The following is a 114,135-nucleotide window of genomic DNA, read 5'->3' on the forward strand; positions in this document are numbered from 1 at the left end:
CGCCATTAAGCAGCATTCCGACGGGCGTATAGCGCACAAAGAGCGCATAGGCGCCGAGCCCGATCAATATGGGCGCCACGGATGATATTATGAATTTCAACCAAACATTGAGATCGACATTGGCGAGCAGCGCCTGCATCCACACCACCAGCGGCAAATGAATGATATAGAGCCAATAAGAGGCGTCGGCGACATAACGAATGGAGGCGCTTTCAACATCCCCATACATCCTGCCGAGCGACAACACCGCAATCGTCGCCAGCGCCGAAATATAAGACTGCAGTACCGCCAGCGTCACGCGCCGCCAGAACTCGACAGGCTCGGGCGGATAGCTGAGTTCCGGCAATAAAAGATGGTAGACAAGAAAACACCATAGCGCGATCGCCAGCAGCAAGGGCCATGCCTTTCCCACGCGCGTCAGAAAATCCTCGGCGCCGTAAAGCCGCCAGCCAAAGGCGAAAAACAAGCCGAAATAGCCGAACGGCCATAGCTTCACCATCAGCCTGTCCGGCGACGGCGTCGGCGCGCCGGCGAAAAACAGCGCCGGCGCCAGAAGAAGCGGCAGAAAGGCAAGCAGCCAGACGGACGATGTCAGTCTCGATAAAACCGCCTCGAGCTTTGGCTTGCGTATCTGCGTCAGCCCGGCGGCGATCAAGGAAAAGAACAGGAGATAATATAAAAACCACAAATGCAGGGTGCCGACATCTCCGATCCCGCCGGAAGGGTTTTCCATGCGCTCGCGAATAAAGAGCATCATACGCGAAGGTTCATCGACATAAGAAAACGAAAAACTGATGACGCCGAAAGCCGCTGCGGCGACCAGCGGCAGGAAAATCAGAAACGGCGCGCCGACGCGCAACAGGCGATTGCGCAGATAGGCTTTCAGTCCGCGTTTTTCCGTCAAGAGATGACCGAAATATCCGGCGATCAGAAAGAACAACGGCATCCGGAAAGCGTGAGAGGCCCAGGCGAATACGGTCAGCAACGGTGAATCATTGGCGTCGGTGATGAACCAGAACTCATTCAGCGGCGCTGCGTAGGCGAGCGCAGCATGAAAGAAGATGCCCGCCAGCATCGCCGCGGCGCGCAGATTGTCCATGTAATAAAGCCGCGCCGTCATGGTCCCCCTCCACGGCGGGCACCCTAAGGGCGGACACGGCCCCGCCTCAAGCCCCACCCATGATGAAAAGCCCACGCGCTCCTGAAAGAAGGACGCGGATCAGGCGGCGCCGGAGACATTGAGAATGGCGCCGGAGGTGAAAGATGACTTTTCAGAAACGAGAAATATCGCGGCGTCCGCCACTTCCTCGGGCGTTCCCGCACGCCCAAAGGGAAACCGCTTGATCGCTTCCTCCAGCCGCCCGGGCCGGTGCATCTCGGTGTCGATGGGCCCGGGGGAAACGGCGTTGACACGCACACCCTCGCCCGCAAGCTCGCGCGCAAGGCCGACCGTCAGGCTGTCGACGCCGCCTTTGGAAGCGGCATACCAGACATATTCGCCGGGCGACCCGTAGTGAGACGCGCGCGATGAAATAAAGACAATGGCGCCTCCTTTACCGCCGCGTTTTGTCGACAGCCTTTTGGCGCCTTCGCGCGCCACCAGCATGGCGCCAAGAAGATTAACCTCCAGCACCTCGCGCAAGGTCTTTGTATCAGCGTCGACAAGCGCCGAATTTTTACCGGTGATCGCGCTGTTATAGATAATCGCTTCCAGGCCGCCGATCTCGTCAAGCTTTGCAAACAACGCGTCGATGTCGCTCTCGCGCGCCGTATCCACTTTGAAGATATGAGCCTGACGTCCAAGGCCGCTAATGTCGCCGGCGACTTTTTCCGCCGAGGCCTTGTTGCTGGCGTAAGTGAGCGCAACGTCGAACCCCGCGCGCGCCGCCGCCAGCGCTGTCGCCGCGCCGATGCCGCGACTGCCGCCGGTTACTAACAATAAGGGCGCAGGCTCAGCCATAAATCATCACTCGTCCTTCATTTTCACTCAACAACATGCCCCGAATTCGCAAAGGGCGCAAAGACTTCCCCTTTATGGAAAAGGAGGAGCCGGGGTTGAACCCGGCTCCTCCCGTTTCGCTAGGGAGAGGTCGAAGGACCGAAGGGAAGGTCTTTCTTCCTTGCACGCCGGTGATGTTAAAAACCGGCGGACCCTTTTCGCCCGGCGCTCTAGAAACGAACCCTGACGCCCGTACGGAAGCGCATGCCGAAGGTGTCGAAATAGACCGGGTTGGTCGGATAGTTCGACCCGCCAAGACCGCCGCCGCCCGGCGCAACCGGAGGCTTTTTGTCAAAGAGGTTGTTCACCGCCGCGAAGACTTCGAAGTTTTCCTCATTGGACCCCACCCCGAATGCGTAGGACACGGCGAGATCGACATAGGTCGCAGCGTCGACGCGGTTGGTGCTGATGCTGTTGGCCAGCATCGGATCGTAGCCCGGATCTTCAGGCCCCGTATATTCGACGCCGTAAATGCCGGAACCGACACGGCGCACGGTCACCGTCGAGTTGAAACCGCCAAGGTCATAGGAAACGAAACCGTTCCAGATCCAGTTCGGCGCCGGGTTGAAATCACCGCCATCGCGAACAGGGCCGGATTGTCCCGCATAGTCGATGGGATCGACCGTCGGATCCGGCGTCACCACGAAGTCATATTGGTGGTTCGCCATCAAACGGAAATTAAGATCGCCGGCAAATCCGTCATGGAGATTGTCCAGCGGCAGATTATAGGCGACTTCGAAATCGAAACCGCGCACGGTCAGCTGGCCAAGATTCACCTGGCGCGCATCGACGAAAGTGATGTCCATGGCGTCAGCGTAGCTGATGCGGTCGCAGAAGAGATCATATTCGTCGCAGAAATCGACGATGCCCTGCCCCGTCAACGTGGTCACCACATCCTTGATCTTGATCTGGTACCAGTCGGCGGAGAAAGTGAGCCCCGGCGCAAAACCCGGCGACACCACAAGACCGAGCGTCGTCGTGTCCGCTTTTTCCGGCGTCAAAGAGAACGCGCCGCCCGACAGGATCGGGGTCGGATCGTCGCCGCCGCCGCCGGGCGAGCCCGGAATGGCCGGGTTGTCGACGATCCCTTGCGAGGAGCCTTCCTCCGTCGGCACATTTTTCAGATACAATTCACGGAAACCGGCGGCGCGGATATCGCGCGAGCGCGAGCCGCGGAAACGAAGCCCCTCGGTGATGTCGTAAATCGTCGACACTTTCCAGCTGGTGGCGTTCGAGGTTTTCTCTTCCGACGTCAGCGTGTCCGTGGCGTGGTTGCGGGTTTGCCGCACCGCGCCGTTGATTTCGAGATAATCGGCCAGCGGCGCATCGCGCAACAGCGGCACATTCAGTTCGAAGAACCCTTCCATGACGCTGATCTCACCAGCGAAGTCGAGACCGAACGTAAAGGCGTAGTCATTATAGTTCGGAATATCGCCGTGTGTGACATCGCCGCTTTCGTCGCGATATTCACCACCCGCCGCAATACCGATGGGACCAGCGCCCCAGCCTTCGTAGATCTCGCCCTGAATGCTGCCGGCGATGACATGCTGGGTGTATTCAAAGTCTTCAACGACCGGACGATACGCATAGGCGACCGCCGCAGGATCGAGATTGTCGAGCCCGAAGAGATTGAAGGGAACGCAGCCCTGCGCAATCGGATCGGGATCGGCTTCCAACAATTCGGCGCAGACGATTTCATTCGTCATTGGATCGACGACGGCGTCCAGCGCGTAGATGAACGGCGTATTGACCCGCGAATTGTCCCGGTCCTGATGACGGTCATTGCGGCCATATTGATAATAGACGTCCCAGGTCCAGCTATCGCCGAAGGACCCGTTAAGCCCCACAAGACCGCGGAAGACTTCCGATTTGGCTTCGTTGTAAGCGGGCACCTGCGCGTCGATATCCTTGCCGAGGCTGAAGGACGTGCCGTTCAACAGCGTTACAAGCTCGGCCGGCAGATAGGCGTTGGTCGGCTTTACAAAAAACGTGGAGCGCGGGCCGGCCGTGACGCCGGAATTGCTCGCCGTGCGATTGGCGTAGGTAAACTCGCCAATGACGTTCAAACTGTCCGTCAGCTCATACTCGCTGTAGAGATAACCGACATAGCGTTCGATCGGCGTTTGAATGTCGGGATCGGCGTAAGTCGATGCGCCGTCGCCGCCCTGACGCGGCCCGAAAGTCGACGTCGACACATACTTGCCGGTGTCGAAGTCGAGAATGCCTGTGCCGTCGTCATTAAACCGCTTGTTGCGCGCCGCCGGATCTGCCGGGTCGCGGTTTCTGACGACCCCATGGGGATCGTTGAACGCCTGTTTGGAATTCGGCCCGATAATGAAATTCGGCAGGCCATAACCCGGCGAGCCGGGAATGTCGTAACCGGAGAGGTTACCATTATCGAGACGGTTGCTGGCATTGGTGAAACGGTCCCAGCTTTCGGCGCACCACAGACGCACATCGGCGCAATCGCCAATGCCTTTTTGATCCTGGAACTCGCCGCCGAACACGACATGGCCGCGTCCATCCGCAAAGCCCGTGCCGAGCGCAAGCGAGGCGTGATAGGTTTCGCCGTCGCCCCGCGATGTCTGGCCGTAATCGACCTGACCGCGGAAGCCTTCAAAATCCGTATCGAGAATGATGTTCACAACACCGGCCACAGCGTCGGAGCCATAGGCCGCCGAGGCGCCGCCCGTGACGGTTTCAACACGCTCAATCATCGAGGATGGAATGATGTTGAGATCCACGGCGCCGCCATCGGAGCTCGGCACGAAACGGCGCGTGTTCACAAGCGTCAGCGTGCGCGTGCCGTTGAACGGGTTAAGGCCGCGAAGGTTGGCGAAGCTGGCGCCGACATTGGCGCCGGCCGTAATCCCCGCCGTTGAATCGGACTGGAAAGAAGAGTTCTGCGGGATCAGCTTCAGCGTTTCCGCCGCATTGATCTGCCCCAGATCCTCAATGAGATCGCCGGACATCACGGTCGCGGGCGTCGGTGAATCAAAGCCGGTCCGCTTGATGCGCGAGCCCGTTACGATGACATAGTCGCTTGTGCCGGCTGCATCAGCGCTGTCGGTGTCCTGCGCCATCACTGGCGCAGCGCCGAGCGCAAGCATGGCTGCGGATGCGCCAGACAAGAGCGCGGATTTCGGCATGCGGTGCAGGAATGAATTTCGCAATGTACTGCCCTCCCAGGCGTTATTTATGCGCGGGTGTTTTCCGACTTTTGAAAAGCCGGCCCCCGCGCCTTTGCCATGAAGAAGCTCTCACAGATGTGAAAAATGAGCTTGCACCGGAAGGCATATCGGTTTGCGCTTGACGGCATTGCGGAAAGACAGATTAAGACGTCTACAGAGGAGCCGCCTGCATATTGCAATGCAGCGCATTTGAAAGGCTGTTAATCGGCGGACCGACTAATGCGGCAGGAGATGCATGCGCCGGTATTCCGACGGCGCCATGCCGTATTTGGCGCGGAAAGCGCGGGTGAAATGCGCGGCGCTGTTGAAGCCCCAGGAGAACGCGATTTCCGAGACCGTCAGGCTGCGCCATGCCGAGTTCGTCATCTGCGATGCGCATTCTTCGAGGCGGCGGCGCAGAATATAGGCGGACGTGGTTTCGTTTTCCTCGGCGAACAGGACGCGCAGATAGCGCGGCGAAATGCGCATGGCGTCGGCGACACAACCCGGCGAAAGCTCCGGATCGGAAAGATTTGCTTCGATATACTGCTTCGCCTGCGCCTTGCGGAGCCCCACCACGGTTGAGTTGGTCATCTTGTGGCCAAGGCTGATGGAATAGGCGGTGCCTAGAACATCAAGAAGATGCCCGGCGATGCGGTCGCCGAATTCTTCGGGGATGCCTTCCTCCGCCTTCCCCCACAAACTATGGGCCATGGCCGACGCGGTGCCCGTAAGACCGAGTTCCGCCGGCAGGCGAAGCCCGCAAAGCTGTTCCGGGCACGGCAAATGCGTCTTCAGCATTTTCGGAGAGGCGCGCAGGATCATGAACCGCGCGCCCTTTTCCAGTTGAATGCGATGGGGCGCCGCATTGTCACACAAGGTGAAATCGCCGGGCTCAAGCCGGGTTTCATTTCCGTAGTGTGAAAATTGCGCGCCGCCCTGCGCCATCAGGAGGAACGAAAAGAAATGGGATTTCGTTTCGTTGATATGCGCCGTCGTCCGCTCGATGCTGGCGCCGTTGGTGCGCACATCGGCGAAGCCGAGAAAACCAAGCGACGTCACGCGCAGCTCCGCATCGAAAACATCGTCGGAAGACGGCTGAAACGTGACCTGCGCGAAGCGGCTGGAATAGGTGTTATTCCAAGACGCCATGCGGCGCGAAGCCGGAAAATCGGCGGTCCGGTAATACTCCATACATCCCCTCCCAAGGACTGACACGTCGGACTTTTCCCCGCTTAAGCGGATGTTTTTCTTTTAATTTATACGCCCAGCCCGCCCCCGGCAATGTGATTGCACAGACTTGCGGGCGGTTAACTGAAATAAAGTTTCAGCGCCGTTTGGGAAATACGCCAGCGATCACGCGCATCGGGAACCCAGCGGCGGAAACGGTCAAGCGCGTAGTCGAAAGTGATACGCCCTTCATAACCGACAAACGGACAGTCGCTGCCCCACAAGAGCCGCTCCGGCCCGACATGGGAAACGAGATCTTTGGCGAGATCATCGGCGATCTTGTCCGCGTCCCCATTCGGATTGGTTTGCCAGGCCGCTGTTCCGAGAAGACGGAACCCGCCGGAAAGCTTCACCCAGGTGTTGCCGCGTTCCGCCGCCGCCAGCACCGCACGATAACCCGGGCAATTCACGCCAAGTTTCGGATCGGGATGGCCGAAATGATCGATAACGACTTTCACGCCGCTTTCTTCAAGCGCCGCCAGCACCGGCGGCAGCGCCGGTCCCTCGATCGCCACATGCACATGCCAGTCAAGGTCGCGCACCCGCCGGAAAAGGAGATTATATTCTTCGCTGCGAAAATCGGGAAGCTCGGCCATGCGCGCAAGCTGCAGCCTGATGCCGACAATGCCGTCGCCCTGCATACGTTCAAGCGAATAGCGGTCGGTCGCCGCCGGTGAGACAATCGCGGTCCCGCGCAGGCGCCGGTGCTTGCGCAATTCCGAAATCATATAGTCGTTGTAAAAGCCGGTGATGCTCAGCCCGGAAATCACGCCGAAATGAATGCCGTATTGATCGAGCAGCGCGAGATAGTCGTCAGCCGTGAAAGAATAATCGGTCCGCGTCCAGGCGTTGCTGCTAAGCGGCATGTCTTCCTGAAAAATATGCGCATGACAGTCGACCACCGGCGGAAAGTCAGCCTGTTCACCACCGCTGGCTGTTGTCTGGTCTTTCGCATCTGTTGAAACATGCAAGGTCATTCAGATGCTTCCGGTTTGCCTGTGTTCGCGCTGTCATCAGAAGGGCGCGACGAAATCGACCAATCGAGCTTAAGCGCGGGTGCGCGGCCGCTCACCGGATTGTCGTAATGAAAACCCATGGGCGCAATTTCAGGATAAGGCGCAAAGGTGACGCCGCGTAAGGGACCGTCCGGCGGATATTTGGCGATGCTTTCCGGTGTCGGCGCAAAGCGTTCCGCCGAGCCTTCCTCGACCGCCGCCCAGCCACCGGTGTAACTGGCGAGAAAAATATAATCGAGATCCATCCCGGCGATCTTCCAGACGCCGTCTTCCAGCTTCACCTGGTTTTCGTAAATGCCGGAGATGTAGGAGCCGTCGCCATCAAGCTGGCTGTTGAACTGAAACAGACGCAAACGGATCTGCGCGCTCTTTCCGTCCGGCGCCACCGTGACATAGGGCTGCGTCTTTTGATGAATCGCCATGAAGGTCGAGCGCCGCCCGCCGTCGCCATAGCGCGAAAAGAGCGATCCCCTCACCCGCTCGCGGCCATAATAGGCGCCGATATAGGAAAGCTCTTTCCATCCGTCCTCGGAGAAAAGATCGGCCGTGTCGTCCCAGCGGAATTCATCAATGTAATAGCCATAGGCCGTGGAGACATTTTCCGCGCCGTCATAGGCTTTGACGATTGCGGCCTTGCGGGCGAGATCGTCGAGGCTTGCCGGCGCTGAAGGAGCGCCCCCGCGTGTAATGTAAGCGTCAAACGAAACCGGCGGACTTGTCTGCTCAGGATATTCCGCGCTGGCAAGCGACGACGTCTCGGCGCTCTCACCTGCGTCCTCATGCGCCGGCAACAAGTCGCGCGCCCAGCCAATGTCATAATCAGCGGCGAAGCGCGGATAGAGTTTCACCGACTGGATTTTCCAGACGCCGTCTTTTTTGACGTAAGTGTTTTCAAATATGCCGAAGGCCCAGGCGGAAGCGCCGCCATGCCGGCCCGTCATCTGCAATTCAAATCCGCGCGCCGCCGCCGCGCCGTCGCCGGTCAGCGTGATCACCGGATCGAGCTGCAAATGATCGTTAAGCTCGCCTTCCTTCAGGCCCGCTTCGCCGAGCGAGAAGAACCGGTCCCGGATCGCGTCCCGCCCACGATAAACGCCCTCGCCGGCGACATCGAAGCTCGCATCTTCCGCAAACAAATCGGCGACATCGTTCCACATCTTGCGGTCCACATAATAGCCATAGGCCGCCTGAAGATTTTGAACGTCGCTTTCATCAAGCAACGCGCCGGCAATGGCGTTGGCTTTTGCAAGACGCGCATCGGCGTCGTCGCTGGTGAGCGCAGAGGCATCGTCAACTTCCGGCGTCGGCGCACCGGCGCTTGCCGGCGTGTAATGGTAAGGCGTCAGCGGCACAACATCAGCGACATTGCGCCAGCCTTCATCATAGGGCCCCGCATATTGCGGATAGTAATGGAGCGTTTCGATTTTCCATACGCCGTCTTCGAACACGTAATCGTTTTCGTAGATCCCGCCCTTCCAAAGAGCTTCTTCGCCATAACGACCGGTCATCGCGACTTCATGCCAGCGTCCTTTCGCCGACTTTCCATCTTCGCCAAGGGTGACAACCGGCGACAGGATCAAACGAATATTCAACCGGTCCGGCGCAAGGCCATCGACGCCCGCGCCCATCTCATCGCGAAAATGCGCATAGAGCGTATCGGCGCCCCAAATTTCGACGCCTGGCTCTACATAGCGTCCGTCTTCCGCGAAAAGCCCCGCCATGGCTTTCCACTCACCGGCCTCGGCATAGTGGGCGAAGGCGTGTTGGAGGCGTTTCACATCGCGCAGGGATTGAACATGCTCGACATCGGCGACAAGACGCGCCGCGCGCACGAGATCTTCCTCGCTCCATCTGCGTTCTTCTGACGCCGCCGCCCCACCGGCCTCCACCGCCGACGGCGCTTCGCGCGAACAGGCGCCGAGCGATCCGGCCGCCACGCCAACAAATCCCGCGAGCAATGCCTGAACAATGAAGCGTTTCATCTTGCGCATCTGCACCGGATCACCGCTCCTCAAGGACTTCGCGAATGATGCTGTCATCGATCAGCGTGGAAAGCTCCTCGCGCGAGCGCGCTTCGCGGTCATCAATCTCCGCCAGCCATTTCTCTTCCGCTTCGAGCACGTCGAGAAGGTCGGGGACCAGGTCGCCGGGATAGCCATGATGCTTCCATGACCGCTTGATGAGATCGAGATCGAAGCCGGTCGCTTCCTGCACCAGCGGCCAGGCGATGCTCGGATCTTCGTGGATCATATCCGTCGCCTCGACGACCGCTTTGACAAACTCCTTGATGCGCGCGCGCTTTTCCGGATCGGCGAGATTCGCCGCCGTGGTGTTGAGATTGAAAACTTCGCGATAGACATCGCGGCCGTCGAACTCCACGGCGTCATCGCCGATCGCGTGGGCGGCGTTTTCGATTTCCGGCTCCCAGATTGTCACCGCATCCACCTCCCCCTTGGCGAGGAGGATCGGCATGTCGCTCAATGGAATGACGCGGACAATCTCGACATCGGCTTCGCTCAGGCCGACGGATTTTAGCATGTTGTGCAGGAAATAGGCGGAAGACGTGTTGGGGATGGTGGCGATGCGCTTGCCCTTCAGATCTTCCAGCGTTTCGATGCCCGCCGATTTGCGCCCGACAATGCGGTAATAGCCTTCGGCCACCGTCATGATGATGCGAAGATCGGGATGCCTGGCGGAATAGCGAAGCCCCTGGGTTTCCGCATGAGTCGCCACATCGGCGACGCCCGGTTCGCCATAGCCGGGAATGCCCGGTTCGCCGACCAGATTGGGAATGCCGCCCATCTTCACGGTCGAGGGGCCGTCAAAGACCTGATCGGAGGCGACGAGCACCGGCGCAATCTCGAATGTCACCTTGTTGCCGTGAACGCGGAATGGCTCTTCCGGCTGGGGCGCCGTCGCGCAAGCCCCAAAAGCGACGCAAGCCGCGAGCGCAATCGCCCGCTTTCCCCAGCCAAAAATGAGCCGTAATTGCATCCAGCCGTCTCCCTTTGGTCCGGACGCTTTTTCAAACCCTTATGCGCCCTTGTCGTCAGCGCACCGTCCGGGTTTTCAGCACGGCGGGCAATATAAATGAGAGCGAGTGCCGGGCATGTAAAATTTGGGCGCCGGAGCGGTCAAACGCTGCAATGCAGCATGACGGTCAGGCAGGCTAAACGCTGGTCCCGCTTGCAAAATCAGCGGCCATTACCGGCGATGATGATTCAGTGACAAGGCGGGTTCCGGGGCGAGGCTCAATCCCCGAGCGACAGCGCCACGCGAAATCCGTTGGACCGGTCACGGACGGTTTGGGTGATTCGGCTGCGATTGGCGGAACGAAGCGCGCGCGGCTCATCGCGCCAGCTTCCTCCCCGCACAACGCGGCGCCCGCAATCGCCGCTTTTCACCGCGGACCCGTCAGCGGGCGCGTCGCCGTAATTATTGACGTAACAATCCTCAACCCACTCCGCCGCATTGCCGAGCATGCCGCGCAGGCCAAACGGATTGGCCGCAAGCTCATCAACGGGCCGGGTCGATCCGAGCGCAACCCTGGCCCGGTCGAAAGTATCGCCCCACCAATAGGCGGACTGGGCGCCGCCGCGCGCCGCATATTCCCACTCGGCTTCCGTCGGCAATCGATAAGTTTTGCCGGTCTTAGCCGATAGCCATTTCACATAGGCTTGCGCATCCCGCCATGAGATAAAGATCGCCGGGCGCGTATCGCGGCCGAACCCGGCGTCACCCGGCGTGTAGGCGCCGCAACCGCCATCCTCGACACAGGCCAGCCATTGATCATGGGTAATTTCAGTCTCGCTCATCGCAAAGGATGAAATCGTCACTTCATGTTGCGGCCCCTCATAACCGACATGGCCGGGAGAGTCCGAAGCCGAGCCCATCATGAACGCGCCGCCCGGCAGCACTGTCATCATCGGACAGAAGTCGCAATCGCTGAAAGAAGACAGCGCCGCGTCATCGCCGGACGCACTATCGTCAACGGCTGCTTCGTCAGTTTCCGTCAATACGTCGTCCGCACTCTCTTCAAGCGCCGCCAGGTCGCTTTCAGCCTCTGCGGCAACGTCGCCGGGCATCTCGCCATCTTCAGCCGCAATTTCGAGCGCGGCGTCTTCGGCGCCGTCAACATCCAGCATGTCTGTGGTGTCGACTGACATGTCCGTGACCACGTCTTCCTCGACCGCCGCCTCTTGCGACGCGGATGTTTCTTCAACAGGCGCGGCTGCGGCGACTTTCGTTTCCGCGCTGGCGTCATCCTTCATCAGCTGCATGGCGGCGAAGACCCCGCCGCCGATCAGGACAACAACGGCGCCGATAATCGCAATCATGGCGCCGGGACCGGATTTCTGTTTTTGCGTGGGCGCGGGCGCCGCCGCTTTGGTCCGTGCGGGCCGGCTCGCCGGTTGAGCGGCTGCGGCAGGGCGTTGAGCGGGGCGCGGCGCCGGAGCCTGGGCTGGGGCCTGGGTTGGGGCCTGCAGCCTTGCTTGCGGCGGCGGCGTTGAAGCTTGAGGCGCCGCTGGCTGCGGCTGCGTCGCACGATGCAAGGCGGCCAGACGGTTGCGTGCAAGATCGGCGAAATGCCCATCAGGATAGCGTTTCAGATAGGCTTCGAAATCCGCCGGCTCCGACCCGTCCTTAACGGAAGTCCAGAACGTGTTCTCAATCGTAATGTCGCCTGCGGAGTCTGATGCGGCGCCGGACGGCGCAGCCTGAACCGGCGGCGCCACATCATGATGGCCGACCGCGTTCTTCACCCCTTGCATGAACAGCCGCCAGTTCGGATCGCTTCTGTCGCCTTGCCAGTTGACAAGATCAGCAGTCTGAACAAGTTCAAACCGCAGCGGGCGCTCGCAATGGTCGATCATCGCCGGAACAAGCTTTGAGAAACGCTCGCCCACTGTCGCTTCCGCCCGCACCCATTTCGAATTCACCGATTTCTGCGACCACAGCACGACAACGGCGCCGGCTTCGCGCAGATGTTTTTCGGTCACCTCATCATAGGATTCACCGGCGCGCAGATTTGTGTCCCACCAGACATCAAGCCCTTCGGCCTGCAGCGCATCCGCGATCATCCTCGCCCGAAACTGGTCTTCCCGGTTGTAGGAGATAAATATATGCGTCACGACTTGCGCCTCCCTCGCGGCTACTTTTAAATCATCCGCTTAACAATTGAAAGTGTTGATTTTTGGAGAAAATTCGCCCCCTATCGGTTGGCGAACGGACCGCGAAAACAAGGATGGAAGGCCGGCTTAATGGCGTATGTTTTCAACACGGATCTTCTTTTGAACGACCCCGATCAGGAGGGGGCCCGTAAAGAGTTTCCGAATATCTTCTTTGCGCTGAATAACCCGGAACTGAGAGCCGCCTTCCGGCCCTTTGACGAACGCGCCAACGCCGCCAAAACCCGCAGCCGCAAATGGGGCGTTCTCGCCGTCCTGCTCGCGACCGGCGCCTTGCTGCTCGCCGGCGGCGAAATGCTGTTCCATGGCCTGCCCAAGGGGCAAGTCCGCACCCTCGCCGCGATCGGCGGCGTCGCCGGCATCGCCAGCGTCCTGATCGGCGTCTTCGGGATCATGTTCCGGGAACGGAAAATGCGCTGGCTTGCCGACCGTCTCGCGACGGAGCGCATTCGACAATTCCATTTTCAGTCTTTTGTCTTTGGCGTCAAAGAGATACTCGACGGCGCGCGCGACAAACAGGCGGCTGATGCTTTTGTAGAAAAACGCACCGCCGACTTTGCAAAATTCGAAAATGAATGCCTGTCGACGGTCGATGACAAGCTGAAAGAGATCGTGCATCACGATCATGACGAAGAAGGCTTGATTTTTGAGGACATCTCGCCTTCAGCGCCGGAATCCGACCCGCATCTTGACGAATATTTCCGGGCCTATGTTCTGTTTCGCTTTAACCGCCAGATCAGCTATTGCGATCTCATCCTGCGCGAAGGCGAAGGCTTCTGGAAACACGCCCCCAGCCAGCAGGCGAAAATTTTAGGCGGCGTTGCGCTTGCCTGCGTCTTCGGCATTTTGTTGTTGCATGGCCTCGTTTTCTTCGGCGCTATCGCCAATATCGCATGGATGAAAGGCCCGCTTGTCCATGTCTTCGCGATCTGGGCCGCGATCATCGCCCTGTCCGCCAGAACTTTCGAGGAAGGGTTTCAGCCGGAGCGTGAAATCGAGCGGATGCGGCAATACCGGCTGGCGTTAAAACGCATCTACGCCCGCTTTCAAAGAGCGCCGAATGTGGATGCAAAACTCGCCGCCATGGTTGACCTTGAAAAGCTCAGCTATGAGGAAATGGTTCTCTTCCTGAAAGGGAACTACGAAGCCGAGTTCATCATGTAAGGCGAGCTTGGCGACGAAAGGCAAAGCCATGACATTCCGTCAGCACCTTCATCGCCAACTCGACCCGGAAGCCTGGCCCGGCAGAGGCTTGTCGCCGCTCAACTGGGCGGTGTTCTGTCTGATCTGGCTGTCGATCGTCTTCGGCGTCGCGGCGACGGAGCCGAGCGTCGCCGGCTGGCTCGGCGGCAGGCTGCTTCTGATCGACCATTTATTGCTTGCGGTTTTCGCCGTTGAATATGCAGGCCGCCTTTGGGTGTGCGGGCTCAATCCGAAATTCCGGGGCGCGCGCGGGTTTTTCCGATATCTTGTGACGCCGGCTTCCATTGCGGATCTGGTCGTCATTCTGCCGTTATTGCTGCCGACCCCGTCCACATGGATGCTGATTTTCAGACTGCTGCGCATCCTGCGTCTCTTACGCCTCGCCGCGATGCCGCATATCCACGCCGCCATGCGCGAATTTTACGAAGCCCTTGCGGCCAAGCGGTTTGAATTGATTTTCACCCTCTTCCTCGGCGTGATTTTGATCCTGCTTTCCTCGACAACACTTTATCTCGTTGAAAGACAGATACAGCCGGAAATTTTCGGCTCGATCCCGAAAGCCATGTGGTGGAGCGTCGTGACCTTCACGACCGTTGGCTATGGCGACGCCGTGCCCGTCTCCACGCTCGGGAAATTCTGCGCCGGTCTCTACGCCGTCCTGGGGCTTGGCCTTGTGGCGATGCTCACCGGTGTCTTCGCCTCCGCGCTCAGTCACGCGGCGGAACTGCACGACAAAAACAAGAGCGTTGATTAGCGCGGCTAATATCCACTCCCCCCTCATCGGACGGGCGCAAGATAATGTGCGTGTGTTCCGGCGAAATGCCGGCAGCGGACGCGAATGTTCATGTGAGCGATGAACAGGAAGTTGCTTAACAGCCTATTCGAATTCTATCGTCACTTCTACGCGCCGGTTAAGCGGTTCTCGAACATTATCCTCTGTGGCCAAGGCGGGTCTAAGATCCCCAAAAGCGGACACCTCGATCAGTTCGGCGGGAATTCCGAAACTGATCAGGACATCTCTCACCGCCGCCGCCCGCTGTCGAGACAATCCCGTATATATGTTGTCATCTTCGGACGTATCCGAATGACCTTCAATACGAATGCTCAAAATCTCACTTTCCAATGATCGGACGGCGATTTCCTCGAGTAGCGAAAACCCTTCATAACCAATCACCGCCTTTTGCCAATCGAAATACACCACAGCTTCAAGAGGCTCGGGCGTTATGTCAGCATCTTCGACTAACCGAGGCGGGCATTCTGCATGTTGCGGAACTTCTGAGCCATCCCAGCACCTTTTATAATTTTCGCTATTGGCGGCGCGCCAAGCCGCCATAAAGGAATTGGGTTCATTGACCCAACTGATGGGGGCCCGGATCGCGCATCCTTGTGCATTCCTGCTCTTGTCAACCTTATAGAACGGAAAGTCATCGCCCCGATATTTTCGCCGCTCCGGGGCCAATGGCCGATCTTCAACCGGAACGCCTTTCAAGTCGCAAGCAACGTCACTGAGAATGTTGTCGCTATTAGCGAAATATCCATGGCCAAACAAATCTGTGGCGAAGCCAGTCGCATCAATTGATGTAACCCCATTGCGAACATAAATCCCGTCGCGGGTTGTAATCTGACCAAGCCGCCCGCGCGTTCCGTCAATACGGTTTAATATCGGATTTATTAAAAACGATGTGCCAAGAGGAAAGTCTCGCCGAGAGGCGTAAACAGTTGTGTCGGGTACAAAATTTTTCTTTTCAACCTTGTCCATGACGTCATCAAAGATGTCCTGGTCAACATCCGCGGCGGCGTGAATAATCCGAAATGTGGTATCGCCCTTCCCTTGCTGCACATAATCTTCAGCAAACGCCTCCACGGCGTTGGCGAAAACGCGATTACCCATGGAGTGAATGATAATATTGAAGGTTTTAACATCAGTTTCTTTCGTCAAGGTCGAAAGGAATTCCGCCAAAAACGGCGCAGACGCCTCCGCCTTCTTCTGATCCCATGGATAGGTATAAAATGCGGCGCCGTTTGGCCATGAAAACAACACGGGTTGTCCAAACGCATAATTCGTGTCGTCTGGCGGCGCGGACGGATCGAAAGTCAGATCGACTGCAAGTTGTGCAGAACGGACGACAGCGCTGTCGAAATCAACATTATACCCATGTATAAACAAGAGAACGGAATCACTGCGCAGCGATACAGCGTCTTTCAGCTCACTGATAACCGTATCTTTGTTTGCGCTGTTTATCGATGTGATTGAAACCGTCGTCTGCGTCGTAAGCGCATCTTCCGGCGGCCCGTCTTTTGAGTATTTAAGTTCGCCGCGCGCGCGCCCTTCCGGGTAGTCTTCGGAGGCGAGGTAAGGCAGCACAACTTCCGCACGGCCATAATGCAGCTGATCGTCCATGCGGTTGTTGAAACCCTGGACCAGACGATAGCCGTTATGGCGTCCTTCACTGTAGTTGGCCTGCCTGGTGGTGCCAAAAAATATCGTAACGCAATTCGCATTAGCGCCTGTGCGCTGGAGAACCTCCGCGCAAGGCGCATTATAAAGACCGTGCCGTTTATGTTCACGTGTAAGGTGCGGCCATGCGAGCACGGCCGCGATGATGAACAAGAAAGAGACTAATATAAAAGTGCGCATACGACGCGTTCAGATTATGGGCGCGCCCGGCAACCGGACGGGCGCGCCAGAATGATTAACTACGCGCCCGACATTTCCGCTTTGAGCGCATCGAGCGCATCTTGATCGAGATCAGGCATGCACGCCGCCGCCCAAGGATCGGCAGGCATAGGCCGGTTGAGCAGCGTCGTGTAATACTCGCGCCAGCTTGACGGCACGACCATTGAGGCTACGCCATTTTCATCATCCATTTCGACGACAATCGGGACGTACAAACGGCCGCCGGAACCGTCTTCATTCTTATTTTGTTCGTAATAACCGCCATCGAGTGTATCGCGTATTTTATGCATGATGCCGAACTTCTTGGCGGATTCCTTACCGGTGTTGCGGTCAACGCTCGTATGATGGCAGGCTGGCCCGCCTTCAAACTTAATCGGTTCCAGCGCCGCCGCCGCTGCTTGACCGACGCTGCCGCGTGGACGCAACTCAACCCCATTAGCGCCTTCAACAAGGGCGCCAAGGCGAAGATCGAGCCGACCGGATTCGCCAAACAGCGCCTCCTTACCTGTCAATCCGCTGCCCAGCCGAAAACTGAGATCGTTAGACTTTTCGATGACGCGGCTGAGAGTGGACCCCTCGAATACAGGAAACCTGAAACGTTCATCGCCATTGCTAGCCAGATCCTGCAACAATTCACGTTGCGCCGCGCTGAAACATTTGTCCGTATTAACGGAATAATTGTCCTCATAGTCCGTTGTCGACGCAATCAGCGAGTAAAGGAAAATCAGGCGGTCCACTTTGTTGAGCGCCTTGTTCGGAGCAAATTGCGTATCGCTGTCAATGTCGCCGCAAATCTTTTCAAACTGAAGTTTTGCAGCGTTGTCGCTTAAAGGCGGATTTGCGTTTTTGATCGCTAACAGCTGCTGGCGGTACGCCGGCGTATTGTTATTGTTCTGATTTGCAAGATCACCAAGGGTCACGCTCCGGTCTGCTTCGTGATACTTTTCTCCCAGGACCTCGGCATTACTTTCATAAGCAAAGCAGGAATCGATACCCGGGGTCGTGCATTGCGCAAACAAGGTTGGAAAGTAGTCAACACGGAACCAGATAGATTGGCCCTCGCCAAATGAAATAGACGATGCTGACTGTGTATTTGTCGGCCGATTGGCGGAAATGACAAACGTGTCGTGTTTTAAGGCAGGCTCGATCCCAAGCGGGAGTTCCGCTTCAAATTTTGACTGATTATCCTTACTCCACTCGCTCATGATTTGATTAATTCGCGCATTTATCGAGCTGGCGGCGAGTTCCGTTGCGCCGGCAACGACGCCGTCTGTTGGCGTTTGCGTAAAGAAACCGGCGATTTCTGCGATATCGCTGAATATCTGATTGACATCAACGCCATTCGATTTCTTGTAATGCAACTGAAACTCAAATTTCAGCCTCTCATTGGAGCGAGGCGCAATCCGGGGCGTTAATGGCAGAGCGCGGAAATGATACCTGCACCGCTTGTCATTCAAACGACTGAATTGCAGAACCGGATATTTATTGACGTAGTATTTATCGCCAGTCGATCCTGACGGCGACACCGAAACGGAAAGCACGTAACTGGTGTTTTTCTCCAGCCTTACCAAACCCGCCAACAACTTCCCAAAGCCCGACAGATTTCTCCCTTTACAGGTCACCGTGGAGAAAGATTGTCTATTGTCGCCATCAGGGGATATCGTTTCTATGTTTTCTTTATCTTCAATTCTGATCTGCGTATAAAACCGGCCCCAGCCTTCAATTTGCGCCTTTACCGTATCATCGGTCATGACGCTGCGATTATCTGACTGCAAACTCGTCAAATAGCTTCCATTGCGCAGGGGGGAGATTTTGGGAGCGGCGGCGCCTGGCTCAAATGGCGTTTCCGGCGGCGGCGCCTCTCCGACCGGACCAGTATCATCCTGAACGGTCGCACAGCCAATCATCAGTATACTGATGAAAAAAGCACAGAAAGCCTTGCACATATATGACAATTTCATGACCCCCTCCCCAAAAAAAAAGCGCGGCCAAATTATCACCAGATGTTGGGTGAAGCAACTGCATGAAATTTTAGGGCAAGTAATCTGGAAAACATTCCTCAAAAATGACGCCATCAGGATTGGCGCTCTGCTAGGCCATTGCTGCGAAGGAGAAATTTCAATTAGGACGTAGCGGGAGCGGCGGCGATTTTCAACTTCCGCTCCATTGAAAAAAGCCTTTATTTTAGGTATGAGTCATCGATGGGGAGTTCGGAGGGGAAATCATGTCGGGTGGTGGGATCAGGCTGTTTTTAGGCCTTTTTTTCATCTTTATTTTGGTTGTCAGCCTTGGCGCGTCACTCGCGTCAGCCTTTATGCCTGACGGCACAATCTGCTTCGGAAACCAAGGGGCGTGCGTTTATTCCGCCAGCCTCAATACATTTCTAGCTGTCGCGGGACTTTCCGGACTTCTTGCAATTGTTTTCTTTCGCGGGACTGACGGCGGCGCCGTCAGCGGCGCGGGCGTTGTTTTTGCGGGGATTATAGCCGCGCTGGCGTTGACGCCGGAAGTGCATGTAAACGGCTATGTGGCGCCCGCCGCGCATGACGCCGAAACAGGGGGCGGTGAATTAGCGTCGCGCATGTTGAGAACCATACAACGCGCAAGAACCATCGAATTTCAAGAAAACTTCACCTACGCCAATGATTCCGTACAGCTAATTAATGGCGGCCTGGCTGCTTTTCGATTTGTAATAAAACCTGAAGACGGCCCACAGCGTCTTTTGATCGATGTCATGGTGCAACAGGGCGATGAAGACGGCGATCCGATGATCGAGCTTTTCGCTGAACATGACGACGACACCCGTGATCGATTATCTCGCGATGACAATGGCGGCTCAGAACAAAACGCCCGGATTGAACGTGAACTTGAACCCGGAACCTATATTCTTACGATCAGAGACAGCAGCTACAATCCTATTCTATCAGCGGAACAAAAGGTGTTTCGTTTGTCGATTAAGCCATATTCGCTTGATAATATCGTTTCTTCGGATCGCACATTTACGCTTGTTCTGGGTGAAGAGGGCGGTTGTGTGGAGCGGTCAAGCTGCGACCTTCGCGTCAACGAGGTTAAAGCGCGCGCCGCTGTAGAAGACGACGACTTCTTTCGCGTAGACCTTCAAACCTTTGACAATGACGCCTGCCTGGTTGTCGACGTTGACCCGGAAGGCGACAGCGATACGCTTTTGGGAATTTTTGATGCGAACCGGGAGTTCATTGTCTCAAATGATGACTGGCGCGAAGAAGATCAAAGCTCTCGAGCCGTGCTGCCGGTTGAAAGCGGGACCCAAACGCTTCTTATTCATGTCACCAGCTTCAGCAGCGACACAAAGTATTCTTTGTATACAGAAATACGTCCGCGTGAAGCCGATGGTTCCTGCATTAGCGTTGAAAACTTTGAGCGTCCTGAGTTAGAGGCGCAGAACGCGAATTAACGGAATTGCAGCTATGCAAAAAGCCGGGAAACAGAAAATCGCATATCCTTTCCGGAAGCGCATCACTGAAAGCGTCGCGACAGCGTTTGCCGCCTTATTGTTGTCAGGATTAGTTGTATTAGGCGCTTCGACGCCAGGAGCGGCGCAAAGCATCCAGGGGGCGACGGACGACGAAAAGCGTGTCGCCACCCTGCGCGTTCACGAAAAACTCGCCGCCTTGGGGTACCCTATAGACGCGGATGACAGTGAATGGTCTTCTCAGTCGCGGCGAATGATGTTTCGCTTGCAGCGGCGAATGGGTATGGACTTGAAGGCTTTGGGGCCGCTGGAAGCCGATCAACTCCTTGCCGGCATTGATCCAGAAAAAGAGCTGGGTTGTTTCGGCTCGCCAGGCTCACTTTCCGATAATTCGGAAATGATCGATATAGAAATCACCTTTCTCGGCGACCGCCCCGAAGAATATCTGGCGGATATGTATCTGCGCCTCGCCCAATGCCATCCGGAGGTTCTCAGCCCGCGCCGTGTGGACGGTTCCGCGCTTCAATCCTTATCAATCGACGGCGACGGAGTGCGCGCCTTTCCGACCGTCAGAACAGACCGTGCAGCCGAAACCTATGTGGCGGCGACCCGTTTGTTAGGCAAAACCGTGGAAGACGGCGCGTCCGGCTCGGACTACGCCGAACCCGATGTTGTCGTAGAGCGATATGACTACAAGGTCATCAAAGTTCTGACAGAAGCTAAATTCGAAAATGAGGCAAATGGTGATGATGATGATCGGACAAGCGCCGCCGTCTTAACAGCCGTCGCGCCAACGCCAGATATACGCGATATGGAAAGAGTATGCAGTGATCTTGGCTATCATAGAGATTGCATTGATCCATCGAAACTATTCACGCACTCGACTAATGACGGGCGCCAGGCCCTGGCGGTCAATGCGGCGATCGATCATTTTTCTTTGACATTGAAGTTGTCAGTTCCAGAACAGAGCGCGCGCGCGATAGCAATTGACGCGATTGACTTCGTCCGCTCCCGGAATGAGGTCATGCGCGGCGTAAACGGCCGCGACTTGCCCCAAGTTTATTACGGTCGCTCAAGCGCCGGCCCCACCGATGTTTCTCTTTACGGATTATACTCAACCATCGACAAAATTGATGAACGGTTCGATCAGATTCGCAACGCCGTCGAATGGCTGGACAATGATGAGGTAGCTTTCCTTTCATTGAAAAGCTGGGAGCCGCTCGAACAATCTGAAGTCAGCATCGTTGAATATGCTTTCGACGAAAAGCAGCTGATGGATGTTGATGTCCTTGATCCGGCGGTAAAAACTCTTGGCGGCAATATTGAAAAACTGACTGCAATTTCACGTCTTAAAAATGAGACTGATGCTCGCAAGCCAATTTCCGCCCCTCCGCGTGAGAATGACGACGATGTCAGCCATGGCGTGCATGTGGCGTTCCTCGTTGGCGGCAAGGAAAATGTCGGAAACCAGTCAGGATCGAAACGGCACGGCTTTCTTGGCCAGGACAATCGATATGAAGTCAATTTTCGGCCGCCAAAAAAATGGGACGACGCTATCTTAGACCCATCGAAAAGAAAGAAATCCCCTGGCGTCGTCAATCGCAGCTATCGGATGAACGAAGAACATTGTGCTACAGGCGAAGGCGGCATTCAGTTGAGCGCCGTATTATCCCCGGCGGAGAAATTTGAACATTCCGGCATGACGACCGGCGACCACCCGAAGCCGTTTTTTGATGTCGTTGCAGCACCGTATATCCATAGCGATTGTCTGGGAGATGAGAACACGCCCCCGACCCTTCTCACCTGCAACGGATTTGATACGGCGCCGCTTGCCTGCCTTGGCTGGTATGCCGGCGGCATTGGCGTCGCGCCAATGGATGTTGACAACGGGCGTCTGCAGGCGACAGTCGTTGAGAAATTTGAAGCGAGATACAAAAAGAGTGATGGGACGACGGGGAAGGCAACGACGTTTGTAGATTATTTGAAAGAGGTTCCGTGGATTGGCGCGCCAGGGATCAATATTGTCAGCGCAGACGTGCATAAGGAAAACGACACTAACGTCGAAGGCGAGGCCGGATATCGCCCTCGCTCAGGATCGTCCATGGCGGCTCCGATTGTCTCCGCTTTGGTGTCCCGGCTTCGTGCGAAAAACCCTGATTTGAAGATGAACGAAGTAAAGCAGTTATTGTTCGCTTCTGCTACTCCGCTCGACCGGCATGCGTCCAAAATCAATGAGAAATTCAGCACGAACCCTGAAAATCACGCGCAGGTTTTCGGCATGGTCAGTTATGCGAAAGCGCTGCTCGCAGTGCCGGACCGCATCAATATTTGGGTCACCGACTGCCGGAAATGGGACAACAAAAAGGATCTGCAACCTATCCGTATTATCGATACGCGCGCTGTACTGAGCGGTCAGGGAAGCGATTTCGGATGCCTTATCGTCGCTACTCAGATCGCTCTGCACAGCAGCATCAAGGATAGCCACCCTTTTATAAAAACGAATTCGAGCCAGCCCTTTGCATTGATTAAATACAAGAACGAGCAAGACCAATATGTTTGGCAACGCTTGAGAGAAGAAACTCACACAAATTGCGCTAATGACGGTGTTGTTTCTCCGTGCTTCTGGATCAAGCGCGATGATAACATTCCGTTCTCCGGAGAAGACTGCTGGTTCACAAATGAACAGAATGTCGCAGAAGAGCAATATGCATCATTGGCTTGTCTGTCTGTGAACGCGGTCAGGCGAGACAAGGACGGCCTGCATAAAGTGAAGATAGGTCTCGACTTGAATGACGTGTCGCATATCTACTGGCTTAAACACAGTGACAGCCTTTTTTTCGCCAGCGATAGTTGATCAGGAAAACCCATGGATATTTCTGAAAAGATTGCAGGGAAACGACATCCTTTGCAAACGTGGACGGTTATCCTGGCGGCGGTTGTCGCCGGAGCCATGGCGCTGCTCGGTCCAGTCCGCGCAGAGATATCTAACTCGACAAAAAATGATGCAAATATTTTTCTAGTGACAGCCAGCCGATTTTCAAGCGACAAAGCGCCATGCATCGCGCCGCCTAAAAAGAGCACCAACCGAATAGAACAATATCGCTTTTTGCTGGAGGTCGATGATCCTGGCGCCGGCCCCTGGACGTTCACAATCCAAACTGGCCGTCTCGAAAAAAATAAAAACATTCCGGAAGAAAAACGCGATCAATTTCGTCTAACTTTAGATCATGCGACAGCGAAAAAAGGAATGCGTGTGATCACGCCAATCCTGAATCTTGATCAGGATAAATATTGTATTTCATTTGAAGGCGACCGCTCAAGCAGGCCTGTCATAAGGGTAAAAGCGAAAGTCACAGACTCGCGGAAAACACGCTCGCTGTCTATTCGCGCCAGCGCGCCGGGCCGCCCGGAAAACTATGTCTATGCAAGTGAAATCTGGAAAGAATGCGTCGACAGCGAATGTCTCGGCCTTTTTGAGGCGCAGGACCCGTTTGATTATAAGAAAGCGCCGATTGAACAGCCCGGATTGTCTTTATGGCCCGATGAATTAAGCGCACGCCTGAAAAGCCTGCAAACGCCCTCCGAGCGCCGAGACCAGGTGTTGACGCAAAGGCTTCAACCGGCGCTGGAATCGATCGTTTATTTAAGAACGCTCCGGTATGATAAAGACAACGACGGAGGCTTTAGAATTTGCAAAGGGCGCAAAGGTTGCGACAATAGATGTACAGGCTTTTTCGTCACCCAACGCCTTATCGCAACAAACGCGCATTGTCTGTTTAGCAAGAATGCGCAAGGAAAATATGACAAGTCCCACGTCAACGCTGTTTACGGCTGGACGAGATCGGCGGGCGGCGGCGCCTATGATGAAGCACGCTCGCCTGACCTGCAGCATTTGACGCCGATCTTTGTCGGTAAAGCCATGAGCTCGGATTACGCGCTTTTATGGGTGGAAGATGAAAATTTCCGCGAAGGCGGGCTGCAGCCGGACCAATTACCCAAACCCGTGAAATTTTCAGCCGATGGCGGCGATGGGGATGTGACAGCGATATTTCCTTCTATCGATCAGAAATTGACTATCTTCGGTTACCCGGCGCCAGCTAAAGACGCACAAAATTTTCCAACGCGTGCGGATGCGATGATCGGCAGTTTCGACGATTTTTGCCGAAACCCGGAATTGCATGGCAAACCTCATTTCATCGCTGAAGTGGACGGTACGCGCTCGATGCGTCACTTATGCGATACAGAAGGCGGGGCTTCGGGCAGCCCGGTTTTTGATCGCGCGCTTGACCGCGTGCTGGCGATTCATTGGGGCGGTTTTGTCTGGGAGGGCGAAGGCGAGAACGGAGAAAAGACTTATAGCCGCTGCAGCGATGACGATAGCAATCCAGACTATGAATACTGTACAAATATGGCGTTTCCCGTATGCGCGCTGAGAGACCACTTGAGAAACACACATTGGATAAAAGAATCCGGCGACCTTCTCTCAGTCACGAATAAAAGCTGGCAACTGCCTTACGCAACAGAAGAATTTGATCACCAACCGTTGCCGGGCGGGTGGCCGTATAGCGAAGCGGTTCGCAGCGACCCCGACTTATTGCGTCAGACCTATGTTACGCGCGCCAAACAAGTTTTCGATATACTCAACCGCACGCAGTTCAAGGGCAATCTGACGGCCAAGGTCGAAGATGTGTGCAGAAATGAGTGCTTGCCGGGAAATAGTGACCTGCTTGGAAGGCCGGGACGCTGGGCTAAATGCAATTAATCATGCTTGATGCATTTTGAAAGTGAGCAGACTTATGGCCTGTTACAACCGGTAACCGTCGCCACGCCGCCTCACGACAATGCTCTACCCTTTTGGTTTGGCCTTTGCTCCGTCCATCAAGAGCGGCATTAACGGGAAATGCTGTTCCGGGCCCAAGGCGCCATGGTGTCTTTCCCCCTTATAACTGAACCATAGATTTTGTATTTTTCTACGAAACTGACGTGTCACTCCTCCATAGGTGCAAGTATCGGACTCAAATTAGATAGTGTTACCTCATGTCGGCGCTTCTTTACTCTGGCATGACATCAACGCGACCGAATTCGAGGCTGCATAAGGTTTTCGTTAGGCGGACTCGATCTACCGACCGGACCAATCCTGCAGGGTAATTTTTACATAGGCGATAACTGTAAATATTCCAACACGAAACCTCCGCTTAGTCAGTGAGCATGACGATGATTGGCATCACTTTTATGCTGTCGACCCTATTAGCCTGCGAAATGGCGGCGCCTGAGACTTTCTATCCTGGTGAAATTTGAACATACGAAGCCCATGAATATCTAGACTGGATATCGGTGAGCGGCGATGTCATTTTTTTTCACGCGTGCTACGCCGGATTTTTTATCATCGCTCATTTATAAAGCGCGCAACGTAGACGGTGTCCGGAAAATCGAACTGGCGTCCTTTTCCACCGGACCCTACGACGCCGTTTTAACTATCGATCTGCACAACAACGTCGCGCTTTTCACATCGACACGCGAAGGTGAGGGCTTCGACGGAGCCAACTGGAACATCTGGCGCGCTGATATTACCGACTCTGAAGGCGCGACTTTCGGAGATCCCTCTCTGCTGCCTGCGCCAGTTAACACAATACATAGTGAGTGCTGTACCGTCGCCGGCGAAGGCGACTCGTTCTTCTTCTCTTCCGATCGAGCCGGTTCATGGGACATCTATGAAGCGACCACAAATGATGACGGCGGTTATGAAGTCTCCATGCTCGAAGGCGCACTCAATACAAAAGAAAGCACTTGGCCTAGCGCCGATCTCGCAGAAGAATCGATCCTACTCTTCAGTTCTATTCGGAAAGCCGGTGCGGGCGGGGATGACATTTACTATTCAATTTTAGACGCCGGAATGTGGTCGGCGGGCAAGATGCTGGGCGAACCCATTAACAAGGCTGGATTTGAAGACGGCGCCCGCGTTTTCAACGGGTCCTTCTTTTGGTCGAGACGGCCTAAGCAGGCGCGTAGTCCGGCGGAGGGGGAATTGAATGTGTCCAATATTTTCTCTATCCCGATGGCCTGCGCCAATGTCAATCGTTAGGGCGAACAGCGACAAGAAGCTAAATCTTGTTCGGCTTTGAGGCAGAGCCAAAGCACTGAAGCTCGACTTCGACAACGATAGATTAACCAGACGAAACCCGAATGGCGTCAGGATATTGTCAGATTACTCTGCCCTTAATTCGTCGTTTCATGTAGTTTCAACGACATGCGCGTCTTATTGATCGAAGATAACGCCGATTTTGCATCTTTGCTGGCTGAGGGGCTCGCCAAGCGGTCCATTTCCTCAGAGCACGCAGAAACCCTGCGCGACGCGGATCTGTTCTTCGCATCGAACGCCTATGACGCAGTCATTCTCGATCTCGGCTTGCCGGATGGAGACGGCGTCGATTGGCTGAACGCGCTGCCGGAAAATCGCCCGCCGGTATTGATTCTGTCTGCGCGCGGCGCGTTGACCGAGCGCGTTCTGGGGCTTGATTCCGGCGCGGACGACTATCTTGTCAAACCGGCCGAAGTGGATGAAATCGCAGCCCGCCTCCGCGCCCTCCTGCGCCGCCCCGGTTCGCGCGATCCGGTTATCCTGAGCGCCGGCGCGCTGACTTACGACACCGTCAGCCGTGAGGTGAAATACGATAACCAGCCGGTCCCGCTCGGGCGCAAAGAAACGGAGTTTCTCGAACTCCTGATGCGACGCGCAGGCAAGGTCGCGCCGCGGGAGTCTATCGAGTCCGTGCTTTACGGCTTGGATGAAGCGGTCACGCCGAACGCCCTGGAGGCCCTCGCGTCACGGGTGCGGCGCCGTCTTGCCGAGGCGGGCGCCGACAACATTCTTCATACGGTGCGGGGCGTCGGTTACTTCATCAAGGGAGATGCAGCTTGACGCGATCGATCAGCGGCCAGATTGCAATCGGCCTTGTTGTCGCCGGAACCGTCAGCGCTTGCGTGCTCGTCGCGCTAGTCGGTCACCAATACGGGTTTTTCGGTGAGCATCCCCCACCCGCGGCGGCGACTTGGGTCGAAATCGTCGACCATGTCCTGATCCCGCTCTCAGTGTTTCTCCTCCTGTTTGGCCTGGGCGCGTTCCTGGTCCTTAGACATGTTGCGCTCAGGCTGAAGGCAGCGACTGACGAAGTTGTTGCGGCTGCAGAGCGACTGGAAAGTTACGATGCCGGCGCCAACCCTCTGCCGGCGGAAATCGAACCTTTCGCAAAAGCTGTCTCGCAACTCACAACAAAGCTCGAAGCCTATGCGCGCCGTCAGGAGACTTTCGCCATGGACGCCGCACACGAACTGAAAACACCGCTCGCCGTACTCGCACTCGAACTCGACAAGCTGCCCGAAAAAGATGCGGCGCGCCTTCGCAAGCAATTGAACGCCATGACCGGCATGGTCGAACAGTTTTTACTGTTGGCGCGCAGCCAATCGGAAGAGTCTCTGGCCAAACAACCGCCCGTGGATCTTCAGGCCGTCGCTCGCCGAATCGCCGCCGAGCTGGCGCCCGCCGCCGTTGCTGAGGGCAAGACCATCGCCTTCCAGCAGGAAGGAATGCCGAGCAGAATCACAGGTCTCGAGGAAGCCATCGCTGCGGCGGTTCGCACGCTCGCCGTCAACGCCATTCGCGTAACGCCGGAAGCCGGCGAAGTCGTCATCGAAGCCGGTCCTGGGCCCGTCGTCAGCGTCTATGACGGCGGCGACGGGCTCAGTTCAGACACCCTCAACGCCTTGAAAGCGCGAGGGGTGCGCGCGGACCGCGCACCCGGCGGCTCCGCAGGGCTTGGGCTGGCGATTGCAGACCGTATTGCCGAAGCCCATGGCGGCGAATTACAGACAGCCATGCCTGATCGGGCCGGCATACGGCTGTGTTTCGCCGCCGCCTGCAAACAGGAGACGCCGTCAGGTTAATGTCAGCCAGGCTGACATAAGAAGAGTCCCCGCGAGGCATAGGAGCAATCGTGGGGATCATTGACATGACGGCGCAGAACCTTTTTCGGGCAGGCATTTTCATCCTCGCCATTTGGGCCGTTCACGGCCCGGTCGCCGCCCAGAATGAAATCGAGATTTCCCCCGCTGCGCGCATGGCGCTCGGCGTCGAAACCGCTACGGTTTCGACAGCCGCTGCGTCGGAAGGCGTCAGCGCGCCGGCCATTGTGATTGCGCCAAACGGCGCCTTGCAGACCGCCTCTTCCCCATTTGACGGCGTCATGGTCAACGCCTTGAAAACGCCGGGCAGCAAAGTCGCGGCCGGCGATCCGGTCGCGGTGATCTACAGCATTGCTTACGCCGCCGCCGCCGCAGAGCTCGAAGCCCGCCAGCTCACCATGGCGCATATGGCGCATCTTGCCGGGCGTGCTGACGAACTTTTGAAACTTGGTCTGCGGTCGGAACAGGAAGCCGACGAAGCGCATCACGACGCCATCTCCGCGAAGCTCTCTTTTGACGCTCTCAAAACGCAACTTGAATATGTACAGCGCGGCGACCGGCCGGGAGAATTCATTCTGACCGCGCCTGCGGCGGGGACGGTGACCCATGTCCGGCCGGGGCCCGGTAAATCCCTTGGCGCCGGCGAACCCGTTGTTTCGATTTTCACGAACGGCGTTTTCTGGGCGCGCGCGCAACTGTCGGAACGGCACGCCTCCGCGCTCATGGCCGGCGCCCCGGTCACCGTCGACAATCTTTCAGAAAAAGGAGCGATTGTTTCCATCGATCCTGAAATCGATCAGGTGACGCGATCTCTTGATGTTGTGGTCGAACTGCCGGCAGCGCGGGACTGGCGCCTCGGCGCTGTGCTGACAGTCTCCTTCGAGACCCTGCCCGGCGAAGGCGCGTTGCGCACCCCGGCGAAAGCGATTGTCAGGCTTGGCGGCGGCGATGTTGTTTTCGTGGAAACCCCAACGGGTTTCCGGGCAGTTACCGTCGAGATTGTTTCCCGCTCGCGTCAGGATGCGCTCATTCGCGGCGGCGTCAGGCCGGGTGAAAAAGTCGCCATCGCCGGCCTTGCAGCGCTCAAAAACATCGCAAGCGGGGTCTAGCCGATGCTCGACCGGCTGATCGCTTTCTCGCTGACGCAGCGCATGTTCATTCTTGGTATGGCCGCGCTTCTTGCGGCGGCTGGCGCAATGGCGGCCTTGCGCCTTCCCATCGACGCCTTTCCCGAAATCGCGCCGACCCAGGTTAAGATCATCATGAAAGCGCCGGGCATGACGCCCGAAGAAGTCGAAGCCCGCGTCGTCCGGCCGCTGGAGATGGAGCTCCTCGGCATTCCCCGACAGAAAATCATGCGGGCCAAAACAAAATACGCCATCGCCGACATCACCATCGACTTTGAAGACGGCGCCGACGTTTACTGGGCGCGCCAGCAGGTGAGCGAACGTTTCGCCGCCGTCCTGCCGGATCTGCCGTCTACGGTTTCGGGCGGTCTCGCCCCCATTTCAACAGCGCTTTCCGAACTCTTCATGTTTACCATCGAGGGCGGCGATCTTTCGCTGGAGGAACGCCGTACACTGCTTGACTGGGTGATCCGTCCGTCGCTTCGAACCTTGCCCGGCGTCGCCGATGTGAATTCGCTTGGCGGCCGCGTGCGCACATTCAATGTGGCGCCCGACGAGACCGCCATGGCTTCCGCAGGGGTCAGCCTCGACGATTTGCGCAGCGCACTCGAACAGAACAACCGCAATGACGGCGCCGGCCGTCTCGCTGATGGCGAGGAAGCGCTGGTCGTCCGCAGTCTCGGCGCCGTTGTCACCGTCGACGATATCGAAATGCTGGTGGTGCGCCGCACAGCGACAGGCATTGTTCGCGTCGGTGATGTCGCGAGTGTCACGACTGAATCACTCACCCGCTATGGTTCGGTAACGAAGGACGGCGAAGGCGAAGCCGTTGAAGGCATTGTCGTCGCCCTGCGCGGCGCAGACGCGCGCAAAGTCGTCGCCGGCGTTGAAACGCGGATCGAAGAACTTGCTACAAGCTTTCCTGACGGCGTCGAGGTAAAGGTTTTCTACAACCGCTCAGATCTCATTGAAAAAGCCGTCAACACCGTTACCGAAGCGCTCATCTTAGCCACATTACTGGTCATTGGTTTGCTCCTTCTTTTTTTGAACAATTTTCGGGCTGCCCTTGTCGTTACGCTGATCCTTCCATTCTCCGCCCTCGCCGCGTTTGTGCTGATGCAAGCCGTGGGCATGTCCGCCAATCTCATGAGCCTCGGCGGTCTCGCCATCGCTATCGGCATGATCGTGGACGGCGCCATCGTCGTCACCGAAAACGCCGTAGAGCGGCTTAATGAAGGCGGGCGCGCCGACAAGCTGCACGTCATCTATCGCGCTGCGGGCGAAGTCGCCGCGCCGACGGCGGCGGGCACGCTCATCATCTGTCTCGTCTTCATGCCACTCCTCACGTTGCAGGGACTTGAAGGCAAATTATTCGCGCCGGTTGCACTCTCCATCATCTTCGCGCTCAGCGCTGCACTTATTCTCGCCCTGACGCTTATCCCCGTCCTCGCCGCCTTTCTGTTGAAGCGCGCGCGGGCGAAAGAAGCGCCGGTGATGCATCTCATCACGCCAGCCTATGAACGCCTCTTGAGCGCCGCCATGCGCCGTCCCTGGCCAGTCTACGCCGCCGCCGGCGTCGCGATTGTGCTGGCGATCATCAGTTATCTCTCGGTCGGCAAGACGTTCATGCCGACCATGAATGAAGGCGCCATCGTCATGCAGGCGGCGTCGCTTCCGTCCATCAATCTCGACCAGAGCCAGGCCGACGACATGCGCATTCAGCGCGCGCTGATCGAACGCGTGCCGGAGGTGAAGCATGTCATCGCACGCGTTGGCTCAGACGAACTCGGCCTCGATCCCATGAGTCTCAATGAAAGCGACATGTTCCTTGAGCTTGCGCCGCGTTCGGAATGGCGCGGTCCGGACACCGAATGGCTTGTCGGTGAAATGCGCGCCGTCATGGAGGATTTTCAGGGCATCGAAACCTCCTTCACCCAGCCTATCGAAATGCGTGTTTCGGAAATGCTGACCGGCTCGCGCGGCGATGTGGCGGTGAAGATTTTCGGACCCGACGGCGCTGTCCTCGCCGATCTTGCCGGTCAGATTGAAACCGCGCTGACGGGCGTCCGCGGCGCGGCGGATGTCTTCACAGCATCCAACGATGTCTCGGAATATCTCCAGATCGACATCGATCCGGAACGCGCCGGACGTCTGGGCCTTGATATTGTCTCTGTGCAGGACGAATTGCGGGCGCGCCTCGAAGGCGTGCGCGCCGGCGAAGTCATCGAACCCGGGCGGCGCACGCCGATCATCATCCGCGCCGACGCGGAAACAGCGTCGGATGTTTACGGATTTGAGGACGCCAGGCTGGTGACGCCGGATGGCGGCACGGCGCCGCTTTCCGAAGTGGCGCGCGTCGAGCGCGCCGAAGGCCTCGCCGCTGTGGATCGGGAAAACGGTTCGCGCTATGCCGTTGTGCAGGCGTTCGTGTCTGGCCGCGATCTTGTAGGCTTTGTTGAAGATGCAAAGGCCGCCGTTGACGCCATGGGCCCCCTCCCCGCGGGATACCGGCTGACATGGGGCGGTGAGTTCGAAAACCAGCAGCGCGCGGCCGCACAACTTTCCGTCATGGTGCCGTTGTCTCTGGCGCTGATCTTTGTCGTCCTGTTCGCAACGCTGCGCTCATCACGTCAGGCGGTTCTTATTCTCTTCAATATTCCGTTTGCGCTGGTGGGCGGCATCATCGCGCTGACCCTTTCGGGACAATATCTTTCAGTTCCTGCCTCTGTCGGTTTCATCGCGCTGCTCGGCATTGCCGTTCTCAACGGTCTCGTTCTCGTCACTTACTTTAACGACCTGCGCGCCCTCGGCCTTGGCGTCGACGAGGCGGTGATACAGGGCGGCGTACGCCGTCTGCGCCCGGTTCTGATGACCGCAACCACTGCCGCCTTCGGTCTCGTCCCGCTGCTCTTCGCCTCAGGGCCTGGATCAGAAATCCAGCGCCCGCTCGCGATTGTTGTTATCGGCGGGCTCGTTTCCTCCACCATTCTCACCTTGTTTCTGTTGCCGTTGCTCTATCGCCGTTTCGGCGCCGAACGCGACGCCGCAGCATCTCACACGGAGGTCGCATGGGTACGCCCTTACGCAAGCTGACGATTGTCTGCCCCCGGGAAATCGAGGCAGTGCTCGCCGATGCGCTTGACGCGATCGAGCCGCCGCTACCCGGTTACACGATCATCGAAGCACATGGCCGCGGGGGCGCCATGCAGCCGGCGTCAGCGGTCGAGCGCGTGCGCGGCGCGCTGCGCACGGCGATGTTCATTCTCATTCTTGCACAGGATCGTGTTGAGAGCGTGACCGAGGCCGTGCGCATCGCCTCCCCCCGGCAGCAAATTGCTTTTTGGGTGGAGCCTGTTGAAGATTTTGGACGGTTGATTGATGCGTAAACTGGTCACTTTGATGAGCGCCTGTTTCATCGCAGCGTTTAGCGCGCCGGCAGCCGCCATGCCGCCAGAACCACTCATTGCAGAGGCGGTCAACGCATCGCCCATGGTCATAGCGGCGAAGGCCGACCTTGATCGCGCGCATGCAACGGCTAAACGATTGCGCGTCGGCGACTATGAAGTCGTGGTTTCGGGAAGCGGCGGTCGCCGGACAGTCGACAATCCTGTCGCCGGCGAAAGCGACTACACAGAGTGGAGCGCCGGTGTCAGCCGTACAGTGCGCCTGCCCGGCAAACGCGGCGCAGACAGGGACCTGGCGTCACTCGAAATTGAAAAGGCCGCCGCCGCTTACGCCAAATCGCGCAGGAATGCTCTTTTGGAATTCGTGACCTTGTGGACCGACTGGCGCGCCGCCGACGAAGCCTCGCGGACGGCGAGACGGCTTGCCGACGATGCGCTTCAGCTCGCGGACGCAGAAGAAAAAGCTGTTGAGCTTGGCGCCAGCCGTCGAATTTACGTGGACCAGCTGCGCGCAGAGGCCGGTCTTTTGGGCCTTGAAGCAGACCGGAAAGCAAACGAGGCCGATAATGCAAAGGCGACCCTCGCCGCCGTCTTTCCAGATCTCGTCATGCCGGCGACGCCTGGCGCTCTTGACTGGGATGCGGCCCGTCTCGCGACCCTGCTGGAAGCAAATGATTTTGAATCGGCCGCGGTGCGCGAAGCGCGGCTCCTACTGGACCAGATGGAAACGAAGGCAAAACGCGCACGGCTTGACCGGCTGCCAGATCCAACATTCGGCGTTCAGTTCGCCAATGAATTCGGCGGCAACGAAACAAGCGTCATGGCCACGGTTTCCATACCGCTCGGCGGACGGGCCCGCAGCGCCGCCGCCGCTGAAGCGGGCAGCCAGGCCGTCGCCGCCGCTGCACGACTGCGCGCGGCCGAACTCGACGCTCAGCGCCGCTATGATCAGGCGAAACGCGCAGCCCAAATCGCCTCCAGAAATCTCAACAATGCGGAAGCCTCTGTGCTCACGGCGCGCGACGCCATGGATCGTCTCAATAAGGGCTACGCCATGGGCGCCGTCAACTTAAGCGATCTGACGACGACCCGGCGCACGCTGACCATGACTGAACAGACGCTGGTGAATTATCGCGTCGCGGCGGAACGCGCCTATCTCACCCTCGCCGTACTCAACGATAATTTTGGAAATTCCCTGGCTGATATCGAATAAGCTAGGTCGTGCTCGCTCCTTGAGCCCGCGATACCGACAGCAGTTGATGTCGCCGGGAAATTTTATGAACCGGTCCGAGCGAAGTTCGCCCTCTAAGCTTGAAATAACAGTTCGACGTTAGGAGAGTTGGTGAGCCCTGATGGATTCGAACCATCGACCTACTGATTAAAAGTCTGTTTTTGTCGGTATCTGCTGAAATCTGATGACCACCGATAAACATCGCTAATCAGCCGAGCCGGTCGAATAAAGCAAGAAAATACAGTGAAGTACCACCTTCACCCGTTGCCAAGAGCACTCAAAAGCATTTATCCATTGCTGGCTGCAAATGGGTTCCCCGGTGGGTTCCCCGGCCGAACTACTGATTGAAACTGGTGACCTACTGATGGCGTCTGAAAATCTCACGGATCGCAGAATTCGCTCTCTGGAACCGCCGGAATCCGGTCGTCTGGAATTGTGGGATTCGTCGGAGCCGGGCCTGATTCTGAGAGTGACGCCCGCCGGCGCAAAGTCATGGGCGTTGCAATTCAAAACTAGCGACTATGATGGCGCCGGGCGTCGAAAAACGCGCAAGCTGACGCTGGGGCCATATCGAGGCGACGGGAAAAATAGCGCGGCGCTGTCGCTGGCGGATGCGCGTAAAGCCGCGCGGGTGGCGAAGGGCGCAGTCGCCAAGGGTGAAGATCCAGCCATGGTCAAGATACTCGCGCGAGGCGAGCGTCAGGAAACGGGCCGCCGCAACAATGCGGCGACGCTCGCAGAGGCTGTGGAGCGATTCGTGGAGCTTGATGAAAGAAGCCCGAGCAAATGGCGCAGTTATGAGCGGCCGCGAATTCTCCGGAGCGAACTTGCATCCGCGCTACCTTCCAAGGGCGTGGGCGAGGTCACGACGCAAGACTTGCTCCGCCTTCAAAACGGCATCCGCATACGTCCGGCGCCGATCTATGCAAATCGCTTCGCCCAAGTCGTTCGCGTGTTTTTTGAGTGGGCTGCAGCGACGTATGAAATTAGCGACCCGTCGCGTCCGCTACGGCTTGTCACAAATGAGGCCGACTATCAGCGGGACCGATTTTTAGGGCAAACGGAACTGCACACAGTCTATTGGGGCGCGGGATGCCTTCCGCACTACGCCCGCGATTTTGTCCGCGTCTTGATGCTCACGCCCCAGCGCGTGAGCGCAGTGGCGGGAATGAAGTTCTCGCAAATTGATCAAAACGGCATCTGGCGGGTTCCACGGCTGCAAAAGAAAAGTAAGGGCGGCGATCAGTTGCTGCCCCTGTCGGGCTTCGCTCGTTATATAATCGAAGCTCGGCGCGCATCTGGCTCCAATTTTGATCATGTATTTTGTTCTGGTCGCGGCGGCGATGTTCATTTGCAGGGGATGTCAAAATTCAAGGCGTCTCTCGATAAACACCTTGGCGACGCCGTGGCGCCGTGGCGGTATCATGATTTTCGGCGGAGCTTTGCTACATTCGCTGCAACGGCGGGCGTTGATCGTGAAACCGTTCGGCGGGCGTTGGATCATGGAATGAACGCGCGTGACGCTCTGCTCAGCATTTATGACCGTTATGATCGGCTCGATGAACAGCGTGCGGCGCTCGATCAATATGCGCGTTTTGTGGTGCTATCGTGACGCCGGCTTCCACCATCCGCGATGCCGCTTATATAATGGCCGATGCCATTGAGCGGGCGGAAGAGAACTTGCGCAAGGGAAAAAACTTCCCGCCGCTTTCGCCGCAACAGCGACGCCGCCGGGCGATGGACATTCTGGCATACGCTCGGCGCTGGCGCGTTGAGTCCCTCGAGCCTGATCTCGAGATTCGCGAGCGGCGGCTCGCCAGACTTAAGGTTTTGAAAGCGCTTTCCACGGCGTTAGATTCAGCTCGAACCGACCTCAACGCTTTACCAGACCGCAGAGCGTTCGACCGCGAATCGTCTCACGATCTGCGAATATGCAATTGGCCCGACTTCATCACTGACGAAGTTTTGGAGACGAAGATTGATGGACTCCAGGCGGAAGTCAGCTCAGCAATCGGAGATGACGTGGGAACGCCGCGCAAGGTCAACGAAGGTCAGGCTTGGCTTTTTGCAGTAAATTGCTGGGCGCATTTTTGTCATGAAGAACCGTCTAAAACTGTAGACGGCGCCTTTCATGAATTTGCCAAGGCCGCTCATTTAATCCTGCTCGGGCGGGCGCCGTCGCCAAGTTGGCGCCGGCGTGATTTGCTTGACCTTCCGGATGATCGTTCCGCGCTTCGCAACGTAGGGCACATTTCGCGGCGTCCGGTGCGGTAAATTTTGGTATCTTAAGCCAAGCGGCGTTTCGCGCTCCTCTTAAGCCTCAACGAGGCGCAAGGAGCACCAGCAAATGCCACAAGACATCACCGAATTCGAACTTTGGACTATCGACCAACTCGCCGCAGCAAGCGGTCTTAGTCGCTCGACTATCCGTCGTCGCAGTAGCGATCCCCGTGATGATTTTCCAAAACCGATGAAAATCGGCCCGAATGCCGTGCGCTGGGCGGCGAACGAATGGGCACGCTACGTCGCATCGCGGCCGCGCGCGGTCCGAACCATGGCGGCAGAATGAATTGAAAAACGCCCCGTGAGGCGGGGCGCAATCATGTCGCGTGGTCGGGGTCAAACGGCAGCGCGCGACAATCAAAGACCTACTGTGGGCAGCGGCCACAGGTCAAGCGCAGTCCGAAAGGTTGAAGCGCGGCCGCCGGGAGCACGGACGCTCCCGAAAGTAGCAACCGACCGATGCGCAGTCCGAGATGACGCATTGGGCCCTAAGCGGCGGCCGGCTCCGAAGAGCATGCAAGATCGCGGCGGGCATAGCGACTGTCCAAGCGGAAGCTTCGCGCTCTCGCTCGGGCTGTCGTCCTATGCCCGTCACAACAGCCCCACCAAAGAGCATTGGGGTTGAAGAAAGAGGAAGTAGAGAGAGATGAAAACGAGTTTGGTGATGAAGTTGAGTGCTTCGAGCGCGGTTGCCCGCGCCGGCGCGTTTCGTCGCGAAGATACCCGGCCCGGCGTGACCGACATCACGTTTTTCCTCAACCGCGTGGCGCTCGCGGCGGGCCATGGTGAGCGCCACGGCGGCGGCCGATTCCTCAGCAGGATGCTCACGGTCGCCGCCACCCTTTTCACAGAATCCATGCCCAGCGCGCCGGAACACGCGCTTCTCCATAGCCGGCAGGCGCCGTCGGCGGGTGATGGTTGGCGTCAGCATGGCGACGGTCGTTGGCGGCTTCCCGGTCTGCCGACGGCCGTTGTCGTCTTGGCTAAGTCATTGATTTGCATGGTCCCAATGCCGCCATTTCCGGGGAGGATGGGGACCGCTAGGTGGGGGTCTTTCTTTCGCGCTGTGCGGGGCGGTCATGGCTAGGCCCCGGAAGCTGACAAAACGGGCGCTGCAGGGTCTCGACGATCCTCGGAAAGCGGCGTGTTTCCTTGAAACGCTGCGGATTCCGGAAGGTCCGAAGGCTGGCACGCAACTGCGCCTGGCCCCGTATCAAAAACAGTTCCTCGACGGCGCACTGGCGCCACAGATTGACGTCGGCGTGCTTTCGGTCGGTCGCGGCAATGCGAAGTCGGCGCTCGCCGCAGGCGTCGGGCTCGGCGCCCTTGTCGGAATCTGGGATGAACAGCCCCGCCGCGACATTCCGCTGGCCGCGCGGACCCGCGATCAGGCGCGCGTTGCCTGGAATTTCGCAGAGGCGTTTTCCCGGTCGCTCCCCGACGACATTCAGCAACGGCTGACCTTCCGGCGTTCGCCACGTCTGGAAATAGAATTCGAAAACGACAACGGCCCCCATGTTCTTCGCGCCATCGCCGCGGACGGAAAAAGCGCGCTCGGCTCCGGCCCAACGCTCGCCATTCTTGATGAGCGCGGTCATTGGGAAAAAGACCGCGGCGACTCTCTGGAAGCCGCGATCCTGACCGGGCTCGGCAAGCGCGGCGGCAAGGCGCTGTTGATCTCCACAAGTGCGCCGGACGATGCGCACCCGTTTTCGCGCTGGATCGATGCGCCGCCGCCGGGAACCTATGTGCAAGAGCATCGCCCCCAGCCAGGGCTTCCCGCCGACGATCTCGCGAGTCTTTTGCAAGCGAACCCCGGCGCCCGTCATGGCGTCGGAGCATCGATTGAATGGCTCCAGGCGTCCGCGGCGCGAGCCATTGCGCGCGGCGGCGCGGCGCTTGCGAATTTCCGGCTCTATCATCGCAATGAGCGGGTTTCGGGCGAGACGCGAGACGTTCTCTTGACGCTCGATCAATGGCTCGCTGCGGAATGCGAGAGCCTTCCGTCGCGCGAAGGCGCTGTGATTGTGGGCATAGACCTTGGCGGCTCCGCCTCCATGTCTGCGGCGGCGCTCTATTGGCCCGATACTGACCGGCTGGAAGTCTACGGCACATTCCCCTCGGATCCGTCGCTGCTCGATCGCGGCCACAATGACGGCGTCGGCGATCGCTATCTGCAGATGTATGAACGCGGCGAACTGACAACGCTCGGGGCTAAGACCGTCCCCGTCGCGGCGTGGCTTGGCGAAATTTTCCGCCGTATCGAAGGCGAGCCCGTCGCAGCGCTGGTCGCTGATCGATACAAGCAAGCCGAACTTTCCGAAGCCATACAGCGCGCGTGCATCACGGCGCCAGTTATCTGGCGAGGCATGGGCTTTCGTGACGGTTCAGAGGATGTTGAGCGCTTTCGGCGCGCGGTTTTCGACTGCCAGGTGAAGGCGCAGCAAAGCCTGTTGATGCGTTCGGCGATGGCGGACGCCGTATGCCTTCGCGATCCGGCAAATAACGTGAAACTGGCGAAGGCCCGCAGTCTTGGCCGCATCGATGCGGCATCCGCATCGGTCTTGGCGGTTGCGGAAGGCGCGAGACAGAAAGCCCGCCCCGCCCAAAAGCCAGCGAGGCTGATATGGGCCTAAGTGGAACGCATTGGGGTGTAATCGGCCTTCGCTCGCCATTCGGTCAGGAGTTCGATGAGTGCATCAACCTGATCTTGCGTAACCGCCAGCGGATATTCGCCGTGCGACATACGAATGACGCCGTGGTGGTCTTGAAAAAGGAGCTCCGACTCTACGTGACTTCTGTACTGGGCGGGGGGCATTTCCGCCATAGTTGGAATATCGACGGCTTCGATCTCCACCGTTTGGGTGACTGTTCCTGCCTCGGAATTATACTTAAAATCTGCCATGCAAAATCTCCCGGTTGGAAAAGAAAATCGAAGCATATCACTTCGAGCAGGCGTTGGAAGTCTCTGCGTTTATTAGCGCTAAGGCGAGACAAGTTCCAATGTGTAAAGTGCGGTGCCGTCGGCAGGCTTGAGGTCGACCATATAAAGCCCGTGCGCGACGCGCCGGAACTCGCCTTCGATCTTTCGAATCTTCAAAGCCTTTGCGCGCGCTGCCACGGCGCGAAAACCCGTTTGGAAGTCGGCTTGCCGCCTCCAAATCCCGACCGGCTCGCGTGGCGCGAAGCCGTCAACCAACTGATGAGCAAATAGGAGAAATCACATGCTCGACTCTGTAAAAATTGCGACGCGCCAAAGCGAAATTCGCGAAGAATTGGCGCAACTTGTGGCGAAAGATAAGCCGTCCGACGATGAGGTCCGTTCGCTCGATAATCTCGACAAGGAATATCGTCTCAACGAAAAACGTTTCAGGGCTGCGCTCATTTCCGAAGACGAGGAACGCCGTGCGGCGAATGATGATTTCGAAACCCGCTCGGATCGTGAATGGGCGGACCTTATGGGCCGGTTTGAGCTTCGCCAGGTCGCGCTTGCGCTTGATGAGGGCGCCGCTCTTGAAGGCGAGACGGCCGAAATCATTCAAGAGATGCGATCGAAAGGCGGTTATCGGGGTATCCCGGTGCCTTTCGCGGCGCTTGAAACACGCGCCGGCGAAACCGTCGCGAGCGGCGTCTTCGATCCCAAGACGACAATGCCGGTAATTGATCGGATATTCGCCGAAAGTGTATCCGGCCGCATGGGCGCCCGCGTAATCAACATCGATAGCGGTCTTGTCGAGTACCCCGTGACGACTTCAAGCGTCGCGGCGGGATGGGCTGCGACTGAGACGGGTGCCGTCGCCGGGCCGACGGTTTACGCGACAACAGACCGCCCGCTTGATCCTAGCCACACGCTGGGAATTCAAATGCGCTTAACTAGAAAATCGCTCAAGCAGTCAGGTGCAGCGTTGGAGGCTGCGGTGAGACGCGACATGTCGGGCGCGATCAAGGAAGCCATCGACCGCGCAACCTTCACCGGCTCCGGCTCGGACGGCGAACCGACCGGCGTGATCGCACTCGCGTCTGGCGTCGGTATTACTGAAACCGATGTTTCCGCCGTCGCGTCTTACGCGGTGTTCAAAGCGGCGGCGCGCCGCGCGATGGATCGCAACGCCGCAATGAAGCCTAGTGCGATGCGCTGGCTGATCAGACCGTTGACCTTCAGCATTCTCGACGGCGCCGTGCTCACCGGAACAAGCGATGCGGAATGGGATCGCCTGATCCGTCGTTTCGGGGAAAGCGCCTTCACGATCTCCGATAACGCGCTGCCCGACTCAGAAGCTGAAGACGGAACTGATAAAGGCAAGCACACGATCATCACAACGGCGTTGACTGACGGTGTCTCGCCGATTTTCATCGGCTTGTTCGGCGGTGTGGACATTATCAGAGACCCATTTTCAGACGCGGCCAGTGGTGGCCTTCGTCTGACCGGCCTCGCGACGATGGATGTGACGATCTCGCGCGCTGCGCAAATCGAAGTGCTGAACAACGTGCAGGACCGCGCTTAATGGGCGTCACGCTTGAACAGCGCCAGGTGGCGCAAGTCGCACGCGAAGGCCCGCGCAAACTTGCGGGCCTCGCGGCTGTGTATGACCGGGAGACGGAAATCGGCGCCATGCGTGAACGCATCTCACGCGGCGCCTTTGAAAGAACTCTGTCGACGGACGCCGAAGTGCTGGCGTTTGTCGATCATGACGCCGGCAAACTTCTGGGCCGACGCTCGGCCGGCACGCTGCGCCTTACTGATGGTGATGACGGCCTCGCGTTCGAGGTCGATTTGCCTGACACAACGCTTGCCCGCGATATTCTTGCGCTGGCGGAACGCGGCGACCTTGGCGGCATGTCGTTCGGCTTTCGCGTGCCAAAGGGCGGCGAGCGGCGCGACGGCGATGTGCGCGTCCTGACCATGCTCGATCTTCGGGAAATCAGCGTCGTCTCGAGCTGGCCAGCCTATGAAGGCACGCGGATCGAAGCGCGAAACATGCCCGGCGCTGCACCGCGGCCAGCGCTTGCCGGCGCCCTGAAACGGTGGAGGCTCTAAATGCCCGCGATCACCCTTGAAATCGAAGAAAGCGCGCCGGCCGAATATCCGGAAATCACGGGCCTTGCCTCTGGTATAGAGCTCGCCGTCGTATGGGCGCGGCTCGAAAGCTGGATCGCTTGGCGCTGGGGCGAACGGGACGTGACGTTTATCGTCGAAGGGCCGGGTAGCTGGGCGCCGCCGCTCAAGCCTTTCACGCTAACGACGGCTGAAGTCTGGCGCGATGAAGCGTGGACGGAAATTGAAAGCACGCCCGCGGCGCTGGGCTTCACGCTCACAAGCGAAGGGCCGTTTCGCCTGACCGGCACGTGCGGCGCCGATGAAACGCCGCCGGAGGTCGTTCTCGAAGCCGCGCGGCGCTTGGGACAATACCTCGTGACCGCCGCAACTCGGAAATTCGACAACGCCTTTCTGACTGCGGAAGCGTCAGAGGAAGTCGACCGTTTTGAGTTCGCGCACCCGGCGAATGCCGCGAAAGCGTTACAGTACAGCGGCGCCGCCGATCTGTTGCGGCCCTATCGCCGGAAAGGACGGTGACCATGCGTTGGCCTTGGCAAAAGGAAAAGCTTGAAAAACGCTCCGCTGCGTCCGGCTTCACGGCGGAAATTATCGCCGCCCGAGAGTCGTATGTCAGCGGCCGGCGCGGCATCGGCGAATTGACGGCGACGGTTCAAAGCTGTGTGAGCCTGTGGGAAGGCGGGCTGTCGATCGCCGACGTGAGCGGCACGGAATTTCTCACAGCGCGCGATCTCGGCATGATCGCCCGTTCTCTCGCGCTTCGCGGGGAATATGTCGGCCTAATCGCGAGTGATCGACTATTGCCCGCGTCCGATTGGGATCTGCGCACTCAAGACGGAATACCGACCGCCTACCGCTTGAGCATTTCCGAAGCGGGCGGCGGGCGCACCATGACGGCGCTGGCGCCGGAAGTGCTGCATATTCGCATCGGCGCCGATGTCGCCGCGCCATATTACGGCCAGGCGCCGCTGCGGCGCGCTTCCATCACAGCGGGCCTTCTCCATGCCGTTGAGGACGCCTTGCGCGAGGTATTCGAGAATTCACCGCTCGGCTCGAAAATCGTGCCGTTTCCCGAAAGCCCGGACACCGATAACGAGGCTTTGTCGCGTGGCTTTCGAGGGAAGCGCGGTCGGATGTTGCTTCGCGAGTCCGTGAACGTCGCGGCCGCCGGAGGGCCGACGCCGCAAGTCGATTGGAAACCTTCGGACCTCTCGCCCGATCTTGAGCGCGCCGTGACGAAAGAAACCCTAGCCGCGGCGCGCGAAGCTATCTGCGCGGTCTATGGCGTGCTGCCGGGGCTTATGAACACGGCGACAACGGGCCCTCTTGTGCGCGAGGCGCAGCGTCACCTCGCAGCGTGGGTGCTCCAGCCCATCGCTGAATTGATCGCTGAAGAGGCGAGTGAGAAGCTTGGCGGCGCCATCGAACTCGACGTGCTGCGCCCACTCCAAGCATATGACGCCGGTGGCCGTGCCCGCGCGCTGTCGGGCGTCATTCAGGCGTTTTCGCAGGCGAAGGAAGCGGGCCTGTCACCGGATCAGCTTAAGCAGGCGCTCGCATTTATCGACCTTACGCCAGCAGATAATTGAGAGTTTCGGCGGATAGGCCCCCGCCGGAAAAACCCGTCGCGCGAGGGAGAAATCGTGCTGCGTCGCCGGGGGTTTTTAGGCTCGGCCTCCGGCGGCGCTATTCTTAAATCGGATCAAGGATCAAACTATATCCGGGTCAACGCCGGGCATGGTTTTAGGAAGTGGGTATTCGGTCCAGAAAAAGCGTTGCCTGCGCGCCGTCAGTCGGGCGATTCTGAGACTTCAACTTGCGAATTTCCGACGAGTATTCGTGGATAATCCGGGTGGCCTTCTCGAGCCGCTCGCGCACATTTAGAAGGGCGTCGGGTACGTCTTCCAATTCTTCAATAGCGGTTGTGTCGGTCATGCTCTCCTCCAGTATGGCCCATTACATTTAGACCGCGAGAAGGACCGCGCTAGTGGCTGGGGGAAGTTTTCATCGGATCGGCTAAGGAGTGAACTTTCAGGTTCCCCAGCGGGTTCCCTGAGAAAATGCATCGATAAGAACCGCTTATCGCGATCTATAATTCATCAGTATATTCAGAAACTTAGATGGTGAGCCCTGATGGATTCGAACCATCGACCTACTGATTAAAAGTCAGTTGCTCTACCAGCTGAGCTAAGGGCCCACGAGACGAAGACGGGAAACGCAAAACCACTGGAAATGTGCGAAACCCGGCAATAAAAAGCCGCCCACGGGATCCCGTGAGGCGGCGACCGCCTGAGAGGCGCGGAACATAGTTGCGGGCCCCGCACGGGTCAACCGATTCGAGGCGGGATTTTTCGCCGATTTTCACACAATCGTTTCGCCGGTCTCCGCCCGGAATTGGGCGACGAAATCGGCGAACCGCCCGTCCGCAATCGCCGCCCGCATCCCCGCCATAAGTTCCTGATAATAATGGAGATTGTGCCAGGTTAAGAGCATCGGCCCAAGATACTCCCCGGCGCGGAAGAGGTGGTGAAGATAGGCCTTGGAATAATCGCGGCTCGCGGGGCACGCGCTCTCCGGGTCCAAGGGCTCCGGATCGTCGGCGAAAGCCGCATTCTTGATATTGACGGCGCCCGCCTTCGTCCACGCCTGACCATGGCGGCCCGAGCGCGTCGGGGCGACGCAATCGAACATATCGACCCCGCGCGCCACGGCCCCGACAATATCGGCAGGCTTGCCGACGCCCATGAGGTAACGGGGCTTGCCCCCATCCATATGCGGCGTCGTGAATTCGAGGACGCGGAACATCTCCTCGCGCCCCTCGCCCACCGCGAGCCCGCCGATGGAATAGCCCGGAAACCCGATCTCCAGAAGCTTCTCCAGGCTTTCACGGCGAAGGTCTTCGTAATTGGCGCCTTGGACGATGCCGAACAACGCCTGTCCGGGGTTAGATTTTTCTTCAAAGGCGCGTTTCGACCGTTCGGCCCAGCGCACCGAGAGCAGCATCGACTCGCGGGCTTTATCGTGTTCGATGGGAATGGCCGGACATTCGTCGAGCTGCATCTGAACGTCGGAGCCCAAAAGGCACTGGACTTCGATGGAACGCTCCGGCGTCAGCATGTGTTTCGAGCCGTCAATATGCGACTGGAAGGAAACGCCCTCCTCCGTCAGCTTGCGCAGCTTCGAGAGCGACATCACCTGAAACCCGCCCGAGTCCGTGAGGATCGGATGCGGCCAGTTCATGAAGTTGTGGAGGCCGCCAAGCCTCGCGACCCGCTCAGCGGTCGGCCGCAGCATCAAATGATAGGTGTTGCCGAGGACGATGTCGGCGCCGGTCTGGCGCACATGATCGACCAGCATCGCCTTCACGGTTCCCGCCGTCCCAACCGGCATGAAGGCGGGCGTTCTGATCTCACCGCGCGGCGTCGAAATCACGCCGGTGCGCGCCGGGCCGTCCGTGGCGTTAAGAGAGAAGGAAAATCCGTCCGTCAAAACATCCTCCCGCCCTTAGGCACCGTCATGGACGGACCGAGCAACACCACTTCGCCATTTTCATCCGGCAGACCCAGCACCAGCACTTCCGACATGAAATCGGCGATCTGGCGCGGCGGGAAGTTCACGACCGCAATCACCTGACGCCCGACAAGGTCTTCTTGCCTGTAATGCGCGGTGATCTGGGCGGAGGATTTCTTGACGCCGATTTCCGGTCCGAAATCGACCCAGAGCTTCCAGGCGGGTTTGCGCGCTTTCGGAAACGGCTCCACGCGTTCAATCACCCCGGCGCGAATATCGACTTTGAGGAAATCGTCGAAAGAGATTTGGTCGGTCATGATGCACGCTCCAGCAAACAGGCGTCGCCATAGGAATAAAACCGGTATTCCTTGTCGATGGCGTGGGCGTAGGCCGCTTTCATGGCGCCGGTTCCGGCGAAGGCGGACACCAGCATGAACAAGGTCGAGCGCGGCAAGTGAAAATTGGTCATCAGCATATCGACCGCCTTAAACCGGTAGCCCGGCGTAATAAAGATGTCGGTCTCGGCGGCGAAGGGATTGATGGTCCCGTCCTCCGCCGCGGCGCTTTCAAGAAGCCGCAGGGAAGTGGTCCCGATTGCAATGATGCGCCCACCGTCTCTGCGGGTTTTGTTGATCGCATCCGCTTGGGCCTCTGTGATCTCGCCCCATTCGGAATGCATCTTGTGATCGGCGGTGTCTTCCGCCGTCACGGGCAGAAACGTCCCCGCGCCCACATGCAGCGTGATCGTCATCTGATTGACACCGTTCTCTTTCAGCGCGGCGACAAGCTCGGGCGTGAAGTGCAATCCTGCCGTGGGCGCGGCGACCGAGCCCGCTTCGTCGGCGAACATGGTCTGGTAATGAGATTTATCTGTTTCATCGGCCGGGCGCTTGCGCGCGATGTAAGGCGGCAGGGGCATGACGCCCGCGCTGTCGAGCGCGGCGAAAAAATTCTGGCCGCCCGTATCGAATTTGAGCGCCGCTTCGGCGCCGTCGCGCGCGACAACTTCTGCTGACAAGGCATCGCCGAAATGAATGACATCGCCTTCGCGAACGCGTTTGGCTGGACGCACGAATGCGCGCCAGCAATCGGCGCCGAGGTCCTTGTGCAAGGTCGCTTCAATGGAAACGGGCTCTCCGCCCCCCTGATGTGCATCCCGGGCCGGACGCTCGCCGAAAAGCTGCGCCGGAATGACTTTCGTGTCGTTGGCGACGAGAAGGTCGCCGGGACGCAACAACGACGGCAGATCTTTGATAACCCGGTCTACAAGCGCCTGCCCGCGCACATGTAGCAGGCGCGCCGCATCCCGAGGGGTCGCGGGAGCCAGCGCAATCCGCTCCGGCGGAAGGTCAAAATCAAACAAATCTACGCGCATAAAAAGCCGTCACATCTCAGGCGAGACGTGAAGCACATTCCGCCGCAATTTCAAAGGAGCGCCGCCGCATGGCGTGATCGTAAATCTGGCTGGAGATCATCAACTCATCCGGCTGATGCCGGTCGATAAACGCCTTCATCTCCCGCGCCACCTTCTCCGGCCCACCAATGAACGTGCATGACAGCACCTCGCGCAGCATGCCTTGCGCCTGCGCGCCCAAGCCTTCGAAATATCCTTCTTTCGGCGGCGGCAGCTTGCCCGGCCGCCCGGTGCGCAAATTGACGAAGGCCTGATAGAGCGAGGTGGCGATCAGTTCGGCGTCATCGTCGGTTTCCGCCGCGACCACATTCGCCGCCAGCATCAGATGCGGTTTCGAGCATTGCTCCGAAGGCTGGAAGTTGTCGCGATAAAGCGCACTCGCCTGCTCAAGCGCCGCCGGCGCGAAGTGAGACGCAAAAGCGTAAGGCAGGCCGAGATGCGCCGCGAGTTGCGCGCCGTAAAGGCTAGACCCCAAAATCCACAAAGGCACATGGGTTCCGGCGCCCGGAACAGCCTGCAAATAGCCTTCCTGCGGGTCCCCGAGAAAAGCTTGCAGCTCTACAACGTCATGGGGAAAACGATCCTCGCCCTGCTCGCGCATGGGCCGCCGCAGCGCGCGGATCGACGCCATGTCGCCGCCGGGCGCGCGGCCAAGCCCGAGATCGATGCGGTCCGGATAAAGCGAGGCGAGCGTGCCGAATTGTTCAGCGATCAACAGCGGCGCATGATTGGGCAGCATGACGCCGCCGGCGCCGACGCGGATGGTTTTCGTCCCTTCGGCCACATAGCCGATGACGACCGACGTCGCGGCGCTGGCGACGCCCGGAATGTTGTGATGTTCGGCGAGCCAGTAACGCTTGAAGCCAAGACTTTCCGCCAACTGCGCAAGATCGCGCGCATTCATCAGCGCCTGGCGCGCATCGCCGCCTTCAATAATCGGGCAAAGATCGAGAACCGAAACAGGGATCATGGCTGATTTAAAGATGGCTGTTTCGCCAAATATGAAAAACGCTGATGCGGTCTTTCTTCCCCCGCTTGCGGGAGAAGTGGCCCGAAGGGCCGAAGGGGGCGTCGCGGTCTGTCATCCAACTGCCAGTGTAACATGAAAGATCGGCTGCCCCCTCCGTCTGCTTCGCAGACACCCCCCCCGTAAACGGGGGAGGAAAACCATCATACCTAAATGGAATAAGTGTCGTAGTTGAAATCCTGATCCATCGTTTCCGACGGTCGTGACTCCGAGCATTGGCCCACAGGCTTTGCGGGCACGCCCGCGACAGTGCAATGAGGTTCAACAGCCTTTAACACCACGCTGCCGGCGGCGATCTTGGCGCCCTCACCCACTTCGATATTGCCGAGCACTTTGGCGCCGACGCTGATCAACGCGCCGCGGCGAATTTTCGGATGACGGTCGCCTTCAACCTTGCCGGTGCCGCCGAGCGTCACATTCTGAAGGATCGATACATCGTCATCGATTTGCGCGGTTTCGCCGATGACGATGCCGGTCGCATGATCGATGAAGACGCCCTTGCCGAACTTCACCGCCGGATGAATATCCACCGCGAACAATTCCGACATGCGGCTTTGAAGATAAAGCGCCAACGCCTGACGGTCATGACGCCATAGCCAGTTGGCGACGCGCTGCGCCTGTAATGACAGATAGCCTTTAAAATAAAGGAATGGCTGCATGTATTCGTGGCAGGCGGGATCGCGGTCAAAAACGGCGCGCATATCAACCAGCGCCGCCTCAACAATTTTCGGTTCGCTTTCATATGCCTCGGCGCAAACCTCGCGCCACAACATGGCGTTCATTTCCGCATCGGAAAGTTTTTGCGCAAGGCGATAAGAAAGCGCGACTTCAAAACTTGAATGATTGAGGATGGTCGCGTGCAGGAAGCTGGCGAGCACAGGTTCAGACGCCGCGGCAGACGCCGCCTCGACACGCATCTTCGCCCAGGTCTGGTCCTTCGTCAGCGGAACAACATTTGAATTCGCTGATGGGGTCGCGGATGTTTTCGCCATGGATCTATCCTCTCCGGCGCAGAGTTTCCTACTTTCGGGCGCCGCCCGCAAGCAGCGCAGCGGAAATAGGCGCTGGCAAATCCCCGCGCAAGGCCTTGGTATGCGCGGTCAGCGTCATCACGATTGTGAGACTGTCCGTAATCTCGCCTGACATCACCATTTCTAATAAATCTTTGAAGAAAACCTTCTTTACGGTTAACGCCTCAGAGGGGTCCGGCGAGGCGTCGCCGTCTTCCAGATCCCATGCGAAAAAACAGACGGCGCGCTCGTCGGTGACGGAATTGGAGATATCGAACGCGCAAAGCGGCGCCCAGTTTTTCGCCGTCAATCCGGTTTCTTCGGCAAGTTCGCGCTGCGCAGAAAGAAGCGGGTCGACGCCATGCCTTCCCCCGCCCTCCGGCAACTCCCAGCTATATTTGTCATGAGGAAAACGATGCTGGCCCACCAGCGAAACCCTGCCTTTTTCATCGACGGGCAGAACGCCAATGGCGAGATTGTTGAAATGCACGACGCCATATTCGCCGGGCGTCCCGTCCGGGTGAATGACCTTGTGATCGGTGATCTCAATCCACGGATTGGCGAAAACTTCCCGCGACGCCGTCACGCGCCACGGGCCGACTTGTTTTTCCCGCTCGCCTGAGCTCATTCCGCTACAACGGGACGCACAGGGATCGCCAACGCACAGACATCCACATGATCGGGACGGAAATAGAAAAACTCTTCCGGCCGGTTGCGGCGCGATTCCACATAGTCTGCGAAAGTCGGCGTATCGGAGCGCAGGATTTCCAGCTTCGGCCTTTCATCTTCCGGCACATCCGCGGCGACGCGTATGGAAAGAATCTCTTCGCCCATATCGTCGTCTTCGCCTTCCGGCGGCGCAACACGGCGCAAAGCCTGTAAGTGCTCCATGCCTTCAACGACATTGCCAAAGACAGTGAGGTTACGATCGAGATAACGCTGGGGCTGTAGCGTGATGTAAAACTCCGTGCCGCCGGAGTCGCGTTCATTTCCCCGCGCCATAGCCATGGCGCCAGTGCAGTGGAGCTTCCAGATTGTTTCGCCGTCAATGCCCACAGGTTCTGAATCAACGAAACCGATTTGCGGCGCATATCCGTCCACATCCTTGATTGGCGTAAACGCCATCGCATCCCTCAAGGGTTCGTCGAACTCCGCGGCGATGCTTGTCGCAGCGCTTGTCACCTCTCGGGTTTCAAAAACATCGCCGCCCTGCGCCACGAAGCCGTCAATGACGCGATAGAAATTGAGTCCGTCATAAAACCCTTCGCGCGCAAGCGCTTTCAATTGCGCGGTGTGACCCTGCGCGAGTTGTTCCGAAAGGGCGACAACGACACGGCCGCGAGCCAGTTCGATCACCAGCATGTTTTCCGGATCGAGCGCACGCCAGTCTTCCGGCGCGGCTTCCGCCACGATCTGACCGGGCCCGCGCTTTTGTGTTTGACCTTCCGTCTCCTGGGCAACGGAAACTTCTGCTGCGGGCTCTTGCGTTTCAGCAGAACAGGCCGCCGCCAGAAATGTCAGTGTCAGGAATGATTTTTTCATATCTTCGCCCCTCACCCGCGCCCGCGATAGGGCGCGACCCCTGTGTCCGGCAGCCACACACCCTTGGGCGGCTCGCCGGTCTGGTAGAAAACATCGATGGGAATGCCGCCGCGCGGATACCAGTAGCCGGCGATCCTGAGCCATTTCGGTTTCGCCGCCGCGACGATGCGCTTGGCGATGTAGACTGTGCAGTCCTCGTGAAAGGCGCCGTGATTGCGGAACGACGTTAAGAACAGTTTGAAGGATTTCGATTCGACGATCAGTTTCGCCGGCACATAGTCGATCACGAGATGCGCGAAATCCGGCTGGCCTGTCACCGGGCAAAGGCTGGTGAATTCCGGCGCCGTGAAGCGCGCCACATAGAGTTCCCCGGCTTGCGGATTGGGGGCCGTCTCAAGGACCGCCGCCTCCGGCTCTGCGGGCGCTTTCGCCTCACGGCCGAGCTGGCTCAGCTCGGCGGTTTTAGCCGACAGTTTCGGCTTGGCGGTCTTGCGGCGGTCCAGCGTCTCCATATTGGCGAGAGTCGCCGCCTTGCGGGAGGCGGAGGCGGGCTTTTTCGAAGCGGGCTTTCTTGAGGCGGTTTTGGGGGCCATGAGCATTATCCTTTTCCCCCTGATACCGGCGCCCGCCGGGACCCGCAAAGCCTCTCGTCGCATCCAGCCCGGAACAGCCGTCGCCGCCCCGCCAAAATCGGGGGAATTTACGCCCCATATTCATGCCCGGAGCCCATAGACAAGCCCGCCCGCTCTGGCTATAAGCCGCGCTCCGCCGGGCCGGGTCTTGCCTGCCGGCGGTCCCTCGCGCGGCCCCCGCGGCCCCGCAACGCCCGGGTAGCTCAGTTGGTAGAGCAGCGGATTGAAAATCCGCGTGTCGGTGGTTCAAATCCGCCCCCGGGCACCACCTCCTGAACCATCTCCAATTAAGAACAAGGCTTTAGCCGAAAAAAAGCGTCCCACTTTTTCGGCGAAGTGGAAAAAAGTGGGACATTTTTGTTCCGAGTTTGTCCGGACGAAAGGCGTTTGCGCCTGCGAGGCGCTGGGTCAACCTCTGCGCGGTAATCGGCTCTCAGTTCATTTCCCGTTGCCGCCCTGAAATGTTGAGAGTGTTCGGCAGTGACGCATCAGAGTCTGCTCCGCAAGACGGTGATGCAAAGAGGCAAAAGAGGTGAATGCGCAATCATGCAAGACGGCCGCCCACAAGTTGCGGACGGCCGCAAGGCCCAGCTCCTCGGGAAGGAAAGGCCTAGAAATCGTAGCTTAACTCAACAAACCAGTTGCGCGGGCGCGCATAGATATTCTCCGCATAGCCGGTGGATGTCGACAAGGAAGCGTTGCCGGCCACTGGATAGAGTTCATCGGTTGCATTCTGGAGACCGACAGTCAGGGCCCAGCCTTTCTCCGGCGCAGCCAGTTTGACCGATGTGTTGAGCACCGTCACGGTGTCGTTCTGCGCGACTTCAACCGTATTCGCCGCGTCGAAGAACTGCGAGGTCGTGATCGCCAGATTGACGCGCGGCGTCAGTTCGATCCCGTCCATCGGACGCAGCGTATAAGCCGCGCCGATATGACCGCTCCAGGCAGGAGTGAACGGCAACGAGTTGCCAGGTCCGACCGTCGCCGTCGTAAGCGGCACGGCGATGATGTCTTTGAACTCGTCCCGCAGATGGCCAACGCTGCCATCGACGATGAAGTCGCGATTAGGCGCATAGGTGAATTCCGCCTCGAAACCGGAGATTGTGGCCGTGCCTGCGTTAAACAACAGCGGCACAATGCCCAGACGATAAATAAGCTGAATATCATCATATTTCGTGCGGAAGCCCGATGCGTTGAGGCGGAACACGCCGCCGAAATCGGACTTGAAGCCGATTTCATAGGTATTCGCCGTCTCCTCATCGAACGAAATCGGCTGGTTGTTCACGATGCCCGTCGAAAGATCGACCGTCGCTGCATTGTAGCGCTCGTTGAAACCGCCGCTCTTAAAGCCCTGGGACCAGCTGACATAAGTCAGGAAGTTTTCATTCCAGCGATATTGCAGCGAGGCCGAACCGATAACTGACGAGAAATCTTCGGTGTATTCGTCGGGGAAGATAAACAGCGAACCGCCATTCATCGTCACCGTCGTCGGCAGCGTTGTCGGCATAAAATCGATAGGCTCTATGCCGGCATTGTAGATCGTCGCCTGCATGGACTTCTCTTCATCGGTGTAGCGAATGCCGCCGCTGACGCCGAGCTGCTCGGTGACGTCCCAGTTCCATTCGGTGAAGAAAGCGAAACTCTTCGTGCCGAGATCCACAATTTGCACGTCAAGCAGCCCCGGAGCGCCGGCGAGAATCGGCGGAGCCGGCGGCGAGAAAAGAACGCGCGTGAAGTCATCGGTGCTTTCGTCAAAGTAGTAGCCGCCGATCACGCCGCTCACCGTATCGAGATCGACCAGCGCCTGCACCTCCTGGCTGAATTGCTTGCTTTCGCTTTCCAGGTTGGTGGTCAGGATATTGAACGGCGTGTTGTCAGCGTCTCGCAGGCCTTTCCATTCGAGGGTGCGATAGGAAGAGATCGACTTCAGCGTCAGGATGTCGCTGACTTCCCAGGTCGCACTCCCGGAAACACCCCAGCTTTCCAGCGTACTGGTGACCGGCGCATTGCCGCCATTGGTGAACTCGCCGAGATTGTAGAAATCGTTGGCGCAGCGCGGATCGTCGATATTCGGAACCGGCACTGGCGGCGGAAAGACCGCACCTGGACAGCCTGCGCCGACACTGACCGCAATCGGAAAGACCTGCGCTTCATTGATATCCGTAAAGACGAAGGGCGAGCCATTCTCGTCTTCATGCGCATAGTCGGCTTTCAAGACGAAGGAGAAGGCGTCGGTCGGCTCCCAGCGGACCTTGGCGTTGAGATTGTAGGTGTTGTCATCGCCGAGATCGAGGCCGTCGAAAACCCGCGTGACATAGCCGTCGCGCTTCTTAAGGCCACCCGACACGCGCGCCGCCAAAGTATCGGAAAACGGCAAATCGAGACCGCCGAAGACCTGAATAAGATCGTCCGTGCCCGTGCGCGCTTTCAACTCGCCGCCAAATTCGTCTCCCGGATCCTTGGTGGTCAGCAGGACAGCGCCGCCAATCGTGTTGCGGCCGAACAGCGTGCCCTGCGGCCCGCGCAGCACCTGGACATTGGCGATGTCGCGAAACTCCATGGCGCCGCCAACGGCGCGTCCGAGATAGACATCGTCCATGTAAATGCCGACGCCGGGATCCACCGCCGACGTCGCATCGGTCTGGCCGATGCCGCGAATGAAGACCTGCGCCGCAGAGTTATTGCCCGTCAACGGGCCATAGCTCGTAAATTGGAGGTTCGGCGTGATCATATCGAGATCTTCCGTGCCCTCAATCTGCTGGCGCTCCAGCGATTCTTCAGAAAACGCCGAAATCGACACAGGCGTGTCCTGAAGGTTTTCTTCGCGCCGCCGGGCCGTCACGGTAATCGTGTCTACATTCGACGCCGCCGTCGCCGTTGTCTCGCCCTCCTGGGCGCTGGCGCCCTGCGGCAGAAACGCTGACGCGGCGAGCGCCGAGACTGTGAAAAGAAATGATGATTTTTTGGACACGCTTTCACTCTCCTGATTTTCGTCTTTTCCAAACGAAACGATGATCGCTCCTCGTTCGCTGACCGATCCGCGCAACCCGGTGCCGGCAAGCATCACGGAAAGCGCCTCTTCCAGCGTCAATTCAGCATGCAAGGCATTGGCCTCGAGCGACTTGACGCGGTCATAGGGAAACAAGATGGGAGCGCCCGCCTGTTCAGCGAGCATATTCAGCGCGGCAGCTGCGTTGGTTCCTTCAATGTCGAAACGGTGGACGGTCTCTTCCACGCGCACATCTTCACGCGCCGCCGCTTTCGGCGGTTCCGCCGCAGAAGCAACCACAACGACCAGTGCTGCAACGCTGCTTTGTCTGATGCCCCTCAAATGCGTTTCCTGCCTTGATCCGATCTCGTTGTCTTTTGCAACAATTGCCGGACCCGTTATGTTAGAGCGCCTTGCTAAAATTATCCGCTACATGACTGACGGATTTTTTTGTTTTTTTTTGCGCTTATTCCGCCGCCGCCAAAATTACCTCTTCTTCCCCATTCCATTCATGTTCGACACCAAATGACTGCCGAAGAATGTCCAGCATGGTGTTAACGTCGCCCGTTTGAAAATACCCGCCAATTCTGAGGTCTTGAAGCGTCGGGTCATCAATAACGATGGTGACCATGGTGTATCGGCTGATCTCGTCAACGACTTCCGACAATGGCTCGCCGTCAAAACGCAAATATCCGTTGCGCCATGAAAGCTTGCGGTCAATTTCCTCGCTATCAAGGCTTTCGACAGACTCCACGCGCTCGTCAAAGGAGGCCTGATGCCCCACCTCAAGGGTCGCCAGCGGATAAGGCGAGGGTTCGGCGTCGGCGCGGCGTTTCAGATTTGAAAGCACGACCCGGCCGGAGGTGACCGTCACATCCACGACATTTTCGCGTTTTCGCACTGCGAAGGAGGTGCCCACTGCACGCACGGCGCCGTCGCCGGCATAAACCACAAAAGGCCGCTTGGCGTTGTGCGCCACATCGAACCAGGCCTCGCCCTCGAGCAGGCGGACCGATCTCTCCTCGTCCGAATAATCGACCTCCAGGGAGCTACCGGTGTTGAGACGCACGATGGTGCCATCCTCAAGGCGCATTTCTTTTTGCTCACCGATTGCGGCCGAATATACGACTTTTTGCGATGAGGCGGAAAAGCCGAACGGATCGACTGCGACAACGAAGACACTGAACACGAGCAGAAACAGGGACGCGGCGGCGGCGAAGGAAGTGCGCGCTGGATAAAGCCGGGCCAAGGCCGATGCGATGCCCGCCGGCCGGGGACTTTGCGTCTCAGCTTCGGCGAAGGCTTTTTCAAGACGCGCCTCAATGACCGCGTCCAGTCCGGACCACACCCTCGCCATGCGGGCCAGGGTCTCACGATGTTCCGGGCTGCGGTTCAGCCACTCGCGAAACGCCGCCATATCTGCCGGGGACAAGTCGCCGCCGTCCAGTTGCGCGAGCCAGGATGCGGCAACCGCGTCAACCGTCTGTCTGTCCACGATTTTGATAACTGAAGACATTTCCTTACTCATTCATGGGTTTTTGCGCCGGCGTCGCTTGCGAGGAGCGGTTGCTTTCCTTGCCGTCGCGAAATTCGCTGAGGCGATGATCCTGAAGGCAACGGGCCATAGCGCGGGCCAGATATTTTTCCGTGGTGCTGATCGATATGCCCATGGCCGCGGATATCTCCTTGTGCGAGAAACCGAACACCTTGCGCAGCACAAAGACCTGTCTGCATTGCGGCGACAACTCGGCGACAACATCGCTCAGCGTTTCGAAATAGCGCCGGGACTCTAACGCCTCATCCAGCGGCGCAATATTGGCGGCGGGCTCATCCCCCTTTTCAATCGCCTCATCAATCGACTCCGCGACACGGACCGCCTGTCTTTTCAGTTCCCGGTACGCAGTGCGTCGCGCCACCGCATAAAGATAAAATTTCGGCGAGCGGATGCTCTCCGCACTTTCCAGACGATGCACGCTGACAAAGGTGTCCTGCAGAATGTCTTCGACATCTTCAGGCCGGATCGTCAGACGCGCAATGTAACGGCGCAGGCTCTCGCGATAGCGCAGAAATGCGCTGGCGAGCGTCCCATACTCTGACGGCGGATTTTCGTCTTTGTTTTGCACGTCGTTTCAGTCTTCTGCCTACGGCACAGCCCCGACATCGCCGCCAGTGAGCGCACCCCTTACAGAGTAAGAGCCGATTTCGATGAAAATCCGCCTAGCGCGGGCCGAATTTTGTTGCGCCGCAGCGCGGCGGCGCCAGGCTGCGCCAGAAACAGTGCAATAAAAACAACCTCATAATGGCAGCCCAATGTAGTTTTCAGCGATCGTCCGCTGGGCGGCTTCGGAGGAAGCGACATAGTCGAGTTCCGCCACCTGAACGCGGCGGTCAAACGGGCCATCATCGGGAAAACGGTGCATCAGCATGGTGAGCTGCCAGGAAAAGCGTTCCGATTTCCAGACCCGCGCCAGCGCCTGGTCGGAATATCCAACGATTGCATCCTGGTCATTGTTTTCAAACCAGGCGATGAGCGCGCGCGACAGATAGCGGACATCGGACGCGGCAAGATTGAGCCCTTTGGCGCCCGTCGGCGGCACGATATGCGCGGAGTCTCCGGCCAGGAAAAGTGAGCCGTGACGCATTGGCTCAAAGACATAGGACCGCAAAGGCGCGATTGATTTCTCAATCGCAGGCCCCCGCTTCACATTTTTCGCCGCCTCTGGCGGTAGACGCACGCAAAGCTCATCCCACAGCTTCTCGTCCGGCCAGTTTTCGACTGTCTCGGTCAGCGGGACCTGAACGTAGTAACGGCTGCGCGTCATTGAGCGCATGGAGGCAAGCGCAAAGCCATTCGCGTGATTGGCGTAAATGAGTTCGTGATTGCAGGGGGGCACATCTGACAAGATGCCGAGCCAGCCAAAAGGATATACTTTCTCGAAGGGTTGGCCCACGGATGCAGGGATCGCTTTCCGAGATGGTCCGTGAAACCCGTCGCACCCGGCGATAAAGCGCGCATCAATGCGGTGTTCCGCGCCGTCCTTTTTATAAGTGACATAGGGCGCGTCGCTCTCCACATCGTGCAGCGCGACATCCGCCGCTTCCCAGACGATCTCGAGACCGCGCGAAGGCGCAGCGTCGATCAGGTCCTTGGTGACTTCCGTCTGGCCGTAGACCATGACATGACTGCCGGTAAGTCCTTTGACATCGATGCGGATCAGGCGCTCGCCGTCGGCGAGGTTAAAGCCGTCATGGGGCAGGCCTTCCGTATACAGACGGTCGGCAATGTCGAGGTCTTCGAGAATGTCGGTGGTGACCGTTTCAAGGACGCCGGCGCGGATGCGCGAGAGCACATGCTCCTCCGTCTGGCGCTCAAGGATGACGGCGTCGAGACCAGCCTGGCGCAGAAGATGACCAAGCATCAATCCAGCCGGACCCGATCCAATAATTGCAATTTGCGTCTTGATCACCAGCTTCCTCCGCTGTTTTGGCGTTCTTTCAGATTGTAAATTACGGGCGAAAAATCACCTAATAAATGGACGAAGCGGCTAATTTATTGTACTTTCAAGTCATGACGGCGCCTTCTCAACCGCACATCGCCAAGCCGGCTGCGCCGGCGCGTTTCGCGCTTTACGGCGAACTTCCCGGCGAGTCCGAACTCGAGCTTGTCCATATAGAGGACATCCGGTCCCGGGCCCGGCTCTATGACTGGACCATCACGCCCCATTCCCACCGCGAGATGTGGCAACTTATTTATGTGGCGTCGGGCGGCGCCGCGGCGACCCTTGAAGACGACCGCATCGATCTCGGACCCGCCAGCGTCCTGTGCATTCCCGACGGCGTCGTTCACGGCTTCACCTTCGAGCGGGAGACGCTTGGCTGGGTTCTGTCCATCGAAACACGCCTGTTCGAAACCGCCGCCTTCGCGCCCCTACAGCGGCTGATCGCGCAAAGCGGTTTCGGCGTGACAAAACTCGCCCTGACGCCCGCTCAAGACCACAGCGTCAATGTCCTGTTCTCCAGTCTGCATGATGAATTTCTGAACGCAAAAGAGGGACGCGGGATGATGCTCGACAGCCTGACAAGCGCCCTTCTCATCCTTATGCTGCGCGATGCGCCGAAACGATCCTATGGCGGCGCGGCAGCGCCGGAGGGCGCGCGCCTCGCCGCCGTATTTCGCGATCTCGTCAACAAACGTTTCCGCGACCATTGGCGCATCGACCGCTACGCAGAAACACTGTCGGTCAGTCCGTCGCAACTCTCGCGCACGATCAAGCGCGTGACCGGCCAATCGCCGGCGGCGACCATCAATGCACGGCTGCTGCTCGAGGCGCAGCGTAACCTTCATTACACCGAGGCGACGGCCGCGCAGATCGGTCTCGATCTGGGGTTTCAGGATCCGGCCTATTTCTCCCGCTTCTTCAAGCGGCTGAGCGGGACCACGCCCCGGCGCTACAGGCTCAACAGCCGCCGCGGCGGCGCCTGATCCGGTTTATTCAGAGACAGTCTCCGTCGCGGCCATCTCGCGCAGGAAGATTTTCAAAACCTTGCCCGCGCCGTTGCGCGGCAGCGCGTCGATGCGGGAGAAATGTTTGGGAGTTTTGTAACGCGCAAGATTGCGTGAAGAACTTCCTGAATGTCGGCAAGCAACGGACGCGCCGGGATGCGCGACCCAAAATAGATGCCCGACTTCGCCCCATCTTTCGTCCGCCACGCCGACCGTCGCCGCTTCCTTGACGCCCGCGATGCCGGCGACAACCGCTTCGATCTCTGCCGGGTACACATTCTCGCCGCCGGAAATGAACATGTCCTTGCACCGGCGCCGCGCACCGCAACCACCCGCGACCGGATCGCGAGGGACAAAGGCGGAAAGAGACAGATTGCTGAAATGGCGTCTTAAAAGAACCGCTGCACGATACGGATCGTGTCGCCGGGTTGGAGCATAGTCGTCGGCGTGAGTTTGTATTTTTTCTCCTCATCGCCGCCATGATGAAGAACGTAAAACACCGAGCGATTGGCGCGATAGGTAAACCCGCCCGCCTTGGCGACAGCCTGCATGACCGTCAGGGATTCGCCATATTCATATTCACCGGGACGGCTGACCTCGCCGAGCACATAGATAGGCCGGGGATTGGAAACCTCCACCCGGACTCGCGGATCCTGCAGATAGCGGCCGAGATAAGCCTGCCTGATTTCGGTCTGTAGCTCTTCCGTGGTCAGTCCCGCCGCCTTGACGGCGCCGGCAAGCGGGAGCTCAAGCGCGCCAAGCTCGTCAATACGATAATCGCCGGTGAGTTCGGGCTCATTGAATATGGTGACTGTTACGCCGTCGCCGCCGGCGAGCCGATAGGCAAGGCCTTCGCCTTCGGTTGTCATGACTTCGCCTGTGGCGCAGGCCGCCATGAGGAGCCCCAAAAGGCCGATGAGCAGAACACGCATGTCTTAAGTCCTCCTCGTCACAATCACCGATATGCCGGAGAATGATAGACCGCCCTCTTCGCAAGTGCAATAATAACTCTCGCACCTGCACAAATTCGCCAAAACCGCCAAACCCCCGGAGCCGGCCGCATCTGATGACGAATATTTATATCAATGGCCGGTTTCTTATGGCGCGTCAGAGCGGCGTGCAGCGCGTTGCGCGGCGGCTGGTGCTTGAACTGGACGCGTTGTTGAGCAAAACGCCGGATACGGACAATCAGTATTTTATTGTTTGTCCTGACGGCGAGACGGATCTTGCCCTTCGCGCCATCGCCATGATGCGCCTGCCATCGACAGGTCAGTGGTTTGAACAGGTGAGCCTGCCCCGCGCCGCCGCCGACGGACTGCTCGTCAATTTGGCGAATACCGGTCCGCTCCTGCACAAAAACAATATCGTCATGATGCATGACGCACAGGTCTGGACAGCGCCGGAAAGTTACTCGCGCCTCTTTCGCCTCTGGTACAAAACCATCCAGCCATTGCTCGGACAGCGGGCGCAAAAAATTCTGACCGTGTCAGAGTTTTCCGCAGGCCACCTGATGCAACATGATGTTGTCGCCGTTTCACCGACCGTCATCCATAATGGCGTCGACCATATTCTTGACGCGCCATCCGATCCGCAAATACTCGACCGGCTCGACCTTCGTCCGGGAAGTTATGTTTTCGCTTTCGCGTCCCCGCAACCGCACAAGAACACGAAACTGCTGTTGGAGGTCGCGGCCATGCCAAATGCGCCGACGCTGGTGCTGGCCGGCGCCTTGCCCGACGGCGCCGCGGCCCCGGATAACGTCACACTCGCCGGTAAAATCAGCGATAGTGAACTGCGCGCGCTTTATGAACATGCGCTTTGTTTCGCGCTGCCATCGACTACTGAGGGCTTCGGGCTGCCAGCGGGCGAGGCCATGGTTTGCGGCTGCCCTGTGCTCGCGGCCAATGCAGGCGCGTTGCCCGAAGTTTATGCGGACGCAGCCATGATGCTTGATCCGCACACGCCGGCGCAGTGGTTCGCGGCGATAGAGGCGCTTTCCGGCGACCCGGAAAAACGGCGATTACTTGTGGACAAGGGAACAAGACGGGGCGAAACGCTCAGCTGGGCCCGCGCGGCCACGCGCCTGCATGACGCCATCATCGAAACGCTCGCGGCCCTGTAAAGATCAGTGCGCGGCAAAGCTGTCGTAAATCGCCTGATCCAGCGCGCACATTTCTTTCAGCTTTTGCATATCCGCATCTGATATGTCGTATTCTTTTTTCTTCCTTTCTCCGCCGATATTCCGCTTTGGCAGGGCGAGTTTGACGCCGAGCCGTTCCTGACACGCGCGGGAGAAAGCTTCCTGATCCTCTAAAATACCGACGACGGAAAACTTTTTCAGATTTTCAATCGCCCGTTGCGGCGCAGCTTCTATGCCGTCTTTAGCGCCCCAGGGTTGTTCACCGAAAAAATAGCAAAGGACATGACTTTCGATCCAGCCGCGATCCGTCTCCAGAAACTCGGAAAACGGATATTTCCGACAGCGGGCGTCGAAGTGGTAATGCGAAATAAAGCGGTCGATGGGGTCGCGCAGCAAGGTGACGAACTGAAACTCATCCGCATATTGCGAAATAAAATCATGATCGACGGGCGCGTGCCCCTGAATATAATGAGATCCGCCAGAGGCGTGATACGCCATCAGATCGCGTTTGAACCGCATCCATTCCGCGGTGCTGACGTCATAGAGCGCACGCGAGCTCGCCTCTTCGCTGACTTTGAATGAAGACAACGGATATCGCGCTCGGAACGAATGCGACAAAGACGTGCCGCCGGATTTCGGCACATGAACGAAGATGACTTTCGTCTTGTAGAGCGCGTCCTTGATGTTCCGCCATTTCTGGCCCGCGCCCGATAAATTCACGGACTTCACGAACGTATTCAACATAACTCACCCCCGAGCGATAACTGCGGTGTAGCGCCGTATTTATCGTCTTGCGCTCTTTTCATTTTACTCAGCAGCGCCTTGCGACGAACCGACAGACGCCCAGTAGCCTTCCGCTCGACCAAGGAAAATATTGCCAAGCTCAACGGTCTTTTTGAAACGTCCGCGAAGCATGCTGAAAGGCATCTTCGCCAAAGGTCGCGCGAGCCACAAAAATAAAGACGCTGTGGAATATCGATGTAGGCGCAGGACCCTGCCGAGCCCGCGCGCATAACCGCGCGCTTTTACGATGCTGGAACGGTCGGGCCGGGCTTTTGATATATCCGCATGATGGCCATAAAGGTCCGGATCATAAAAAGCCTTGGCGTCGCTCGCCAGCGCACGCAGGACAATATCCTGCCCCTCGCAGGCCTGAAACGGCGTTGAGGCGCCCACGCCAATCGTTTCGTCATACCCGCCGAGCTTGAAAAGCATGTCGCGGCGAAAAAATGCGACCCATTCAATCTGGGTGGTGAACACATTCTTCCTGTCGATCTGCTGGCGCGTCTTCTCAAAGCGGCCATTAATGGAACGGCCGGTCATGTCCGCCGCCCGGCCGCATAGAATGTCCGCATTAAGCTCATCGAAAAGCTTCAAGGCGCGAGAAAGGAAATCCGCCGGATACCAGCAATCGTCATCAGGAAAAAGCACGATCTCGCCGCGCGCCTGGCGCCAGCCTACATTGCGCCCGCGGCTTAAGCCGCGCTGATCAGGCGTTCGAATATGCCTTATCGCAAATTGCCAATCATCAGGGCGAATAAATTCCGCCAATCGCTCATCATCATTTTGATCGACAACAATCACTTCAAAGTCCTCGCAAGCCTGAGCTTCAAGGCTTTCGAACAACCTTGTGATATCGGTTGTGCGCCCCAGCGTGGATATGACGAGAGACAACTTCATCTAGCGCGCCTCATAATCCAGTAAACGGTAGTCGTCTCTGTAGAGATCAGCGACAACATCAAGCGCACTCCTTGGCAAAGCGATATTGTCTACGCTTGTAGCGCTGCTATTGATATGAACAAGATCTGTATCCACATTCAGCTTCGAGCAAAGTGTCGGAAAGGAACAGCTAAGTGTTTCTTGTTTGATAATTTCATCAACAAGCAAGGCGCCGTCGGCGTCAGCGATAAAATGCGCCTGCGGGCGAAAATGAATCCATGGCATGATTGCCGCACGAAACGTAAAACTTTTCAACTTCTCTACAAAAACTTCAAAACTCGGAATGTTCGCCAAATGGCGCTGAGCCCAGGCTTTATCATGCACGTATGGGGTTGTCGTTTTTAGGTAGCGAAACGCCGATTGCAGGCGATCAAGAGGATCACGAACAATGGCGAACCGATAAGATGAAGAAAAAAATTCGCGATCAGCCGCCTGAAAACCAACAGCAGGGCAATGCCCCAGACTTTCATGATCAACCAATCCCAGACTTTTCTTGACGCTTCGGCCCGCCGCTTTCGGAACGTGTATAAATATGGCTTTCTTCTCGCGATTCCATGGCTGGTATGGCGACATTGCCCCACATTTTTCAGCCCAGCCTTTATCGAATGCAGATCGATAAGCGCCAGCGACATATAAGCCGCTCTCGAGAATATCGCGCGCCCGGCCCATTCAGAGCTCCAAGATACGCGACGGGTGCAAGTCACCCCGAATTATGGACGCCAGCGCTGCAAAGTTTCCTGAAAGCCGGCCCCTGTAATCCACATAAGGATTTTTTCCGAGGCTTTTTACCAAATTCGCCGCCACGGCGCGCCATAAAAAGCGCCGGCAATGTTTCGGCTGCATCGTGCCTTTAGCGGCCAAATAAATCGGGTTGGCGATCTGGGAATATCCCATTCGGGCGCCGCTGGTTCGTCCGCCTTTAACGCCAAGATGAACGCCTTTCGGCGCAGGGTGATAAATCACCTCGCCATAGGCTCTGGCTTGTCCGGTATAGTCGCGATCTTCCTGCCAGGCGTAAAGCGGAAGCTGTTCATCAAAACGCGCCGCGCGCGCAACCCTATCGCGAAACGCCATATTACATCCGTATACAGAAAAGGCGCTCCGCGGCTTATCGCCTTGCGCCCAGCTTCGCCCCGGCGGCTTGCGCCCTTCAAGATAAGCAACAGCGTCATCTTCGCTGAGGCCGGCGCCGTGAATGCCATCGGCAAGCACCTGCCCTGTGACGCCCGCGATATTGTCATCGGCGACAAAAGCATCGCGAACCTGCTCCAGCCAATCATCCGCAGGCCGAAAATCATCGTCAAAGAATGAGACAAACCATGGCTCATCCCCTGCCCATTCTTGAGGCAACAAATCGAGCCCTATATTGCGCTGCAAGGTGAGACCGGGCCGTTCAGCGTAGCAGACGCGGCAATCAAGAGCAGCGAAGGCCGACATCGCTTCCAGCCCATCAAGATCATCGGGCTCAGTCCCGACAAAAACCACCCCTTTTGGCTTAATTGACTGTTTTTCCAGAAAAAAGAGAAGGCGGCGCGTCTCTTCCGGACGCCCCTTGGTCGCAATAATTACAAAGGCGTCCATAAATCTCGCCCTTTCCCTGTCACCTTTTTTATAGACAAACACGGGTGAGACTTGCAATAATTTTGTTGCGTTGCAGCATCGCGACGACGGCGAGAAAAACCGCTGACGCCACGGCTTTGCCGCAACGAAGGGGACGTGAGACTAGCGCCGTAAGACTGGCCTTGCGATGTTCATTCAGGGCCAAGGCGGGAGGGGGAAGACAGCGTGACATACCCTGCGCCTGTCAAGCATTTGCTTGGCGCCGGAATCGGCGCCGTTGCGCCCCAATGCGACTATGAACGTTGCGTTTTCGTCATCGGGCATATGCGCTGCGGCTCGACAGCCCTGTCAAATGTTCTGTGCTCAAGGCCCGAAATCAGCGGCTATGGCGAGACGCAGGTTCCCTACACAAGCAAGGTCAGTCCGGGAGCGCTTCTTTTGAATCAAATCAAACGAAAAACCTGGAAGCCGCAGGCCAAACACTTATTCGACAAACTGCTGCACAATCGTCTCGATAACACGCCGCCCCCTCAATTTTTTCGCGCACGGGCGATTTTCATCACGCGCGAACCAAAAGCGGCGATCCCTTCGGTCGTAAGTCTGTTTCGAAAAATCGGTTCGAGCCAATTCGCCACTATCGAAAAAGCCGGCGACTATTATGTGAAGCGCCTGAAACATATGAAGGCACTGTGGCGTCAGTTTCCCGAAAACCACCGGTGCGCCGTCACCTATGAAGACCTGACGCAACACACCGACGAGGTCCTTGAGAATATTTCCAATTTTCTGAATCTTTCGCCGCCGCTGCACAATCATTATGAGGAAAACAATATGAGCGGCGTCAAAGGCGCCGGCGATCCGGTGAACGCGCAAAAACACTCTCAAATCGTCAGCGGCGGCCTGTCGCGGAAATATAAGAAAGACCTTCTTCCTGAAGAAAAAGCCGTCATTGATCGCGCCGAAAATGTTCTTCGGGAAGCGCGATCGTGTTTTCATTCAGGTTAAGCCGGCAGGACGGACCGCATTTTCTGAACAATCATTTGCGATATATGCGGATAAAAGGCCGCGCCGGCAACCAGCCAGATTGCAACGCCTGTCGTCATCTTGACCGCAAGCACGACAAGCGGGGTTGAAATGTTAATCAGGGAGCCCGCCGCCTCCACCCCCATAACCATCAACACCACCGCTCCTACTGGCTTCGCGCAATATTTCAACGTCAACATGGAATCGATGTGCTCGGTTTTGACGGCGATGTAAAAACGTTGGATCAAGGCGGCAATCTCCGCGGCGAGGACGCTGACGCCAATCGCGACCAGCCCAAGCGGCATCGCGATAAACATCGCTGCAATCACAACGCTCGTCGGCACCAGCGTAAGCCACAAGAGTTGTCTGAAATTTTTGGCGCCCGCCAAAGCAGGCGTAAGCCCCGCAAGCTGTATCCGCAAACCGCCCGCCAGCGCTAGAAAACACAAAATTGCGCCGGCCTCTGCCCACTCATCACCCAAGAAGAGAGCGATCACCGGCCCTGAGACTAGGCTAAGTCCCACAAATATCGGGGCAGTCAAACCAAAAGCCACGGCTGAAAATTTCGATCCTTCTTCGGTCGTGTAGCGCCGCCCATCGCTATGAGAGAAATGCGACCATGCAAGCCTGGTAATCGCTTCCCGCGTCAGCTCCACAACCGCGCTGTTTAATCGCGCCGCAGTCCTGTAAAGACCGGCGCCGGTCGCGCCCGCAACGCCGCCAGCGATGAAGAGCGTCGTGTTTTCTCTTATTTGCTGCAACAATCCAGTCAGGAAGAAGGTGAGATAGAATTGCCGCAAAGGTTTGTCCGGCATGGACGCCATCCGCGTTAGCTCAAGACCGCTGGCAAGTTGCGCCGCCACAAGGGTGACGATCGTCATGACGCTCCGGTGAACCACAAGCGTCCAGATGCCGGCGTCCAAAAACAAGACGACAAGCGCCGCCGCCGCCGCGCTAAGATCGGACAGGATTGAAAGCTTCGCCAGCCGCGAAAGCTCCCCCCGCCCGATTAGCACGCCGGTCGGAGTCGCCGCCAGCGGGCTGATGAACGTCGTGGGCGTTAGCGCAAGCAGGATCAGGGCGAAGGTTGACGTTTCGGTAACAGAGAAACTCACTAAAACGATGACAACGCTTATTGCTGACGCCAGGATTGCTGAAAGCAAGCCAGCATGCGCGCAGTGTTTCAGGCGCGCCGGATCATGAACATGCGATGAGGCGTATTGCTGCCAGCCGGTAGACGCAATCCGCGCAATCGCGAAGGCGACTACGGACGCCAGCGCAAAAACGCCAATCATGTCGGGCCCAACTGCGCGCGCGACAACAAGGAAAAAAGCAACTTGTCCGCTCACCGCCACCGCCCGGGACAGCACCGTCCAGATTACGCTTTTGACATGTTTCATGTCTTACGCCGCCATCGCAAAATCACTTCGCCGCAATCCTAAAGACGCGCCGGAAAAAACGCCAAACACAACACCCGGATCCAGTGAAGCGCTCGCAAAACTCGCCGGCAGAACCGCGCCGAGCATGGACCAGGACAAGGCCGCGCCGACATTGTCGCGCTCACTCGGCCCTAGCCGGTATGTCGTGGCGTGCAAGGGTTTCATCACTGCGAATAAAAACCATAAGAATGTCGCCAATCCGATGACGCCTGAGCTGCCCATGATCGCGGTGATCATACTGGAGGAGCGAAAACTTCCCGCGCCAACGCCCACGCCATAAGTGGATACAAAAAGGTCGACGCCCTGCCGCGCCCAGGCCAGTCGCTGGACCCCCGATGACGTTTCGCTTTTCTCGACGGTCAGCCCTAAAAATAGATCTGTGACCGTATGAACAAATTCCGGCGAGACCAGCGCCAACGACAATCCCGCCAACACAAAAAAAACGCCGACGGCGCCGGCGACAAGGAAAAAGCTCGGTTTCAAGCTCGATGGAACAAGCGCGCAGCGCACTGCAAATATTACAAAATAAATCACCAGCCCGACAATCGCGGTCGATGACAGCGAAAGTGAAAGCACGGATAAAAGCCCCGCGGCCGTAAAGCCGGTCGCAACGGGCGAGATATTTCTAAGCCAAAGTTCGAAATTGAGGACAAACCATGGCAAGGCGAATGTGGCGTAAGCCGAGGGTTCCGGAAAAATCCCGTTAATCCGGATAAACCCATCCATCGCCTGATTATGCTGGGCGTAGTTCGCGTTTCTGAAAAACTCCAGAACAGCGTCAAGAGGCGTGCCGGTCAACACAAGGTCTGCGAGCCCAAGGGCCACATGAACGGCGCCGACAATGATCGCCACCAACACCAGAGTCCGCGCGGCGGCCTTGTGCTGAACGGCAATCCAGGCGGCGAGCGCCGCCATCATCGTGGCGAGTAGATAAAACGCCGTGGTAATATTCTGGGGCGTGAAATGCAGCGGCGCTGTGTCGAAACGCGAGGTCAGCGCACGCGGGTTCAAGGGCACAAGCTGAAACTCGCCCGCAAAAAGTCGCGGCAGGATAAAAGCCGTCGCCGCACCGTAAACACAGAAAACAACAAGCGGAAAATTGTTCATGATCGCCGACGGCATCAACTGCGCCCGGCCCGCTCCGGGCGCGCAGACGGCCGCCGATAAAATGACGATCGCAAGAAGCTCAGGACGGACAGACGCGCCGCCAAGAGCAGTGAGGACGATTGCCGCGGAGCCGCCGAGAAGGCTGAAGAGCATGACGCTTGCGAGCAGGGACAAAGGGCCCCTGAAGAAAAGCAGATAACCGCAGATCGCCAGCACCGCCAGCCCGAAGACGCTCAGGCTCATGACAGCTCAACTTCGCGCAAAGGTGCAGCGGCGCGCATGTCGGCCGGCGCAGCGCCCGCAAGACACTGGTCGATAACACCTTGAAACTTCCGATCGAAATGCTGCGGTGAAAACCGCTGCGCGTTCTCAATCGCAACCGCCGGATCGAAATCAGAGAGCCAGCTTTCGCAAGCTTCAACCGCGGCCGCCAACGCATCAGGCGTTTGTTCATGAAAGAAGAGCCCTGTCTCCCCGTCAATAATGGTTTCAAGGGCGCCGCCGCGGCCATACGCGATGACCGGTCGGCCCGACGCATTCGCCTCCACGGGAATGATCCCGAAATCTTCCTCCGGCGGGAAAATCAGCGCGCGGCAGGAGGCGTAAGCCTTGCGAAGCTCGTCAAACGGCAAGCGTTCGATAATCTCGATATTCGGCCCCGACCTTTTGGCGATGTCTTTGGCGAGTTCGCCCGTACCCACCATGAGGAGCGGCAGGCCAAGTTTCGTAAAGGCGTCAGCGACAAGGTCCGCGCGTTTGTAAGGCGTCATCTGCCCGACCCAGAGATAACGGTCCGAAACTTCCGCTACAGGCTTAAAAAGATCGGTCTCGACGGGCGGATGCACGACAACGGCGTCACGGCCCCAGGATTTGGCGATGCGTTTCCGGATGAAATTCGAATTGGCGACGAAAGCGTCAACGCGATTGGCCGAGCTTGTGTCCCAGCCGCGCATATAATGGAACATCAGCGGCATCGCCGCCCGCGCGACGCCGCCCGCCTGCGACCGGTAGTCATGATAGTGATCCCAAAGATAGCGCATCGGCGAATGGCAGTAACAGACATGCGCTGCTTCCGGCGACGAGATGACGCCTTTTGCCGGGCCGGACTCGCTGCTGATGACGAGGTCATAACCGCGCAGATCGAGCCCCTCGAGCGCCATGGGCATGAGCGGAAGGTATTTCTGATAATGTTTTCTAGCGCCGGGCAGGTTTTGGATAAACGTCGTTTTGACATTTCGGCTGCGGATCTTTTGCGACATTGCAGCCGGGTCATAGACATGTGTGAAAATATCGGCCTGCGGATAAAGGTCGAGCATGCGCTCAAGAACACGCTCGCCGCCGCGCATGGAAACGAGCCAGTAGTGAATGATCGCAACTCTCAACATATCCGAAACCGCGCCATGCCTGGCCTGTTTGTCAGGCGAGATAGTGTTTTATGTATTTGTTGCTGTAAGCGAGCGTGTCTTCGACCCCGAAACGACTTTGTAATTTTGCGTTGACCCGGGTCAGCGCAACGCCAACGGCGCCGATCGCGCTTTGCGGCAAGGTCCTGATCGCCTGACGCACGGTGTTCACCCGGGTCTTGCGCCAATGCACCGCGAACAGAACGAAATCCGCATGAACCGCAAGCTTTCGCGCCTCGGCGAAAGGCATGACCGGCGCCCCGTCGAGGATGATCATGTCATAACGCTGCTTCAACTCGCCAATCAGCCATGAAAAGCGCTCGTCATCGGTGAAATTATCATCGTCGCGGCCGGCGTCGGTGTTTTTCAGAATGTCCGGTCTGTTCGCGCTCGTGGTGATGATGGCCTCGTCCAGCGTCGCACGGTCTTCAAGAACATCGGAAATTCCGATCTCCGCCGGCTTCCCCGCAAGCCGGGACAAATCGCGCTTCATGCGGTCGCAATCGATAATGATGGTCTTCTCGCCCGCGCGCGCGCTGGCCATGCCGAGCGCCGTCGTGAGCGTCGTCTTGCCTTCATCGGGAACGGCCGAGGTCACATAAACAACATGCGGTCCCGGCCGGCGCAGCCGGAACTGAATGGATGTCATCAGGCTGGAGAGCGATTCCGACAATGGAGAATGCGGATGTTTGGTCACCGTCGCCAAAACGCTCTTCCCATGAGGCGACACGGTTTTATTGATCGGCACGGACCCCATGGCGGAAACGCCGAGTTTTTGCTCAACCTCCGCCGTGGAGGTGAAGCCGCCATAGGTCACTTCCATTAAAAAGGCCGCGACCGCCGCCACCGTTCCACCAAACATGACGCCGAAAATGAGGCTGAGCGGAATGTTCGGCTTGCTCGGGGCGCCGGGCACGCGCGCCGCCGTGATGATGCGCGCATCGGCTTTCTCAACACCCTCGCGCGCCACCGTTTCCTTATAACTGTTGAGGAAACTCTCATACAAAGCCTGCGAGGCGCGCGCGCGCCGCTCAAGATCACCCAGCTCTACAGATGCGGTGTTGTTTTTCGCAAGCTCGCTCTTGAGCTGGTTCAAGCTGGCGGTCAAAGACGTCACCCGCTGGCGCGATACATTATATTTGCCTTCAAGACCGGAGATGACCCGGTTGATCTCGGTCTGGATCTGCTCGTCAATATCGCGCAGCTCCACCTCGCCCTTTTTAAGCTCCGGGTGGTCAGGTCCATAACGCCCGCGCAAATCGGCAACGCGCACGCTTATATTGGCTCTTTGAGCGCGCAAGGACTGCACGACGCCGGAAGCAAGCACGTCGCCGACATCATCGCCCACCGAGCCGACTTCCAGCCGTTGACGCGCCGTCGCGAGCCGCGCCGCATCTTCAGCGGCCACCGCCTTCGCCTGCGCGAGTTGCTGGTTCAACGCCGAAATGTCCTGTTCCGTCAGCGTCGCGCCGGTCGTGCTCAACATGTTGTTCGCGATGCGGAACTCCTGAACCTTCTCCTGGTCGCTCTGCGCCTGCTGGCGCAGCTCTTCGATTTTGACGTTGAGAAAATCGGCGTTGCCGCGGCTTGATTGCTGTTTGCGCGTCAGCTGATCTTGAACATACGCGCTGGCGTAAGCGTCCGCCATCTGCGCCGCGCGATAGGGATTGCTGTGAATATACGTGATATTCAGCGAATAGGTGTTGCTGATGCGCGAGGCGCGCAAGCCGCTGCGAAGATAATCGGCGACAAGCGGACGCGACGCCTCCAGCGCCTCTTCGGTCGGGGTCGCCGGGGGCGCGCTGTCGGCGCCGAAAAGCCGCGCCATCAGGGACGGCTTGGCGCGCCCCGCCATCATCAGCGGGCTGAACTCGGGGTCGTGAACGAGATCGAGCGCATCGACGATGGTCAGCGCCAGCTCGCGTGAGTAAAGAATGCGCAGCTCCGTGCTCAGCTCTGCTTCGCCGCGCAGAATATCGCCGCCCTCTTCAAGAACTTCGGGCGCAATTTCTCCGCGTGTGTTGAGGACGACTTCTGCTGAGGCCGTGTATTGTTTTGGGGTCGTAAAAGTCTTCACCACCGTCAGCGTGAAAATTGTCAGGAAAATCGCAACAGCGAGCCCAAGGCGACGCAAAAAGAGGCTTTTTATGTGGTCGAGATCAATGCGTTCGGCGCCGCTCGCCGCCGCGAAGGCAGACGCCTGCTCGGCGCCCTGCTCAGAACGCCAGGCGCGAGCCTGTTCCGGTGGAATGATTTCAGGCAGGCTCATGGCGCGTTCCTGTCTTCCATACTTTCTCCGTTCGCCTCTTGCAGCTTGCGCCTGACTTTCATGTCCAACCTGTTAGGCAAGGACAGAAAGCCGGAAAGTCAGTGTGAAGCGATCAAAATCCTGTCCGGGCGCAGCCGCCGAAGACAAGGAGCGATCAGCATACGCCCCATTAACGCCGACCGCCAAATGACGATTTAGTTTATATTGACCGCCGAGACGCGCTTCATAACGATTGGCCGTCGCGTCGAGATTTTCAAAATTCTCCCGCGCATAACCGACAGAACCGATCACGATCAGGTTGCGCAACAATTCGTAATCCACGACCGCTGAGGAGCGTGTGAGCGTCACCGCCTCCACTTGCGAAAATGCGCTCGTCAATATGTCCTGACTTGTGTTAACCGATACGCTGATCAGCGCAGTCGGATGCCAGTCAACGGACGCCGAGACGCTTACCCCCTTAAAATCGGCGAATCCGTCATCGGTGAAATTTGTTTTTCTGTAGCCGACGATCAGCCGGCTGTTTAAAAGCTCGGTCAAATTGTAAGCAAAGCCAAGCCCGCCGGAGACGGATCGCGAATCGCGGCTCGGACCCGATTGCTCATTCACAAAATCGCTGCTGGAGACTGTTCCGTTCGCCAAAACGGACAGGCGTTCACTGAGATCGACGCTCGCGGTCGTGGAATTGGATAAGGTATTGCGGTCCCGGAAATCCTGACTGATCACACCCGTTTGCGTTTCCACATCTCCATAATCGACTTTGAAGAAAGAGGTTTCGTTGCGCAGCCCGAAACCGCCAAAATCATGGGCGACACCGGCGGCGAGATTGACGGTCTTGCGTTCAAGCGGCGAGCCGAAGCCGAGATCATTCTCGACGGTGCCCCGCGCCGCCTCCTGATCGCGAATCGCCGCCGTTGCAAAATAATTAGTGGACTGCCGGATGATCCCGCCAATCGCCAGCGACGCTGAATAATTATTACGATTTTGTTCGGAAAAGTCGAAATACCTGTTGGCGTCAGCCTCGAGCGACGCCTGGACAGCAACTTTCGGGCGCACATAGCGAAGGTTCAACTCGCCGGAAACGAAGCCGACGCCGTCGGATTCCACATTCGCGCCAGAGCTTAAGATGTTATCGTCAAACCGAACGCCGCTGTCGATTTTCGGCAGAAGTTTGACGCCGCGGAGATCAAAACCTTTTTGATCGAATTCCGGTTGCGGCCTTTTGCCGGCGACATCAGGCGGCGAGGCGACGAAAATATCCTGCGCCGCCGCGGCTTTTCCGGAAAGGGCAGCCATCACGCCAGCTGTCGCGGTGAAAAAACTGCGATGCCGATACGCCACGTTCATCGCCTCACCCTGTCTCCCTCCGCCACCGCCGTCCGCCGAAAACGGCCTTAATCGCGGATGCAAGGCAACGCCGGCTTAGCCAGCTGTTGTCATATCCGCAGCGACGCGCTTATGATAACAGAATTGGTGCGCTGCACAATGGCATTGCGGCGGCGCACAAAATGCGGAACGGGTTGCAGGGCATGACATCATGAAAACCCCGGCAAATCCCATCGACGCCAGCATGCTCTGGAAATTTTCAAAGCCCGTTCAAAGACTTGTCGGCGGACTGATGTTTATTTCCGCGGGCCTCCTCGTCTTGTCGCAATTCGGGCAATGGTTCGATGCGGCCGATATGATCAACCATTTACTGCCGCCATTGCTGATGCTTTCTGCGGTTCTTGTTGCAATGCAACTTGGCCTCGGAATCCGTTACCGGAAAAGCCTTTTACCGCCGCTGGCGGTCGCCTGTCTGGTGATTGGCGTGGCCGGCCGCATGGTCCTGCCGGAAGTCGCCGCACAACGCCCGGTGGCGCCGGGCGCCTTGGACGAGACGTATCTCTTCGCCATTTTCAATATGAAACAGAAAAACACCACGCCTGAAGACGTCGTCGACTGGCTGTCGCGAAACCTTTTTGACTTTGCTGTTTTGTTGGAAGCGGACGATGCAGTGGTCAAAGCCGTGGACCATGCCTATCCTTATTCAATCAACTGCCTTGCAAATAAGCGGCGCTGCTCCACCGTAATCATCTCTACGCGTAAACCAGTGGAAAGCACCGGTTTTGCAACGCAGGATCCGCAAAATCGCAAATCCCTGTCAGCGGTGAAAACATCATACTGCATCGATGAACAGGAACTGACGATTATTGGCGCGCATCTGTCCCGGCCGTGGCCGCCGCAGCAGCAAAATCGCGATCTGAAAGACCTTGCCGGCCACCTCTCGCGCATGCAGGGCAGGAACATTATTGTCGCCGGAGATTTCAATCTGACGCCGTGGTCTTTTCGCCTCCGAAGTTTTGATCGCGCCGTCGATCTGAAACGCGTGACGCGCTCGCTTTTTTCCTGGCCGGCGGACCGCTTAACGCCCCCTCTCCTGCCGCTCGATCATATTTTCATCAGTCGCAGTCTGCGCGCGGCCCCGCCGCATACAGGCGACGCCAGTGGCTCCGACCATCTGCCCGTCATTCTGCGCTTTTCGCTGACGCCCGGCGGAAACCCGGCGCCGGACAGCCCCTGCAGCCGCTGACCATGGGCGCAGCAGGCAGGACATATTCCCCTGAATTCAAACTGATCTTATGGATTCTCGCCGCTCAGGAGACGCCTCCCCCCGCAAATGCCTTCGATGTTGATTGGCGGGAGTTTTTCAAACTGGCCCAGCGCCATCGCGTCAGCGGCCTTCTCGCCAATCTGCTTTTCGATCGGCGTGATAAGGGGGAGCTGAAAGCGCATATTCCGCCAGAGATTCTGTCAAACTTGGCGGCCGTGCAGCGGCGCTCGCTCGCGAACGAAATGGCGGGCCTCATTGAAGCGAAAAACATCCTGAAGCTGCTCGAAGTTTCCGGCCTTTCACCGGTTCTTCTGAAGGGACTCGCCCTCTCCCATGCCGCCTTCGGGAAAATCGGCTGGCGGAATAATTACGACACCGACATTTTGATCACCCCTGAAGACATCACGACTGCTGACAAGATTTTACGCGAAGCGAATTACACGCGCTTTGAGCCTACGGAAAAAATCCATGACCAGGCCTGGGCGGACTGGCGGCGCCGGCGAAAGGACGCCGCTTACCGTAATGACAAAACCGGGTCGGTTGTCGAACTGCATTGGCGGCTGTTCGATAACCCGGCCATTCTCAGCGGACCTGTTTCTTCTGAACGAACAAGGCTCTTGGGCAATATCGAGTGCCGCACGCTCGAGGCGGGACTGAACTTCGCCTATGTCTGCTGCCATGGCAGCCAGCACGCTTTTTCACGATTGAAGTGGCTTGCCGATGTTTATTTTCTTGCGCGCCGTAAATCGGCGAGCGAACTCGTTGCGCTTTTCCAGACGACTGCAGACCCCTGCGCACGCGCGGCCATGGCGCAAGCGCTCGCACTTTGCGGCAACCTGTTCGGCCTTGCGCTTGACGACGCCGTTATCAACGCCGGCGGATTAAAACGGCGCAATATCCGGATCGCTGTGTGGATGGCGGAAAAAACCCTGACCCGCGGCGGCAGCCGGGAGATCGAAAGCCTCCCCTTCGGCGCGACCCTGAAAACGCTTAGCCACTATCTGATGAGCGTCGATCCGCGTTATCTTGCCCAGGAGGCGTGGTTTGATATGCGTGAAAAGTTTCATGGAAGAACCACAATATAGCGTCGATGAGCAATTTATGCCGCGCTGCAACAGATTTTTTGTTGCGGTTGCGAAAAAGCAGTTGACAATACTGGGCGGAATTCGATTAGGTTAAAAATCGTTAGTACTGTTGTGTTCCACAACGCTACGATTCTCCGTGGAGGGGGCTATGCAGAAGAAATCCTACGAGACGCCTGCGCTTGAAGAAGCCGGCTCGTTCGAAGATGTGACGCTGGCCATTGCCGGCGGCACGATCGCCGATGCTGATTTCCCAGCCGTCATTCTACCGGGCGATCCGATCCCGACTGGCGTGTTCTCGTAACACGACGGCTCTTTGGGATCAGCGCTTTCCGCCGTTGTATGCGTTTTAGCGGAGTCGCGCCATGTATATTGTACCCGATCGCGTAGTTGCGGCGCCGGTTCCGGATGGCGTCGCAATTTTAAATACGCAAACCAACCGTTATTATACGTTGAATTCCGTCGGCGAATTCATCTGGCGCGGCCTTTGCGCCGGACAATCACAAGATGACATTGTCGCTGGTCTTGCCGAGGAATATGACGTTGAACCTGGGCGCGCCGAAACCGACCTGACAGCGCTGGTCACCAATCTCGTCGCCGCAGGCTTGATTACGGAAACTCATGAGCCAGCATAAACTGTCGTCATCAGGCGCGGGATTTCGCTCCCTACGGCTTGTTGTTCTGGCCTGGTTCAGTCTGCTTTTCTTTCGCCTCGCTCTTTCTGTCGCCGGGTACAACGCCGCCAAGCGCTTGCTGAAGGATCAAAAAGCAACCCTGCCGCCCGCCTCGCCGGCCTTCGCGCACCGTACGGCTGTCGCGATCAATCAGGCGGCGCAGTTTATCCCTCACGCAACATGTCTCGTTCGCTCCATGGCGGCGAAATTTCTCCTCGATCGCAAATCATACGGATCTTCCATCTGCGTCGGCGTCGCCAAGGAAACCGGCGCGCCCTTGCAAGCGCATGCGTGGCTGAAAAGCGGCGACCTCATCATTATCGGCAATGAAGAGCGTCAGCTTTCGCGTTATGCGCCGCTTGCCAGAATGCGCTGATCATGGGCGCCCTGGCTGGCATATGTGCTGCGCCTGGCGCCCCCTGGCCTGAGGAACAGCTGGCGAAGTTCGGGCGCGACGCGCTGTCAGCGATTCAACCTTCCGGCGTGAACGCTTCCTCGCATTTGTTCGACAATGGAGTGCTCGCCAGCGTGACCGGATATGCGGGGCTGGACGGGCTTTATCATGACAACAAGGGAAACATCGCCGTTATCGAGGGCCGGCTCGACGACACCGCCATGCTTCAAGAGACCCTGGGTTTTGCGGAACAGATGGGCGATGCGGCGCTCCTGCTCGCCGCCTATGACCGCTGGGGGCTCGACATCGTCGAAAAGCTGAAAGGCAATTTTACATTCGCATTGTGGGACGCGGCGGAAAAACAGCTGCTGATCGCGCGGGATTCGATCGGCTTCGGCCCACTATATTACACAGTTCATGACAAGGCGCTCATCTTCAGCTCGCGAATGGAGCCGCTATTGCAGGCGGCGCCCGCCCTGCGCGCCGGATTGCGTGAAGAAATCCTTGAGGACTACGCCGCAAGCGTCATTGCGCGCGACGAAGATCGCACCCTCTATCAGGGTGTAAGGCGGCTGCTTCCGGCAAGCGCCCTCATATTTAAAAATGGCGCCGTCGAGACAAGAACATACTGGCGCATAGCTCCGGAACAGCTTTCCGGCGATCCATGCGAGGAGTTTCTCGCCCGATTTCAAACCGCCATCAAAAGACGTATGCGCGGGGGCCATCAGGTTGCGTCCTCGCTCAGCGGCGGGCTCGATTCGTCTTCCATCACCTGCCTTCTGCACAAACAGCTTTCGGAAGGGACGGCGCGCCCGCCAATTGCGCTGTCGAGCGTCTTCGATGGAAAAAACGGACCTGACGAGCGGGACTATATGGAGACCGTATGGCGCACGCTCCCCGCAACGTCGGAAACACTGGTTGTCGATTCCAGCAATGTCGCCGCCTTCGCCGGACTGGACAGGCTGGTGAGCGCACACAGCCAACCGCTCTGGATGCCCAATGTAGCCATCGCGATGAATCCGGTGGAAAAATTGCGGGAAGAGACTGAAGCAAATATCCTCTTGCACGGCCATGGCGGCGATGAAGTTGTCTATCACGGCTCGACTTATCTGTATGAACTCGCCGACAACCGGCGCTGGGGCACGCTCTGGCGCGAACTTGAAATGGAATCGCTCGGCCTGAAGCCTTCCGATAAACTTTCTTACTATCTCTGGCTGACGCTCTCGCTTGGCCCCGCCGCCAAAACAGTCTGGCGCCTTCGTCAGGCGGCCGCGCGGCGGTTATCTCGCAACCAGTCTTATGGCTGGCCGCTCGGTTCAGAATTCTGGCCGCGCCACGTACAGGCGAAATACGAAAAAGATCCGATCCTGTTCAAACGCTTTCAACCGCCGCGCCCATCGCCGGAGCTGCGTGACATGCCGCGCTCCCAGCGTGAGCACCTGCAGCTTCTCACCGACCCCCTGCAGGCCTATGGCCGGGAAACGCTGCACCAGCAATATTCGGGCGCCGGCGTCGAAATCCGCTACCCGTTCTGGGACGCCGACCTTGTTCAATTCTGCGTCTCCTTACCGGGATCGGAAAAATGGCGGAACGGGTTGGGCCGTTCGATACTGCGCCGGGCCATGAAAGGCCTCCTGCCGCAGGAAATCGCCATGCGAAAGAATAAATATAATTTCAAAAGCTATCTCGCCCGCAGCATGCGCAATGGCGGCGGCGAAGACGTCATCGCTCACGCCGTTTACGATCAGTCGGAACTGCTCGCGCCTTATTTCGATACGAAAAAGCTGCAGAAAACGTTTGAAGCGTTTCGCGGCGGCGACGATTTGCACGAAGGCGTTGCCCTTTTTGCACTTTGGCGCGCCGTCATACTCGGCGCCTGGCTCCACAAACACCGGGAGGCGTCAGCTCATGTCCACTGATGCAACAGCGCCGCCTCACGCCTATACATGCTTCGGGCAGCATATTCATTCTGACTTTGCGTTTCAGGAGATGGATGAAACGCAGGCGGCGGCTCCCGACATTGTCATTGAGCGCTGCAACAAGCTGCTGCGCGCGCGCGCGCCGCAACAGTTCACGGAGTTTTCGCCCGATTGTCAGTTCTTCGATTTTCCCAATGTCGTTCAGGCGGAAATTACAGGCGCGATGCATCTTCAACTCGCACTTTATCCGGGCGCAGCGGAGGAAATGCTGGGCCTGCCCGTGCTCGGCCCCATTATGGCGACACTCCTTCACTATAAAGGCTATCTTGTCATTCACGGCAGCGGCCTTGTCATGGACGGCAAGCTGAATGTGTTTGTCGGCCATCGCGGCGCCGGAAAGTCCACGACGGCGGCCTCGCTCCTCACCAGCGGCCATCAATTGTTCAGCGACGACCTTATCGTCATCGACCTTGACGATCCAACGGCGCCCATGGCGCTCGCCGGCTATCCGGCGGTAAAACTCGGGCCTGACATCCTGGCGCGCTTTCACCCAAAAAATGCGCGCCTCCTGTCCAATGGCGGCTACGCGTATCCGAAAGAGCGATTGCGCCTGGAACAGGTAACGCCGCCCCAAAGACTGCCCGTCAATGCAATCTATGCGCTCAAAAGATCTGACGCCGCAGCGATTGAACAGCTGGAATTCAATTCTGCGATGGATCAGCTGATGCAAAATTCCTATATGCTGAAATATGGAGACGCGCCCATGGCGGCGGGACGTGGCGCAAAACACTTCCTTCAGGTAACACAACTTGCGACGCGCATCAGTGTAAAAACCCTGATGACGCCGTCGAGCCTCGATGCGCTGCATCAGATCGAACCGCTTTTGTTGAAGGACGGATAAGTGAAAGAAAGCGCCGTTCCTTCCTCGCTCATGCGGCTTGCCGCCCATATCAGCGCCGACCAGAAAGGTGCGTTCTGGCTGGCTGCATTCCTGCTGTTGCTGACCGGCGCGAGCGAAGGTCTTTCCATTGCGCTTCTCATCCCGCTCATCGGCCTCATCAACACCGACGCCAACACGATTGACTTCACTATTCCAGGGACCGGCGCGGCGATTTCCATTGGCCTCGGCGCCTTTTTGATGGTGTTTGTCGCCGTCATAACGCTACGCGCTTTGCTTGTGCACGCATCAGCGCTGGCGAATGCGCGCCTCGTGCAGGATTATGTTAAGAATATTCGGTTGCGGCTCTTCGACGGCGTCGTTCACGCGAAATGGTCTTACCTGTCGGGCGTCAGAAACGCCGATCTCTATCACGCGCTGACAGCGGATATTGATCGCATTCAGACAAGCGTGACTGTGCTGATGGAACTGATAAAATCAGCAATTCTGATTGCAATCTATCTCATTCTGTCACTTCTCATCTCGTGGCGGCTGACTCTGGTGTCAGCCCTGATTGGCGCTATTTTGATTCTTGTCCTGCGCCCGCTCCGGCGGCGCGCCAGCCGTCATGGCGAGATCTATACAAAGTCGCGCCGGGAGCAGTCGCGTATTATTTCCGACTTTCTTGACAGCATGAAAGTGTCAAAAGCCTATTCAGCAGAAGACCGTTTTTCACAGAACCTCGACGCCTCCATGACCGGTCTGCGCGGCGCCGTCATTTCCTTTTTGCGCCTTTCCTCGCGGGTCAATGTGATCATTCAGGTCACATCGGCCTTTGCGCTTTGCGCGATTGTCTATCTGGCGCTGACATCGTTCCAGATGACGGCGGCGGGAACGCTGGCGATCCTTGTTCTCTATTTTCGTTTCGCCCCGAAAGTGCTTCAGCTTCAGGCCCATGCGCAAACCCTCAACAGCAATGTCAGCGCGCTTCAAAATGTCCTCTCCTATACCGACGCCGCCGCGCGGGAGTGCGAGACCTTCGCCGACGCATCGGGGCCGCCGCAACAGATCGCGACCGGAATTACGATCAAGGATGTCAGCTTCAACTATCCGGGCGGAAAACAGGCGGTCCGCAATGTCAGCTTTGAGATTCCGGCACGCCGCATCACTGCGCTCGCCGGCGCGACGGGCAGCGGCAAGAGCACCCTCGCCGACATTTTGATGAGTATGCTGACCGCCGACAAAGGGCGAATTGAGGTTGACGGCGCGCCCCTCGAAAAGATCGATGTCAGAGCCTGGCGCCGGTCAATCGGCTATGTGCCCCAGGACCCCTTTTTACTCCATGCAACAATCCGGGAGAATCTTCTGCTCGCCGCACCGGACGCAAACGAAGACGCAATTTGGGAAGCGCTTCGCGCAGCGCAAGCGGAAACGCTTGTCAAAGACCTCGCCAACGGTCTCGATTCAATTGTCGGAACCCACGGGCAGCGTCTTTCCGGCGGCGAACGCCAGCGTCTTGCCCTCGCGCGCGCGCTGATACGCAAGCCTTCGCTCCTGATTCTCGATGAGGCCACCAGCGCCCTCGACTGGGAGCATGAGAATTTTATCGCAAATTCTCTTGAGGCGCTGAAACAGCAACTGACCATTGTCATGATCGCTCATCGGCAGCGTATGATCGCTTTGGCAGATCATGTCGTCATTCTGGACGATGGCGCCGTCATTGAACAAGGTTCGCCCGGCGCACTGCGCGCCGAATCGGAAAGCTATCTTTCAAGGCTGGAGCGCAGCGCGAACGCCTAGCTTTATCGTGGCGCCGTCAATGCCCGGATCGCAATTGTTTTCGAACTTTGCTGCTTTGCAATAAAAATTTTGTTGCAGTGCGAGATATACGCATCTACAGTGATAACGGTTAGATACAACGGGGGTTGTCATGGCGTTGCAGTCGCGTTCCAACACGAACCTCCAGCCGATTTCATTTTACGAATCGGCGCCCGGATCGAATATCGCCACGCTTCATCCGCTGCCGAAATCGGAACGCGAGGCGCGCGTTCCGCCCATGCAACGGACAGCCTCAAAACCAGTCGGCGGTGTTTTCAAACGCATGCTGGATATTACAGGCGCCGCAGGCGCGCTGGTGTTTTTCTCTCCTTTGATGCTCATTATCTCTGCGATCCTCAGCCTTGAAGGCGGTCCCGTCTTTTTCGCCCATAAACGCATTGGCTTTGGCGGCAAGATGTTCGGTTGCCTGAAATTCCGTTCCATGGTTGTCGACGCTGAAACCAAGCTCGAAGCCTATCTTGCATCAAATCCGCAAGCTCGTGAGCAATGGGAACGTGAACGCAAGCTCGACAATGATCCCCGCATCACGCGCATCGGCAAGATATTGCGCGTCACCAGCCTTGATGAACTGCCGCAGTTCATCAACGTGCTGAAAGGCGAGATGAGCCTTGTGGGACCGCGCCCGATCACGCGCGACGAGGCCGGTTATTATGGCGACAAGTTCACACATTACCTGTCTTGCCGTCCGGGCATCACCGGCGCATGGCAGGTTAGCGGGCGCAGCGACACCTCATATGATCAGCGTGTCGCGCTCGACGCATCCTACGCCGCGCGTCATTCCCTGGTCACGGATATCGATATTCTTTTCCGGACGGCGAAAGTCGTGCTGGAACGTTCCGGCGCGAAATAAACGAGCGCGCCGGCCGGCGGAATCATCAAGTCAGTCGAATTTTGATTGTCAGAAAAGAATCCAGCGGCCGACCGCAAAGACCACGCCCCAGCTGAGAACGCCAAGCGCGACAGCCAGCGCAATACGCAGACCGCGAGGCAATTTTTCTTCATCCTGAACGGCGGGCTCGGCCTGGCTTGCGGTCTTGCCAGACAAACTATCGGTCCTGCTGTCGACAGCCTGATCCCCGGCCGCGCCTGTAGGCGCCGACCCAGACAGAGTCTGTACAGTCGTCGTGGACTTCACGGTTTGTCTTTATCCTCCCGTTATTAATGACACTTTTAACACAAATGGTTTGGAAAGTTTATCAAAAATGCCTTGACAAACCATTGAACTATGTTGCGCCGCAAAAAAGTCTTGAGTCTCAGCGCGTTGCAGATCAGCCCTTTTCTTCCCGCCAGCGTGGCGAATGCGTTGATACTACAGGGGCGCCGGCGGGGCGCCCTTGACCGCCGTCAATAACGCCGGATGGAGAAATCATTGAGATCGCGCACACTGGCGAGGTCCGCCGTTCCATAAGGCGAAAAATGCGTTTTCCGGTGGTTGATATTAGGAAGCGCCGCCGCGCAGACGGTCATAGGCGAAGTTGTCGCCGAAACGCTTTTTCAAGATCATCAACGCTTAATGCAGCTTCAGTCTTTCTGGCTAGACAATTGGCCCGCGGATGAATACCGGCTATCTGGGAGCGGGAAAAGCAAGCGGCATGACGATGAAAACCTATAAGCGCGGCGATCCATTAGCGGTTCTCGGCATGTCCGGCGTCGGCAAGACACGGATCGCGTCGATGCTGCGCGGCGATGAACGCTGGTTTCACTATTCCGTCGATTATCGCATCGGCACGCGCTATATGGACGAAGCGATTGAAGACAACTTCAAGCGCGAAGCGATGAAGGCGCCGCTCCTGCGTGAGCTTCTTCTTTCCGATTCCATTTATATTTCCTCCAACATCACCTTCGACAATCTCGAACCCCTGTCGACCTATCTCGGCAAGCCGGGCGACCCGGACAAAGGCGGCATTCCCTTCGATGAATATGTGCGCCGTCAGCGCGAGCATCGCGAAGCGGAAATCCGCGCCATGCTCGACACGCCGCGCTTCATTGAAAAAGCCAGAACGATCTACGGCTATGACAAATTCATCTGCGACACGTCGGGATCAATCTGCGAAGTCGTGGATCCGGAAGACAGAAGCGACCCGGTCCTGAAGGCTGTCAGCGACTGTTGCCTCATCATCTATATCGCTGGCGACGAAGCCCACAAGGACGCGCTTAAGGCGCGCTTCGACCGGGCGCCCAAGCCCATGTATTATAATGAAGATTTTTTACGCCAAGTCTGGGCCGATTACCTTGGGGAAACCGGCGTTTCCGAATCCGACGTCGACCCCGACGCGTTCATCCGCTGGGGCTTTGCGCGCCTCATCGACTGGCGCGCGCCGCGTTACGAAGCGATTGCGAAAAACTGGGGCGTCAAAATTTCCGCCCGAGACGTTGAGAAAGTCCAGAGCCCGGAAGATTTCCTCAACCTTGTGGACAAGGCGGTCAAGGCCAAAAGCTAGCCTTCAACCGTTTCCTCCAATTGATACCGAATCACCGGCGCACGGCCTTCCGCTTTCAACGTCACTGACCGCCCGCTAAAGGGCGGCGACTTGAAATGATAAACCATCTGCGCCGAGATCGTGTGATATTCAATGGATCCGACGCTTTCCAGTGTTGAGTTTACTGTCACATCGCCGCCGAAACGCGAAAGCTGTGACGAGAGCGCCGCTTGCAGATCCGCATCCGTGCGGTCTGGATCGAGATAGACGTCGCGCGCCGCGGTGTTAACGGCGTGCGTGAATGTGTTTCGGACATATAGCGAAAACGCGATGTCCATAAACCAGAACATCAATCCGAAAAACACCGGGGCCATGATAGCGAACTCAACGGCGGAGGCTCCGCTGTTGTCGCGGCCGAAGGAGCGTTTTACAAACCGTCTCATCTGGTCTGCACCGTAATCTGCGTCTCAAGCCCCATATCCGGCAGGAGGAGACCTTCATGACGGCGCTGCGCGACAATAGTCAGATAAGCGGAAGGAATGTCGCCTGAGGACACGCAGAGCTGATCGCAAACGGACGCCGTTCCACCACAATCACAGGCGTAAGAGACATTGATGCAGGAAGCATTCGGCGCACAGATGCCGTCCTCCATGACGGAGCCTGCTTCAGCCTCTCCCAGCGCGGCAAGAGTGGCGGCGAGGATTTCATTTTCATCCGTGACATTGATCATGGAAACCTGGGCGCCGGCCCGCAGCGCCTGATCGAGCTGTAGCCGTTGTGTGCCGGCAAGCCCAAGATCAAAAACTACGAGACCGCCGAGGACAAGGATCGGCGCCAGAAACGCCGTCTCCATCGCCGCCAGGCCGCGAATATCGCTTACCCAGCACCGCAACATTTTCATGAAACGCTTCCCGGTCATGGCCCTTACTCCACAATCAGAACGACTTGCGCCGTTTCAGCCGTCTCAACGCCGATGGAGGCGCAGTCAGACCCGAAAAAGCTGTTGCCGGTGAATTCGATTTCGTCAGCAATCAATAGCGTGCAAGCATTCAGATCCTCATCATTGGTGCCTGAAAACACAACGTCGCTGGTTGGAAAATAGAGCGCGCCGGTAAACGATGTGGCGCTGTTGCCATTTAAAACATGTTCAATATTCGAATCCGCCGGATCGGCATAAATCAGGACGCCTTGATAAGGGTCCAGATCGGATGTCGGCGCCGAAAGCTGAACATCCGCACCGCCATTCATGTGTAGTTGCGCCCCGCCGGTCAGAAAAATCGTCACGCCAGAGCCTACCAGAGTAGCCGTTGAGTTTACGCTCACATCGACGCCATCGAAAATATACATGCCCGGATCAAAGGTGATGTCGCCCTGGATTGTGACATTCGGGCTGCCCGCACAGTATGTCGTCACTGTTCCGGGTGACACGGTCCTCGCTGTCCCCGGGCTCACGCTGAGATCATCTTTCAATGTTTGATCGCATGTGTCAGGCGTCGGAAAGGTCAGCCCCGCATAGGGGTCGGGAAATGGACGCGCGCCGGCGTAAGGCGCAGCGCAGTCCGTCAAAGTCAACGAACCGCCGGCGCCGTCTATACCGCCTACGGCGGACGCGCATTCTGTCGTCACCTGCGTCGCGCCCTGAAAATCGATGGCGTCTGATGCGATTGAGTTCGACGCCACGTCGCATCCTTCAAGCACCAGGGTCGAGGAGCCCGCGAAGCCCACCGCCTTGTTCGCAGATTTGTTCAGCGCCAAGACGCAAGCCGGCCTTGCACCAGCCGTACGCGAGACGGCGCGGGCTGAAATCTCCACCGTCGGAGACGTAAAAAAGATCTTCGTGAAAAGCCTCGGCTTGCGCTCAACCAGCACAACCTCGACCGCACGCGCATCGCCTGAAAAAGCGCCGGAAGTCGGGGGCGACTGGACCACCGGCGTGTCCGCTGTCACGGCGCTAAGCCCCGTTTCATAGGCGGCGTAGGACGCAGCCGCCGTTGCGTCCGAAAGTCCGCGGCCCTGCGCCAGCTGCGCTGCGCCGGAAAACGCGGCCGCGTCCGCCGCGCTTTGCAAGGTCCTGTGCGTGTATTGCCAGTACATCACTTCTGCGCCCAGCGCGGAAAAACCGACAATCACCGGCGCGGAAAGGGCGAAAACAATTGCAACCGAGCCCTTTTTAGAATCGCGGAACGCTCTGAGTGGATTGAGCCTCATTGTTCTTGTCCTTCTTCACTCACCCGCAAATCAAGGGGTAGGCAGGACAGTTTGACGGAGTGTTGAGGCAATGGAGCAACTTAACAGAGAATTCGCGCCAAGTTTTCCGGACAATTTCTGCGTAATTCCGGATACAGAAATCTCTGTGAAAATTGAAAATATCGCCGTTAGTGTGGCAGCGTGAGATTCGAGATCAGCGAAACCACTTCGGGCATCCGGCTGCAACCCGTCTTCTCGATAATTTTACGGACCTGCGTGCGCACGGTGTTGATCGAAACGCCGCCATTCTCGGCGATCTTCTCCACCGGGACGCCGGCGCCAAGCTCGCGCGCAACACTCGCCTCCGCCGCCGTCAAATCGAACAAGGACCGCAACAGGTCCGTCGACGGGCGGGCCTTGAGATCGATCGGGTTGAACACGAGCAGCGCGTAGCCCTTGGCGAAAATATCATGCGCCGAGCCGCTGACCGGCACCAGATGCGCGACATAGGCCGGGCGGCCTTCATCATTGCGGATTGCAAAGGACTGCACCGCCGAGCGTTTGTCGAGCGAACCGAGCGCGGCCTGAAACAACTCATTTGCGTCGCTGTCTTTCAGGGCGAGGCGATCATTGGCGCCCCACATGATCGCGTCGGAGAGAGTGTCCACTTCGCCGCTCGATTCGACGCCGGTTCCGTTGAGGTCGAGCAGGATCACCGGCACGGAGAGTTTTGAAAATGCGTCCCGCGCCGTCGTCGCGGTCTGAAGTCCCATGCGCGCCGCGATCATCGCCGCGCGCGCCAGGTGTGGGCGCAGTTCATTCAGCGTCTCGATGAACGGCCCTTCAATGGGCCCCCGGTCATGAGTGCGCTCCACGCTGACCACGATATGATCGCCGGTCGGCATGATGAGCCCGGTGCCGGCCGACCAGCCGAGATCGCGCGGATAAAAGAAGTCCTGATAGATGTCGTTGTTCTGGATCTCGTCTTCGGTCCAGTAATCAAGCTCGGTCAGAAAACTCGAATGCGCCTTTTCGAGGAGACAGACACGCCGCCCGCAGCGGCGAAACCAGCCGCCTTTCAGATATTCGTCAAAGGCGCTGTAAACGCTGTCGCTCGCAGTCCAGTTGAGAGTCTTCTCTTTTGTGGAAAGGAGGAGCCCGCCTTTTGACTCCGTCATTTCCGCCAGCTCGCTCAAAATTCCCGGCCAGAGATCGGGAACGAACGACGCCTCGTAAATGCGGTCTATAAACGCTGTTCTCATAATCCCTCCGGCCCCACACACGGACAGCGCCGTCATCTTGTTCGAATGAGGGAACGCGATCAACGACCGGGTTGTCGCGGGGGCTGGCGAAAGCGCGCATCGCCGCGACCGGCGATGCGCGTTTCCGTCTTTATTCAGCCGTCTCGACCGCGACGGCCGCAGCCGCCAGTTGCGCGTCACAGGTCTTGCCCTGATAGAGCCCGACCATATAGAGCCAGCGCTTTTCCGCGATCGCCCGCTGTTCGGCTTCGCGCTCTTTTTTCTTCTTCGAGGACCGGCCGAGAAGGCCGCCCACCTGGCCGATGGCGCCCACAGCGCGGCCCGCCCCGGCGGAAAGCGCGGCCTGCTGCGCGAGCCCCGTGCCGAGACCCGCGACATATTCACCATCCATCAGCGCTTCCGACGGATTGCCGCCGAGCACCGCTTCCATGGCGCCCACTTCTTCAATGATCTGGGTGCAGCTCATGGCCGCGTCGCCGAATTTCATGGGTTGCGTCAGCGCCGGCGCGTCATCGTCGTCACCGGCATGGGCGGCGCCGGCGGCGACAAGCGCGAGGCCGAGCGCGGCGATAAAAGTCAAAAAGATCGAAATGGCGTTGCGCATGTCGGAGATCCCTTCCTTGAGCGTCATAAACAAACAGGTGTCTTCAACGCATCAACCGTTGGTTGCGTAATGGCCCTCCCCCGGATGCGCCGAAGACAAGGGCGAGCATAGGAATCAAGCCGCCCCCGGCATCATCAAAATTGGTGATGGATTTGGCGGATGCGCGGCGGCGGCGCCGCCATTTTTGACCCGCATAGTTGCTGACGTTACGGCGCATGTGGCGCCATTTGGAGGTTTCCGCTCAGAAACCTTTTTCCCGTCATCCCGGACAAGCGGCGGCTCGCCGACGCGCAGATCCGGGATCCATAAACCGTCGCCATGATGATGAGCTGAGATCCCGGCTCGGCCTGACGGCCGTCCGGGATGACATGCGGGGCTCGCCTCAATACACAACATGCCACGCAGTATACGGCCGTCAGAAAAGTGGTGAAATTTTATTCACGGGTTCCGGAATGGCCTTATACTTGCCGCCGCCCCCTGCGCCCCTTGAGGTTTTCAAAACACCCCCATCCCCCGCTTCGCGGGTACTTCCCCCGCATTTCCGCTTGCGCGCATGCGCGCGCGGGCGGGGGAAGAGGAAGCTTGCCTGAAACACGGAGTTTCTCTTCCCCCGTTCACGGGGGAGGTGTCAGCGCAGCTGACGGAGGGGGCGTTGTTGCATCACACGCTTTCAACGAGGATTATTTGCTAAAGCGCGTCACGACAGTTTTGGGGCTTTAACCCCCTCACCCCCAAGGGGGAGAGGGTGGAAGTTGGGAAATTAGCCCTCTTAGAATAGATCAAATTTTGTACGCTAACTCTATGACAATGTCATATTAGAAATCATTTATATCACTCGCCACTCAAATATTTTCCATCGGCTCATCTTCGTATAACATGCTAAAATGTCCGAATTCGCACTGATCCCCAAAATACTTCCTGCATTCCGCAGGTTACGCGGACACTATGATCGGAAAGGCGAAAACGATTTACGTGATTTGATTGAAGCAGGTCGCGTTTATATCGAAGAAGAAACAGAGTTCGATGGCTGGAACGGCGGAACCTATGGCCATGACGTTTTTGTATTTGTTCCTGAAGAAATGATGGCTTTGGTTGATCTAGATAACCAAGATGAGATTTTTAATCGTGTAAGAGATGACCTGAACAAGGCAACACCTGAAATTGAGAATGAGTACGTTCGCGCATGTTTTCTTAAACCCATAGATGAGGGAGATCCGCAGTGCCAAGCGGCAGTCCCTTTTACTAAGGAAGCGCGCGTAGAACCAAGAAACATAGAGCTCTGGAGGCAGAATGCGCTGCGCCTATTTATAAGCCATCGAGACGAACATAAAGAAATTGCTCATACTCTTGCAAGCGCACTTGATCCTTTTGGAGTCAGCTCGTTTGTTGCGCATGATGCAATTAAGCCAATGAGAGAATGGCAGCACGAGATACTAAATGGGCTGATGACCATGGAAGTTATGCTTGTGTTGTTGACCGATGATTTCCACGAAAGCGTGTGGACCAACCAAGAAGTCGGATTCGCTCTCGGAAAAAATATTCCCATTATTTGCGTGAAACTAGGGATAAGGGACCCACAAGGTTTTATTGGATCAAAACAAGCCCTAAAGGCCCAAAAGGAGAATATCTTTTTAGCTGCAACTGAAGTGCAAAAAGCACTTATAAATGAAATTGGTCAGGAAGGACGTCTGAAAGAGGTGCTCATTGAGGCATTCATTACGGCTACTAATTTTAGCGATGCCATCGATGGGCTTGACCGCTTAACAAAGACAACGGACAGATTAACTGATGTCGAATTCAAGAGGATTTTAGATGGCTATGCTCGCAACGATCAACTCTACAATTGCGTAGGAATTCATAATAGGGGCAATTGGTTTAAGCGCTACTTGGAGGACGCGACCGGAAAACAGCTTGAGTTTAAAGACAGAAGAATTATCGAGGTGACCGCTGAACTTGACGACGACATTCCATTTTGATCTTTGATGCGGCCTCTTCAATTCAGCCGCCTACCCCCCAAATCCCTTTCCCGCTCCCCGGCAGGCCCAACCTCTCCCACATCTCGTCGACGCGTCGCACGACATCCTCATCCATGCAGATTTCCTCGCCCCATTCGCGGTGCGTTTCGGGCGGGAGCTTGTCGGTCGCGTCGAGACCGATCTTGGAGCCGAGCGAGGCTTCGGGTGAGGCGAAGTCGAGATAGTCGATCGGCGTATTCTCGATCACGGTGATGTCGCGCGCCGGGTCCATCTTGGTGGAGACCGCCCACATGACGTCTTTCCAGTCGCGCGCATTGATGTCGTCATCGACGACGATGATCCATTTGGTGTACATGAACTGGCGGAGGTATGACCACGCGCCCATCATCACGCGCTTGGCGTGACCGGGATAGGCCTTCTTCATGCTGATGACCGCGATGCGATAGCTGCACCCTTCGGGCGGCAGCCAGAAATCGGTGATCTCCGGAAACTGCTGTTGCAGGAGCGGGATGAACACCTCGTTCAGCGCTTCGCCGAGCACGGAGGGTTCGTCCGGCGGGCGGCCCGTAAAGGTCGAGAGATAGATCGGGTCTTTCCGGTGGGTGATCGCGGTGATGGTGAACACCGGAAAACGCTCCACGGAATTGTAGTACCCTGTGTGATCGCCATAGGGCCCTTCATCGGCGTAGTCGTCGAGGGAGACATAGCCTTCCAAAACGATCTCGGCTTCGGCGGGGACTTTCAGCGGCACAGTCTTGCAGTCGACAAGCTCGACTTTCTTGCCGCGCAACAATCCGGCGAAATGATATTCCGACAAAGTGTCCGGCACCGGCGTCACCGCGGCGAGGATGGTGCCGGGGTCCGCGCCGATCACCGCAGCGGCGGGCAGCGGTTCGCGTTTCTCCTTGCCCCAGCGCGCATGATGTTGCGCGCCGCCGCGATGTTTGAGCCAGCGCATGATGGTTTTATCGCGCCCGAGCTTTTGCATACGGTAGATGCCGAGATTGAAATCGTCCTCGCGTTTGTCGGAAGGGCCCTTGGTGACAATCAGCGGCCAGGTGATCAGCGGCGCCGGCTCGCCCGGCCAGCAGGTCTGGATCGGCAGCGCGTCAAGATTGATCTCGTCGCCGGTCTTCACCACTTCCTGACAGGGCGCGCCCCAATCGCGGCTCGCTGGTTTCATGGCCATGACGGTCTTGGCGAGCGGCAACATCTCAAGGGCGTCTTTCAATCCGCCCGGCGGTTCGGGCTGGCGCAGGAAGGCGAGCAGCTCCCCCACTTCGCGCAGATCCGCGCCGGTTTCGCGGGCCTTGCCTTCAAGCGTCACGCCCATGGCGACGCGCTTCACCGTGCCGAAGAGATTGACCAGCACCGGCATCGCGGAAATCGACCCGTCATCCATCACCGGCTTTTCAAACAGCACCGCCGGGCCGCCCTCCGCGAGGAGGCGCGTCTGGATTTCCGTCATTTCGAGCTTCACCGCCACGGGCTCCGAAACGCGGACAAGCTCGCCCGCTGATTCGAGCCGCGCCAGAAATTCACGCAAAGAGGCTGAAGGCTGAACCGGTTTCGTCATCAAACTTCCCTTTAAACTTCCCTCTTGGGACGCCGGGTTTCGCAATCGGCGCCCCTTTGCCTCGTTTCAGCCCGGTTAACGCCCGGTTCACCAAAATGTAAGCACCCGGCTTAACGTATTTTTGGCGCCTCCCCTTTACGGTGACGACGCCGGAGCATACCTTATCAAGGCGCGGCGCGGGATAGCGGCGCACGAAGACAAAACCGCCCAGTTTGCGTCACCCGGAACGGTCCGGGTTCCATGTAAAGGGGTATTCGGGAGTTTGTTCGGCCATGTTGCCGATCGTACATCAGGTGTTTGGATCATTGCTGGTTGTTGCGGGTCTCATTGTCCTGCCGCTGCCGATTCCCTTTGGCCTGATCATGCTCACCATCGGCTTCGCCCTGCTCGCCCCTTACATTCCGGCGGTCCAGCGCCTGATCCGGCATATGCGCGGCAAATGGCCCAATCTCGACGAGCAGCTTCGCCGCCACCACCACCGCATGCCGCCGGTCATCAAAAAGACCATCGACAAGACCCACCCCGCGCCGGCTGAATAACCGAAAATAGAACGGAACGGATCGTTGTTCTGTTTCATTTGACCCGCCCGCAGGAGCTTTTTACGCTATGCGGCGCTTGGTTGCGTTGTTGCCAGAAACGCCGCCCTTCCGCTGGAAGGCTTTTTGCGGCCGCTTTAACAGGAGAGATCATGACCGCCCCATTGAAAATGCTTGGCAAAACGCTCGGCGCCGGATTCGCCCTTCTCGCCCTCGCCGCCTGCGGCGGAGAAGACAGCGCTTCTGTCTCGAGCGAACAGGAAAGCAAAGTTCTGCCGGGCGGCGGCACGGTCAAGGAAATGGTCGAAATGCGCCATGAGGCCATGGAAGATATCGGCGACTCCTTCAAAACCATCAGCGACCAGTTGAAGTCCGGCTCGCCCGATCTCGACGCGATGAAAAGCTCCGCCGCGCTGATCGCCGAACATGCCCCGAATGTGGGCGACTGGTTCCCGGCTGAAACCTCGCCTGCACTCGGTGTCGACACCGATGCGCTCGCGACCATCTGGGAAAGGCCGGAAGACTTCGCCGCCATTGCAGCAAAATTCGAAACCGCCGCGGGCGAATTGAACGCCGCCGCGCAGACCGGCGATGTCGAAGCGATCGGCGCCGCTTTCAAGGCGACCGGCGGTCAATGCAAAGCCTGCCATGATGACTTCCGCGAAGATGACTGAGACCGCGGCTGGCGCACAGGCTGACGGTTCCGCTGCGGGCGCTCTCGTCTGGGACTGGAGCGTCCGTCTCTTTCACTGGACCACCGTCGCGCTGATTCCCATGCTCTGGCTGTCCGCCGAAAACGGCGCCATGGACTGGCACCGGCGCTTCGGCCTGACGCTGATGGGGCTCCTCATCTTCCGCCTTTACTGGGGCGTTGCGGGTATGAACACCGCGCGTTTTCAAAACTTTGTCAAAGGCCCGAAAGCGATCACTGCATATATCGCAAGGATGAAGCGTCCCTACACGCCGGCGGCGGGGCATAACCCGCTCGGCGCGCTCAGCGTAATCGCCCTTCTCGCCGCGCTGACAGCGCAGATTACCGCCGGTCTTTTCGCCGTCGATGTGGACGGGATTGAATCCGGCCCGCTGTCGAGCCTCATTTCCTTCAAACAGGGGCGCGCGGCCGCCGAGTTTCACGAGTTCTTCTTTAATGTGTTGCTGGCGCTGATCGTCCTCCACATCGCCGCCGTCGCTTATTATTTCATCGCCCTGAAAACCAACCTCGTCAGAACCATGGTGACCGGACGGCGCAAGGGCGCGGTCACGGCGAATGCCGGACCGTTTCCGCTCACGCGATTTCTCATCGGCGCGGCGCTGGCGGTCGCAGCCGTGACGCTAGTGCAGCTTTAGGCCGGCGCGCATTTGCGCGCCGCCGCCAATCCCCCTAATATTTCGGCAATGGAAAAGAAGGGGGAGCGTTCCATGAAAACCATCATCTGCATGCTGGCGGCGTTTTGTTGCCTTTGCTCGGCCGCATCCGCGCGGGACAAAGACACCCGCGCCTATAAGGGCCCGATCATCGACATGCACCTGCACGCCTATCCGGCGGACGGCAACGGCCCGGCGCCCAACGCCGTCTGCCCGGGCGTTGCCGCGAACCTTCAATATGATCCGAAAACGCCCTGGCCGGCGAAAATGGGCGAGCTGATGACGGACCCACCTTGCGAAAATCCGATCCAGGGACCGGCGACGGATGAGGAAGTCCGTGACCAGACCATCGCGATCATGAAGAAATACAAGATGAAGGGTGTGCTCAGCGGGCCCGCCGGCCGGATCGTGGATTGGCAGGAAGCGGCTCCCGACTTCTTTATCGCCGGTCGCGAGCTCAGCCTCAAACGCGACGATGTTTCCGCCGAGGAAATCGAGACGGAATTCGTCAACGGCGATTTTCAGGTGCTCGCCGAGGTCACAAACCAGTATCGCGGCATTCTCGCTGACGACCCGGCTTTCGACGCCTATTGGGCCGTCGCCGCCAAACATGATATTCCGGTCGGCATTCATCTCGGCGTCGGCCCGCCGGGCGCGCCCATGCTCTATCCCGATTTCCGCGTTCAGACGCCGTTGCAAATAGAAGCGATCCTCAACCGTCATCAAAATCTGCGCGTTTATATCATGCATGCGGGCTTTCCGTTTGCGGACGATATGAAAGCCATGCTCTATCTATATCCGCAGCTTTATGTGGACACAGGCGTGTTGCAACTCGCGGCCCCGCGCGAAGATTATTACGCATTTCTCGAAGAGCTTGTCCGCGCCGGTTTTGGCGACCGCATCATGTTCGGCTCGGACCAGATGAACTGGCCCGGCATGATCGAGGAAGGCATTAACGCGATCAATGACGCGCCTTTCCTCACCTATGAACAGAAGAAAGACATTTTGCACGACAACGCCGTGCGATTCTTAAGGCTTGAGGAGTAAGGGCAAATAACTTTCTCCCTATTCGAAGCTCAGACCATCAAGAATGAATTTATTCTGGCTATCTTTTTTACTGTTTCTTGCCTGCTTAATTGCGGAAAGCATTACGTCATTCGTCTTCATCAAAGATAGCAAAAAGAGACATCCTGCCCTTTGGGAACATGCGGGCAAGCCGACATTACTCGGCAACGGCGACTTGATTAGCGCCTTTCCTCTTATTCAGTATGCACAAGCGCGGCGCTACGAATCGTTGGCAGATGAAAAATCAATTGCATTTGCGGATCGAATCCGAATGCCCATGGTCATCAGCTATTACGCTGCTGTAGTTTCGGCTTTGATATTCATCGCGGTCGCTATCTTGACCAACTTATAATGAGCAGTCTTCATCAAAGCTTTGAAAAATCCGGCTTGCGCTTCTGCATAAAGGCCATGCCGGCTTCGCGGAATTCAGCGGACTGAAGCTGCGCCGCGAAATGGCGGCCTTCTTCCTGCATGTGTTTCAACACAGGCGACCGGTCGCCCTTCATCAGCTTCTTGGTGAGCTTCATGGCGGCGGGCGCCTTTTCGGCGATGCTGGTCGCCGCCGCCATGGCGGCGTCTTCCAGCGCGCCCGGCGCGACAATCTCATTCACGAAACCAAACTCGCGCGCGCGCGCAGCATCGATCTTTTTGCCGAGAATCAGCATTTCCGCGGCGCGCTGATGACCGGCGATCTCCGGCATCAACAGGCTCGACGCCGCTTCCGGCACCAGGCCGAGATCGACGAAGGGGGTGTGAAAGGTCGCCGCTTCGGAGGCGTAAACCAGGTCGCAATGGAGCAGCATGGTGACGCCGACGCCCACCGCCGGCCCCTGCACCGCCGCGATCAGCGGTTTTTCCGCCGTTGCAATGGCTTCGAGGAAACGCATGACCGGAGGGATCTCCGCCCCGCCGGCGATGGCCCCGGCGCCGCTCATGAAATCGCCGATGTCATTGCCGGAGGTGAAGACGTCGCCTTTGGCGTGAAAAAGGATCGCCCGGACGCCGTCATCCTCGCTGGCGCGGGCCAGTGCATCGGCGAGCGCGGCGTACATGTCCGCGGTGATGGCGTTTTTCTTGTCCGGGCGGTTAAAGCCCAGCTTGAGGATCGCGCCGTCCTGGGTGATGGAAATGTGATCGGTCATAAATCAGCCTTTCGCAATTATTGCGACTTGACGCAATCAGGGCCAAAGGATCAAGAACAGGATGCAGTTTGAAGGCCGCTCCATGCAGATCCGCATCCTTGAAACCGGCGAACCGCCGGAGCCGTTAAAAAGCCAGTTCGGTGATTATTTCGCCATGTTTCAGCGGCTGTTGACGCCGCATACGTCTCGTTTTTCGTTCTCGACGACGCGGGCGCATGAGGGCGAGGCCATGCCCGCGCTTTCCGAATTCGACGGTCTGTTGATCACCGGCTCGCCCGCCGGCGTCTATGACGCCTATGACTGGATTGAGCCCTGCGCCGAACTGGTGCGCCAGACCGCAAAAGCCGGCAAGCCGCAGGTTGGCGTCTGTTTCGGCCACCAGCTGATGGCGAATGCTTTCGGCGGCAAGGCGGAAAAATCCGACAAGGGCTGGGGCGTCGGCGTTCATGATTATGCGATCAAGGCGCAAACGGACTGGATGGCCCCGCCGTCGAACCACATCGCCTGCGCCGTTTCCCATCAGGATCAGGTGACCGAACTGCCGGAAGGCGCGCGCATTCTTGGCGGTTCGGAATTCTGTCCCATGGGCGTATTGGAATTCGCGCAGGGCCCGGCGATCTCCTTCCAGCAACATCCGGAATTCGCCCATGACTATGGCGAAACCCTGTTGCGGTTCCGCAAGGGCCGCATTCCCGCCGACCGCGCCGATCCCGGCATCGCCAGTTACAAAAACCGTTCGGACCGCAAGCTCATGGGCAAATGGATCGCGAATTTCTTTCTGCAACATGCAAGGTGACGCATGACCGACCTGACCCTCACCATCGGCGATAAAAACCTTTCCTCCTGGTCGTTGCGGCCATGGATGCTGATGACCCATGCCGGCATTCCGTTTACGGAAGAAAACATCAAACTCGACCAGCTTTATTCCCGCAAGATCCTCAATGAGAAGTCGCCTTCGGGTCTGGTGCCGTTTCTCGCCCACAAAATGTCCGGGGGCGATTTTGTCGTCTGGGATTCATTGGCGATTGCGGAACATCTCAACGATCTCTTTCCCGAAAAACAGCTCTGGCCGGAAGACATCAAAGCGCGCGCCATCGCGCGCAGCGTTGCGGCGGAAATGCATTCCGGCTTTTCGGCCCTGCGCAATGTCTGGCCGATGATGTTCCTGCGCGAAGGTCTCGCTCACACCACCTCCGGCGGCGTTCAAAGGGACATCGACCGCATCAATGACCTCTGGACCATGTGCCGGAAGAGCTATGGTTCCGGCGGCGATTTCCTGTTCGGCAAGTTCTCCATCGCTGATGCTATGTATGCGCCGGTGGTCTCACGCTTCGTCACCTATGGCCCGCTGGACCTGTCGCCGGAAGCTTCCCGCTATCGCGACATGATGTTCGCCCTGCCCGCCATGAAAAAATGGGGCGACGGCGCAAAGGCGGAGCTGGCGGCTAGTTAAACGGTCAGTGGACCAGCGACCTTTCCTTCTGACAACTCGAAACCACATGAGGCGCACAGTTTAGCTTTCGGAGTGCGAAATGGTTTGGAACATTGCGGACAAGGTCGTCCATAGTCGCTTAATCTAACCGAATAGAGAAAATCCGGATGTTCTAGGCGCACTCCACAGATATCCTCATACTTATCAAGTGCAATCTGTCCACCTGGATCAGCCTTTCGAGCTTCAACTAAAGATGCTCCAGTCTGCGACCGAAAATCCCTGATCGCAGTAATCCGGTTTTCCAAAGCACGAGCAATAGGTGCGTACTCCTCATCAGTAAGAAGGGGTACGTCTCGTTTTAGGCGCCATGAATAATAGACCTTGGGCATGATTGGAGAAGCTATCATTATGTCTCGATCCTCTCCAACCGTTCACCCCGGCGAAGGCCGGGGCCCAGCAATATGATAAAGTCGGGCGAAGCTCGTCATATTTTAAGGGCTGGATCCCGGCCTTCGCCGGGATAGTCGGAGAAATAGCCTGATCGCTGAACCTCCCCTTAAAAGGGAGGTTGATTCTTCATCCGCCTTGCCTTGCCTCGCCTCGCCCAACCGACTATCTCCGGCCCATGCAAACCAAAGAAGCGCAAGCCATTCTCGAACGCCTGATCGCGGACGCCAAGGCCGAAGGGGCCGAGGCCGCCGACGCGGTCCTGTTTCACTCCGTCTCCTCGGGCGTCTCCTGGCGCATGGGCAAGCTTGAAGACGTCGAGCGGTCCGAGGCCGCCGATCTCGGCCTCCGCGTATTGATCGGCAAACGCCAGGCCTCAGTCTCAACCACCGACCACTCCGCCGCCGGGCTCCAGGAACTCGCCGAGCGCTGCGTCGCCATGGCCAAAGCCGCCCCGGAAGATCCATGGTGCGGCCTCGCCCCGGCCGACCGCCTCGCCACGCCGCCCTTCCCTGAACTTGATCTCGGCGATTTCGCCGAACCCTCAACCGACGTCCTGAAATCTCGCGCCGCCGAATGCGAAGAAGCCGCGCTCGCGGTCAAAGGGATCGTCAATTCCTCCGGCGCCGGAGCGAGCTATGGCGAAGGCTATAAATGGCTGATGACCAGCCACGGCTTTTTCGGCCAGTCCGGCGGGTCCAACCACTCCGTCTCCGTCAGCGTCGTCGGCAAGGACGACAACGGCATGGAGACCGATTACGACTATGATTCAAAAACCCATCTGAGCGATCTGAAAAGCGCAGCCGCCGTGGGAACAAGCGCGGGCGAGCGCACTGTGCGCCGCCTCAGTCCGAAGAAAATCAAAAGCCGCACCGCGCCCGTCATTTTCGACAACCGGCTTTCAAGCTCGCTCATCTCCCAGCTTGCCGGCGCGGCCAATGGCGCGGCAATCACCCGCGGCGTCAGCTTCCTCAAGAACAAGATGGGCGAGAAAATCTTCGCCGACGGGATCAATATCATCGACGATCCGCATCGCCCCCGCGGCGCAGGTTCACGCCCCTTTGACGGCGAAGGCGTCGCCAATGGGCGCATCGACCTCATCAAGGACGGCGTTCTGACCGCATGGCTGCTCAATAGCGCGCAGGCCGCACAGCTCGATCTTGAAACCAATGCGCGCGCCACGCGCGGCACCGGCGGCGCGCCGGGATCAGGCCCGACCAACCTGACGCTTCAACCGGGCGCTGTGTCTTTCGATGCTCTTTTGAAAGATGCGAAAGACGCCCTCTATCTGACCGATATGTTCGGGCCGCAGGTGAACCCCAATACCGGCGACTATTCCGTCGGCTGCTCCGGCTTCTGGGTGGAGAATGGCGAGATCGCCTATCCGGTGAGCGAAATCACCATCGCCGGCAATATCCTTGAAATGTATGCGGGTCTTATCCCCGCGAACGACCTTGAAATCCGCGGGTCCGTCAACGCGCCGAGCGTCCTGGCGCCGTCGATGACCATTGCGGGCGACTGAAGAAATAGACGGAGCGTTTCATGAGCGACAAACAATTGCTGCATCTTGTCTTTGGCGGCGAGCTTGAAAATCTGGAAGAGGTCAAATTCCGCGACCTCGACAAACTCGACATGGTCGGTGTGTTTCCTAATTACGCGGCGGCCGAAAAAGCCTGGCGCGCAAAAGCGCAACAGACCGTGGACAACGCGCATATGCGCTATTTCATCGTCCATATGCACAAGCTCCTGGATCCCGACGGCGACGGGAAGTTCTAGGCTGCGTGGCCGAACCCTTCACCCGCGAAGAATTTGAAACGCCGGAAGGCCGCAAACGCGCCTTTCGCGACCTGATGCTGCGCGACCATGGATTCCTGCGCACGGTCTATGACAATTCCCATGAGATCGCGCCGGGCAGGATGTGGCGCACCTATCAGCCGTCGCCGAAACATCTCGAACGCTGGGCCGCAAAGGGCGTTAAAACCGTCATCAATTTGCGCGGACCGAAACCCTCTGGCCAGCTTTTCCTTGAGGAAGAGGCTTGTGAGCGCCTTGGCTTAGATCTTGTCAATTTCCGCGTCTATTCCCGCGAAGCGCCATCAAAGGAAATCCTCCATGGCGCGCGCAAACTGTTCGACGAGATCACCTACCCTGCGATCATGCACTGCAAGTCCGGCGCAGACCGCGCCGGCGTGATGGCGACGCTGTTCCTGTTTTTTCACGAAGGCGTCCCGCTCGACGAAGCGCTCGACCAGCTCTCATTCAAATACGGGCATGTGAAAGCCGGCAAAACCGGCGTCATCGACGCCGCATTTGCGCGCTATATCGCTTATGCCAAGGAAAGGGACATCTCACTCAGCGACGTGGATGCGTTTTTCGACTGGGTCGACGGCGACTACGATCCGGTGGAAGTCAAAGCGACGTTCCATTCCAAGGGCTGGGGCGACTTGCTGACGGAAGTTATTTTGAGAAGAGAGTAAGGTGATTGAACGATCTCCCTCCTCCCCCATTTATGGGGGAGGTGTCAGCGAAGCTGACGGAGGGGGCATGCAACTATTCACCCCCTCCGGCCCTTCGGGCCACCTCCCCCGCTTGCGGGGGAGGAAAACCTCAGCTCACATTTTCAAAAGCAGCTAAGCCAATTGCAACGCCGCCTGACGCGCATAGGCGCCGCCGCTTTCCACCAGTTGATCATGAGTTCCGGTTTCGACAATCCGTCCCTTGTCCATGACAACAATCATGTCGGCGTCCTTCACCGTGGACAATCGATGCGCAATGACGAAGGTTGTGCGACCGGCGGTCAACCGTTTCAGCGCGTCCTGAATTTTCGCTTCCGATTCCGCATCGAGCGCAGACGTCGCCTCATCAAGGAGAAGGATCGGCGCATCTTTTAAAAACGCGCGCGCCAGCGCCACGCGCTGGCGCTGGCCGCCGGAGAGATTGGCGCCGCCCTCACCCAGGACGGTGTCATAGGCGTTCGGCAATTGGGCGATGAAGTCATTGGCCGCCGCATTTTCCGCCGCCTGAATGATTTCCGCGCGCGACGCGCCGGGCTTGCCGAAGGCGATATTTTCCAGCGCGGACATGTTGAACAACACCGCTTCCTGCGACACCAGCGCCATGCGCGCCCGTAAAGATCGCAGCGTCACCTGCGTAATGTCTTCGCCGTCGATCAGAATGCGGCCTGATGTCGGCTCATAAAGGCGCGGCAGCAAATTCATCAGCGTCGATTTGCCCGCGCCCGACGCGCCGACCAGCGCAACCATCTTGCCCGCCGGAATATCGAGGCTGACGCCCTCAACCGCCTTCGTATTGTCGCCATAAGCAAAGGCGACATTATCGAACCGGATCGCGCCCGGCCCCGGCGGCAGATCGAAGGCGTCCGGCGCATTGCGGATCGTCGGCGTCATATCCACAAGGGATAAAACCCGTTCAAAGGCGGCGAGCCCTTCCTGCGCCACCGCGTAAAGCGTGCCGAGGCTGCGTCCCGGCTGCGAAAGCATGATGAGCGCCGTTAAAAACCCGGTGAACTCCGAAAAACTTGTCGCGCCTGATGCGATGCGCATGGCGACAACGGCGATCATGACAGCGAACGCCACGGCGCCCGCCATGAAAATCACCGGCTCGTTCAACGCGCGCAGATAGGCCATGCGTTTCAGCACTGTCAGCCGGTCCTCAAACGCTGCGCTCGCCCGCGCGCGCTCCAGCGGTTCGATCTGATAAGTCTTCACCATGCGCGCGCCGGAAACGCTTTCGCCGATGAGCGCCGTCAGATCGCCCGCCTGTTCCTGCGCCTTGCGCGACGATGTACGCAGCTTCTTGCCGATATAACCGACAAAGACGCCAACCACCGCGTAGATCGCGATGACCACCGCAAACAGAACCGCATCCTGATGGATCATCACGGCGCAGAGCGTTGCAAACGTCGCCGCGTCGCGCACGCCCTTGGCGCCCCTCGCAAGGCTTTCGCGCAGGACCGTCATGTCATTGGTGAACCGCGCCATATGCTGGCCCGAAACCTCGCCCCGCAATTGCGCGAAATCGAGGGCGGTCAGCCGGTCGAACATGTCGTTCTGCATGTCGCGAAGGACAGAGAGCGAGACTTTCGCAGTCAGGCGCGTCGAAACGTAAAGCGACGCGGAGTAAAGCCCCGCGAGCGCGATGACGATGACCGGGGCGAGCCTGCCCACGGTTTCAAGCGCCGGTCCGCCAGCCTCCCCGGAAGAGGTGATCCATTCTACGGCGAACGCAAAGCCCGCCTGCGCCGCCGAATAGACCGCCATCACCAGGAGGGACAGCAGGAGCACTGGCCAGTAGCGGGCGAGATAATCCCGCCACAGGCGCCGGGCGAGGGAAACTGTTGACTGATCGGCCAAGTGGGCTCCTTTGCGTGGGCCTGTTTTCGCGGCCATTGTCGCGAGCGCCGCCGTCCCATGCAAGCAATAGGAGGACGCGCTGAAGACAGGCAAGCTATTGACCCCGCGCGGAAATTGAGGAACCCCGGAAGGATGTTCAAGCGCCTGCTCAGAAGCCGTCCCGCCATGCGCGCCCTGTCATGGCTCATCGGCGCCTATATCGGGTTCGTCTATGCGACCTCGCGCTGGACGCTCGAGGGCTATGAGCATGTGGAGGAGGCCCTCAAAGACGGCAAGGGCGTCATTCTCGCCTTCTGGCATGGCCGCCTCCTTATGGCCGCGGCGATCCGGCGCCACAGCGACGCCCGCGTTTTCATGCTGATCTCCGCCCATCGCGACGGGGAGATCATCGCGCAAGGCGTCTCCCGCTTCGGCGTCGAATTCATCCGCGGCTCCGCCGCCAATCCGAAAAAACCGGGGAAGAACAAAAGCGGCGCCTCCGCCATCGCCCAGATGGTCGCCGCACTCGAGAAGAACGCGATTGTCGGCTTCACGCCGGACGGACCACGCGGGCCCGGCGAAAAGCTGAAACCCGGCGTCATCCGCCTCGCCCAGATGAGCGGAGCGCCCATTATCCCAGCCGCCTATTCCGTGAGCCGCGGCAAACGCCTGTCCACCTGGGACCGGTTCCTGCTGGCCGCGCCCTTCTCGAAAGGCTATTACGTAGCGGGGGCGCCCATTCACGTGGCGGCGGAAGCGAGCGGTGAAACGCTGGAGCGGGTCCGCATGGAAGTCGAAGCCGCACTGATTGCCGTGACCCGTGACGCCGACGCGCTCGCGGGGCGAAAAACAGAAGAAGACTAGAAACGCCGGATGACGAGACCGCTTCGCGAACCCCTGGGCCTTAAAATCTACCGCACGGTGAGCCGCGCCGGCGCGCCGGTCGCGTCCTTCGCGCTGAAACAGCGCTTGAAAGCCGGCAAGGAAGACGCGACCCGTATTGGCGAGCGCCGCGGCGAGGCCGGACGCCCGCGCCCCGAAGGCCCGCTGGTCTGGATCCACGGCGCCAGCGTCGGTGAATCGCTCTCCGTCATTCCCTTGGTGCAGCGCCTCAAGGCCGACCGGCCCGACTACAATTTCCTCGTCACCACGGGCACCGTGACATCTGCTGCGCTGATGAAGGAGCGCCTGCCCGACGGCGCGTTTCACCAGTTCATTCCGCTCGATCATCCCGATTATGTGGAAACGTTTCTCGACCACTGGCGCCCTGACGCCGCCTTGTTTGTGGAATCGGAATTCTGGCCGAACCTCATTCTCGCGGCGAGACGGCGCGCAAAGTTTATGGGGCTCGTCAATGGGCGCGTCTCACCCCGTTCGTTCGAGGACTGGAAGCGCCAGCCCAACGCGATCAAATTTATTCTCTCTTCCTTCGATCTCATCATTGCGCAGGACCCGCAAAACGCCGACCGCCTGTCGGCGCTCTCCGGCCGCAGCATCGAAACCTATGGCAATCTGAAATATGCGGCGCCGGCCCTTCCCGGCGATGCGGCGGCGCTTGAGATTTTGACAGACCAAATCGGCGAGCGGCGGCGCTGGCTCGCGGCGAGCACGCATCCGGGTGAAGAAGAGCCGGTGTTGAAGGCCGCAAAGCTTCTCAAAGCCGACTTCCCCGACCTTCTCACCATCGTCACGCCGCGCCATCCGGGCCGCGGCGCCGAAATCGCAGCACTCTGCGCCACCCACGGCCTCACCTGCGCGCGGCGATCTGCGGAAGAACCGATTACACCGGATACGGATGTTTATATCGCCGACACGCTTGGCGAACTTGGTCTTTTCTATCGCCTTTGCGACGTAAGTTTCGTCGGCGGCAGTCTCGTTGACAAAGGCGGCCATAACCCGCTGGAGCCGGCGCGGCTTGGCGCGGCGATCCTCCACGGCCCTTATGTCTTCAATTTCGTTGAGACATATCGCGAAATGCGGCGCACAGGCGGCGCCGCGCTGACCCGCAATGAACGCGAAATCGCCTCCGCGGTGACGCGCCTCTTCGCCGACGCCAAAACCCGCGCCGCCATGACGGAAGCCGCGCGCGAGGCGGCCGAAGCCGGCGCAGAACGCATCCTCAGCGAAGTATGCGGCAAGATCGAACCTGTCCTGCCGGCCGAGACCACGCACTGATGCCAAAATCCTGGTCTTCGCCATGGTTCTGGCGCAGCGAGACGCTTGCCGGTCGCAGCATCCGGGCGGCGTTGACGCCGGCGGCCTTTCTCTATCAGATCGGATACAAAACCCGCATCGCGCTGACCAAACCGGCGCATGCAAGCATTCCCGTTATCTGCATCGGCAATGCGACGCTGGGCGGAACCGGCAAGACGCCTTTCGCGCTTCTCGTTGCGCAGCTCTTGAAACAAGAAGGCGTCACTCCTGCTTTTCTGACGCGCGGCTATGGCGGAGCGGAACAGGGACCGGTTCTCGTCGACCCTGACCGTCATGATGCGGATGATGTCGGTGATGAGGCGTTGTTGCTCTCAAAAGAGGCCATGACCATCGTCTCCCGCGACCGCCCCGCCGGGGCGGCGCTTGCCGCCCGCAAAGGCGCAGAAGCGGTCATCATGGATGACGGATTTCAAAATCCGAGCCTCTATAAGGATTTGTCGGTTCTGTTGATCGGCGCCGAAAACGAAACGCCGGGGACCGCGCTTTTCCCGGCGGGGCCGTTTCGCGAACCGCTCGCCGAGGCGAAAGCCCGCGCCCAGGTGACGGTCGCCATGGGCCCAGAAAAAAACGGGGCCGATTTCTGCGCCTGGTTAGAGCCAGTGGCGCCCGCGCCCGAACGCGTCATCGCCTTTGCCGGGATCGGCAGACCGGAGAAATTTTTCACGACGCTCGAAACGGCAGGCTACGACCTCGCTCAACGGATCGGTTTTCCGGATCACCACCGTTTCACCCCGGCGGAACGCCGCTTTCTCACCCGTGAGGCAAAGCGCGAGAAAGCGCGGCTGATCTGCACGGAAAAGGATGCGGTGAAGCTCCCCGCCGAATTCCGCGAAGATCTCCTCATCCTGCCGGTGCGCATGCGCGTCGATGACACGCCCGGATTGAAGCGCCGCCTCATGAGCGTTATCAAAGGCCGCCGGGGAGAGCGCGCGAAATGACCATGGCGCAAAGCGTGAGCGACATAGAAGAAATACCGCTGCCTGAGCGGCGGGACCGGCCCGTGACGGTCTTGCATCGGGTCGAGCTTGCGGCCGTTGTCGCGCTGACCGGTTTTTTCAAACTGCTCGGCGTCGACCTCGCCTCCGCGATCGCGGGCAATTTCATGCGCCATGTGGGGCCCCTCATTCGCCCGGTCTCACGCAAGGCGGAGCGTAGCCTCGCCCTCGTCAATCCGGACTGGACGAAGTCCGAGATCAACGCCGTCGTCAAAGACATCTGGGAGAATGTGGCGCGCACCGCCGCTGAGTTTCCCCATCTTTCCTATCTGCGCGAATTCGAAAGCAATGGCCGCGTCGAGATGGTCGGCAAGGAAAAGCTCGACGCCATTATCGCCAACGACAAACCGTCCATCCTCTTCGCACCGCATTTCGCCAATTGGGAGCTTGTTCCCTCGATCCTGCATCATGCGGGGCTGGATTACAGCTTCGTCTACCGAGCGGCGAATAATCCGCTGACTGATGAATATATAATCAACCATCGCGGGCGGGTCATGTCGCGCCGCCAGGTGCCGAAGGGAAAACGCGGCGGGCGCGCTTTGGTGGACGCGTTAAAAGAAGGCCGTTCGCTGGCTATGCTGGTGGATCAGAAATTGAACAGCGGGATATCGGTTCCCTTTATGGGGGTTCCCGCCATGACCGCGCCGGCGGCGGCGCGACTGGCGCTCAAATATGATGCGCCTCTGATTCAGATCGAACTTCAGCGCCTCAAAGGCGCGCATTTCCGCTTTACGGTGCATGACCCGTTGCACTTCACCCCGACGGGCGACACCGCCGAGGATGTGGAAGCGTTGACCATAAAGATCAATGAAGCGCTGGAAGCGCAAATTCGCGCAAATCCCGGCCAGTGGCTGTGGTTCCACCGGCGCTGGCCGAAAGAACTTTATTGATCAGTCCATGCACATGCCGACATAGGCGACATTGACGCCGGCGCCTGCGGCGGAACAGCCATTCGAATAGGTCCTGCCGTCACAGCCGCAGACCGGGCGATATTCCATGGTGCATATCTGCGGTTTTGCTTTGCATACGCCCGCAGCGTCGGCGATCTTTTCGCACGCGCCCAGCTCCATGGCGCAATACTCGCCCTCGCCGCTGCATTGAAATCCGGCGATCCCGCCGCAAAGACCGCCCGTTTCACCAATTTCTGGCTCGGGGCCCGGGCCCGCCTCTTCCCCCTGTCCGGCGCTTGCGCAGGCGGCCAGCAAGAAAAAGACAAGACCCGCAATCATGCGCATCAGTCGTCATCTCCGTGCATTTGCGACTGGAGGTAATTTTTCTCGCCGACCTTGTCGATCAGAGAAAGCTGGGTTTCGAGATGGTCGATATGCTCTTCCTCGGATTCCAGAATTTTCACTAGAATCGCACGGCTCACATAATCCTTGACGCTTTCGAAATAGGCGATCGCTTCTTTATAAAGCGGGTGGGCGCGCTGTTCGGCCTTGAGATCGCATTCCAGCGCCTCTTTCACATTCTCGCCGATATAGACCTTGTCGAGATCCTGAACATTCGGAAGGCCCTCGAGAAAAAGAATGCGCTCAATGAGCTCGTCCGCATGCTTCATCTCATCGATGGATTCGTCATACTCGACTTTCGCAAGGCGTGCGAAACCCCAATCCTTGAACATGCGCGCATGCAGGAAATACTGGTTGACCGTCGTCAGCTCGAGCTTCAGGGCCTTGTTGAGATAGTCGATAACCTTTTGGTCGCCTTTCATGGGGCGCTCTCTCCTTTTCAATCACTACCCCGCATTTTCAAGCGAAGCGGTTGCCGGTTCGCGTTAAGAAAATGCGGCTACTCGAATCTTCCCGCAGGATAAAGAACGCGACCGCGCGTCCAAGGATAATCTTTGCAAGCGACTATCAGTCGCGCAGAAATATAGTGGCGATGAAATGGAACTTTATTCGGCGGCGATTTTCGCGGCGCCTTCATCCTCGTCGCGCGCCGTCTCGATCAGCTGGGCGACGTCAGGCAGGCACTTGCCGCATTGCGGACGGCGACCACAGCGGCGGAAGACCTCGGCGACATTGCGCGCGCCATGGCTTGCAGCCGCAAGCTGGCGGTCTTTCAGCGCATTGCAGATACAGACATACATCGGGTTCGCCGGGTCCATGCTCCGCCGGCGCGATTCCTTGCCCGGCCCATTAAAGATGGGTCAGTTAAGAATGATTGTCAATAACAAAGAGTAAACCTATTGGCCGCCGGAGGAGGCTGTCACCGGGGTCATGGGATCCAGGGTCAGCTGCGGATCCACAAGCCGCCCGGCCCATTTCATGGACCAGTGGAGATGCGGCCCCGTCACCCGGCCGGTCGCCCCCACAGCGCCGATAATATCGCCCTTCTCCACCCGCTGGCCCGGCTCCACGTCAATACGGGACATGTGGAGGAAGGCGCTTTCAAGCCAGTGGCCATGATCGAGGAGGACGAGCCCGCCCTCGAAATACATATCGTCTTCCGCGAGCCGGACGATGCCCGGCGCGGGCGCCCGGATAGGCGTGCCGGTCGGCGCGGCGATATCGAGCCCCGAGTGAGGCCGCTTCGGCTCACCATTCAAAATACGCTGGGAGCCGAAGACGCCGGAAATGCGCCCCGTAACCGGCCAGTCAAAGCCGAGGGACCAATCAGCGAGGCGCTGCGTGTCCGTACGAGCGGCTTTTTTAAGGGCGCTGTCTGCGGCGATCTTGGCGAGCTGTTCTTCGGTAAACCCCGAGACCTTGGACTGGTCGAGGCCGTCAATGCGCTGCACCGGAAAATCACGGTCTTCAATTTCGACGGAGCGGCGCTCCACCGTTCCGTCCGGAAGCGTCACAACCACGAGCGAGGTGAGCGCGCTGTCGCGGCCGAAACCGATAAGGAAACGCCCGTCATCGTCGACCATCACGTCTTCGCCGTCGAGCTTCACACTCGCCCCGATTTCAGTTTGCCCGAAGAGAATGCCGCCTTGCGCAAAAGAACCCTCGAGCGAGAAATGCTCCGGTTCTCCCGCAAACACTTTCTGGCGCTCGGCGACATCGTTCATGGCTTCGGCGAAATTGGCGCGGCGGGCGAGATCATCCTTGCCGTCGTCCTCTTCGACATTGAAAATTTTCGTCGACGGCTTTTCGGGAAGCCCTTTCGACTCTTCCTGCGCGGCGGCGGGAAGCGCCGCCATGGTCATCGCAAACAAAGCAAACAGGGATTTCATTCGGCGGCTCCTTTGAGGCCAAAACCGGTCATCGCCGCAGCGGCGTCGGCGTAAGCCTCCTGCTTGTCCACATTCCAGTAGCGCAAAGCGCGCAAGGGGATGCGCGCGCCGGTGACGGCGCAGACCACAAAAGCGCCGGGCTTCACCACATGAAACTCCGCATCGTCATATTCGATGACGGCTTCATCATCGGCGCTATGGGAATCAAATGGGTTCACTGTTCCGCTCACAATTCGGCTCGCTTGTCCTCGTCATCAATACCGCGCCGCCGCGCCCTTAGTCAAAGGCGCGATCATGGGCGGGGATTAGTCAAAAAGCCGGGGCTGGCGCGGCCTGGAGGCTGATTTATCTGATTTCTTTGCGGTTTTTTTGGGGCTCGTAACGTCAGCGGCGCTCCTGGCCTCGCCATCAAAAAGGACGCCCCTCACGCCGTCAGCGAACTGGATTTCGCCAGCCGCCCCGGGAACGGCGTCCTCCGCGCGGCGGATCAGTCCGCCATCGGCTCCGCGCACCAGTGCAAAACCCCGATCGAGCACATTCTGATAGGAGACGGCGGCGAGGACCCGCGCCGAGGCGGCAAGACGCGACCGCCGGTCAACCACAATCCGGTCGGTGCGCTCGGCGATGCGTGACCAGTACGTCGCCAGTTTGTTTTCGCGCATTGCAAATCCATGGGCGAGCAGGTTCGGCGTCAGACGCCCACTTGTCCGCGCAAGCGAAGTCAGCGCCGTGTCGAGCCGCGCCCGCAAGCCCGACCGCAATCCGTCGGATGCGCGATCGAGCCGCTGCGTCGCCGCGCCGAGAATATCTTCAGGCCGGCCGAGCCCGCGCGAAGCCGACAACAAGGCCGAGCGCCGTGTTTCAAAAAGGCGCTCCACCGCGCCGGTAAACCGGCGCTCCTTGTTCAGGACTTCGCTCAGGAGTTCGGACCGCACCGGCACGGCGAATTCGGCCGCCGCAGTCGGCGTCGGCGCGCGCCGGTCGGCGACATAGTCGATAAGGGTTGTGTCGGTTTCGTGCCCCACCGCAGAGATCAGAGGTATCTCGCTCGCCGCCGCTGCGCGGGCGACAACTTCTTCATTGAAGCACCAGAGATCCTCCAGCGAGCCGCCGCCGCGCGCTACAATCAAAACATCCGGACGCGGAACATCGCCGCCCGGAGACAAGGCATTGAAGCCGCGGATCGCTTCGGCGATCTTTTCTTCTGCGCCCCTGCCCTGCACCAGCGTGGGCCAGACAATGACGTGGCGGGGAAAGCGCTCGCGCAGACGGTGGAGAATATCGCGGATGACCGCGCCTGACGGCGAGGTCACGACACCAATCACTTCCGGCAAAAAAGGAAACGGCTTTTTGCGCTCCGGCGCAAAAAGACCCTCGGCGGCGAGTTTTTTCTTACGCTCCTCAAAGAGCGCCATCAATGCGCCGACGCCGGCAGGCTCGAGCGAATCGATAATCAGCTGATAGCGAGACTGGCCGGGGAAAGTGCTCATCCGGCCCGTGGCCACAACCTCCATCCCCTGTTCCGGATTGATGGAAAGCCGCGCGGCGTTGCCTTTCCACATCACTCCGGAGATGACAGCTTTTTCATCTTTGAGATCGAGATACATGTGTCCCGACGCGGCGCGGGTGCACCGGCCAAGCTCGCCTTTGACGCGAACCAGCCCGAAAGCGTCCTCAATCGTCCGCTTTACCGCGCCGGATAGCTCTGTAACAGTATATTCGTGCAAATTGCCGGGAGTTCTGTCGCTCATGGTTTCATGTTAAAGCATGTTTTTCGCGGCGGGATAAGGGTGGCGCGGCCGCGTAGCTCACTGCAAAAAATTCTTCCCGGCGCCTTGTCTGTGTTGCAGATCACAGTGCTTCAAAGTGTATGTCAGTAACAGGGCCCGGCGTTTGAAGGCGTTTCAAAGCCCGGCGTCCTTTTCGGCGCCAATTTCAGGTTTTGGGGCCCTAACCAAAGTCAGTATCGTCACAACTTGCTGTCCCCTAGGCAGCGAGACCGCGCCCAGACCGGCGTCATGAGAAGAACCCGAAACGGGGAGAGAGAGCATGAACAAGAAATTTTTGATCGGCGCCGCAGCCGCAGCCATCGCGCTTGGCGGCATTGGCGTAAAAAGCCGCTACTTTACCGATGAACAGGAAACAGCCGGCGCGCCCTTCCTGCATCCTTTGCTGATTGCCCGCGCCGCCTGCGGCGAAGAAAACGGCAAACTTTCCAAGCGCCGCGCCTTCTTTGTCAGAGCGGCGAGCGCTTACGCTGCTGAGGGCGGGCAAGTAAAAGACGGCGCACAAATGCTGCGCTCCAATCTTGGCGCCATTTCCTATCCGGTGACGACATCGAAACCGGAGGCGCAAGCCTGGTTCGATCAGGGCCTCGCCTACACTTACAACTTCAACCATGGCGAAGCGATCAACGCTTTCAAACGGGCGCAGGAAATCGATCCCGAATGCGCCATGTGCTATTGGGGCGAAGCCTTCGCGCTCGGCCCCAATATCAACGCGCCCATGGGCGAGGAAGCCGTGACGCCCGCATGGGAGGCGCTGAACAAAGCCATGTCGCTGCGTTCAAAGGCGACGGCGAAAGAACAGGCGCTCATCAACGCGCTCGGCTATCGCTATTCCGAAGTCCAGCCCGACGACCGGTCGAAGCTCGACAACGCCTTCGCCGACGCCATGGACGAGGTTGCGAAAGACTATGCGGATGACGACTTCATCGCCGCGCTCGCCGCTGAAGCGAATATGGACACGCAAGCCTGGGATTACTGGGCCGATGGCGGCCGGACGCCGAAGGGCCGCACGGCGCGCACCGTGTCGCTGATCGAGGGCGTGCTCGCGCGCAATCCCGATCATCCGGCGGCGATCCACCTTTATATCCACATGACCGAAGCCTCGCGAGATCCCTATCGCGCCATCGCACACGCCAAACGCCTCGCAGGCCTCGCGCCCGGTCTTGGCCACCTGATCCACATGCCGTCGCACACCTATTACGTGGTCGGACGGTTCAAGGAATCGCTGGAGCAGAACATCGAGGCGGTCGCCGCTGACGAAGCCTATCTCGACAGCGCTGACGCGTCAGTGATGTATGAATACGGGTATTTCACCCACAATATTCATTTCGCGCTGACATCTGCGCAGATGGCGGGCGATGACGCCACGGCGCTCGCCATGGCGAAGAAGCTCGACGAAAAGCTGCCCATCGAAATGGCGTCGGCGGCGCCCTTCGTGCAGCCAATCAAGGCGGCGCCTTACTACGCCATGGTGCAGTTCGCCGCGCCGGAAGATATTCTGGCGCTGGAAGATCCGGGCGACACCATGCCATTCCTGCAAGGCGCATGGCGATACGCCCGCGGCGAGGCCTATGCGAAAATGGGTGACGCAGACGCCGCCATGAAAGAAGCCGAAGCGATCAGCGATATTGTCGCCAATGCAGACCTGTCACCGCTGGTCAACGGCAATGTCCCGGCGCCGCAGGTGCTCAACATTGCACGCCTCACCGTGATCGCCCGGGCCAGCGCGGCGCAGAACGATCTCGCCAGCGCGATTGAAGCCATGGAAGAAGCCGTCGTGATCCAGGAAAACATTCCTTATATGGAGCCGCCCTGGTGGTATTATCCGTCAGCGCAAACGCTCGCCGGATTCCTGCTTCAGGACGGACAGGCCGAACGCGCCGAACAGCTTTTCATCGAAACGCTGACCGAAAGCCCCAACAACGCCTGGGTGCTTTACGGCCTCGCGGAAAGCTACAAAGCGCAAGGCGACAAGAATGCGGCGAAATACGCCAATGCGCTCTTCAAAGACGCGTGGATCGGCGGGAAGAAATCCTATCCCGGCGTCGCCGACCTGTAAAAATTCACCAGTCCGCGCGCATTTGCCCCTCGCGCGCGCCCTGCGATCACTCCAAACTCCCGCCCGGAGTTTGGAGTGATTTTTTATGAGCGATCTGCCCGGCGCCTCTAACGCCAGCACCCTCTCGCGGCGCGCGCTGTTCCAGGGCGCGGGAACCGCGGCCTTCGCCGCCGCGCTAGGGCTGCCGGTCCCGTTCGCAAGGTTCTTGCCGGAAGGAATCATTCCCCTGGCGCTCGCCCAGGACGGGCTGGACGGCAAGGAAGGCCTGACGATCCTTGGCGACCGGCCGTTGAACGCGGAAACGCCCGTGCATCTCCTCGACGAAAACATCACGTCGGCGGCGCATATGTTTGTGCGCAATAACGGCCTGCCGCCATCGCTGACCGATGAGGCGGTCGCAAACTGGACGCTCAGCATCGACGGGGAAGTCGAACGGCCGCTGTCGCTGTCTCTCGATGATCTTCGCAATGACTTTCAGCAGGTGACGCTGCAGCTCCAGATCGAATGCGGCGGCAATGGCCGCAAATTCATGACGCCGGCGGCGCGCGGCAATCAGTGGACCTTCGGCGCCGTTTCCTGCGCCGAGTGGACCGGCGTCCGGTTGGGCGATGTGCTTAACCGCGCCGGGTTAAAACGCTCCGCCGTTTACACCGGCCATTACGGCGCCGACCTTCACCTTTCCGGCGATCCGGAAAAGCGCGCGATCTCCCGCGGCGTTCCTGTCGAAAAAGCGATGGAGCCGCACACCATCATCGCCCACGCCTTGAACGGCGCCGACATCCCGTTGCTTAACGGTCATCCCTTGCGGCTCATCGCGCCGGGCTGGCCGGGCTCTTGTTCGCAGAAATGGCTGACGCGCATCACGCTGCGCGACCGCGAGCATGACGGCGAGAAAATGACTGGCCAGTCTTACCGCGTGCCGAAAAACCCTGTGGCGCCGGGCACGGAAGTCGCCGACGCGGATATGAAAATTATTGAATCGATGCCGGTGAAGTCCATCATTACAGCGCCGCAAACCGGCGTGCGCGTAACAGCCGGGGATATCTTCGAGGCGCGCGGCCACGCCTGGGCCGGCGATAATGAGGTGGCGGCCATGGATGTCTCCATCGATTTCGGCGCCACCTGGACGCGCGCGACCTTAACCCGTCCTGTCAATCGCTATGCGTGGCAGCATTGGCGCGCAGAACTGAGCCTGCCGCAACACGGCTATTATGAAATCTGGGCGCGCGCGAGCGATGATGAGGGGCGGATGCAGCCGGCGACGCAACCGGGCTGGAACCCGCGCGGTTATCTCAACAATCTCATGCACCGCATTGCTGTCTTCGCCCTATGACGCCGGCCCGGAATATGCTCGCGCGCGCAGTGACGCTTGGCGCCATGGCGCTTGCCGTTCTTTTGTTGATGCGGTTATTCGCCCATGAAGATAATGCGCCCGCGTCACCGCTTCATGACTCAACAAGTGCAGAGCTCCCCGCAGCGGAAGACCCACAAGAGACCGCGCCGATCGCGATCAATTATGCGCCCGCCTATGCCGCGCTTAATCCTTATGCGGATCTTGCCACGTCAGCCGCCGCTTCCACATTCGATCCCAATGACGATTATTGGGGCCTGCCGCGCAGCACGGGCGTTGACAGCGTCGCCGCCTATTGCAGCGCCTGCCACAGCCTGCAGATCGTGATGCAGCAGCGGCAAACCCGCGACGGCTGGGATTACCTTCTGCACTGGATGGTGGAAAAACAGGGCATGGCCGAGCTACCCGCAGAAACGCGCGCGGACATTCTCGATTACCTGTCGCGGGAGTTCAGCGAGTGATCAGTCGGCGCGATGCGCCAGCGCCGAACGCAAAATCCAGTAACCGCAAGCGAGCCCGATAAGGCCCGCCACAATGAAGGTTCCGTTCTGCAACGCCGTGCTGAGATGCGCGGCCGCAGACGCCGCCCACAGGATCGCCTCCGAAAAAGCGAAACTCTCCGACGCCACCAGAACAACGAGGGCGGCGATCCCGATTTTTTCAAGCATTAAGAACTCCAGAAAATACTTTCGCAAAAATGTAGGCGGTGAAGGGCCCCTCGCCAATCACAAATTGTTTCTACGAGCGTTATTCGTCTTCCTCTTCGCGAATCTGCTCGCGGATTTCATCGAGCTCTTTCTGGGTGTACTCGCCATTCTCGCGCAGGGTCCATGACGGCTCAAAGGCGCGCGGGCCGATATCGGGCCGGTTTCCTTCAACGCCGCGCATCATGTTGTCGTCGCCGGCGTCCGGCAGATTGTTGACGCTGTCCTGTGTCCGCCGGAAATCCTGGAGCGCTTCCATCTCGCCATAGTCGCGCTGTTGGCGCAGGGTTCTGACCGTCGGTCCGGCGGTCGGCCCCGCAACGCCGCGCTCCCGGTCCCGCTTCAACAGCTCCGTCGCCCGGCTCCAGTCTTCGCCGCTCGCGCCGGGACGCCAGCCGGAGCGGATCTCCCTGCGGCCGGCGCATTCCTGCTGCTTGTCTTCGTCGTCGAACTCTTCGGGACAGAAGATTGCGACAACGCCTGAATCGCCCGGCAGGATCGCCGCCGCCCCTTCGGGCAGAGGCTCGCCGGCCTCCATGCCGGGAAGCGCGACGCGCGGCATGGTGAAGGTTCGCCGGCCAAAAACCGGCTCCTCGTCGAACATGTCGTCATTGGCCGGCGCTTCTTCGAGCACCTCCTCAGGCGTTTCAGGCTCGGTTTCGGCGAGCACCGGCTCTTCGGGTTCGGCTTCTTCGCCTTCCGTCGTGGTCTCGCTGTCGTCGAGCCCCTCGCCCTCTTCCTCACCGACAAGTTCATCAAGGCCAGCAACGGGCTCGGCTTCGGGTTCGACCTCAACCAGAGGCTGATCCGACTCGGGCTCCGGCTGCAGCGGCTCATCTTCCGGCGCAGGCGCAATGATCTCATCGCGGGCCGACGGCACAGGGTCGGGGATAAAGGGCTCCGGGTCTTCAGCCGGCGGCGCGAATTGCGGCTCCAGATCGAGATTGAGCTCAGGCAGCGCCTCCGGAACCGGTTCCGGCTCGAACGCCTCAATGATTTCCGGTTCGGGCTCAGGTTCGGGCTCCGGCTCAGGCTCCGGTTCGGGCTCGGGTTCAGGCTCCGGCTCGGGCTCTTCAATCGGTTCCGGCGCCGGCTCGGGTTCCGGCTCCTCCACGGGCTCCGGCTCTGGTTCAGGCTCCGGTTCGGGTTCCGGAGCCGGCTCAAGATCGGGATCGCGCAGATCGAGATCGAGCGGCAGCGGCTCCACCAGCGTCACCTGGATGAAGTCGCTCGGCGCATTGGGGATCCAGATCCGCACCTTCGCGAAGGTCGACAACAGCGTCAGGACGATAAGGTTGATAGCGATGGCGAGGGTGATAGAGGCGCGGCGGCGGCGTTTGTCCGTGGCGCCGAGATAGTCCAGAAACCGCGCGCTCGTTCGCCCCCATGGCCTGTAAAACTTTCCCCAGGCGCGGCGCAGGCCAACCAGCCCCGAGCGCAACAGCGCCAACGGGGGCGGTTTTTTTCCCGCTTCCTGTGTCTTCGGGTCTTCGGTCATGCGAAAAAGCGTTGAATGCCGGGGCGTTGATCGTCAAAGCGTTGATCGCGAGAATGCCGCCGCTTAAAGCCACGATGCGAAGCAAGGAGAACGGCCAAGTGAAAGTCCTGTTGGTTGGCGGCGGCGGCAGAGAGCATGCGCTGGGCTGGAAAATCGCGCAAAGCCCGGAATTGTCAAAGCTCTATCTGGCGCCTGGGAGCGCGGGGCTCAATCACCTTGGCGAAAAATTGTCCTTCGGAGACGGCGAATTGCAAGCGATTGCTGATTTCGCCGCCGAAAACGCCATTGATCTCGTTGTCGTCGGCCCGGAAGCGCCGCTGGCCGCCG

At 58.4% G+C, this 114,135-nt stretch carries 108 protein-coding genes, 3 tRNA genes and 1 pseudogene (2 of these 112 running past the window's edge); 55 read left to right on the forward strand and 57 right to left on the reverse strand.

Features of this window, described 5'->3' with window-relative positions:
- The 8 genes from ACFC5L_RS15070 to ACFC5L_RS15105 all read right to left on the reverse strand — a co-directional run.
- Positions 1-1,120, reverse strand: the 5' portion of a protein-coding gene (locus tag ACFC5L_RS15070; RefSeq protein ID WP_375203551.1) for an acyltransferase family protein. It extends 44 nt beyond the left edge of the window; only the first 1,120 of its 1,164 coding nucleotides appear in the window; the start codon lies at positions 1,118-1,120; its stop codon lies beyond the left edge, outside the window.
- Positions 1,121-1,219: 99 nt separating this feature from the next.
- On the reverse strand, positions 1,220-1,960 hold the full coding sequence (locus ACFC5L_RS15075; RefSeq protein WP_375203550.1) for an SDR family oxidoreductase: 741 nt from the start codon (positions 1,958-1,960) through the stop codon (positions 1,220-1,222).
- A 209-nt stretch (positions 1,961-2,169) separates the two neighbouring features.
- On the reverse strand, positions 2,170-5,172 hold the full coding sequence (locus ACFC5L_RS15080) for a TonB-dependent receptor domain-containing protein (protein WP_375203549.1): 3,003 nt from the start codon (positions 5,170-5,172) through the stop codon (positions 2,170-2,172).
- 234 nt (positions 5,173-5,406) lie between these two features.
- Positions 5,407-6,363 (reverse strand): helix-turn-helix domain-containing protein, encoded by a 957-nt coding sequence (locus ACFC5L_RS15085; protein ID WP_375203548.1) that lies wholly within the window; start codon positions 6,361-6,363, stop codon positions 5,407-5,409.
- A gap of 116 nt (positions 6,364-6,479) precedes the next feature.
- Positions 6,480-7,376, reverse strand: coding sequence for an amidohydrolase family protein (locus tag ACFC5L_RS15090; RefSeq protein ID WP_375203547.1), 897 nt, complete (start codon positions 7,374-7,376; stop codon positions 6,480-6,482).
- Positions 7,373-9,397, reverse strand: a complete 2,025-nt coding sequence (locus tag ACFC5L_RS15095) for a nuclear transport factor 2 family protein (RefSeq protein ID WP_375210772.1) — start codon at positions 9,395-9,397, stop codon at positions 7,373-7,375. Before ACFC5L_RS15095 ends, ACFC5L_RS15090 begins: the two co-directional genes overlap by 4 nt.
- A 19-nt stretch (positions 9,398-9,416) precedes the next feature.
- Positions 9,417-10,409 carry an ABC transporter substrate-binding protein gene (locus ACFC5L_RS15100; protein WP_375203545.1) on the reverse strand — a complete coding sequence of 331 codons (993 nt, stop codon included), beginning with the start codon at positions 10,407-10,409 and terminating at the stop codon, positions 9,417-9,419.
- A 257-nt stretch (positions 10,410-10,666) separates the two neighbouring features.
- The gene (locus ACFC5L_RS15105; protein WP_375203544.1) at positions 10,667-12,547 is read right to left on the reverse strand and encodes an SUMF1/EgtB/PvdO family nonheme iron enzyme; all 1,881 of its coding nucleotides are present in this window, start codon (positions 12,545-12,547) and stop codon (positions 10,667-10,669) included.
- A 129-nt stretch (positions 12,548-12,676) separates the two neighbouring features.
- Between ACFC5L_RS15105 and ACFC5L_RS15110 the strand changes: the two genes are divergently transcribed.
- Positions 12,677-13,768, forward strand: coding sequence for a hypothetical protein (locus tag ACFC5L_RS15110; protein WP_375203543.1), 1,092 nt, complete (start codon positions 12,677-12,679; stop codon positions 13,766-13,768).
- Between the two features lie 28 nt (positions 13,769-13,796).
- Positions 13,797-14,561, forward strand: coding sequence for a potassium channel family protein (locus ACFC5L_RS15115; RefSeq protein WP_375203542.1), 765 nt, complete (start codon positions 13,797-13,799; stop codon positions 14,559-14,561).
- Positions 14,562-14,684: 123 nt separating this feature from the next.
- Here ACFC5L_RS15115 and ACFC5L_RS15120 read toward each other — a convergent pair whose 3' ends face one another.
- Complete coding sequence (locus ACFC5L_RS15120) at positions 14,685-16,418, reverse strand: alpha/beta hydrolase (RefSeq protein ID WP_375203541.1); 1,734 nt, start codon at positions 16,416-16,418, stop codon at positions 14,685-14,687.
- Positions 16,419-16,504: 86 nt separating this feature from the next.
- Positions 16,505-18,445 carry a hypothetical protein gene (locus ACFC5L_RS15125; RefSeq protein ID WP_375203540.1) on the reverse strand — a complete coding sequence of 647 codons (1,941 nt, stop codon included), beginning with the start codon at positions 18,443-18,445 and terminating at the stop codon, positions 16,505-16,507.
- 536 nt (positions 18,446-18,981) lie between these two features.
- Here ACFC5L_RS15125 and ACFC5L_RS15130 point away from each other — a divergent pair.
- From ACFC5L_RS15130 to ACFC5L_RS15175, 10 genes are all read left to right on the forward strand, one after another.
- Positions 18,982-19,917 carry a hypothetical protein gene (locus tag ACFC5L_RS15130; RefSeq protein WP_375203539.1) on the forward strand — a complete coding sequence of 312 codons (936 nt, stop codon included), beginning with the start codon at positions 18,982-18,984 and terminating at the stop codon, positions 19,915-19,917.
- A 13-nt stretch (positions 19,918-19,930) separates the two neighbouring features.
- The gene (locus ACFC5L_RS15135; RefSeq protein ID WP_375203538.1) at positions 19,931-22,789 is read left to right on the forward strand and encodes a S8 family serine peptidase; all 2,859 of its coding nucleotides are present in this window, start codon (positions 19,931-19,933) and stop codon (positions 22,787-22,789) included.
- 12 nt (positions 22,790-22,801) lie between these two features.
- Positions 22,802-24,697 (forward strand): trypsin-like serine peptidase, encoded by a 1,896-nt coding sequence (locus ACFC5L_RS15140; RefSeq protein ID WP_375203537.1) that lies wholly within the window; start codon positions 22,802-22,804, stop codon positions 24,695-24,697.
- Between the two features lie 582 nt (positions 24,698-25,279).
- A complete protein-coding gene (locus tag ACFC5L_RS15145; protein ID WP_375203536.1) occupies positions 25,280-26,017 on the forward strand; it encodes a hypothetical protein in 738 nt (245 codons plus the stop codon).
- 165 nt (positions 26,018-26,182) lie between these two features.
- Positions 26,183-26,854, forward strand: a complete 672-nt coding sequence (locus tag ACFC5L_RS15150; protein WP_375203535.1) for a response regulator transcription factor — start codon at positions 26,183-26,185, stop codon at positions 26,852-26,854.
- Positions 26,851-27,876, forward strand: coding sequence for a sensor histidine kinase (locus ACFC5L_RS15155; RefSeq protein WP_375203534.1), 1,026 nt, complete (start codon positions 26,851-26,853; stop codon positions 27,874-27,876). The genes ACFC5L_RS15150 and ACFC5L_RS15155 overlap by 4 nt, the downstream gene beginning before the upstream one ends.
- Before the next feature lie 50 nt (positions 27,877-27,926).
- Positions 27,927-29,003 carry an efflux RND transporter periplasmic adaptor subunit gene (locus ACFC5L_RS15160; protein ID WP_375203533.1) on the forward strand — a complete coding sequence of 359 codons (1,077 nt, stop codon included), beginning with the start codon at positions 27,927-27,929 and terminating at the stop codon, positions 29,001-29,003.
- Between the two features lie 3 nt (positions 29,004-29,006).
- Positions 29,007-32,114, forward strand: a complete 3,108-nt coding sequence (locus ACFC5L_RS15165; protein WP_375203532.1) for an efflux RND transporter permease subunit — start codon at positions 29,007-29,009, stop codon at positions 32,112-32,114.
- Positions 32,090-32,407 (forward strand): DUF3240 family protein, encoded by a 318-nt coding sequence (locus ACFC5L_RS15170; protein WP_375203531.1) that lies wholly within the window; start codon positions 32,090-32,092, stop codon positions 32,405-32,407. Before ACFC5L_RS15165 ends, ACFC5L_RS15170 begins: the two co-directional genes overlap by 25 nt.
- Complete coding sequence (locus tag ACFC5L_RS15175; protein ID WP_375203530.1) at positions 32,400-33,638, forward strand: TolC family protein; 1,239 nt, start codon at positions 32,400-32,402, stop codon at positions 33,636-33,638. Before ACFC5L_RS15170 ends, ACFC5L_RS15175 begins: the two co-directional genes overlap by 8 nt.
- Before the next feature lie 127 nt (positions 33,639-33,765).
- On the opposite strand, the gene ACFC5L_RS15180 is transcribed toward ACFC5L_RS15175, so the two are convergent.
- Positions 33,766-33,859, reverse strand: a tRNA-Ser gene (locus ACFC5L_RS15180).
- Positions 33,860-34,020: 161 nt separating this feature from the next.
- On the opposite strand from ACFC5L_RS15180, the pseudogene ACFC5L_RS15185 reads away from it, so the two are divergent.
- From ACFC5L_RS15185 to ACFC5L_RS15200, 4 genes and pseudogenes are all read left to right on the forward strand, one after another.
- Positions 34,021-34,317, forward strand: a pseudogene (locus ACFC5L_RS15185) (Arm DNA-binding domain-containing protein); the annotation flags it as partial.
- 96 nt (positions 34,318-34,413) lie between these two features.
- Positions 34,414-35,268 carry a tyrosine-type recombinase/integrase gene (locus ACFC5L_RS15190; protein ID WP_375210778.1) on the forward strand — a complete coding sequence of 285 codons (855 nt, stop codon included), beginning with the start codon at positions 34,414-34,416 and terminating at the stop codon, positions 35,266-35,268.
- Positions 35,265-35,930: a hypothetical protein gene (locus ACFC5L_RS15195; RefSeq protein WP_375203528.1), complete on the forward strand. Its 666-nt coding sequence runs from the start codon at positions 35,265-35,267 to the stop codon at positions 35,928-35,930. Before ACFC5L_RS15190 ends, ACFC5L_RS15195 begins: the two co-directional genes overlap by 4 nt.
- 73 nt (positions 35,931-36,003) lie before the next feature.
- A complete protein-coding gene (locus ACFC5L_RS15200) occupies positions 36,004-36,225 on the forward strand; it encodes a helix-turn-helix transcriptional regulator (RefSeq protein ID WP_375203527.1) in 222 nt (73 codons plus the stop codon).
- 305 nt (positions 36,226-36,530) lie between these two features.
- Here ACFC5L_RS15200 and ACFC5L_RS15205 read toward each other — a convergent pair whose 3' ends face one another.
- Positions 36,531-36,797, reverse strand: a complete 267-nt coding sequence (locus ACFC5L_RS15205; RefSeq protein WP_375203526.1) for a hypothetical protein — start codon at positions 36,795-36,797, stop codon at positions 36,531-36,533.
- Between the two features lie 221 nt (positions 36,798-37,018).
- Here ACFC5L_RS15205 and ACFC5L_RS15210 point away from each other — a divergent pair, with 221 nt between their 5' ends.
- Positions 37,019-38,575: a terminase large subunit domain-containing protein gene (locus ACFC5L_RS15210; RefSeq protein ID WP_375203525.1), complete on the forward strand. Its 1,557-nt coding sequence runs from the start codon at positions 37,019-37,021 to the stop codon at positions 38,573-38,575.
- Here the strand turns inward: ACFC5L_RS15210 and ACFC5L_RS15215 are convergent.
- Both ACFC5L_RS15215 and ACFC5L_RS15220 read right to left on the reverse strand, forming a co-directional pair.
- Positions 38,572-38,844: a hypothetical protein gene (locus ACFC5L_RS15215; RefSeq protein WP_375203779.1), complete on the reverse strand. Its 273-nt coding sequence runs from the start codon at positions 38,842-38,844 to the stop codon at positions 38,572-38,574. The genes ACFC5L_RS15210 and ACFC5L_RS15215 overlap by 4 nt on opposite strands.
- 78 nt (positions 38,845-38,922) lie before the next feature.
- Complete coding sequence (locus ACFC5L_RS15220) at positions 38,923-39,060, reverse strand: hypothetical protein (RefSeq protein ID WP_375210779.1); 138 nt, start codon at positions 39,058-39,060, stop codon at positions 38,923-38,925.
- On the opposite strand from ACFC5L_RS15220, the gene ACFC5L_RS15225 reads away from it, so the two are divergent.
- From ACFC5L_RS15225 to ACFC5L_RS15245, 5 genes are read left to right on the forward strand one after another with little or no spacing between them, the layout of a single operon-like run.
- A complete protein-coding gene (locus tag ACFC5L_RS15225; RefSeq protein WP_375210773.1) occupies positions 38,995-39,153 on the forward strand; it encodes an HNH endonuclease in 159 nt (52 codons plus the stop codon). The genes ACFC5L_RS15220 and ACFC5L_RS15225 overlap by 66 nt on opposite strands.
- 10 nt (positions 39,154-39,163) lie before the next feature.
- Entirely contained in the window at positions 39,164-40,444 is a 1,281-nt protein-coding gene (locus ACFC5L_RS15230) for a phage major capsid protein (RefSeq protein WP_375203524.1), read from the forward strand.
- A complete protein-coding gene (locus ACFC5L_RS15235) occupies positions 40,444-40,977 on the forward strand; it encodes an HK97 family phage prohead protease (RefSeq protein ID WP_375203523.1) in 534 nt (177 codons plus the stop codon). Before ACFC5L_RS15230 ends, ACFC5L_RS15235 begins: the two co-directional genes overlap by 1 nt.
- Complete coding sequence (locus tag ACFC5L_RS15240) at positions 40,978-41,514, forward strand: hypothetical protein (RefSeq protein WP_375203522.1); 537 nt, start codon at positions 40,978-40,980, stop codon at positions 41,512-41,514.
- A gap of 2 nt (positions 41,515-41,516) precedes the next feature.
- Positions 41,517-42,584, forward strand: coding sequence for a phage portal protein (locus ACFC5L_RS15245; RefSeq protein WP_375203521.1), 1,068 nt, complete (start codon positions 41,517-41,519; stop codon positions 42,582-42,584).
- Between the two features lie 154 nt (positions 42,585-42,738).
- On the opposite strand, the gene ACFC5L_RS15250 is transcribed toward ACFC5L_RS15245, so the two are convergent.
- From ACFC5L_RS15250 to queF, 10 genes are all read right to left on the reverse strand, one after another.
- A complete protein-coding gene (locus ACFC5L_RS15250) occupies positions 42,739-42,930 on the reverse strand; it encodes a hypothetical protein (protein WP_375203520.1) in 192 nt (63 codons plus the stop codon).
- 186 nt (positions 42,931-43,116) lie between these two features.
- Positions 43,117-43,192 (reverse strand) — tRNA-Lys (locus ACFC5L_RS15255).
- Positions 43,193-43,356: 164 nt separating this feature from the next.
- Positions 43,357-44,484 (reverse strand): tRNA guanosine(34) transglycosylase Tgt, encoded by a 1,128-nt coding sequence (tgt, locus tag ACFC5L_RS15260; protein ID WP_375203519.1) that lies wholly within the window; start codon positions 44,482-44,484, stop codon positions 43,357-43,359.
- Entirely contained in the window at positions 44,481-44,822 is a 342-nt protein-coding gene (locus ACFC5L_RS15265; RefSeq protein ID WP_375203518.1) for a tRNA-binding protein, read from the reverse strand. The genes tgt and ACFC5L_RS15265 overlap by 4 nt, the downstream gene beginning before the upstream one ends.
- Positions 44,819-45,880, reverse strand: a complete 1,062-nt coding sequence (gene queA, locus ACFC5L_RS15270; protein ID WP_375203517.1) for a tRNA preQ1(34) S-adenosylmethionine ribosyltransferase-isomerase QueA — start codon at positions 45,878-45,880, stop codon at positions 44,819-44,821. Before queA ends, ACFC5L_RS15265 begins: the two co-directional genes overlap by 4 nt.
- Before the next feature lie 16 nt (positions 45,881-45,896).
- Entirely contained in the window at positions 45,897-46,889 is a 993-nt protein-coding gene (locus ACFC5L_RS15275; RefSeq protein ID WP_375203516.1) for an LLM class flavin-dependent oxidoreductase, read from the reverse strand.
- A gap of 206 nt (positions 46,890-47,095) precedes the next feature.
- On the reverse strand, positions 47,096-47,938 hold the full coding sequence (gene cysE / locus ACFC5L_RS15280) for a serine O-acetyltransferase (RefSeq protein ID WP_375203515.1): 843 nt from the start codon (positions 47,936-47,938) through the stop codon (positions 47,096-47,098).
- Between the two features lie 28 nt (positions 47,939-47,966).
- Positions 47,967-48,584 carry an NUDIX domain-containing protein gene (locus ACFC5L_RS15285; RefSeq protein ID WP_375203514.1) on the reverse strand — a complete coding sequence of 206 codons (618 nt, stop codon included), beginning with the start codon at positions 48,582-48,584 and terminating at the stop codon, positions 47,967-47,969.
- Positions 48,581-49,498, reverse strand: a complete 918-nt coding sequence (locus tag ACFC5L_RS15290; RefSeq protein WP_375203513.1) for a peptidylprolyl isomerase — start codon at positions 49,496-49,498, stop codon at positions 48,581-48,583. Before ACFC5L_RS15290 ends, ACFC5L_RS15285 begins: the two co-directional genes overlap by 4 nt.
- Positions 49,499-49,509: 11 nt before the next feature.
- Positions 49,510-50,010: a preQ(1) synthase gene (queF, locus tag ACFC5L_RS15295; RefSeq protein WP_375203770.1), complete on the reverse strand. Its 501-nt coding sequence runs from the start codon at positions 50,008-50,010 to the stop codon at positions 49,510-49,512.
- Between the two features lie 312 nt (positions 50,011-50,322).
- Between queF and ACFC5L_RS15300 the strand changes: the two genes are divergently transcribed.
- A tRNA-Phe gene (locus ACFC5L_RS15300) sits at positions 50,323-50,398 on the forward strand.
- A 342-nt stretch (positions 50,399-50,740) separates the two neighbouring features.
- Here the strand turns inward: ACFC5L_RS15300 and ACFC5L_RS15305 are convergent.
- From ACFC5L_RS15305 to pobA, 4 genes are all read right to left on the reverse strand, one after another.
- Complete coding sequence (locus tag ACFC5L_RS15305) at positions 50,741-53,461, reverse strand: TonB-dependent receptor domain-containing protein (RefSeq protein ID WP_375203512.1); 2,721 nt, start codon at positions 53,459-53,461, stop codon at positions 50,741-50,743.
- Between the two features lie 124 nt (positions 53,462-53,585).
- Entirely contained in the window at positions 53,586-54,635 is a 1,050-nt protein-coding gene (locus tag ACFC5L_RS15310) for a FecR family protein (RefSeq protein ID WP_375203511.1), read from the reverse strand.
- A gap of 4 nt (positions 54,636-54,639) precedes the next feature.
- The gene (locus tag ACFC5L_RS15315) at positions 54,640-55,242 is read right to left on the reverse strand and encodes an RNA polymerase sigma factor (RefSeq protein WP_375203510.1); all 603 of its coding nucleotides are present in this window, start codon (positions 55,240-55,242) and stop codon (positions 54,640-54,642) included.
- A gap of 171 nt (positions 55,243-55,413) precedes the next feature.
- Positions 55,414-56,583: a 4-hydroxybenzoate 3-monooxygenase gene (gene pobA, locus ACFC5L_RS15320; protein WP_375203769.1), complete on the reverse strand. Its 1,170-nt coding sequence runs from the start codon at positions 56,581-56,583 to the stop codon at positions 55,414-55,416.
- Between the two features lie 104 nt (positions 56,584-56,687).
- Between pobA and ACFC5L_RS15325 the strand changes: the two genes are divergently transcribed.
- Positions 56,688-57,602, forward strand: a complete 915-nt coding sequence (locus tag ACFC5L_RS15325; RefSeq protein ID WP_375203509.1) for a helix-turn-helix domain-containing protein — start codon at positions 56,688-56,690, stop codon at positions 57,600-57,602.
- 6 nt (positions 57,603-57,608) lie between these two features.
- Here the strand turns inward: ACFC5L_RS15325 and ACFC5L_RS15330 are convergent, their stop codons facing one another.
- Both ACFC5L_RS15330 and ACFC5L_RS15335 read right to left on the reverse strand, forming a co-directional pair.
- Entirely contained in the window at positions 57,609-57,923 is a 315-nt protein-coding gene (locus ACFC5L_RS15330) for an AMP-binding enzyme (protein ID WP_375203508.1), read from the reverse strand.
- An 89-nt stretch (positions 57,924-58,012) separates the two neighbouring features.
- The gene (locus ACFC5L_RS15335; RefSeq protein ID WP_375203507.1) at positions 58,013-58,555 is read right to left on the reverse strand and encodes a polysaccharide biosynthesis/export family protein; all 543 of its coding nucleotides are present in this window, start codon (positions 58,553-58,555) and stop codon (positions 58,013-58,015) included.
- A gap of 134 nt (positions 58,556-58,689) precedes the next feature.
- On the opposite strand from ACFC5L_RS15335, the gene ACFC5L_RS15340 reads away from it, so the two are divergent.
- The gene (locus tag ACFC5L_RS15340) at positions 58,690-59,745 is read left to right on the forward strand and encodes a glycosyltransferase family 4 protein (protein ID WP_375203506.1); all 1,056 of its coding nucleotides are present in this window, start codon (positions 58,690-58,692) and stop codon (positions 59,743-59,745) included.
- Positions 59,746-59,748: 3 nt separating this feature from the next.
- Here ACFC5L_RS15340 and ACFC5L_RS15345 read toward each other — a convergent pair whose 3' ends face one another.
- The 4 genes from ACFC5L_RS15345 to ACFC5L_RS15360 form a co-directional block, all read right to left on the reverse strand.
- Positions 59,749-60,507, reverse strand: coding sequence for a sulfotransferase family 2 domain-containing protein (locus ACFC5L_RS15345; protein WP_375203505.1), 759 nt, complete (start codon positions 60,505-60,507; stop codon positions 59,749-59,751).
- 63 nt (positions 60,508-60,570) lie between these two features.
- Positions 60,571-61,443: a glycosyltransferase family 2 protein gene (locus ACFC5L_RS15350; RefSeq protein ID WP_375203504.1), complete on the reverse strand. Its 873-nt coding sequence runs from the start codon at positions 61,441-61,443 to the stop codon at positions 60,571-60,573.
- Entirely contained in the window at positions 61,444-62,151 is a 708-nt protein-coding gene (locus ACFC5L_RS15355; RefSeq protein ID WP_375203503.1) for a sulfotransferase family 2 domain-containing protein, read from the reverse strand.
- On the reverse strand, positions 62,152-63,063 hold the full coding sequence (locus tag ACFC5L_RS15360; protein WP_375203502.1) for a glycosyltransferase family 2 protein: 912 nt from the start codon (positions 63,061-63,063) through the stop codon (positions 62,152-62,154).
- Positions 63,064-63,267: 204 nt separating this feature from the next.
- Here ACFC5L_RS15360 and ACFC5L_RS15365 point away from each other — a divergent pair, with 204 nt between their 5' ends.
- Entirely contained in the window at positions 63,268-64,044 is a 777-nt protein-coding gene (locus tag ACFC5L_RS15365; RefSeq protein ID WP_375203501.1) for a sulfotransferase family protein, read from the forward strand.
- On the opposite strand, the gene ACFC5L_RS15370 is transcribed toward ACFC5L_RS15365, so the two are convergent.
- From ACFC5L_RS15370 to ACFC5L_RS15390, 5 genes are all read right to left on the reverse strand, one after another.
- Positions 64,041-65,462, reverse strand: coding sequence for an oligosaccharide flippase family protein (locus ACFC5L_RS15370; RefSeq protein WP_375203500.1), 1,422 nt, complete (start codon positions 65,460-65,462; stop codon positions 64,041-64,043). The genes ACFC5L_RS15365 and ACFC5L_RS15370 overlap by 4 nt on opposite strands.
- Before the next feature lie 3 nt (positions 65,463-65,465).
- The gene (locus ACFC5L_RS15375; RefSeq protein WP_375203499.1) at positions 65,466-66,851 is read right to left on the reverse strand and encodes a glycoside hydrolase; all 1,386 of its coding nucleotides are present in this window, start codon (positions 66,849-66,851) and stop codon (positions 65,466-65,468) included.
- Positions 66,848-67,993, reverse strand: a complete 1,146-nt coding sequence (locus ACFC5L_RS15380) for a glycosyltransferase (RefSeq protein ID WP_375203498.1) — start codon at positions 67,991-67,993, stop codon at positions 66,848-66,850. Before ACFC5L_RS15380 ends, ACFC5L_RS15375 begins: the two co-directional genes overlap by 4 nt.
- 31 nt (positions 67,994-68,024) lie before the next feature.
- On the reverse strand, positions 68,025-70,280 hold the full coding sequence (locus ACFC5L_RS15385) for a GumC family protein (RefSeq protein ID WP_375203497.1): 2,256 nt from the start codon (positions 70,278-70,280) through the stop codon (positions 68,025-68,027).
- Between the two features lie 72 nt (positions 70,281-70,352).
- A complete protein-coding gene (locus ACFC5L_RS15390) occupies positions 70,353-71,618 on the reverse strand; it encodes an outer membrane beta-barrel protein (RefSeq protein ID WP_375203496.1) in 1,266 nt (421 codons plus the stop codon).
- 196 nt (positions 71,619-71,814) lie between these two features.
- Here ACFC5L_RS15390 and ACFC5L_RS15395 point away from each other — a divergent pair, with 196 nt between their 5' ends.
- From ACFC5L_RS15395 to ACFC5L_RS15435, 9 genes are all read left to right on the forward strand, one after another.
- Positions 71,815-72,849: an endonuclease/exonuclease/phosphatase family protein gene (locus tag ACFC5L_RS15395; protein ID WP_375203495.1), complete on the forward strand. Its 1,035-nt coding sequence runs from the start codon at positions 71,815-71,817 to the stop codon at positions 72,847-72,849.
- A 2-nt stretch (positions 72,850-72,851) separates the two neighbouring features.
- Positions 72,852-73,955, forward strand: coding sequence for a nucleotidyltransferase family protein (locus tag ACFC5L_RS15400; RefSeq protein ID WP_375203494.1), 1,104 nt, complete (start codon positions 72,852-72,854; stop codon positions 73,953-73,955).
- 148 nt (positions 73,956-74,103) lie between these two features.
- Positions 74,104-74,256, forward strand: coding sequence for a lasso RiPP family leader peptide-containing protein (locus ACFC5L_RS15405; protein ID WP_375203493.1), 153 nt, complete (start codon positions 74,104-74,106; stop codon positions 74,254-74,256).
- A gap of 61 nt (positions 74,257-74,317) precedes the next feature.
- Positions 74,318-74,587 (forward strand): lasso peptide biosynthesis PqqD family chaperone, encoded by a 270-nt coding sequence (locus tag ACFC5L_RS15410; protein ID WP_375203492.1) that lies wholly within the window; start codon positions 74,318-74,320, stop codon positions 74,585-74,587.
- Entirely contained in the window at positions 74,574-75,002 is a 429-nt protein-coding gene (locus ACFC5L_RS15415) for a lasso peptide biosynthesis B2 protein (RefSeq protein WP_375203491.1), read from the forward strand. Before ACFC5L_RS15410 ends, ACFC5L_RS15415 begins: the two co-directional genes overlap by 14 nt.
- Positions 75,003-75,004: 2 nt before the next feature.
- Positions 75,005-76,939 (forward strand): asparagine synthetase B family protein, encoded by a 1,935-nt coding sequence (locus ACFC5L_RS15420; protein ID WP_375203490.1) that lies wholly within the window; start codon positions 75,005-75,007, stop codon positions 76,937-76,939.
- A complete protein-coding gene (locus ACFC5L_RS15425) occupies positions 76,929-77,840 on the forward strand; it encodes a hypothetical protein (protein WP_375203489.1) in 912 nt (303 codons plus the stop codon). The genes ACFC5L_RS15420 and ACFC5L_RS15425 overlap by 11 nt, the downstream gene beginning before the upstream one ends.
- Positions 77,841-79,616, forward strand: coding sequence for an ABC transporter ATP-binding protein (locus ACFC5L_RS15430; RefSeq protein WP_375203488.1), 1,776 nt, complete (start codon positions 77,841-77,843; stop codon positions 79,614-79,616).
- Between the two features lie 130 nt (positions 79,617-79,746).
- Complete coding sequence (locus tag ACFC5L_RS15435; protein WP_375203487.1) at positions 79,747-80,505, forward strand: sugar transferase; 759 nt, start codon at positions 79,747-79,749, stop codon at positions 80,503-80,505.
- A 48-nt stretch (positions 80,506-80,553) separates the two neighbouring features.
- On the opposite strand, the gene ACFC5L_RS15440 is transcribed toward ACFC5L_RS15435, so the two are convergent.
- A complete protein-coding gene (locus ACFC5L_RS15440; RefSeq protein WP_375210774.1) occupies positions 80,554-80,700 on the reverse strand; it encodes a hypothetical protein in 147 nt (48 codons plus the stop codon).
- Between the two features lie 299 nt (positions 80,701-80,999).
- Positions 81,000-81,122, reverse strand: coding sequence for a hypothetical protein (locus tag ACFC5L_RS15445; protein WP_375203485.1), 123 nt, complete (start codon positions 81,120-81,122; stop codon positions 81,000-81,002).
- 125 nt (positions 81,123-81,247) lie between these two features.
- Between ACFC5L_RS15445 and ACFC5L_RS15450 the strand changes: the two genes are divergently transcribed.
- Entirely contained in the window at positions 81,248-82,096 is an 849-nt protein-coding gene (locus tag ACFC5L_RS15450; protein ID WP_375203484.1) for an ATPase, read from the forward strand.
- Here ACFC5L_RS15450 and ACFC5L_RS15455 read toward each other — a convergent pair.
- The 5 genes from ACFC5L_RS15455 to ACFC5L_RS15475 all read right to left on the reverse strand — a co-directional run bounded on the left by ACFC5L_RS15455 (position 82,093) and on the right by ACFC5L_RS15475 (position 86,128).
- The gene (locus ACFC5L_RS15455) at positions 82,093-82,518 is read right to left on the reverse strand and encodes a TadE/TadG family type IV pilus assembly protein (protein WP_375203483.1); all 426 of its coding nucleotides are present in this window, start codon (positions 82,516-82,518) and stop codon (positions 82,093-82,095) included. The genes ACFC5L_RS15450 and ACFC5L_RS15455 overlap by 4 nt on opposite strands.
- A complete protein-coding gene (locus tag ACFC5L_RS15460; RefSeq protein ID WP_375203482.1) occupies positions 82,515-82,994 on the reverse strand; it encodes a TadE/TadG family type IV pilus assembly protein in 480 nt (159 codons plus the stop codon). The genes ACFC5L_RS15455 and ACFC5L_RS15460 overlap by 4 nt, the downstream gene beginning before the upstream one ends.
- Before the next feature lie 5 nt (positions 82,995-82,999).
- Positions 83,000-84,283 (reverse strand): pilus assembly protein TadG-related protein, encoded by a 1,284-nt coding sequence (locus tag ACFC5L_RS15465; protein ID WP_375203481.1) that lies wholly within the window; start codon positions 84,281-84,283, stop codon positions 83,000-83,002.
- Positions 84,284-84,450: 167 nt separating this feature from the next.
- A complete protein-coding gene (locus tag ACFC5L_RS15470; protein WP_375203480.1) occupies positions 84,451-85,524 on the reverse strand; it encodes a helix-turn-helix transcriptional regulator in 1,074 nt (357 codons plus the stop codon).
- A gap of 130 nt (positions 85,525-85,654) precedes the next feature.
- On the reverse strand, positions 85,655-86,128 hold the full coding sequence (locus tag ACFC5L_RS15475) for a hypothetical protein (protein ID WP_375203479.1): 474 nt from the start codon (positions 86,126-86,128) through the stop codon (positions 85,655-85,657).
- A gap of 884 nt (positions 86,129-87,012) precedes the next feature.
- Between ACFC5L_RS15475 and ACFC5L_RS15480 the strand changes: the two genes are divergently transcribed.
- On the forward strand, positions 87,013-88,104 hold the full coding sequence (locus ACFC5L_RS15480; protein ID WP_375203478.1) for a toll/interleukin-1 receptor domain-containing protein: 1,092 nt from the start codon (positions 87,013-87,015) through the stop codon (positions 88,102-88,104).
- 22 nt (positions 88,105-88,126) lie between these two features.
- On the opposite strand, the gene ACFC5L_RS15485 is transcribed toward ACFC5L_RS15480, so the two are convergent.
- On the reverse strand, positions 88,127-89,680 hold the full coding sequence (locus ACFC5L_RS15485; RefSeq protein WP_375203477.1) for a UbiD family decarboxylase: 1,554 nt from the start codon (positions 89,678-89,680) through the stop codon (positions 88,127-88,129).
- A 272-nt stretch (positions 89,681-89,952) separates the two neighbouring features.
- On the opposite strand from ACFC5L_RS15485, the gene ACFC5L_RS15490 reads away from it, so the two are divergent.
- The 5 genes from ACFC5L_RS15490 to ACFC5L_RS15510 all read left to right on the forward strand — a co-directional run bounded on the left by ACFC5L_RS15490 (position 89,953) and on the right by ACFC5L_RS15510 (position 92,998).
- On the forward strand, positions 89,953-90,219 hold the full coding sequence (locus ACFC5L_RS15490) for a PGPGW domain-containing protein (RefSeq protein ID WP_375203476.1): 267 nt from the start codon (positions 89,953-89,955) through the stop codon (positions 90,217-90,219).
- A gap of 149 nt (positions 90,220-90,368) precedes the next feature.
- Positions 90,369-90,890, forward strand: coding sequence for a c-type cytochrome (locus ACFC5L_RS15495; RefSeq protein WP_375203475.1), 522 nt, complete (start codon positions 90,369-90,371; stop codon positions 90,888-90,890).
- Positions 90,883-91,563, forward strand: coding sequence for a cytochrome b/b6 domain-containing protein (locus ACFC5L_RS15500; RefSeq protein WP_375203474.1), 681 nt, complete (start codon positions 90,883-90,885; stop codon positions 91,561-91,563). Before ACFC5L_RS15495 ends, ACFC5L_RS15500 begins: the two co-directional genes overlap by 8 nt.
- A 72-nt stretch (positions 91,564-91,635) precedes the next feature.
- On the forward strand, positions 91,636-92,628 hold the full coding sequence (locus ACFC5L_RS15505) for an amidohydrolase family protein (protein WP_375203473.1): 993 nt from the start codon (positions 91,636-91,638) through the stop codon (positions 92,626-92,628).
- Between the two features lie 43 nt (positions 92,629-92,671).
- A complete protein-coding gene (locus tag ACFC5L_RS15510) occupies positions 92,672-92,998 on the forward strand; it encodes a hypothetical protein (protein ID WP_375203472.1) in 327 nt (108 codons plus the stop codon).
- A 13-nt stretch (positions 92,999-93,011) separates the two neighbouring features.
- Here ACFC5L_RS15510 and ACFC5L_RS15515 read toward each other — a convergent pair whose 3' ends face one another.
- Positions 93,012-93,788: an enoyl-CoA hydratase gene (locus tag ACFC5L_RS15515; protein ID WP_375203471.1), complete on the reverse strand. Its 777-nt coding sequence runs from the start codon at positions 93,786-93,788 to the stop codon at positions 93,012-93,014.
- A 61-nt stretch (positions 93,789-93,849) separates the two neighbouring features.
- On the opposite strand from ACFC5L_RS15515, the gene ACFC5L_RS15520 reads away from it, so the two are divergent.
- From ACFC5L_RS15520 to ACFC5L_RS15540, 5 genes are all read left to right on the forward strand, one after another.
- On the forward strand, positions 93,850-94,584 hold the full coding sequence (locus tag ACFC5L_RS15520) for a glutamine amidotransferase-related protein (protein ID WP_375203470.1): 735 nt from the start codon (positions 93,850-93,852) through the stop codon (positions 94,582-94,584).
- A 3-nt stretch (positions 94,585-94,587) separates the two neighbouring features.
- On the forward strand, positions 94,588-95,241 hold the full coding sequence (locus ACFC5L_RS15525) for a glutathione S-transferase family protein (protein WP_375203469.1): 654 nt from the start codon (positions 94,588-94,590) through the stop codon (positions 95,239-95,241).
- A gap of 604 nt (positions 95,242-95,845) precedes the next feature.
- Positions 95,846-97,189 carry a TldD/PmbA family protein gene (locus ACFC5L_RS15530; protein WP_375203468.1) on the forward strand — a complete coding sequence of 448 codons (1,344 nt, stop codon included), beginning with the start codon at positions 95,846-95,848 and terminating at the stop codon, positions 97,187-97,189.
- A gap of 20 nt (positions 97,190-97,209) precedes the next feature.
- The gene (locus tag ACFC5L_RS15535) at positions 97,210-97,443 is read left to right on the forward strand and encodes a DUF4170 domain-containing protein (protein ID WP_375203467.1); all 234 of its coding nucleotides are present in this window, start codon (positions 97,210-97,212) and stop codon (positions 97,441-97,443) included.
- Between the two features lie 5 nt (positions 97,444-97,448).
- A complete protein-coding gene (locus ACFC5L_RS15540) occupies positions 97,449-98,144 on the forward strand; it encodes a fused DSP-PTPase phosphatase/NAD kinase-like protein (protein WP_375203466.1) in 696 nt (231 codons plus the stop codon).
- Positions 98,145-98,297: 153 nt separating this feature from the next.
- Here the strand turns inward: ACFC5L_RS15540 and ACFC5L_RS15545 are convergent, their stop codons facing one another.
- On the reverse strand, positions 98,298-100,040 hold the full coding sequence (locus ACFC5L_RS15545; protein WP_375203465.1) for an ABC transporter ATP-binding protein: 1,743 nt from the start codon (positions 100,038-100,040) through the stop codon (positions 98,298-98,300).
- Between the two features lie 132 nt (positions 100,041-100,172).
- On the opposite strand from ACFC5L_RS15545, the gene ACFC5L_RS15550 reads away from it, so the two are divergent.
- The 4 genes from ACFC5L_RS15550 to ACFC5L_RS15565 are packed head-to-tail and all read left to right on the forward strand — an operon-like array spanning position 100,173 to position 104,118.
- Positions 100,173-100,883 carry a lysophospholipid acyltransferase family protein gene (locus tag ACFC5L_RS15550; RefSeq protein ID WP_375203464.1) on the forward strand — a complete coding sequence of 237 codons (711 nt, stop codon included), beginning with the start codon at positions 100,173-100,175 and terminating at the stop codon, positions 100,881-100,883.
- Between the two features lie 9 nt (positions 100,884-100,892).
- Complete coding sequence (locus ACFC5L_RS15555) at positions 100,893-102,194, forward strand: 3-deoxy-D-manno-octulosonic acid transferase (RefSeq protein WP_375203463.1); 1,302 nt, start codon at positions 100,893-100,895, stop codon at positions 102,192-102,194.
- Positions 102,194-103,171: a tetraacyldisaccharide 4'-kinase gene (lpxK, locus tag ACFC5L_RS15560; RefSeq protein ID WP_375203462.1), complete on the forward strand. Its 978-nt coding sequence runs from the start codon at positions 102,194-102,196 to the stop codon at positions 103,169-103,171. The genes ACFC5L_RS15555 and lpxK overlap by 1 nt, the downstream gene beginning before the upstream one ends.
- 14 nt (positions 103,172-103,185) lie before the next feature.
- Entirely contained in the window at positions 103,186-104,118 is a 933-nt protein-coding gene (locus ACFC5L_RS15565) for a lysophospholipid acyltransferase family protein (protein WP_375203461.1), read from the forward strand.
- Here ACFC5L_RS15565 and ACFC5L_RS15570 read toward each other — a convergent pair whose 3' ends face one another.
- The 6 genes from ACFC5L_RS15570 to xseA form a co-directional block, all read right to left on the reverse strand.
- Positions 104,119-104,463 (reverse strand): Kazal-type serine protease inhibitor family protein, encoded by a 345-nt coding sequence (locus ACFC5L_RS15570; protein WP_375203460.1) that lies wholly within the window; start codon positions 104,461-104,463, stop codon positions 104,119-104,121.
- The gene (gene bfr, locus ACFC5L_RS15575; RefSeq protein WP_375203459.1) at positions 104,463-104,942 is read right to left on the reverse strand and encodes a bacterioferritin; all 480 of its coding nucleotides are present in this window, start codon (positions 104,940-104,942) and stop codon (positions 104,463-104,465) included. The genes ACFC5L_RS15570 and bfr overlap by 1 nt, the downstream gene beginning before the upstream one ends.
- A 183-nt stretch (positions 104,943-105,125) precedes the next feature.
- A complete protein-coding gene (locus ACFC5L_RS15580) occupies positions 105,126-105,338 on the reverse strand; it encodes a (2Fe-2S)-binding protein (protein ID WP_375203458.1) in 213 nt (70 codons plus the stop codon).
- A gap of 78 nt (positions 105,339-105,416) precedes the next feature.
- Positions 105,417-106,409, reverse strand: a complete 993-nt coding sequence (locus ACFC5L_RS15585; RefSeq protein ID WP_375203457.1) for a M23 family metallopeptidase — start codon at positions 106,407-106,409, stop codon at positions 105,417-105,419.
- Positions 106,406-106,627 carry a DUF2093 domain-containing protein gene (locus ACFC5L_RS15590; protein ID WP_375210775.1) on the reverse strand — a complete coding sequence of 74 codons (222 nt, stop codon included), beginning with the start codon at positions 106,625-106,627 and terminating at the stop codon, positions 106,406-106,408. The genes ACFC5L_RS15585 and ACFC5L_RS15590 overlap by 4 nt, the downstream gene beginning before the upstream one ends.
- Before the next feature lie 87 nt (positions 106,628-106,714).
- Positions 106,715-108,160: an exodeoxyribonuclease VII large subunit gene (gene xseA, locus ACFC5L_RS15595; protein ID WP_375203455.1), complete on the reverse strand. Its 1,446-nt coding sequence runs from the start codon at positions 108,158-108,160 to the stop codon at positions 106,715-106,717.
- A 298-nt stretch (positions 108,161-108,458) separates the two neighbouring features.
- Here xseA and ACFC5L_RS15600 point away from each other — a divergent pair, with 298 nt between their 5' ends.
- From ACFC5L_RS15600 to ACFC5L_RS15610, 3 genes are all read left to right on the forward strand, one after another.
- Positions 108,459-110,255, forward strand: coding sequence for a tetratricopeptide repeat protein (locus tag ACFC5L_RS15600; protein WP_375203454.1), 1,797 nt, complete (start codon positions 108,459-108,461; stop codon positions 110,253-110,255).
- An 85-nt stretch (positions 110,256-110,340) separates the two neighbouring features.
- Positions 110,341-111,588 carry a sulfite oxidase gene (locus ACFC5L_RS15605; RefSeq protein WP_375203453.1) on the forward strand — a complete coding sequence of 416 codons (1,248 nt, stop codon included), beginning with the start codon at positions 110,341-110,343 and terminating at the stop codon, positions 111,586-111,588.
- A 14-nt stretch (positions 111,589-111,602) separates the two neighbouring features.
- Positions 111,603-112,067 (forward strand): hypothetical protein, encoded by a 465-nt coding sequence (locus ACFC5L_RS15610; RefSeq protein ID WP_375203452.1) that lies wholly within the window; start codon positions 111,603-111,605, stop codon positions 112,065-112,067.
- Here ACFC5L_RS15610 and ACFC5L_RS15615 read toward each other — a convergent pair whose 3' ends face one another.
- Positions 112,068-112,274 (reverse strand): hypothetical protein, encoded by a 207-nt coding sequence (locus ACFC5L_RS15615; RefSeq protein WP_375203451.1) that lies wholly within the window; start codon positions 112,272-112,274, stop codon positions 112,068-112,070.
- Between the two features lie 79 nt (positions 112,275-112,353).
- Positions 112,354-113,808 carry a hypothetical protein gene (locus ACFC5L_RS15620; protein ID WP_375203450.1) on the reverse strand — a complete coding sequence of 485 codons (1,455 nt, stop codon included), beginning with the start codon at positions 113,806-113,808 and terminating at the stop codon, positions 112,354-112,356.
- Between the two features lie 98 nt (positions 113,809-113,906).
- Here ACFC5L_RS15620 and purD point away from each other — a divergent pair, with 98 nt between their 5' ends.
- Positions 113,907-114,135 carry the 5' end (the start) of a phosphoribosylamine--glycine ligase gene (purD, locus tag ACFC5L_RS15625; RefSeq protein WP_375203449.1) on the forward strand. It continues 1,061 nt past the right edge of the window, so only the first 229 of its 1,290 coding nucleotides appear in the window; the start codon lies at positions 113,907-113,909; the stop codon falls past the right edge of the window.

This window comes from Hyphococcus sp. (assembly GCF_041986965.1).
Classification (GTDB): Bacteria; Pseudomonadota; Alphaproteobacteria; order Caulobacterales; family Parvularculaceae; genus Hyphococcus.

Coding starts and splice junctions, on each gene's coding strand:
- ACFC5L_RS15445 (WP_375203485.1), bottom strand. CDS start 81,122: ATGACCGTCTGCGCGGCGGCGCTTCCTAATATCAACCACCGGAAAACG.
- ACFC5L_RS15405 (WP_375203493.1), top strand. CDS start 74,104: ATGCAGAAGAAATCCTACGAGACGCCTGCGCTTGAAGAAGCCGGCTCG.
- ACFC5L_RS15375 (WP_375203499.1), bottom strand. CDS start 66,851: ATGAGCCTGAGCGTCTTCGGGCTGGCGGTGCTGGCGATCTGCGGTTAT.
- ACFC5L_RS15230 (WP_375203524.1), top strand. CDS start 39,164: ATGCTCGACTCTGTAAAAATTGCGACGCGCCAAAGCGAAATTCGCGAA.
- ACFC5L_RS15555 (WP_375203463.1), top strand. CDS start 100,893: ATGACGAGACCGCTTCGCGAACCCCTGGGCCTTAAAATCTACCGCACG.
- ACFC5L_RS15470 (WP_375203480.1), bottom strand. CDS start 85,524: ATGAGAACAGCGTTTATAGACCGCATTTACGAGGCGTCGTTCGTTCCC.
- ACFC5L_RS15465 (WP_375203481.1), bottom strand. CDS start 84,283: ATGAGGCTCAATCCACTCAGAGCGTTCCGCGATTCTAAAAAGGGCTCG.
- ACFC5L_RS15090 (WP_375203547.1), bottom strand. CDS start 7,376: ATGACCTTGCATGTTTCAACAGATGCGAAAGACCAGACAACAGCCAGC.
- ACFC5L_RS15290 (WP_375203513.1), bottom strand. CDS start 49,498: ATGAAAAAATCATTCCTGACACTGACATTTCTGGCGGCGGCCTGTTCT.
- ACFC5L_RS15620 (WP_375203450.1), bottom strand. CDS start 113,808: ATGACCGAAGACCCGAAGACACAGGAAGCGGGAAAAAAACCGCCCCCG.
- ACFC5L_RS15145 (WP_375203536.1), top strand. CDS start 25,280: ATGTCATTTTTTTTCACGCGTGCTACGCCGGATTTTTTATCATCGCTC.
- ACFC5L_RS15410 (WP_375203492.1), top strand. CDS start 74,318: ATGTATATTGTACCCGATCGCGTAGTTGCGGCGCCGGTTCCGGATGGC.
- ACFC5L_RS15520 (WP_375203470.1), top strand. CDS start 93,850: ATGCAGTTTGAAGGCCGCTCCATGCAGATCCGCATCCTTGAAACCGGC.
- ACFC5L_RS15400 (WP_375203494.1), top strand. CDS start 72,852: ATGGGCGCAGCAGGCAGGACATATTCCCCTGAATTCAAACTGATCTTA.
- ACFC5L_RS15175 (WP_375203530.1), top strand. CDS start 32,400: ATGCGTAAACTGGTCACTTTGATGAGCGCCTGTTTCATCGCAGCGTTT.
- ACFC5L_RS15495 (WP_375203475.1), top strand. CDS start 90,369: ATGACCGCCCCATTGAAAATGCTTGGCAAAACGCTCGGCGCCGGATTC.
- ACFC5L_RS15350 (WP_375203504.1), bottom strand. CDS start 61,443: ATGAAGTTGTCTCTCGTCATATCCACGCTGGGGCGCACAACCGATATC.
- ACFC5L_RS15370 (WP_375203500.1), bottom strand. CDS start 65,462: ATGAAACATGTCAAAAGCGTAATCTGGACGGTGCTGTCCCGGGCGGTG.
- ACFC5L_RS15415 (WP_375203491.1), top strand. CDS start 74,574: ATGAGCCAGCATAAACTGTCGTCATCAGGCGCGGGATTTCGCTCCCTA.
- ACFC5L_RS15215 (WP_375203779.1), bottom strand. CDS start 38,844: ATGGCAGATTTTAAGTATAATTCCGAGGCAGGAACAGTCACCCAAACG.
- ACFC5L_RS15140 (WP_375203537.1), top strand. CDS start 22,802: ATGGATATTTCTGAAAAGATTGCAGGGAAACGACATCCTTTGCAAACG.
- ACFC5L_RS15420 (WP_375203490.1), top strand. CDS start 75,005: ATGGGCGCCCTGGCTGGCATATGTGCTGCGCCTGGCGCCCCCTGGCCT.
- ACFC5L_RS15425 (WP_375203489.1), top strand. CDS start 76,929: ATGTCCACTGATGCAACAGCGCCGCCTCACGCCTATACATGCTTCGGG.
- ACFC5L_RS15380 (WP_375203498.1), bottom strand. CDS start 67,993: ATGTTGAGAGTTGCGATCATTCACTACTGGCTCGTTTCCATGCGCGGC.
- bfr (WP_375203459.1), bottom strand. CDS start 104,942: ATGAAAGGCGACCAAAAGGTTATCGACTATCTCAACAAGGCCCTGAAG.
- ACFC5L_RS15250 (WP_375203520.1), bottom strand. CDS start 42,930: ATGACCGACACAACCGCTATTGAAGAATTGGAAGACGTACCCGACGCC.
- ACFC5L_RS15275 (WP_375203516.1), bottom strand. CDS start 46,889: ATGATCCCTGTTTCGGTTCTCGATCTTTGCCCGATTATTGAAGGCGGC.
- ACFC5L_RS15435 (WP_375203487.1), top strand. CDS start 79,747: ATGGCGTTGCAGTCGCGTTCCAACACGAACCTCCAGCCGATTTCATTT.
- ACFC5L_RS15150 (WP_375203535.1), top strand. CDS start 26,183: ATGCGCGTCTTATTGATCGAAGATAACGCCGATTTTGCATCTTTGCTG.
- queF (WP_375203770.1), bottom strand. CDS start 50,010: ATGGAGACGCTGGACCGCCGCAAGACCGCCAAGCCGAAACTGTCGGCT.
- xseA (WP_375203455.1), bottom strand. CDS start 108,160: ATGAGCGACAGAACTCCCGGCAATTTGCACGAATATACTGTTACAGAG.
- ACFC5L_RS15210 (WP_375203525.1), top strand. CDS start 37,019: ATGGCTAGGCCCCGGAAGCTGACAAAACGGGCGCTGCAGGGTCTCGAC.
- ACFC5L_RS15100 (WP_375203545.1), bottom strand. CDS start 10,409: ATGCAATTACGGCTCATTTTTGGCTGGGGAAAGCGGGCGATTGCGCTC.
- ACFC5L_RS15170 (WP_375203531.1), top strand. CDS start 32,090: ATGGGTACGCCCTTACGCAAGCTGACGATTGTCTGCCCCCGGGAAATC.
- cysE (WP_375203515.1), bottom strand. CDS start 47,938: ATGGCGAAAACATCCGCGACCCCATCAGCGAATTCAAATGTTGTTCCG.
- ACFC5L_RS15165 (WP_375203532.1), top strand. CDS start 29,007: ATGCTCGACCGGCTGATCGCTTTCTCGCTGACGCAGCGCATGTTCATT.
- ACFC5L_RS15585 (WP_375203457.1), bottom strand. CDS start 106,409: ATGAAATCCCTGTTTGCTTTGTTTGCGATGACCATGGCGGCGCTTCCC.
- ACFC5L_RS15310 (WP_375203511.1), bottom strand. CDS start 54,635: ATGTCTTCAGTTATCAAAATCGTGGACAGACAGACGGTTGACGCGGTT.
- ACFC5L_RS15085 (WP_375203548.1), bottom strand. CDS start 6,363: ATGGAGTATTACCGGACCGCCGATTTTCCGGCTTCGCGCCGCATGGCG.
- ACFC5L_RS15455 (WP_375203483.1), bottom strand. CDS start 82,518: ATGAGACGGTTTGTAAAACGCTCCTTCGGCCGCGACAACAGCGGAGCC.
- ACFC5L_RS15285 (WP_375203514.1), bottom strand. CDS start 48,584: ATGAGCTCAGGCGAGCGGGAAAAACAAGTCGGCCCGTGGCGCGTGACG.
- ACFC5L_RS15075 (WP_375203550.1), bottom strand. CDS start 1,960: ATGGCTGAGCCTGCGCCCTTATTGTTAGTAACCGGCGGCAGTCGCGGC.
- ACFC5L_RS15135 (WP_375203538.1), top strand. CDS start 19,931: ATGCAAAAAGCCGGGAAACAGAAAATCGCATATCCTTTCCGGAAGCGC.
- queA (WP_375203517.1), bottom strand. CDS start 45,880: ATGCGCGTAGATTTGTTTGATTTTGACCTTCCGCCGGAGCGGATTGCG.
- ACFC5L_RS15500 (WP_375203474.1), top strand. CDS start 90,883: ATGACTGAGACCGCGGCTGGCGCACAGGCTGACGGTTCCGCTGCGGGC.
- ACFC5L_RS15450 (WP_375203484.1), top strand. CDS start 81,248: ATGACGATGAAAACCTATAAGCGCGGCGATCCATTAGCGGTTCTCGGC.
- ACFC5L_RS15505 (WP_375203473.1), top strand. CDS start 91,636: ATGAAAACCATCATCTGCATGCTGGCGGCGTTTTGTTGCCTTTGCTCG.
- ACFC5L_RS15480 (WP_375203478.1), top strand. CDS start 87,013: ATGTCCGAATTCGCACTGATCCCCAAAATACTTCCTGCATTCCGCAGG.
- ACFC5L_RS15360 (WP_375203502.1), bottom strand. CDS start 63,063: ATGGACGCCTTTGTAATTATTGCGACCAAGGGGCGTCCGGAAGAGACG.
- ACFC5L_RS15355 (WP_375203503.1), bottom strand. CDS start 62,151: ATGGGCCGGGCGCGCGATATTCTCGAGAGCGGCTTATATGTCGCTGGC.
- ACFC5L_RS15535 (WP_375203467.1), top strand. CDS start 97,210: ATGAGCGACAAACAATTGCTGCATCTTGTCTTTGGCGGCGAGCTTGAA.
- ACFC5L_RS15095 (WP_375210772.1), bottom strand. CDS start 9,397: ATGAAACGCTTCATTGTTCAGGCATTGCTCGCGGGATTTGTTGGCGTG.
- ACFC5L_RS15345 (WP_375203505.1), bottom strand. CDS start 60,507: ATGTTGAATACGTTCGTGAAGTCCGTGAATTTATCGGGCGCGGGCCAG.
- ACFC5L_RS15510 (WP_375203472.1), top strand. CDS start 92,672: ATGAATTTATTCTGGCTATCTTTTTTACTGTTTCTTGCCTGCTTAATT.
- ACFC5L_RS15515 (WP_375203471.1), bottom strand. CDS start 93,788: ATGACCGATCACATTTCCATCACCCAGGACGGCGCGATCCTCAAGCTG.
- ACFC5L_RS15570 (WP_375203460.1), bottom strand. CDS start 104,463: ATGCGCATGATTGCGGGTCTTGTCTTTTTCTTGCTGGCCGCCTGCGCA.
- ACFC5L_RS15460 (WP_375203482.1), bottom strand. CDS start 82,994: ATGACCGGGAAGCGTTTCATGAAAATGTTGCGGTGCTGGGTAAGCGAT.
- ACFC5L_RS15550 (WP_375203464.1), top strand. CDS start 100,173: ATGTTCAAGCGCCTGCTCAGAAGCCGTCCCGCCATGCGCGCCCTGTCA.
- ACFC5L_RS15325 (WP_375203509.1), top strand. CDS start 56,688: ATGACGGCGCCTTCTCAACCGCACATCGCCAAGCCGGCTGCGCCGGCG.
- ACFC5L_RS15530 (WP_375203468.1), top strand. CDS start 95,846: ATGCAAACCAAAGAAGCGCAAGCCATTCTCGAACGCCTGATCGCGGAC.
- ACFC5L_RS15110 (WP_375203543.1), top strand. CDS start 12,677: ATGGCGTATGTTTTCAACACGGATCTTCTTTTGAACGACCCCGATCAG.
- ACFC5L_RS15615 (WP_375203451.1), bottom strand. CDS start 112,274: ATGCTTGAAAAAATCGGGATCGCCGCCCTCGTTGTTCTGGTGGCGTCG.
- ACFC5L_RS15385 (WP_375203497.1), bottom strand. CDS start 70,280: ATGAGCCTGCCTGAAATCATTCCACCGGAACAGGCTCGCGCCTGGCGT.
- ACFC5L_RS15485 (WP_375203477.1), bottom strand. CDS start 89,680: ATGACGAAACCGGTTCAGCCTTCAGCCTCTTTGCGTGAATTTCTGGCG.
- ACFC5L_RS15610 (WP_375203452.1), top strand. CDS start 111,603: ATGCTCGCGCGCGCAGTGACGCTTGGCGCCATGGCGCTTGCCGTTCTT.
- ACFC5L_RS15125 (WP_375203540.1), bottom strand. CDS start 18,445: ATGAAATTGTCATATATGTGCAAGGCTTTCTGTGCTTTTTTCATCAGT.
- ACFC5L_RS15265 (WP_375203518.1), bottom strand. CDS start 44,822: ATGACCGACCAAATCTCTTTCGACGATTTCCTCAAAGTCGATATTCGC.
- ACFC5L_RS15395 (WP_375203495.1), top strand. CDS start 71,815: ATGAAAACCCCGGCAAATCCCATCGACGCCAGCATGCTCTGGAAATTT.
- ACFC5L_RS15200 (WP_375203527.1), top strand. CDS start 36,004: ATGCCACAAGACATCACCGAATTCGAACTTTGGACTATCGACCAACTC.
- ACFC5L_RS15335 (WP_375203507.1), bottom strand. CDS start 58,555: ATGCGTGTTCTGCTCATCGGCCTTTTGGGGCTCCTCATGGCGGCCTGC.
- ACFC5L_RS15580 (WP_375203458.1), bottom strand. CDS start 105,338: ATGGACCCGGCGAACCCGATGTATGTCTGTATCTGCAATGCGCTGAAA.
- ACFC5L_RS15525 (WP_375203469.1), top strand. CDS start 94,588: ATGACCGACCTGACCCTCACCATCGGCGATAAAAACCTTTCCTCCTGG.
- ACFC5L_RS15340 (WP_375203506.1), top strand. CDS start 58,690: ATGACGAATATTTATATCAATGGCCGGTTTCTTATGGCGCGTCAGAGC.
- ACFC5L_RS15600 (WP_375203454.1), top strand. CDS start 108,459: ATGAACAAGAAATTTTTGATCGGCGCCGCAGCCGCAGCCATCGCGCTT.
- ACFC5L_RS15605 (WP_375203453.1), top strand. CDS start 110,341: ATGAGCGATCTGCCCGGCGCCTCTAACGCCAGCACCCTCTCGCGGCGC.
- lpxK (WP_375203462.1), top strand. CDS start 102,194: ATGCCAAAATCCTGGTCTTCGCCATGGTTCTGGCGCAGCGAGACGCTT.
- ACFC5L_RS15240 (WP_375203522.1), top strand. CDS start 40,978: ATGCCCGCGATCACCCTTGAAATCGAAGAAAGCGCGCCGGCCGAATAT.
- ACFC5L_RS15475 (WP_375203479.1), bottom strand. CDS start 86,128: ATGCGCAACGCCATTTCGATCTTTTTGACTTTTATCGCCGCGCTCGGC.
- ACFC5L_RS15235 (WP_375203523.1), top strand. CDS start 40,444: ATGGGCGTCACGCTTGAACAGCGCCAGGTGGCGCAAGTCGCACGCGAA.
- ACFC5L_RS15245 (WP_375203521.1), top strand. CDS start 41,517: ATGCGTTGGCCTTGGCAAAAGGAAAAGCTTGAAAAACGCTCCGCTGCG.
- ACFC5L_RS15205 (WP_375203526.1), bottom strand. CDS start 36,797: ATGGATTCTGTGAAAAGGGTGGCGGCGACCGTGAGCATCCTGCTGAGG.
- ACFC5L_RS15490 (WP_375203476.1), top strand. CDS start 89,953: ATGTTGCCGATCGTACATCAGGTGTTTGGATCATTGCTGGTTGTTGCG.
- ACFC5L_RS15330 (WP_375203508.1), bottom strand. CDS start 57,923: ATGTTCATTTCCGGCGGCGAGAATGTGTACCCGGCAGAGATCGAAGCG.
- ACFC5L_RS15115 (WP_375203542.1), top strand. CDS start 13,797: ATGACATTCCGTCAGCACCTTCATCGCCAACTCGACCCGGAAGCCTGG.